This window comes from Enterobacter sp. BIDMC 29 (assembly GCF_019378755.1).
Lineage (GTDB): Bacteria > Pseudomonadota > Gammaproteobacteria > Enterobacterales > Enterobacteriaceae > Enterobacter > Enterobacter ludwigii.
Genome location: NZ_CP080000.1, coordinates 2,286,962 through 2,402,304, shown reverse-complemented (window position 1 = coordinate 2,402,304; position 115,343 = coordinate 2,286,962). Strand labels below are relative to the sequence as shown.

97 protein-coding genes and 1 tRNA gene (1 of these 98 cut by a window edge) are annotated in these 115,343 nt (G+C 54.7%); 51 read left to right on the top strand and 47 right to left on the bottom strand.

Translation table 11 applies throughout. The features are described from left to right. Nucleotides 1-833, top strand: the 3' portion of a protein-coding gene (gene glpQ, locus JTA15_RS10725; protein ID WP_219373212.1) for a glycerophosphodiester phosphodiesterase. The gene continues 220 nt to the left of window position 1, outside the view; 833 of the gene's 1,053 nt are visible here — the last part of the coding sequence; the start codon falls outside the window, past its left edge; its stop codon occupies nt 831-833. A 48-nt stretch (nt 834-881) separates the two neighbouring features. Here the strand turns inward: glpQ and yfaE are convergent, their stop codons facing one another. From yfaE to ubiG, 4 genes are all read right to left on the bottom strand, one after another. Beyond that, nucleotides 882-1,136, bottom strand: coding sequence for a class I ribonucleotide reductase maintenance protein YfaE (yfaE, locus tag JTA15_RS10720; RefSeq protein ID WP_014170967.1), 255 nt, complete (start codon nt 1,134-1,136; stop codon nt 882-884). Continuing rightward, nucleotides 1,136-2,266: a class Ia ribonucleoside-diphosphate reductase subunit beta gene (gene nrdB / locus JTA15_RS10715; protein ID WP_014170966.1), complete on the bottom strand. Its 1,131-nt coding sequence runs from the start codon at nt 2,264-2,266 to the stop codon at nt 1,136-1,138. Before nrdB ends, yfaE begins: the two co-directional genes overlap by 1 nt. A gap of 51 nt (nt 2,267-2,317) precedes the next feature. Beyond that, nucleotides 2,318-4,603 (bottom strand): class 1a ribonucleoside-diphosphate reductase subunit alpha, encoded by a 2,286-nt coding sequence (gene nrdA, locus JTA15_RS10710; RefSeq protein ID WP_020883162.1) that lies wholly within the window; start codon nt 4,601-4,603, stop codon nt 2,318-2,320. Nucleotides 4,604-4,950: 347 nt separating this feature from the next. Further along, on the bottom strand, nt 4,951-5,679 hold the full coding sequence (gene ubiG / locus JTA15_RS10705) for a bifunctional 2-polyprenyl-6-hydroxyphenol methylase/3-demethylubiquinol 3-O-methyltransferase UbiG (protein ID WP_014170964.1): 729 nt from the start codon (nt 5,677-5,679) through the stop codon (nt 4,951-4,953). 146 nt (nt 5,680-5,825) lie between these two features. Here ubiG and gyrA point away from each other — a divergent pair, with 146 nt between their 5' ends. Next, nucleotides 5,826-8,462 carry a DNA topoisomerase (ATP-hydrolyzing) subunit A gene (gene gyrA, locus JTA15_RS10700; RefSeq protein WP_014170963.1) on the top strand — a complete coding sequence of 879 codons (2,637 nt, stop codon included), beginning with the start codon at nt 5,826-5,828 and terminating at the stop codon, nt 8,460-8,462. Between the two features lie 135 nt (nt 8,463-8,597). Beyond that, nucleotides 8,598-11,444, top strand: a complete 2,847-nt coding sequence (gene rcsC, locus JTA15_RS10695) for a two-component system sensor histidine kinase RcsC (protein WP_219373211.1) — start codon at nt 8,598-8,600, stop codon at nt 11,442-11,444. 90 nt (nt 11,445-11,534) lie between these two features. Here rcsC and rcsB read toward each other — a convergent pair whose 3' ends face one another. Continuing rightward, on the bottom strand, nt 11,535-12,185 hold the full coding sequence (gene rcsB, locus JTA15_RS10690) for a response regulator transcription factor RcsB (RefSeq protein ID WP_006176468.1): 651 nt from the start codon (nt 12,183-12,185) through the stop codon (nt 11,535-11,537). 16 nt (nt 12,186-12,201) lie between these two features. Further along, nucleotides 12,202-14,874, bottom strand: a complete 2,673-nt coding sequence (rcsD, locus tag JTA15_RS10685; protein WP_138014044.1) for a phosphotransferase RcsD — start codon at nt 14,872-14,874, stop codon at nt 12,202-12,204. Nucleotides 14,875-15,617: 743 nt separating this feature from the next. Between rcsD and JTA15_RS10680 the strand changes: the two genes are divergently transcribed. The 6 genes from JTA15_RS10680 to mgtE all read left to right on the top strand — a co-directional run bounded on the left by JTA15_RS10680 (nt 15,618) and on the right by mgtE (nt 22,986). After that, nucleotides 15,618-16,733 carry a porin OmpC gene (locus JTA15_RS10680; protein WP_020883165.1) on the top strand — a complete coding sequence of 372 codons (1,116 nt, stop codon included), beginning with the start codon at nt 15,618-15,620 and terminating at the stop codon, nt 16,731-16,733. A 113-nt stretch (nt 16,734-16,846) separates the two neighbouring features. Then, the gene (apbE, locus tag JTA15_RS10675; RefSeq protein WP_032680573.1) at nt 16,847-17,902 is read left to right on the top strand and encodes an FAD:protein FMN transferase ApbE; all 1,056 of its coding nucleotides are present in this window, start codon (nt 16,847-16,849) and stop codon (nt 17,900-17,902) included. 72 nt (nt 17,903-17,974) lie between these two features. Beyond that, nucleotides 17,975-19,033 (top strand): bifunctional DNA-binding transcriptional regulator/O6-methylguanine-DNA methyltransferase Ada, encoded by a 1,059-nt coding sequence (ada, locus tag JTA15_RS10670; protein WP_219373250.1) that lies wholly within the window; start codon nt 17,975-17,977, stop codon nt 19,031-19,033. Further along, nucleotides 19,033-19,683 (top strand): DNA oxidative demethylase AlkB, encoded by a 651-nt coding sequence (gene alkB / locus JTA15_RS10665; protein WP_020883168.1) that lies wholly within the window; start codon nt 19,033-19,035, stop codon nt 19,681-19,683. The genes ada and alkB overlap by 1 nt, the downstream gene beginning before the upstream one ends. 75 nt (nt 19,684-19,758) lie before the next feature. Further along, nucleotides 19,759-21,402, top strand: a complete 1,644-nt coding sequence (locus JTA15_RS10660; protein ID WP_014170954.1) for a multidrug ABC transporter permease/ATP-binding protein — start codon at nt 19,759-19,761, stop codon at nt 21,400-21,402. Nucleotides 21,403-21,549: 147 nt separating this feature from the next. Then, the gene (gene mgtE / locus JTA15_RS10655) at nt 21,550-22,986 is read left to right on the top strand and encodes a magnesium transporter (protein WP_020883169.1); all 1,437 of its coding nucleotides are present in this window, start codon (nt 21,550-21,552) and stop codon (nt 22,984-22,986) included. Here the strand turns inward: mgtE and JTA15_RS10650 are convergent. Continuing rightward, on the bottom strand, nt 22,949-24,238 hold the full coding sequence (locus JTA15_RS10650) for a SulP family inorganic anion transporter (protein WP_219373210.1): 1,290 nt from the start codon (nt 24,236-24,238) through the stop codon (nt 22,949-22,951). The genes mgtE and JTA15_RS10650 overlap by 38 nt on opposite strands. A 187-nt stretch (nt 24,239-24,425) precedes the next feature. On the opposite strand from JTA15_RS10650, the gene mqo reads away from it, so the two are divergent. Further along, nucleotides 24,426-26,078: a malate dehydrogenase (quinone) gene (gene mqo / locus JTA15_RS10645; protein ID WP_014170951.1), complete on the top strand. Its 1,653-nt coding sequence runs from the start codon at nt 24,426-24,428 to the stop codon at nt 26,076-26,078. A 93-nt stretch (nt 26,079-26,171) separates the two neighbouring features. Here the strand turns inward: mqo and eco are convergent, their stop codons facing one another. Continuing rightward, nucleotides 26,172-26,675: a serine protease inhibitor ecotin gene (eco, locus tag JTA15_RS10640; protein WP_040018015.1), complete on the bottom strand. Its 504-nt coding sequence runs from the start codon at nt 26,673-26,675 to the stop codon at nt 26,172-26,174. A 209-nt stretch (nt 26,676-26,884) separates the two neighbouring features. Between eco and JTA15_RS10635 the strand changes: the two genes are divergently transcribed. The 4 genes from JTA15_RS10635 to JTA15_RS21810 all read left to right on the top strand — a co-directional run bounded on the left by JTA15_RS10635 (nt 26,885) and on the right by JTA15_RS21810 (nt 30,521). Next, a complete protein-coding gene (locus JTA15_RS10635; RefSeq protein WP_045908702.1) occupies nt 26,885-27,145 on the top strand; it encodes a DUF2534 family protein in 261 nt (86 codons plus the stop codon). Nucleotides 27,146-27,281: 136 nt separating this feature from the next. After that, a complete protein-coding gene (locus JTA15_RS10630; protein WP_219373209.1) occupies nt 27,282-28,469 on the top strand; it encodes an MFS transporter in 1,188 nt (395 codons plus the stop codon). Nucleotides 28,470-29,092: 623 nt separating this feature from the next. Then, on the top strand, nt 29,093-30,052 hold the full coding sequence (locus JTA15_RS10625) for a hypothetical protein (protein WP_219373208.1): 960 nt from the start codon (nt 29,093-29,095) through the stop codon (nt 30,050-30,052). Nucleotides 30,053-30,170: 118 nt separating this feature from the next. Further along, on the top strand, nt 30,171-30,521 hold the full coding sequence (locus JTA15_RS21810) for a hypothetical protein (protein WP_240485678.1): 351 nt from the start codon (nt 30,171-30,173) through the stop codon (nt 30,519-30,521). Nucleotides 30,522-30,827: 306 nt separating this feature from the next. Here JTA15_RS21810 and JTA15_RS10615 read toward each other — a convergent pair whose 3' ends face one another. From JTA15_RS10615 to JTA15_RS10595, 5 genes are all read right to left on the bottom strand, one after another. Further along, a complete protein-coding gene (locus tag JTA15_RS10615) occupies nt 30,828-31,154 on the bottom strand; it encodes an NIPSNAP family containing protein (RefSeq protein WP_059306695.1) in 327 nt (108 codons plus the stop codon). A gap of 124 nt (nt 31,155-31,278) precedes the next feature. Next, complete coding sequence (locus JTA15_RS10610) at nt 31,279-31,518, bottom strand: DinI family protein (protein ID WP_014170944.1); 240 nt, start codon at nt 31,516-31,518, stop codon at nt 31,279-31,281. A 186-nt stretch (nt 31,519-31,704) separates the two neighbouring features. Next, a tRNA-Pro gene (locus JTA15_RS10605) sits at nt 31,705-31,781 on the bottom strand. Nucleotides 31,782-31,853: 72 nt separating this feature from the next. Beyond that, nucleotides 31,854-33,614 (bottom strand): LPS biosynthesis-modulating metalloenzyme YejM, encoded by a 1,761-nt coding sequence (gene yejM, locus JTA15_RS10600; protein WP_032680580.1) that lies wholly within the window; start codon nt 33,612-33,614, stop codon nt 31,854-31,856. Nucleotides 33,615-33,633: 19 nt separating this feature from the next. Then, complete coding sequence (locus tag JTA15_RS10595) at nt 33,634-33,861, bottom strand: YejL family protein (RefSeq protein WP_001135586.1); 228 nt, start codon at nt 33,859-33,861, stop codon at nt 33,634-33,636. A gap of 134 nt (nt 33,862-33,995) precedes the next feature. Here JTA15_RS10595 and yejK point away from each other — a divergent pair, with 134 nt between their 5' ends. Beyond that, complete coding sequence (gene yejK / locus JTA15_RS10590; protein ID WP_014170942.1) at nt 33,996-35,003, top strand: nucleoid-associated protein YejK; 1,008 nt, start codon at nt 33,996-33,998, stop codon at nt 35,001-35,003. 54 nt (nt 35,004-35,057) lie between these two features. On the opposite strand, the gene rplY is transcribed toward yejK, so the two are convergent. Beyond that, on the bottom strand, nt 35,058-35,342 hold the full coding sequence (rplY, locus tag JTA15_RS10585) for a 50S ribosomal protein L25 (RefSeq protein ID WP_014170941.1): 285 nt from the start codon (nt 35,340-35,342) through the stop codon (nt 35,058-35,060). Between the two features lie 125 nt (nt 35,343-35,467). Continuing rightward, on the bottom strand, nt 35,468-37,228 hold the full coding sequence (locus tag JTA15_RS10580; protein ID WP_020883178.1) for a DEAD/DEAH box helicase: 1,761 nt from the start codon (nt 37,226-37,228) through the stop codon (nt 35,468-35,470). A 151-nt stretch (nt 37,229-37,379) separates the two neighbouring features. On the opposite strand from JTA15_RS10580, the gene rsuA reads away from it, so the two are divergent. The 3 genes from rsuA to JTA15_RS10565 all read left to right on the top strand — a co-directional run bounded on the left by rsuA (nt 37,380) and on the right by JTA15_RS10565 (nt 39,924). Then, a complete protein-coding gene (gene rsuA, locus JTA15_RS10575) occupies nt 37,380-38,087 on the top strand; it encodes a 16S rRNA pseudouridine(516) synthase RsuA (protein WP_014170938.1) in 708 nt (235 codons plus the stop codon). 15 nt (nt 38,088-38,102) lie between these two features. Continuing rightward, nucleotides 38,103-39,299 (top strand): Bcr/CflA family multidrug efflux MFS transporter, encoded by a 1,197-nt coding sequence (locus tag JTA15_RS10570; RefSeq protein WP_014170937.1) that lies wholly within the window; start codon nt 38,103-38,105, stop codon nt 39,297-39,299. A 280-nt stretch (nt 39,300-39,579) separates the two neighbouring features. Beyond that, nucleotides 39,580-39,924 (top strand): YejG family protein, encoded by a 345-nt coding sequence (locus JTA15_RS10565; RefSeq protein WP_014170936.1) that lies wholly within the window; start codon nt 39,580-39,582, stop codon nt 39,922-39,924. Between the two features lie 3 nt (nt 39,925-39,927). Here the strand turns inward: JTA15_RS10565 and yejF are convergent, their stop codons facing one another. From yejF to JTA15_RS10520, 9 genes are all read right to left on the bottom strand, one after another. Beyond that, the gene (gene yejF, locus JTA15_RS10560; RefSeq protein WP_219373207.1) at nt 39,928-41,517 is read right to left on the bottom strand and encodes a microcin C ABC transporter ATP-binding protein YejF; all 1,590 of its coding nucleotides are present in this window, start codon (nt 41,515-41,517) and stop codon (nt 39,928-39,930) included. A gap of 1 nt (nt 41,518) precedes the next feature. Beyond that, a complete protein-coding gene (locus JTA15_RS10555) occupies nt 41,519-42,544 on the bottom strand; it encodes an ABC transporter permease (protein WP_014170934.1) in 1,026 nt (341 codons plus the stop codon). Continuing rightward, a complete protein-coding gene (locus JTA15_RS10550; RefSeq protein WP_014170933.1) occupies nt 42,544-43,638 on the bottom strand; it encodes a microcin C ABC transporter permease YejB in 1,095 nt (364 codons plus the stop codon). The genes JTA15_RS10555 and JTA15_RS10550 overlap by 1 nt, the downstream gene beginning before the upstream one ends. A 9-nt stretch (nt 43,639-43,647) precedes the next feature. Continuing rightward, complete coding sequence (locus tag JTA15_RS10545; RefSeq protein WP_219373206.1) at nt 43,648-45,453, bottom strand: extracellular solute-binding protein; 1,806 nt, start codon at nt 45,451-45,453, stop codon at nt 43,648-43,650. A 77-nt stretch (nt 45,454-45,530) separates the two neighbouring features. Then, complete coding sequence (locus tag JTA15_RS10540) at nt 45,531-47,072, bottom strand: cyclic di-GMP phosphodiesterase (RefSeq protein ID WP_020883182.1); 1,542 nt, start codon at nt 47,070-47,072, stop codon at nt 45,531-45,533. Nucleotides 47,073-47,199: 127 nt separating this feature from the next. Next, nucleotides 47,200-47,769, bottom strand: coding sequence for a bifunctional murein DD-endopeptidase/murein LD-carboxypeptidase (gene mepS / locus JTA15_RS10535; protein ID WP_014170930.1), 570 nt, complete (start codon nt 47,767-47,769; stop codon nt 47,200-47,202). A 416-nt stretch (nt 47,770-48,185) separates the two neighbouring features. Further along, nucleotides 48,186-48,899 carry a phosphatase PAP2 family protein gene (locus JTA15_RS10530; RefSeq protein ID WP_025203633.1) on the bottom strand — a complete coding sequence of 238 codons (714 nt, stop codon included), beginning with the start codon at nt 48,897-48,899 and terminating at the stop codon, nt 48,186-48,188. Between the two features lie 33 nt (nt 48,900-48,932). Continuing rightward, nucleotides 48,933-49,919, bottom strand: a complete 987-nt coding sequence (locus JTA15_RS10525) for a GTP-binding protein (RefSeq protein ID WP_014170928.1) — start codon at nt 49,917-49,919, stop codon at nt 48,933-48,935. 123 nt (nt 49,920-50,042) lie between these two features. After that, nucleotides 50,043-51,509 carry a mannitol dehydrogenase family protein gene (locus JTA15_RS10520; RefSeq protein ID WP_219373205.1) on the bottom strand — a complete coding sequence of 489 codons (1,467 nt, stop codon included), beginning with the start codon at nt 51,507-51,509 and terminating at the stop codon, nt 50,043-50,045. A 204-nt stretch (nt 51,510-51,713) separates the two neighbouring features. On the opposite strand from JTA15_RS10520, the gene uxuA reads away from it, so the two are divergent. Next, a complete protein-coding gene (gene uxuA / locus JTA15_RS10515; RefSeq protein ID WP_121339262.1) occupies nt 51,714-52,904 on the top strand; it encodes a mannonate dehydratase in 1,191 nt (396 codons plus the stop codon). A 43-nt stretch (nt 52,905-52,947) separates the two neighbouring features. Here the strand turns inward: uxuA and yeiP are convergent, their stop codons facing one another. Further along, nucleotides 52,948-53,520 (bottom strand): elongation factor P-like protein YeiP, encoded by a 573-nt coding sequence (gene yeiP, locus JTA15_RS10510; RefSeq protein WP_008500940.1) that lies wholly within the window; start codon nt 53,518-53,520, stop codon nt 52,948-52,950. Between the two features lie 164 nt (nt 53,521-53,684). Between yeiP and JTA15_RS10505 the strand changes: the two genes are divergently transcribed. Next, nucleotides 53,685-53,939, top strand: coding sequence for a zinc/iron-chelating domain-containing protein (locus JTA15_RS10505; RefSeq protein WP_020883186.1), 255 nt, complete (start codon nt 53,685-53,687; stop codon nt 53,937-53,939). On the opposite strand, the gene setB is transcribed toward JTA15_RS10505, so the two are convergent. Next, the gene (gene setB, locus JTA15_RS10500) at nt 53,936-55,117 is read right to left on the bottom strand and encodes a sugar efflux transporter SetB (RefSeq protein WP_014170922.1); all 1,182 of its coding nucleotides are present in this window, start codon (nt 55,115-55,117) and stop codon (nt 53,936-53,938) included. The genes JTA15_RS10505 and setB overlap by 4 nt on opposite strands. 360 nt (nt 55,118-55,477) lie before the next feature. Here setB and fruB point away from each other — a divergent pair, with 360 nt between their 5' ends. The 3 genes from fruB to fruA are packed head-to-tail and all read left to right on the top strand — an operon-like array spanning nt 55,478 to nt 59,245. Next, nucleotides 55,478-56,608, top strand: a complete 1,131-nt coding sequence (gene fruB, locus JTA15_RS10495) for a fused PTS fructose transporter subunit IIA/HPr protein (RefSeq protein ID WP_219373204.1) — start codon at nt 55,478-55,480, stop codon at nt 56,606-56,608. Beyond that, the gene (gene fruK / locus JTA15_RS10490; protein WP_014170919.1) at nt 56,608-57,546 is read left to right on the top strand and encodes a 1-phosphofructokinase; all 939 of its coding nucleotides are present in this window, start codon (nt 56,608-56,610) and stop codon (nt 57,544-57,546) included. Before fruB ends, fruK begins: the two co-directional genes overlap by 1 nt. Nucleotides 57,547-57,562: 16 nt before the next feature. Further along, the gene (gene fruA / locus JTA15_RS10485) at nt 57,563-59,245 is read left to right on the top strand and encodes a PTS fructose transporter subunit IIBC (RefSeq protein WP_025203638.1); all 1,683 of its coding nucleotides are present in this window, start codon (nt 57,563-57,565) and stop codon (nt 59,243-59,245) included. A gap of 47 nt (nt 59,246-59,292) precedes the next feature. Here fruA and nfo read toward each other — a convergent pair whose 3' ends face one another. Together nfo and JTA15_RS10475 are read right to left on the bottom strand one after the other, a co-directional pair. Then, nucleotides 59,293-60,150, bottom strand: a complete 858-nt coding sequence (gene nfo / locus JTA15_RS10480; RefSeq protein ID WP_219373203.1) for a deoxyribonuclease IV — start codon at nt 60,148-60,150, stop codon at nt 59,293-59,295. A 64-nt stretch (nt 60,151-60,214) separates the two neighbouring features. After that, the gene (locus JTA15_RS10475) at nt 60,215-61,261 is read right to left on the bottom strand and encodes a YeiH family protein (RefSeq protein WP_032678578.1); all 1,047 of its coding nucleotides are present in this window, start codon (nt 61,259-61,261) and stop codon (nt 60,215-60,217) included. Between the two features lie 98 nt (nt 61,262-61,359). On the opposite strand from JTA15_RS10475, the gene yieE reads away from it, so the two are divergent. Both yieE and JTA15_RS10465 read left to right on the top strand, forming a co-directional pair. Further along, on the top strand, nt 61,360-62,226 hold the full coding sequence (gene yieE, locus JTA15_RS10470; protein WP_014170915.1) for a DNA-binding transcriptional regulator YeiE: 867 nt from the start codon (nt 61,360-61,362) through the stop codon (nt 62,224-62,226). A 169-nt stretch (nt 62,227-62,395) separates the two neighbouring features. Continuing rightward, nucleotides 62,396-63,865 carry an amino acid permease gene (locus tag JTA15_RS10465; protein WP_020883191.1) on the top strand — a complete coding sequence of 490 codons (1,470 nt, stop codon included), beginning with the start codon at nt 62,396-62,398 and terminating at the stop codon, nt 63,863-63,865. Between the two features lie 53 nt (nt 63,866-63,918). On the opposite strand, the gene JTA15_RS10460 is transcribed toward JTA15_RS10465, so the two are convergent. Both JTA15_RS10460 and fghA read right to left on the bottom strand, forming a co-directional pair. After that, nucleotides 63,919-65,904, bottom strand: coding sequence for a ligand-gated channel protein (locus tag JTA15_RS10460; protein WP_049023023.1), 1,986 nt, complete (start codon nt 65,902-65,904; stop codon nt 63,919-63,921). Between the two features lie 249 nt (nt 65,905-66,153). Continuing rightward, complete coding sequence (gene fghA, locus JTA15_RS10455) at nt 66,154-66,990, bottom strand: S-formylglutathione hydrolase (protein ID WP_014170912.1); 837 nt, start codon at nt 66,988-66,990, stop codon at nt 66,154-66,156. Nucleotides 66,991-67,128: 138 nt separating this feature from the next. Between fghA and JTA15_RS10450 the strand changes: the two genes are divergently transcribed. The 7 genes from JTA15_RS10450 to mglC all read left to right on the top strand — a co-directional run bounded on the left by JTA15_RS10450 (nt 67,129) and on the right by mglC (nt 75,322). Next, a complete protein-coding gene (locus JTA15_RS10450) occupies nt 67,129-68,277 on the top strand; it encodes a YbfB/YjiJ family MFS transporter (protein ID WP_032678574.1) in 1,149 nt (382 codons plus the stop codon). Between the two features lie 102 nt (nt 68,278-68,379). After that, a complete protein-coding gene (folE, locus tag JTA15_RS10445) occupies nt 68,380-69,048 on the top strand; it encodes a GTP cyclohydrolase I FolE (RefSeq protein WP_020883194.1) in 669 nt (222 codons plus the stop codon). Between the two features lie 18 nt (nt 69,049-69,066). Then, a complete protein-coding gene (yeiB, locus tag JTA15_RS10440; RefSeq protein WP_219373202.1) occupies nt 69,067-70,224 on the top strand; it encodes a DUF418 domain-containing protein YeiB in 1,158 nt (385 codons plus the stop codon). Nucleotides 70,225-70,379: 155 nt separating this feature from the next. Next, nucleotides 70,380-71,402: an HTH-type transcriptional regulator GalS gene (gene galS, locus JTA15_RS10435; protein ID WP_020883196.1), complete on the top strand. Its 1,023-nt coding sequence runs from the start codon at nt 70,380-70,382 to the stop codon at nt 71,400-71,402. 295 nt (nt 71,403-71,697) lie between these two features. Continuing rightward, nucleotides 71,698-72,696, top strand: coding sequence for a galactose/glucose ABC transporter substrate-binding protein MglB (gene mglB, locus JTA15_RS10430; protein ID WP_014170907.1), 999 nt, complete (start codon nt 71,698-71,700; stop codon nt 72,694-72,696). A gap of 79 nt (nt 72,697-72,775) precedes the next feature. Beyond that, nucleotides 72,776-74,296: a galactose/methyl galactoside ABC transporter ATP-binding protein MglA gene (mglA, locus tag JTA15_RS10425; protein ID WP_020883197.1), complete on the top strand. Its 1,521-nt coding sequence runs from the start codon at nt 72,776-72,778 to the stop codon at nt 74,294-74,296. Nucleotides 74,297-74,311: 15 nt separating this feature from the next. Next, entirely contained in the window at nt 74,312-75,322 is a 1,011-nt protein-coding gene (mglC, locus tag JTA15_RS10420; protein WP_219373201.1) for a galactose/methyl galactoside ABC transporter permease MglC, read from the top strand. A gap of 49 nt (nt 75,323-75,371) precedes the next feature. Here the strand turns inward: mglC and JTA15_RS10415 are convergent, their stop codons facing one another. The 5 genes from JTA15_RS10415 to JTA15_RS10395 form a co-directional block, all read right to left on the bottom strand. Beyond that, entirely contained in the window at nt 75,372-76,760 is a 1,389-nt protein-coding gene (locus JTA15_RS10415) for a glutamine synthetase family protein (RefSeq protein WP_219373249.1), read from the bottom strand. A gap of 121 nt (nt 76,761-76,881) precedes the next feature. Beyond that, complete coding sequence (gene sanA, locus JTA15_RS10410) at nt 76,882-77,601, bottom strand: outer membrane permeability protein SanA (RefSeq protein ID WP_014170903.1); 720 nt, start codon at nt 77,599-77,601, stop codon at nt 76,882-76,884. 127 nt (nt 77,602-77,728) lie between these two features. Then, a complete protein-coding gene (gene cdd / locus JTA15_RS10405; protein ID WP_020883200.1) occupies nt 77,729-78,613 on the bottom strand; it encodes a cytidine deaminase in 885 nt (294 codons plus the stop codon). Between the two features lie 129 nt (nt 78,614-78,742). Continuing rightward, the gene (locus JTA15_RS10400) at nt 78,743-79,438 is read right to left on the bottom strand and encodes a CidB/LrgB family autolysis modulator (protein ID WP_014170901.1); all 696 of its coding nucleotides are present in this window, start codon (nt 79,436-79,438) and stop codon (nt 78,743-78,745) included. Next, entirely contained in the window at nt 79,435-79,833 is a 399-nt protein-coding gene (locus JTA15_RS10395; RefSeq protein ID WP_063214759.1) for a CidA/LrgA family protein, read from the bottom strand. The genes JTA15_RS10400 and JTA15_RS10395 overlap by 4 nt, the downstream gene beginning before the upstream one ends. Before the next feature lie 194 nt (nt 79,834-80,027). Between JTA15_RS10395 and dusC the strand changes: the two genes are divergently transcribed. From dusC to JTA15_RS10380, 3 genes are all read left to right on the top strand, one after another. Then, on the top strand, nt 80,028-80,960 hold the full coding sequence (gene dusC / locus JTA15_RS10390) for a tRNA dihydrouridine(16) synthase DusC (RefSeq protein WP_025203644.1): 933 nt from the start codon (nt 80,028-80,030) through the stop codon (nt 80,958-80,960). A gap of 321 nt (nt 80,961-81,281) precedes the next feature. After that, on the top strand, nt 81,282-82,691 hold the full coding sequence (gene mdtQ / locus JTA15_RS10385; protein WP_041162776.1) for a multidrug resistance outer membrane protein MdtQ: 1,410 nt from the start codon (nt 81,282-81,284) through the stop codon (nt 82,689-82,691). 50 nt (nt 82,692-82,741) lie between these two features. Then, nucleotides 82,742-83,506: an SDR family oxidoreductase gene (locus JTA15_RS10380; RefSeq protein WP_020883205.1), complete on the top strand. Its 765-nt coding sequence runs from the start codon at nt 82,742-82,744 to the stop codon at nt 83,504-83,506. 42 nt (nt 83,507-83,548) lie between these two features. Here JTA15_RS10380 and JTA15_RS10375 read toward each other — a convergent pair whose 3' ends face one another. Then, on the bottom strand, nt 83,549-84,121 hold the full coding sequence (locus JTA15_RS10375) for a DedA family protein (RefSeq protein ID WP_219373200.1): 573 nt from the start codon (nt 84,119-84,121) through the stop codon (nt 83,549-83,551). A gap of 157 nt (nt 84,122-84,278) precedes the next feature. Here JTA15_RS10375 and JTA15_RS10370 point away from each other — a divergent pair, with 157 nt between their 5' ends. Together JTA15_RS10370 and pbpG are read left to right on the top strand one after the other, a co-directional pair. Further along, nucleotides 84,279-84,866, top strand: a complete 588-nt coding sequence (locus JTA15_RS10370; RefSeq protein WP_014170891.1) for a Yip1 family protein — start codon at nt 84,279-84,281, stop codon at nt 84,864-84,866. 167 nt (nt 84,867-85,033) lie between these two features. Then, nucleotides 85,034-85,957: a D-alanyl-D-alanine endopeptidase gene (gene pbpG / locus JTA15_RS10365; RefSeq protein ID WP_219373199.1), complete on the top strand. Its 924-nt coding sequence runs from the start codon at nt 85,034-85,036 to the stop codon at nt 85,955-85,957. A 66-nt stretch (nt 85,958-86,023) separates the two neighbouring features. Here the strand turns inward: pbpG and JTA15_RS10360 are convergent, their stop codons facing one another. After that, the gene (locus JTA15_RS10360; protein WP_020883208.1) at nt 86,024-86,578 is read right to left on the bottom strand and encodes a GNAT family N-acetyltransferase; all 555 of its coding nucleotides are present in this window, start codon (nt 86,576-86,578) and stop codon (nt 86,024-86,026) included. 111 nt (nt 86,579-86,689) lie between these two features. Further along, nucleotides 86,690-88,438, bottom strand: coding sequence for a D-lactate dehydrogenase (gene dld / locus JTA15_RS10355; RefSeq protein ID WP_020883209.1), 1,749 nt, complete (start codon nt 88,436-88,438; stop codon nt 86,690-86,692). 189 nt (nt 88,439-88,627) lie between these two features. Here dld and bglX point away from each other — a divergent pair, with 189 nt between their 5' ends. From bglX to JTA15_RS10330, 5 genes are all read left to right on the top strand, one after another. Then, complete coding sequence (gene bglX / locus JTA15_RS10350) at nt 88,628-90,925, top strand: beta-glucosidase BglX (RefSeq protein WP_183516145.1); 2,298 nt, start codon at nt 88,628-88,630, stop codon at nt 90,923-90,925. 146 nt (nt 90,926-91,071) lie between these two features. Further along, nucleotides 91,072-91,989, top strand: coding sequence for an ABC transporter substrate-binding protein (locus JTA15_RS10345; RefSeq protein ID WP_014170886.1), 918 nt, complete (start codon nt 91,072-91,074; stop codon nt 91,987-91,989). 12 nt (nt 91,990-92,001) lie between these two features. After that, nucleotides 92,002-93,159, top strand: coding sequence for an ABC transporter permease (locus tag JTA15_RS10340; protein WP_219373198.1), 1,158 nt, complete (start codon nt 92,002-92,004; stop codon nt 93,157-93,159). Further along, nucleotides 93,152-94,102 carry an ABC transporter ATP-binding protein gene (locus JTA15_RS10335; RefSeq protein ID WP_047955873.1) on the top strand — a complete coding sequence of 317 codons (951 nt, stop codon included), beginning with the start codon at nt 93,152-93,154 and terminating at the stop codon, nt 94,100-94,102. The genes JTA15_RS10340 and JTA15_RS10335 overlap by 8 nt, the downstream gene beginning before the upstream one ends. Then, nucleotides 94,086-94,823, top strand: coding sequence for an ABC transporter permease (locus tag JTA15_RS10330; RefSeq protein WP_020883213.1), 738 nt, complete (start codon nt 94,086-94,088; stop codon nt 94,821-94,823). The genes JTA15_RS10335 and JTA15_RS10330 overlap by 17 nt, the downstream gene beginning before the upstream one ends. Here JTA15_RS10330 and JTA15_RS10325 read toward each other — a convergent pair. Together JTA15_RS10325 and mlrA are read right to left on the bottom strand one after the other, a co-directional pair. Further along, on the bottom strand, nt 94,798-94,911 hold the full coding sequence (locus JTA15_RS10325) for a protein YohO (RefSeq protein ID WP_010433613.1): 114 nt from the start codon (nt 94,909-94,911) through the stop codon (nt 94,798-94,800). The genes JTA15_RS10330 and JTA15_RS10325 overlap by 26 nt on opposite strands. Nucleotides 94,912-94,980: 69 nt before the next feature. Continuing rightward, nucleotides 94,981-95,721: an HTH-type transcriptional regulator MlrA gene (mlrA, locus tag JTA15_RS10320; protein WP_020883214.1), complete on the bottom strand. Its 741-nt coding sequence runs from the start codon at nt 95,719-95,721 to the stop codon at nt 94,981-94,983. Nucleotides 95,722-95,938: 217 nt separating this feature from the next. Here mlrA and JTA15_RS10315 point away from each other — a divergent pair, with 217 nt between their 5' ends. Genes JTA15_RS10315 through JTA15_RS10305 form a run of 3 tightly spaced genes read left to right on the top strand, consistent with a single transcriptional unit; the run spans nt 95,939 to nt 98,860 of the window. Further along, nucleotides 95,939-97,624 carry a sensor histidine kinase gene (locus JTA15_RS10315; RefSeq protein WP_047355766.1) on the top strand — a complete coding sequence of 562 codons (1,686 nt, stop codon included), beginning with the start codon at nt 95,939-95,941 and terminating at the stop codon, nt 97,622-97,624. Next, entirely contained in the window at nt 97,618-98,337 is a 720-nt protein-coding gene (btsR, locus tag JTA15_RS10310) for a two-component system response regulator BtsR (protein WP_020883216.1), read from the top strand. The genes JTA15_RS10315 and btsR overlap by 7 nt, the downstream gene beginning before the upstream one ends. Before the next feature lie 52 nt (nt 98,338-98,389). Continuing rightward, the gene (locus tag JTA15_RS10305; protein WP_014170878.1) at nt 98,390-98,860 is read left to right on the top strand and encodes a DUF1456 family protein; all 471 of its coding nucleotides are present in this window, start codon (nt 98,390-98,392) and stop codon (nt 98,858-98,860) included. A gap of 64 nt (nt 98,861-98,924) precedes the next feature. Here the strand turns inward: JTA15_RS10305 and metG are convergent, their stop codons facing one another. Then, nucleotides 98,925-100,958, bottom strand: coding sequence for a methionine--tRNA ligase (gene metG / locus JTA15_RS10300; protein WP_020883217.1), 2,034 nt, complete (start codon nt 100,956-100,958; stop codon nt 98,925-98,927). 137 nt (nt 100,959-101,095) lie between these two features. Here metG and apbC point away from each other — a divergent pair, with 137 nt between their 5' ends. Continuing rightward, on the top strand, nt 101,096-102,205 hold the full coding sequence (gene apbC / locus JTA15_RS10295; protein ID WP_020883218.1) for an iron-sulfur cluster carrier protein ApbC: 1,110 nt from the start codon (nt 101,096-101,098) through the stop codon (nt 102,203-102,205). A 94-nt stretch (nt 102,206-102,299) separates the two neighbouring features. Here apbC and JTA15_RS10290 read toward each other — a convergent pair whose 3' ends face one another. Then, nucleotides 102,300-102,755: a GNAT family N-acetyltransferase gene (locus tag JTA15_RS10290; protein WP_370629329.1), complete on the bottom strand. Its 456-nt coding sequence runs from the start codon at nt 102,753-102,755 to the stop codon at nt 102,300-102,302. Next, nucleotides 102,730-103,062, bottom strand: a complete 333-nt coding sequence (locus JTA15_RS10285) for an RcnB family protein (RefSeq protein WP_008500887.1) — start codon at nt 103,060-103,062, stop codon at nt 102,730-102,732. The genes JTA15_RS10290 and JTA15_RS10285 overlap by 26 nt, the downstream gene beginning before the upstream one ends. Before the next feature lie 489 nt (nt 103,063-103,551). Here JTA15_RS10285 and JTA15_RS10280 point away from each other — a divergent pair, with 489 nt between their 5' ends. Genes JTA15_RS10280 through JTA15_RS10270 form a run of 3 tightly spaced genes read left to right on the top strand, consistent with a single transcriptional unit; the run spans nt 103,552 to nt 107,338 of the window. Continuing rightward, nucleotides 103,552-104,691: a polysaccharide export protein gene (locus JTA15_RS10280; RefSeq protein WP_219373196.1), complete on the top strand. Its 1,140-nt coding sequence runs from the start codon at nt 103,552-103,554 to the stop codon at nt 104,689-104,691. Continuing rightward, the gene (locus JTA15_RS10275; protein WP_279257685.1) at nt 104,691-105,140 is read left to right on the top strand and encodes a protein tyrosine phosphatase; all 450 of its coding nucleotides are present in this window, start codon (nt 104,691-104,693) and stop codon (nt 105,138-105,140) included. The genes JTA15_RS10280 and JTA15_RS10275 overlap by 1 nt, the downstream gene beginning before the upstream one ends. Next, nucleotides 105,140-107,338, top strand: coding sequence for a polysaccharide biosynthesis tyrosine autokinase (locus JTA15_RS10270; protein ID WP_193162481.1), 2,199 nt, complete (start codon nt 105,140-105,142; stop codon nt 107,336-107,338). Before JTA15_RS10275 ends, JTA15_RS10270 begins: the two co-directional genes overlap by 1 nt. Here the strand turns inward: JTA15_RS10270 and JTA15_RS10265 are convergent. After that, the gene (locus tag JTA15_RS10265) at nt 107,335-108,678 is read right to left on the bottom strand and encodes an NCS2 family permease (RefSeq protein WP_193162479.1); all 1,344 of its coding nucleotides are present in this window, start codon (nt 108,676-108,678) and stop codon (nt 107,335-107,337) included. The two genes, JTA15_RS10270 and JTA15_RS10265, sit on opposite strands and share 4 nt — an antisense overlap. A gap of 20 nt (nt 108,679-108,698) precedes the next feature. Beyond that, entirely contained in the window at nt 108,699-110,477 is a 1,779-nt protein-coding gene (locus JTA15_RS10260) for an adenine deaminase (protein ID WP_219373195.1), read from the bottom strand. Between the two features lie 122 nt (nt 110,478-110,599). On the opposite strand from JTA15_RS10260, the gene JTA15_RS10255 reads away from it, so the two are divergent. Further along, on the top strand, nt 110,600-111,520 hold the full coding sequence (locus JTA15_RS10255; RefSeq protein WP_160890458.1) for a LysR family transcriptional regulator: 921 nt from the start codon (nt 110,600-110,602) through the stop codon (nt 111,518-111,520). A 70-nt stretch (nt 111,521-111,590) separates the two neighbouring features. Beyond that, a complete protein-coding gene (locus JTA15_RS10250) occupies nt 111,591-112,106 on the top strand; it encodes a protein disulfide oxidoreductase (RefSeq protein ID WP_219373194.1) in 516 nt (171 codons plus the stop codon). A gap of 36 nt (nt 112,107-112,142) precedes the next feature. Here the strand turns inward: JTA15_RS10250 and JTA15_RS10245 are convergent, their stop codons facing one another. Together JTA15_RS10245 and JTA15_RS10240 are read right to left on the bottom strand one after the other, a co-directional pair. Continuing rightward, a complete protein-coding gene (locus JTA15_RS10245; RefSeq protein ID WP_025203662.1) occupies nt 112,143-113,609 on the bottom strand; it encodes an aspartate aminotransferase family protein in 1,467 nt (488 codons plus the stop codon). A gap of 18 nt (nt 113,610-113,627) precedes the next feature. Beyond that, nucleotides 113,628-115,004, bottom strand: coding sequence for a diaminobutyrate--2-oxoglutarate transaminase (locus JTA15_RS10240; RefSeq protein ID WP_014170865.1), 1,377 nt, complete (start codon nt 115,002-115,004; stop codon nt 113,628-113,630). Nucleotides 115,005-115,343 lie beyond the last annotated feature (339 nt).

Sequence of the window (115,343 nt, the reverse complement as noted above, 5' to 3'; positions counted from 1 at the left end):
ACTATCTTGACCGCGTGACGGACGTGGCTGAGCGTTTCCCGGCCCGCGCCCGCAAAGATGGTCGCTACTACGCCATTGACTTTACGCTGGATGAGATTCGTTCGCTGAAGTTTACCGAGGGTTTCGAGGTTGAAAACGGCAAGAAGGTGCAGGTCTATCCGGGACGTTTCCCGATGGGTAAATCTGATTTTCGCATCCATACCTTCGAAGAAGAGATTGAGTTTGTTCAGGGACTGAACCACTCAACCGGGAAAAACATCGGCATCTACCCGGAGATAAAAGCGCCGTGGTTCCACCATCAGGAAGGGAAGGACATTGCCGCGAAGACGCTGGACGTGCTGAAAAAGTACGGCTACACCAGCAAGCGCGACAAAGTCTATCTGCAGTGTTTTGACGCCGCTGAGCTGAAGCGCATCAAAAGCGAGCTGGCGCCAAAGAGAGGGATGGATCTCAATCTGGTACAGCTGATTGCCTACACCGACTGGAATGAAACTCAGGAGAAACAGCCCGACGGCACGTGGGTGAATTACAACTACGACTGGATGTTTAAGCCGGGCGCAATGAAACAGATCGCGCAGTACGCCGACGGTATCGGACCGGATTACCATATGCTGGTGGCGGAAGGCTCAACGCCAGGCCACGTCAAGCTGACGGCAATGGTGAAAGAGGCGCACGCCAGTCATATGCAGGTTCATCCGTATACGGTGCGTGCGGACCAGCTACCGGCTTATGTGACGGACGTAAACCAGCTGTACGACGTGCTGTATAACCAGGCCGGGGTGGACGGGCTGTTCACCGATTTCCCGGATAAAGCCGTGCAGTTTTTGAAGTAAAAGAAAAAGGGCCGTAAGGCCCTTTTTTATGTCGCCCGGAGGGGCGGTTTACATCTCAATCTCTATATCGCCTTTTGCCCGGCAGCAGCAGGGCAAAATTTCACCTTCGTTGATGAAGGCCAGCGGTTCGGTCAGCCAGTCCACTTGTCCGGCGACTAAACGGCAGCGACATGAGCCGCAATAGCCTGAGCGGCATTGATACTCCACTTCAACCTGATGCGCCTCAAGCGCAATCAACAGGGAAGGGTGTTCTTCCCGGCACAGCACTTCGGTACCGGAAAGGCTAAGCGTTACGCGGCTCATCAGAGCTGGAAGTCGCTCAGGTCGTCGGTATTAACTTCAGAGTCAATCTGCCCGACCAGATAAGAACTGACTTCCACTTCCTGTGGCGCAACCTGCACGTTATCGGATACCAGCCAGGTGTTGATCCACGGAATTGGGTTAGAGCGGGTTTTGAACGGCAGCTCAAGCCCGACCGCCTGCATACGGATGTTGGTGATGTACTCAACATACTGGCACAGGATGTCTTTGTTCAGGCCAATCATGGAGCCGTCGCGGAACAGGTAGTCTGCCCACTCTTTCTCCTGCTGAGCGGCCAGCACGAACAGGTCATAGCACTCCTGTTTGCACTCTTCGGCAATCTCAGCCATCTCCGGATCGTCTGTACCGCTGCGCAGCAGGTTCAGCATATGCTGTGTGCCGGTCAGGTGCAGGGCCTCGTCACGGGCGATCAGACGGATGATTTTGGCATTACCTTCCATCAGCTTGCGTTCCGCAAAAGCGAAGGAGCAGGCGAAGCTCACGTAGAAGCGGATGGCTTCCAGTGCGTTAACGCTCATCAGGCACAGGTAAAGCTGTTTCTTCAGCGCGCGCAGGCTCACGGTGACGGTTTTGCCGTTCACGGTGTGGGTGCCTTCGCCCAGCAGATGCCAGTAGCTGGTCATCTCGATCAGTTCGTCGTAGTAGTGCGCAATACCTTCAGCACGTTTCTGGATCTGCTCGTTAGTGACGATATCGTCAAACACCACCGCCGGATCGTTAACGATGTTGCGGATAATGTGGGTGTAAGAGCGGGAGTGGATGGTCTCAGAAAACGCCCAGGTTTCCACCCAGGTTTCCAGCTCCGGAATGGAGATCAGCGGCAGCAGCGCCACGTTCGGGCTACGGCCCTGAATGGAGTCCAGCAGCGTCTGGTACTTCAGGTTGCTGATGAAGATATGCTTTTCGTGCTCCGGCAACGCCTGGAAATCGATACGATCGCGAGAGACGTCAACTTCTTCCGGGCGCCAGAAGAAGGAGAGTTGCTTTTCAATCAGCTTTTCGAAGATGTCATATTTTTGCTGATCGTAGCGTGCCACGTTGACCGGTTGCCCGAAGAACATCGGCTCTTTGAGCTGGTCGTTTTTCGTCTGTGAAAAGGTGGTGTATGCCATGAATTGGAGTCCTGTCTTACGAAATAAAGGCGGGGATATCCCCGCCCTTCATTAGATCTTACATGCGCCGCTTTCGCAGCCATCGTCCTGAATTGACGGTGCCATGTCATCCTGAGCGTCTTCCGCACCATCACGGGTGTTGTGATAGTACAGGGTTTTCACACCAAATTTGTAGGCGGTGAGCAGGTCTTTCAACAGTTGCTGCATCGGTACCTTGCCAGACGGGAAGCGCGTCGGGTCGTAGTTGGTGTTAGCAGAAATCGACTGGTCGATAAACTTCTGCATGATCCCCACCAGCTGCAGGTAACCGTCGTTGTTTGGCATTTCCCACAGCAGCTCGTAGTTGTCTTTCAGCAGCTCGTAGTCAGGCACAACCTGACGCAGGATACCGTCTTTCGACGCTTTAATGCTGACGTGGCCGCGCGGTGGTTCAATACCGTTGGTGGCGTTAGAGATCTGCGAAGAGGTCTCAGACGGCATCAGGGCAGACAGCGTGGAGTTACGCAGGCCGTGAGTCTTGATGGATTCACGCAGCGCTTCCCAGTCCAGATGCAGCGGTTCGTTAGAGATCGCATCCAGGTCTTTCTTGTAGGTATCGATCGGCAGAATGCCTTTCGCATAGGTGGTTTCGTTGAACCACGGGCACGCGCCTTGCTCTTTCGCCAGCTCGTTGGAGGCTTTCAGCAGGTAGTACTGAATCGCTTCGAACGTTTCGTGGGTCAGGTTGTTCGCGCTGCCGTCGGAGTAACGCTTACCGTGTTTCGCCAGCCAGTAGGCAAAGTTGATAACGCCGATACCGAGGGTACGACGGCCCATTGCTCCACGTTTTGCCGCAGGAATTGGGTAGTCCTGGTAATCCAGCAGGGCATCCAGCGCACGCACGGCCAGCACCGCCAGCTCTTCCAGCTCTTCCAGGCTCTTGATAGCGCCCAGGTTGAAAGCAGAGAGGGTGCAGAGCGCGATTTCGCCGTTTTCGTCGTTAACATCTTCCAGCGGTTTGGTCGGCAGGGCGATTTCCAGGCACAGGTTAGACTGGCGCACTGGCGCAACCACCGGGTCAAACGGGCTATGGGTGTTGCAGTGGTCAACGTTCTGAATGTAGATACGGCCGGTAGAGGCACGTTCCTGCATCATCAGGGAGAACAGGTCAACCGCCTTAACGCGCTGCTTACGGATGCTGTCGTCTTTTTCGTATTTGGTGTACAGACGCTCGAACTCATCCTGATCGGCGAAGAACGCGTCATACAGGCCCGGAACGTCGGACGGGCTGAACAGGGTGATGTCTTCACCTTTCAGCAGACGGGTGTACATCAGCTTGTTGATCTGTACGCCGTAGTCCATGTGACGAACGCGGTTGCCTTCAACGCCACGGTTGTTTTTCAGTACCAGCAGGCTTTCCACTTCCAGGTGCCACATTGGGTAGAACAGGGTGGCTGCACCACCGCGTACACCGCCCTGAGAGCAGGATTTTACCGCGGTCTGGAAGTGTTTGTAGAAAGGGATACAGCCGGTGTGGAACGCTTCACCGCCGCGAATCGGGCTACCCAGTGCACGGATGCGACCGGCGTTGATGCCGATACCGGCACGCTGGGAGACATATTTCACGATGGCGCTGGAGGTTGCGTTGATGGAATCCAGGCTGTCACCACACTCGATCAGGACGCATGAGCTGAACTGACGGGTTGGGGTACGCACGCCAGACATGATTGGCGTAGGCAGAGAAATCTTGAACGTGGAAACCGCATCGTAGAAACGCTTCACGTATTCCAGACGGGTGTCACGCGGGTAGTTAGAGAACAGGCAGGCGGCCACCAGAATATAGAGGAACTGGGCGCTTTCGTAGATCTCACCGGTCACACGGTTCTGAACCAGGTATTTGCCTTCGAGCTGCTTCACCGCCGCGTAAGAGAAGTTCATGTCGCGCCAGTGATCGATAAACCCGTTCATCTGCTCGAACTCTTCTTCCGTATAGTCTTCCAGCAGATGCGTGTCGTATTTGCCCAGCTCAACCATTTTCACCACGTGATCGTAAAGCTTTGGCGGCTCAAACTGGCCGTACGCTTTTTTACGCAGGTGGAAAATCGCCAGACGTGCAGCGAGGTACTGATAATCCGGGGCTTCACGGGAGATGAGATCCGCCGCAGCCTTGATGATGGTTTCGTGGATATCAGATGTCTTGATGCCATCGTAGAACTGAATGTGAGAGCGCAGTTCAACCTGGGAGATAGATACGTTATTCAGTCCTTCTGCTGCCCAGTCGAGAACACGATGGATTTTGTCCAGATTGATACGCTCGGTGGTACCGTCGCGCTTAGTCACCAGCAGACTCTGATTCATGTGGGTTTTACCTGTCCGTGAAATAAAAAATATCCCCCGCTTATCCACAGATCCGTCTTGTGACTAACTCTGTGGATAAATACTACATATAGGGGGTTTGCGATAAGAAAAACGCTATATGGTGAGTATTCTAGTATCGAATCTTTTCAGCACAAGGGTTGATTTTGACGTTAAATTGAGGTTGTCAAAGGGTAAAAAAGGCTAAGTCCTCGTACCGTAAGGCCTGGAAGAGATGTCAATAATTAAGAAAAAAAATTCAAAATTTGATCGAGTGCTGATTTCTTCAACGGGAGGTCAGAATTGCGCAACATGATGTCGCGCAATCTTTATAAGAATAATGGATGACGTCAGTCATTTTTGGCGGTTGTATGCAACATATAGTTAACATCTACACCCGGTGCGAGTTTGAATTTATCGGTCAATGGATTGTAATGCAGACCGGTGATGTGCTGCTCCTTGAGCCACGTCTGATCAACCCAGCTTAATAATTCAGCAGGCTTGATGAATTTCTTCACGTCGTGCGTGCCTTTTGGCACCATACGCAGCACATACTCCGCCCCGACGACCGCCATCAGCCAGGCTTTTCCGTTTCGGTTGATCGTCGAGAAGAAGACCTGGCCGCCCGGTTTCACCAGTTTTGCACAGGCGTGAACCACGGACTGGGGGTCGGGAACGTGCTCCAGCATTTCCATACAGGTCACCACGTCGTACTGATGGGCATGCTTCGCCGCATGTTCTTCGACGGTTTCCTGCACATATTCCACCTGCACTCCAGATTCCAGCGCATGAAGACGGGCAACCTGCAGCGGTTCAAAGCCCATATCCAGACCGGTGACGGTGGCCCCTTCGCGCGCCATGCTTTCTGCCAGAATGCCGCCGCCGCAGCCGACGTCGAGCACTTTCTTACCGAACAGGCCGCCGGAACGCTCCGCGATATAGCCCAGACGCAGCGGGTTAATGCGGTGCAGAGGTTTAAACTCACCTTCGAGATCCCACCAGCGGGATGCCACCGCTTCGAATTTGGCAATCTCTTCATGGTCAACGTTGTGAGCCACCGGGGATTTTTCGGCATTCATGGGCGCTTTTACTCCTTATTTTGCAAGACTTCGGAGTATATCAGCCCGCGCGGTTGAATAAAGCTTATTGGTTTACCTCAATCACCGCGGCTGTGTTATAATTTGCGACCTTTGAATCCGGGATACAGTAGAGGGATAGCGGTTAGATGAGCGACCTTGCGAGAGAAATTACACCGGTTAACATCGAGGAAGAGCTGAAGAGCTCCTATCTGGACTATGCGATGTCGGTCATTGTTGGCCGTGCGCTGCCGGACGTCCGCGATGGCCTGAAGCCGGTACACCGTCGCGTACTATACGCCATGAACGTATTGGGCAATGACTGGAATAAAGCCTACAAAAAATCTGCCCGTGTCGTTGGTGACGTAATCGGTAAATACCATCCCCATGGTGATTCCGCGGTGTACGACACTATCGTCCGAATGGCGCAGCCATTCTCGCTGCGTTACATGCTGGTAGATGGTCAGGGTAACTTTGGTTCTATCGACGGCGACTCCGCCGCGGCAATGCGTTATACGGAAATCCGTCTGGCGAAAATTGCCCATGAGCTGATGGCTGACCTGGAAAAAGAGACGGTTGATTTCGTTGATAACTATGACGGCACGGAACGCATTCCGGACGTTATGCCAACGAAAATCCCTAACCTGCTGGTGAACGGTTCGTCCGGTATCGCCGTCGGTATGGCAACCAACATTCCACCGCATAACATCACGGAAGTGATCAACGGCTGCCTGGCCTATATTGAGGATGAAGACATCAGCATTGAAGGGCTGATGGAACACATCCCGGGTCCAGACTTCCCGACGGCGGCGATCATCAACGGTCGTCGTGGTATTGAAGAAGCGTACCGCACCGGACGTGGCAAGATTTATATCCGTGCCCGCGCCGAAGTGGAAGCGGATGCCAAAACCGGCCGTGAAACCATCATTGTTCACGAGATCCCGTATCAGGTGAACAAAGCGCGTCTGATTGAAAAAATCGCCGAGCTGGTAAAAGAAAAACGTGTTGAAGGCATCAGCGCGCTGCGTGACGAATCTGATAAAGACGGCATGCGCATCGTGATTGAAATCAAACGCGACGCGGTGGGCGAGGTTGTACTGAACAACCTGTATTCCCAGACTCAGCTCCAGGTCTCCTTCGGTATCAACATGGTTGCATTGCACCATGGTCAGCCGAAGATCATGAACCTGAAAGATATTCTGAGCGCGTTTGTGCGTCACCGCCGTGAAGTGGTGACTCGCCGTACTATTTTCGAACTGCGTAAAGCCCGCGACCGTGCGCATATCCTTGAAGCGTTGGCCGTTGCACTGGCAAACATCGACCCAATCATTGAGTTGATTCGCCGTGCACCAACCCCTGCGGAAGCGAAAGCGTCTCTGATTGCCCGTCCGTGGGATCTGGGCAACGTGGCCGCCATGCTGGAACGCGCTGGCGACGATGCTGCGCGTCCTGAATGGCTGGAGCCTGAGTTCGGCGTGCGTGACGGTCAGTACTACCTGACTGAACAGCAGGCCCAGGCGATTCTGGATCTGCGTCTGCAGAAACTGACTGGCCTTGAGCACGAAAAACTGCTCGACGAATACAAAGAACTGCTGGAACAGATTGCCGAGCTGCTGCATATCCTGGGTAGCGCAGAGCGCCTGATGGAAGTGATCCGTGAAGAGCTGGAACTGGTCCGCGATCAGTTCGGCGATGAGCGTCGCACCGAAATCACGGCGAACAGCTCTGATATCAACATTGAAGATCTGATCAACCGCGAAGATGTGGTGGTCACCCTGTCTCACCAGGGCTATGTGAAGTATCAGCCGCTGACCGACTACGAAGCACAGCGTCGTGGCGGTAAAGGCAAATCGGCAGCACGTATTAAAGAAGAAGACTTTATTGACCGTCTGCTGGTGGCAAACACCCATGACACGATCCTCTGCTTCTCAAGCCGTGGTCGTCTGTACTGGATGAAGGTCTATCAGCTGCCAGAAGCGAGCCGTGGTGCGCGTGGTCGTCCAATCGTGAACCTGCTGCCGCTGGAAGCGAACGAACGTATCACCGCGATTCTGCCTGTACGTGAGTACGAAGAAGGCGTGAACGTCTTTATGGCGACCGCCAGCGGTACCGTGAAGAAAACCGCGCTGACCGAATTCAGCCGTCCACGTTCTGCCGGTATCATCGCGGTGAACCTGAACGACGGTGACGAACTGATTGGCGTTGACCTCACCTCCGGTTCCGATGAAGTGATGCTGTTCTCCGCCGCCGGTAAGGTGGTGCGCTTCAAAGAGAACGCGGTTCGTGCAATGGGCCGTACTGCAACAGGTGTTCGTGGTATCAAACTGGCCGGTGAAGATACCGTCGTTTCCCTGATCGTTCCGCGCGGTGAAGGTGCTATCCTGACCGTCACGCAGAACGGCTACGGTAAACGTACTGCCGAAAGCGAATACCCGACCAAGTCTCGTGGCACGCAGGGCGTTATCTCTATCAAGGTTACCGAGCGCAACGGATCCGTTGTGGGCGCGGTACAGGTAGACGATGCCGACCAGATCATGATGATCACGGATGCCGGTACGCTGGTGCGTACACGCGTATCTGAGATCAGCGTGGTTGGCCGTAATACTCAGGGTGTGATCCTCATCCGTACCGCGGAAGATGAAAACGTCGTGGGTCTGCAGCGTGTAGCTGAGCCTGTGGATGACGAAGAGCTCGACTCTATCGACGGTAGCGTCGCAGAAGGTGATGATGAAATCGCACCAGAAGCCGATACCGAAGATGATGCAGCGGATGACGCTGACGAGTAATGTCTCCTGATGCAAAAAGGGCCGGTTTCCGGCCCTTTTCTTTTGCACAAGCAGATAAGTGAACGTTGCGACAAGGCGCGTTTACCGCTACCTTAACCACATTCTTTTTGACCCCGACGGCGGAGCCTCGCCCCTTTGAAATACCTCGTCTCCTTTCGTACCACGCTGAAAGTCTCTCGCTATCTGTTTCGGGCGCTGGCGCTCTTGCTTTGGTTGCTGGTGGCATTATTGTCGGTGTTTTACATCGTTAACGCCCTTCATCAGAAAGAAGCGGAGATCCGCCAGGAGTTTAACTTAAGCTCCGATCAGGCCCAGCGCTATATTCAGCGAACGTCCGACGTGATGAAGGAGCTGAAGTACATTGCCGAGAATCGCCTGACCGCGGAAAACGGCATTCTTGCCATCCGTGGGCGTAATGACAAAACCGAAGTACCGAATTTCGAGCCGCTGTTTCCGGATTCCGATTGCTCTGCGATGGGCAGCACCTGGCGCGGTTCACTGGAGTCGCTGTCCTGGTTTATGCGCTACTGGCGTGACAACTTTTCCGCCGCCTATGATCTGAACCGCGTCTTCCTGATTGGCAGTGAAAATCTCTGCATGGCCGACTTTGGCCTGCGCGATGTGCCCGTTGAGCGCGATGATGCGCTGAAAAGCCTGCACGAACGCATTGTGAAATATCGCAATGCGCCGCAGGACGAGCGCGGGAATAACATCTTCTGGATAAGCCAGGGGCCACGCATGGGGGTGGGCTATTTCTACGCCCTCACGCCGGTCTATCTGGGTAATCGTCTGCAGGCGCTGCTGGGGATTGAACAGACCATTCGCATGGAAAACTTCTTCACGCCGGGCAGTCTGCCGATGGGCGTGACCATTCTGGATGAAAACGGACATACCCTGATCTCACTTGCCGGTCCGGAGAATCGACTGAACGTCGATCCGCACTGGATGCAGGAGCGGTCGTGGTTTGGCTATACCTCAGGCTTCCGTGAGCTGGTGCTTAAAAAGAGCTTGCCGCCTTCGTCGCTGAGTATTGTCTATTCGCTGCCCGTGGATATGGTGCTTGAGCGGATCCGCATTCTTATCATGAACGCGATTTTGCTGAACCTGCTGGCCGGGGGGGCGCTGTTTACCCTGGCGCGAATGTATGAGCGCAAAATCTTTATACCCGCCGAAAGCGACGCTCAGCGGCTGGAAGAGCACGAGCAGTTTAACCGCAAGATTGTCGCCTCGGCGCCGGTGGGGATCTGCATCCTGCGCACGCAGGACGGGACCAATATCCTCAGTAACGAGCTGGCGCATAACTACCTGAACATGCTGACGCATGAGGACCGACAGAGGCTGACGCAGATTATCTGTGGCCAGCAGGTGAACTTCGTTGACGTGCTGACCAGCACGCACACGAACCTGCAAATCAGCTTTGTGCACTCCCGCTATCGTAATGAGAACGTGGCAATTTGCGTCCTGGTAGATGTCTCGGCGCGTGTGAAGATGGAAGAGTCGTTGCAGGAGATGGCGCAGGCCGCCGAGCAGGCCAGCCAGTCAAAATCCATGTTCCTCGCCACCGTCAGCCACGAGTTGCGTACCCCGCTGTACGGGATTATCGGTAACCTTGATCTTCTGCAGACCAAAGAGCTACCGAAAGGGGTCGATCGCCTGGTGACGGCGATGAATAACTCCTCCAGCCTGCTGCTGAAAATCATCAGCGATATTCTTGATTTCTCCAAAATTGAGTCGGAGCAGCTGAAAATTGAGCCGCGGGAGTTCTCTCCGCGCGAGGTGATGAACCACATCAGCGCCAACTATCTGCCGCTGGTGGTGCGTAAACAGCTGGGCCTCTACTGCTTTATTGAGGCGGACGTGCCGCTGACGCTGCATGGCGATCCGATGCGTCTGCAGCAGGTCATTTCTAACCTGCTCAGTAACGCCATTAAATTTACCGATATCGGCTGTATTGTGTTGCACGTGTGTCGGGCAGGGGACTACCTGAGTATTCGCGTGCGTGATACCGGCGTGGGTATCCCGGCGAAGGAAGTGGTGCGTCTGTTTGACCCGTTCTTCCAGGTCGGTACCGGCGTACAGCGTAACTTCCAGGGGACCGGGTTGGGTCTGGCGATCTGTGAGAAGCTCGTGAGCATGATGGATGGTGATATCTCCGTTGATACCGAGCCAGGCATGGGCAGCCAGTTTACTATCCGCATTCCGCTCTATTCTGCCCAGTACCCAGCAAAAGCGGTGGTGGACGGGCTGAGCGATAAGCGCTGCTGGCTGGCAGTACACAATGCCTCACTGAATGATTACCTGACGGCGCTTCTTACCCACAGCGGCGTGCGCGTGTCCCGCTATGAAGGGCAAACGCCGGATGTCGACGATGTGCTGATCACCGACGAGGTGCTGGAACAACCCTGGCAGGGCAGAGGGGTGGTTCACTTCTGCCGTCGCCATATCGGTATTCCGGTCGAACGAGCTCCGGGTGAATGGGTGCACAGCGTGGCGACACCGCATGAGCTCATGAGCCTGCTGGCACGTATTTACAGCGTGCAGCTGGAAGATAGCGACGGGGCGACGGAGTTGCCGTCACCGGATGCGCTGGCATCGCTGAATGACGATATGATGATTCTGGTGGTGGATGACCATCCGATTAACCGTCGCCTGCTGGCAGACCAGCTGGGTTCGCTTGGCTATCAGTGCAAAACCGCCAATGACGGCGTGGATGCGCTGAACGTGCTGAGTAAAAACCACATTGATATCGTTCTTAGCGACGTCAACATGCCGAATATGGATGGCTACCGTCTGACGCAGCGTATACGCCAGCTTGGCCTGACGTTGCCGGTCGTGGGCGTGACGGCGAATGCGCTGGCGGAAGAGAAACAGCGCTGTCTGGAGTCAGGGATGGACAGTTGTCTGTCGAAACCGGTGACGCTGGACGTCCTGAAACAGACGATCTCCGTGTATGCGGAGCGGGTCAGAAAAGCGAGAGTATAAAAAAAGGCCCGTCAGGGCCTTTTTTGTTGTTTCCCTCACACGCCGGGAGGGGGAGGAGGTGAGGCCATCAGGCCGCACACCCGGTCAACATCAATCCTTATCCGACGCGCTCAGCGTAACGGAGGAGAGATAGTTCAGCAGTGCAATATCGTTATCCACACCCAGTTTCATCATTGCTGATTTCTTCTGGCTACTGATGGTTTTAATACTGCGGTTCAGCTTCTTGGCAATCTCGGTGACCAGGAAACCTTCGGCGAACAGGCGCAGAACTTCGCTCTCTTTCGGAGACAGGCGTTTGTCGCCATAGCCACCGGCGCTGATTTTTTCCAGCAAACGAGAGACGCTTTCAGGCGTGAACTTCTTGCCTTTCTGCAGCGCAGCGAGCGCTTTTGGCAGATCGGTCGGCGCACCCTGTTTCAGCACAATCCCTTCGATATCCAGATCCAGCACGGCGCTCAGAATGGCCGGGTTGTTGTTCATGGTCAGAACAATGATCGAAATGTCCGGGAAGTGACGTTTGATATATTTGATGAGTGTGATCCCATCACCGTATTTGTCCCCAGGCATGGAGAGATCGGTGATGAGCACATGCGCATCAAGCTTTGGGAGGTTATTGATCAGTGCTGTAGAGTCTTCAAATTCACCGACTACATTCACCCACTCGATCTGTTCAAGTGATTTGCGAATACCGAACAGTACAATCGGATGGTCATCGGCAATAATTACGTTCATATTGTTCATGTATAAGGCTACCTTGCTACAGCAAGCTTTTGACGTAGGCGTCAATGTCGCTGATGTATTTTTCAATGCCAGAGGCATCTTTCTCACGAATTAGATGTTCCAGCGTTTCACATAACTGCTTGCCGGGAACCAGATTAAGCATGGCAAACACCCCTTTAAGCCGGTGTGCTGTCTGTGCCAGCGCTGCAAAATCATTCGCAGCGGACTCAGTATACAACCGCTTAACATCATCTGGTACTGTATCAACAAAGAGTGAATAGTATCCGCTGGCGTGAAGCTCGGCATTTTCATTGCCGCCTAACGGTGATTCCGCTATCTCTTCCTGCGCCAGTTGCTCTTCTATTAGTTGTAGTACAGCTTCCTGCATCGCATTGCTTATATTAAAGTTGACGCGCAGCTGGCCTGGGCCGATTTTTCGCACGCCTGGCTCATCATCGCTTAAAAGCAAGCCGGAGGCAGTAAGATTAGACGGATTATCAGTTAAAAACAGATCAAATTCTTGACTTGAGAGTCTTTCATCCGGCGTTATGCAGGCCGCGCCCCAGTTTTCTAACTGACGAACCACAATATTGCGGATCTCGTTCGAGGTCACATCCACCATCACGACCACATCATCCAGCAGGCGTTCTTCGTCTTCTTCCTGTGGATTCGCCGCCATTTTAACGTGCAGTGAGTAACGCGTGCCAAGTGATTCGCGGGCCTTGATATTCAGATGGCCACCGAGCTTACGTGCCAGCTGATCGCATAACCAGAAGGTCAGGGCATTGGCCTTGCCGTAATGATCGCTCTGGGTGTCATTCAGGAACGGGAAATGCAGATTATCGATTTCGCTTGTCGTTACGCCTTCCCCGGTATCCAGGATGCGGAACGTCAGGCGATCTTCAGCCGACTCGTCGGTACTGACTTCCAGGGTGATCTTGCCGATCTGGGTGGTGGTGACGGCGTACTGAATAATCATCAGCAGAATGCGACGCAGCGCTTCGCGATCGCCGTGACGTTCATCATTCGCCGGTAAATGGTTATTGATCAGCAGCTGCAGCCCTTTGCGCTTAATCACGGGCAGGACCTCAGGCACCACTTCATCGATCAGATTCTGGATAGAGAAGAGGGTCGGCGTTCCTTTCCAGAAATCATTTTCGAGCATATTCGCCAGCTGGATCTCATCTACCATGCGCACCAGCGAGTCGGCCTGGCAGGCAAGCTGATGGCTTTCGGATGTATTCAGCGCCGCCGCCTGGGTAGCCAGCATTTTTAACGGCTTCTTGAAGGCATCACCAATATTCTGCATAAAGGCAGCGCGCCCCTGCTGGTTTTTCTCATACAGACGTTGTGCCTGCTTGAGCTTTTTATTCACCAGCACTTCACGATCCTGATCGCGGATGATGAAGATCTGCGTGCGGGAGGCGATCTGGCTGCGGAACTGTCGGATCTCATACAGCTCGTTATTAATGGTTGCCTGAATCACGCCCTGATGTTGATCCGCCATAGCGGTGATGTTCTGCAGATTGAGATGAGGCAGCAGGTGGTCAGCAATTTTATTGCTCATCACCGTACGGTTGGCTTCCTGATCGTGAACCAGCACCCCAAGCGGCAGCACGGAAATAATCTCTTCATTCAGCGCGCGCAACACGCGCAGTTCGTTACTGGTTCCTGCCGGGACCGGAGCGGCATCGCTTTGACGCCCTGACTGGAAGCGGAACGTGCTGTAGCCAAACAGCGCCAGCGCCAGCAGGCCGATATTCAGCAGCAGGGGCAGGAGGATATTTTGCAGCGTATCAAGCAGCAGGGTGCCGAACGGCACTTGCCACACCAGACGCATACCGGTTGAGTTCAGCGAAGAGGCAATTTCGATTTTCGAGCCGTTAAAGGAGATCGATACGCTCTCTGCGGCCTCTTTATCCGATGCGGCACGCATATTCTGAGTGTTGCTGTCCGGCTCCAGACGGAAGCTGTCGAGTGGCATATCCGGTGGAATCAAGTCATTGATGGGCAAATCAAAGGCCACCACCGTCGCCAGATGGCCTGGCTGGTTAAAGGTGGTACGCAGCGTAAAGTAATGGCCATTCTGCCAGGCGAGGCGGCGCAGAGATGAGAAGCTCTCACGTTCATCAAGGGCGTTCGCCTGCTGCAGCATTTCTGCCCGGCGGGAATCGACAATGCTGCCCACGGTCGTCTCTTTGAAACCGGAAGAGAGATCTTTTAGCGGCAGGGTTGAGATCAGGATCATGCTGTTGTCCTGACCGTTCAGATAGTACATCGACCACGGCACCGTCTCGGCACCCCAAAGGGTATCAAGATAGGTTGAGATGCGCTGGGTCATCTCAAGCGTTGCGCTGTCATGAGAGCCGAAGATCAGCGCTTCGGTTTTGCGCTGTGGTTTTTCCAGATAATAGACGTCCTGCTTCAGGCGAGTCTCCTGAAGCCCGTCTCCGGAGGAGGTTGCCGGCGCGGCCGCGATGTTGTCGTAAATCTGCCAGGTTGCATAGCGCCAGGTATCAATGCGCTTGTGGACGGCGTGGGTGATATCAACAACCTGATAGCTCTTGTCCTTCAGCCAGGCGTTAACCGCGCTCTGAACCATAACCCCCATTGTGACTAGCAGCACAACGATCAAAAGAAGAAAGAAACGGGTGATGCTCCCGGGTAAGAGGGAGAATTTGCTCGGAGCGGTAGTTTCAGTCTGACTCATTGATATCTTTAACCCGTAATGGTCGTGCTCTATGGCGATAGGGCAGTATAAAGGGTAATACCTGAATTTCCAGCGTCACGCTCTTTGAACCCGCCACTTTTTCGACTGACAATATCGGAGAACGCCATTGCATGAAACATGTACAAAGCGAGTGAGAGTGTACAAATAAAAAACGATACATACCGGTAAATAGCACGAATTAACAAGAAATTGAGATTTGCAGTAATGACGCGGTTCTCGAGGAGAGAGGAAACGAATTTAGTTAATAGTCGTTACAATTTCAGTGCGGTAGCACAAAAAAACACATGCTACGTAAAGAAAGGTAAAAAAAAACCGAATGCCAGGCATTCGGTAGAATTAGGGATAAACAGACATTCAAATCTGAATGACGGTAATAAATAAAGTTAATGATGATAGCGAGAGTTATTTTAGAGATAACGGCCGATCTTGTTTTGTCATTCAGTGCTGTAAATATTTTTAATGTAGTTTGCTGAATTTAAATGTTTTTTCTTCTCACTTGATGATAAGTGCTAAATTCTTAAGCTCTCTGTGCTTTGTAAAAGTTCCTTGATAGTTACATTTTGAAACATGTTTATCGTGAAATGAAACATTTTCAAAGTTTTCGTATCATATTCCCGTTGGATTATTCTGTAATTTTGCGGAGAATGAAATTGCCGACTGGTTAATGAGGGTTAATCAGTAAGCAGTGGCAATTATAAGGCATATAACAGAGGGTTAATAAAATGAAAGTTAAAGTACTGTCCCTCCTGGTACCAGCTCTGCTGGTGGCAGGCGCAGCAAATGCGGCTGAAATTTATAACAAAGATGGCAACAAATTAGATCTGTACGGCAAAGTTGATGGTCTGCACTATTTCTCTGACGACAAGAGCAATGATGGCGACCAGACTTACATGCGTCTTGGCTTCAAAGGCGAAACCCAGGTTAACGATCAGCTGACCGGTTACGGCCAGTGGGAATACCAGATTCAGGGCAACACCTCTGAAAGCGACAACCAGTCCTGGACGCGTGTGGCGTTTGCGGGTCTGAAATTCGCTGACGCGGGTTCTTTCGATTATGGTCGTAACTACGGTGTGATCTACGACGTAACGTCCTGGACTGACGTTCTGCCAGAATTTGGCGGCGACACCTACGGTGCAGACAACTTCCTGCAATCCCGTGCTAACGGCGTAGCAACCTACCGTAACCAGGACTTCTTCGGTCTGGTTGATGGCCTGAACTTTGCTCTGCAGTATCAGGGTAAAAACGGCAGCGTAAGCGGTGAAAACGATTCCGGTCGTAGCACCCTGAAACAGAACGGTGACGGTTACGGCGCGTCTGTGACCTACAACCTGGGCGAAGGCTTCAGCATCGGTGGTGCGATGTCTTCTTCTAAACGTACTGCTGACCAGAACGACACCGCTAACCTGGCGCTGAAAGGCGAAGGCGATCGTGCTGAAGTTTACTCTGGTGGCCTGAAATACGACGCCAACAACATCTACCTGGCGGCGCAGTACTCTCAGACCTATAACGCAACCCGTTTCGGTAACTCTCAGAGCAGCAGCGACATTTACGGCTTTGCTAACAAAGCACAGAACTTCGAAGTGGTTGCTCAGTACCAGTTCGACTTCGGTCTGCGTCCATCCGTGGCTTACCTGCAGTCCAAAGGTAAAGACATCGAAGGTTACGGCGATCAGGATCTGCTGAAATATGTTGATGTTGGCGCGACTTACTACTTCAACAAAAACATGTCCACCTACGTTGATTACAAAATCAACCTGGTTGATGAAAATGAATTCACCCGTCAGGCGGGTATCGGTACTGATGATATCGTAGCGCTGGGTCTGGTTTACCAGTTCTAATCGCTTCATCGTGTGACAAAGGGGGCCTTATGGCCCCTTTTTCGTGCCTTTTCGGTTCTTACAATTCACCCTTTTGGTGTACTCTTGCCGCCCTGGCATGAGGATAATAATGAATGGACATGACTTTTTTACGCGCCAGCTTCCTGGCTATACTTTTTTTCCTGACAGCATGTGACTCTTCCACGCCTGTGGCCAAAACGGATGCTCCCGCGGCGACGGTGCTGGAAGGCAAAACGATGGGCACATTCTGGCGTGTCAGCGTGATGAATCTCGATAAGACACGCACTGACGAACTTCGCAGCAAAATTCAGTCGCAGCTGGACGCCGACGATCAGCTTCTTTCGACCTACAAAAATGACTCTGCGCTGATGCGCTTTAACCTCTCTACCAGCACTTCCCTGTGGCCGGTGAGCGAAGCAATGGCCGATATCGTGACCGAATCAATGCGCGTGGGCTACAAGACCAACGGCGCGATGGACGTGACCGTGGGGCCGCTGGTTAACCTGTGGGGGTTTGGCCCGAACAAGCAACCTGTCACCACGCCTGACCAGGCGGCGATAGATGACGCCCGCGCCCGGACAGGGTTACAGCACCTGACGGTGATCAACCAGTACGGACAACAGTACCTGCAAAAAGATATTCCCGATCTGTTTGTTGATCTGTCGACGGTAGGGGAAGGGTATGCGGCAGATCATCTGGCCGCGCTGATGGCCCAGGAAGGTATTTCGCGTTACCTGGTGTCCGTGGGCGGCGCGTTAGTCAGCCGCGGCATGAATGCCAGCGGTAATCCGTGGCGAGTGGCGATTCAAAAACCGACCGACCAGCAAAACGCCGTACAGGCGATTGTAGATATTAACGGTCACGGTATCAGCACCTCCGGGAGCTACCGTAACTATTATGAACTCGACGGGAAGCGGATTTCGCATGTGATCGATCCGCAGACCGGTCGCCCTATCGCGCATAATCTGGTCTCGGTGACGGTCATTGCCCCCACCGCGCTGGAAGCCGATGCCTGGGATACCGGTTTAATGGTCCTCGGTCCGGAGAAAGCCAAAGAGGTGGTCCGCCAGGAAGGACTGGCTGTCTATATGATCACCAAAGAGGCTGATGGCTTCAAAACCTGGAGTTCGCCGCAGTTCGACAGCTTCCTGGTAAGTGACAAGAATTAAAAAGCAAGGTTGCGGGTTTTTAATCAGTGGCACTCGGGCACGCTGTATGTATGCTTGTAAGAGGAGCTGATGATGAAAAAACCGACCTTTACTACCGATGACGATCGCTGGCTGGCCGTGCTGGCTCGCGATCCGCGTGCTGACGATCAGTTTGTCTTTGCCGTGCAAACGACGGGGATCGTCTGTCGTCCGTCCTGCCGTGCCCGCCACGCGTTACGTAAAAATGTCCGCTTCTATCCCGATGTAGATCATGCCCTTCAGGCAGGGTTTCGCCCGTGTAAACGCTGTCAGCCGGACAAACGCGATCCGCAGGAACAGACGCTGGCAAAAGTTGAACATGCCTGCCGTCTGCTGGAGCGCGATCCCGCGTTAACGCTGGAAATGCTGGCGCAGCAGGTCGCCATGAGTCCTTTCCACTTCCACCGCTTGTTTAAGTCCGTTACCGGTATGACGCCTAAAGCCTGGCAACAGGCGGCGCGGGTACAACGCCTGCGTACCGCGCTTGCGCAGGGGGACAAAATTACCGATGCCGTGCTGGCCGCCGGGTTTCCTGACAGCAGCAGCTATTATCGTCAAGCCAATGCTGCGCTGGGCATGACGGCGAAGCAGTACCGCAAAGGGGATGTGGCCGTGCGTTATGCGATTGGTGAGTGTTCGTTAGGCCGTTGCCTGGTGGGTGAAAGCGAGCGCGGGATCTGCGCGATTCTGCTGGGTGACGACGATGCGACATTAACCGAGGAGCTTTTGACGCTGTTTCCCAAAGCAGAGCGAGAAACGCTGGAAGGAGAATTCGCCCGGCGTATTGAGCGGGTGATTAGCGCTATCGATGACCATACCGTGCCGCTGGCACTTCCGCTGGATATTCGGGGCACCGCTTTCCAGCAGCGTGTGTGGCAGGCGCTTCGTGACATTCCCCGCGGTGAAACGGCAAGTTATCGCCAGGTGGCGCAGACGATCGGTAGCCCAGGCGCTGTGCGTGCGGTGGCGGGAGCCTGTGCCGCAAATAAACTGGCCGTTATCATCCCCTGTCACCGTGTTGTTCGTCACGACGGTGCGCTTTCGGGCTACCGCTGGGGGACAGAACGAAAGGCGTTGTTACTGAAACGTGAGGCAAAGAACCCGGAGGGATAATGCTCGATCTTTTTGCGGATGCGGAACCCTGGCAGGAGCCCCTTGCGCCCGGCGCGGTGATCCTGCGCCGCTTTGCGCTTTCCCGCGCGGCGGCGCTGCTTGCCGGCATCGATGAGGTGGCGGCGGTCTCGCCGTTTCGACACATGGTGACACCCGGGGGGTACACCATGTCGGTGGCGATGACGAACTGCGGGGAACTGGGCTGGGCGACAAACGCGCAGGGCTATGTATATGCCCCGGGCGATCCTGTAACCGGCCAGCCATGGCCGCCGATGCCTGACGTTTTTCGGGCGCTCTGCCATGACGCCGCCGTTGAAGCGGGCTATGCCGACTTTCGCCCGGATGCCTGTCTGATTAACCGCTACGCCGTGGGGGCAAAGCTCTCGCTGCATCAGGACAAGGATGAACCCGATCTGCGCGCGCCGATCGTCTCGGTATCCTTAGGCCTGCCCGCGGTCTTCCAGTTTGGCGGATTACGCCGTAACGATCCGCTGAAACGGCTCATGCTGGAGCACGGTGATGTGGTGGTTTGGGGCAGGGAATCGCGGCTTTTTTATCACGGCATTCAGCCCCTCAAACCGGGAGTACATCCTCAGACCGGCGAGTTCCGCCTTAACCTGACGTTCCGGCAGGCATCCCGTGGCCAATAAAAATAAGAATTATTCTTGATGTAACCGTCCGGCAGTTTAAACTGCTGGCTGATTTTTATTGCCCGGATTGCCTGCATGCAACTACTTCTCCTCGTCTGGCGTCAGTATCGCTGGCCCTTCATTGCCGTCATGGCGTTAAGCCTCGCCAGCGCCGCGTTAGGTATCGGCCTGATCGCGTTTATTAACGTGCGCTTGATTGAAATGGTCGATACCTCACTCGCCGTCCTGCCGGAGTTTCTTGGCCTGCTACTGCTGTTGATGGCGGTGACGCTCGGCTCGCAGCTGGCGCTGACGGCGCTGGGACACCATTTCGTTTTCCGTCTGCGCAGTGAATTTATCAAGCGTATTCTGGACACGCAGGTAGAACGCGTTGAGCAGCTTGGAAGTGCCTCCCTGCTGGCAGGGCTGACCAGCGACGTGCGCGCCATTACCATTGCCTTCGTTCGTCTGCCGGAGCTGGTGCAGGGCATTATTTTGACCTTTGGTTCGGCGGCGTATCTCGCCTGGCTCTCCACAAAAATGCTGGCTGTCACTGCGCTGTGGATTGTTATCACCATCTGGGGCGGTTTTCTGCTGGTGTCGCGCGTCTATAAACACATGGCGGTGCTGCGTGAAACCGAGGATAAGCTCTATAACGATTACCAGACCGTGCTGGAAGGGCGTAAAGAGCTGACCCTGAATCGCGAGCGTGCCGAGCATATCTTTAACCATCTCTATATTCCCGATGCCCGCGAATACCGGCATCACATCATTCGCGCCGATACCTTCCACCTGAGCGCGGTGAACTGGTCGAACATTATGATGTTGGGCGCCATTGGCCTGGTCTTCTGGATGGCGAACAGTCTGGGATGGGCGGATACCAACGTCGCGGCGACCTATTCACTGACGCTGCTGTTTTTGCGTACACCGCTCCTCTCCGCCGTGGGCGCATTGCCAACGTTGCTGAGCGCTCAGGTGGCGTTTAACAAGCTCAATAAATTCGATCTCGCACCGTTTAAAGCCGAATTCCCACGCCCGCAGGCCTTCCCGAACTGGCAAACGCTGGAGCTGCGTAACGTCATGTTCCGCTATCAGGACAACGCTTTTTCCGTCGGACCGGTAAACCTGACGATTCATCGCGGCGAACTGCTGTTCCTGATTGGCGGTAACGGTAGCGGGAAATCCACGCTGGCGATGCTGCTCACCGGTTTATATCAGCCGCAATCGGGCGAGATTTTGCTGGATGGTAAAGCGCTGAGCGCGGAGAAACCTGAGGATTATCGCAAGCTCTTCTCGGCGGTTTTCACCGATGTCTGGCTCTTTGATCACCTGCTGGGGCCGGAAGGGCAGCAGGCTAACCCTGCGCTGGTGGAGAAATGGCTTGGGCAACTGCAGATGTCCCATAAGCTTGAGCTTCAGGACGGTAAAATCCTGAACCTGAAACTCTCGAAGGGGCAGAAAAAGCGCGTGGCGCTGCTGCTGGCACTGGCTGAAGAGCGTGACATCATCCTGCTTGATGAATGGGCGGCAGACCAGGACCCGCATTTCCGCCGCGAGTTTTATCAGGTGTTACTGCCGCTGATGAAGGCGATGGGCAAAACTATTTTCGCCATCAGCCATGACGATCACTACTTCATTCATGCCGACCGTCTGCTGGAGATGCGCGACGGCAAGCTCAGCGAGTTGACCGGCGAGGAGCGCGATGCGGCGTCTCGTGATGCGGTAGCGCGCACGGCCTGATGTCTCGTCTGCCCCTCTCCAACCGGGAGAGGGGATAAAATCGCGGCCGATGTGCCGCTTTTTTATGCATCCCGTCCCGTTGTTTATTCTTATTTACATATCCCCGCGCTATGCTTAATGCCATCTCATTTCATGGATTTATGATTGATGTCGGTATTAAAGAAAAACAGCGCCCGGCAGCGTGACCAGGAACGTGCGCGTCTCATCTGGCTTCTCACGACCGATAAAGCGGTCACGTCTGCGTTACTGGGCAAACTGACCCTGGCTGAGCAATATGATGTCGGCACTTTAGCCGACGATATTGCTGAGGTAGGGGCACTGGTTGCCCATTTGCCCCCGCCCGACCTGGCGGATACCCTCGAAGCACTTCCCTCGGAAGAGCGTCACGCCCTGTGGCGTCTGGTGCAGGATCACGAGCGCGGGCAGGTGCTGCTGGAGGCGTCGGAAAACGTCTGGGATGACCTTATCGATGAGATGAGCGACCGGGATATTCTTGATGCCCTGCAAACGCTGGATATCGACGAACAGATTTACCTTGTTCAACACCTGCCGCGTAACCTGACCGGCCGACTGCTGGCCTCGCTGCCTGCCGATGAGCGGGCGCGCGTGCGCCAGGTGATGCACTACGATAAACACAGCGTTGGCGCAATTATGGAGTTTGGCGTCATCACGGTGCGCCCGGACGTCACGCTCGGCACGGTGCAGCGTTATTTACGCCGCCTGGGGAGTATGCCCGACAACACCGATAAACTGTTCGTGACCTCGCGGGATAAAACCCTGCTCGGTGAGCTGGAGCTGAAAACGATCCTGCTCAACAGCACTCAGCGGCGGGTGAGCGAGGTCATGGAAAACGAGCCGATGGTCTTCTCGCCGGAGGATGACGCGGAAAAAGCCGCGCGTACCTTCGAACGTGACGACCTCGTGAGTGCGGCGGTGGTGGACTCGGTCGGCAAGCTGATGGGACGTCTGACAATCGATGAGATCGTTGACGTGGTCTACGAAGAGACCGATAACGATCTGCGTGCGCTTGGTGGGATCAGCGCCGAAGATGACGTCCATGCCTCCGTGGGCAAGGCGGTCAAAACCCGCTGGGCCTGGCTTGCCATTAACCTCTGTACCGCGTTTATCGCCTCCCGCGTGATTGATGGCTTCGAACATACCATTTCGCAGCTGGTCGCGTTAGCCTCGCTGATGCCGATTGTGGCCGGGATAGGCGGCAACACCGGCAACCAGACCATCACCATGATTGTTCGCGCGCTGGCGCTGGAGAACATTCAGCCGGGTAACTTTGCCTTCCTGATCTTCAGAGAGATGGGCGTGGCGCTGATTAATGGCCTGGTGTGGGGCGGAATTATGGGCGGCATTACCTGGTGGCTGTACGACGATATGGCATTAGGCGGCGTGATGATGCTGGCGATGGTGCTGAACCTGCTGGTTGCGTCGATGATGGGTGTCATCATCCCGTTGACGATGACAAAACTCGGGCGCGACCCCGCAGTGGGGTCGAGCGTGATGATCACTGCCATCACCGATACGGGCGGTTTCTTTATTTTTCTTGGGCTGGCAACGCTTTTTCTTCTTTAACCCGACGCTTAATTCGGGCGGGAAGGAGTGCCATCACGATAATCCCGCCCAGCACGCCAATGGCCAGGTTGCCGGTTGAAACCGTGGCTGCAACGGTCACCAGCATCACGACCGTTTCCGCAATGGGGGCATTTTTCACCGTCGCGGGCTGCAGGCTATGCCAGCTGAAGGTTTTGACGGCGACAATCGCCATAATCCCGGCCAGCACGGCCATCGGGATGCGGGCCATCACTTCACTCAGCGCCGTCACCAGCACCAGAAGCACCAGACCGGCCGCAACAGTGGAAATGCGGCTGCGGCCTTTGCCCATCTCCACGTTGACGATGGTTTGACCAATCATGGCGCAGCCTGCGATACCGCCATACCAGCCGGCCAGAATGTTACCGATGCCCAGACCAATGCTTTCGCGGCGCTTGCCGGACGGGGTTGCCGTCAGCTCATCCACCAGTTTTGCCGTCAGCAGCGACTCCAGCAGACCCACAAACGCAATGCTTAATGCGCATGGCCAGATAATGCTCAGCGTATCGGTGTTCAGCGGGACAATCAGCTGCGTCAGCCCGGGCAGGCCACCGCTCATAGTGCCTTCGTCACCCACGGTCGGCAGGATTTGCCCGGTGGTCACGGTAAACAGGGTTAACACCACAATGGCAATAAGCGGCGCGGGGATACTTTTGATATAGCGGGGCACCCAGAGGACGATCAGCAGCGTCAGCACAAACAGGCCCACAATCAGCGGGCTTCGGCTCCAGAAATGGGGAACCTGGGCGAAGAAAATCAAAATACCGAGCGCGTTAACAAACCCGGTCATCACCGACTGCGGAATAAAGCGCATCAGTCGCGCCATACCGAGCACGCCGAAGAGGATCTGGATCGCCCCGGCCAGCAGAACGGCCGGCAAAATGTACTGCACGCCATGCTGATGCACCATCGGGCCAATCACCAGCGCCACGGAACCCGCTGCCGCCGTGACCATTGCCGGGCGGCCGCCGAGCACGGACAGGGCAAGACACAGCACCACGGAAGCAATCAGGCTGACTTTAGGATCAACCCCTGCCACGACAGAAAACGAAATCACTTCAGGAATAAGCGCCAGGGCAGTAATCACGCCCGCCAGCGTTTCACGCATCAGCAGCCGGGGAGAGCGTAATACCGAGGCGACATGGCCTTCATGGGGTAAAGAAGAATCGGGTAATGACATAACACTTCGCAGGTTAGGGCAGGCTTCCGTGCGCGCGATCACAAAACGCAACATACTAGCCAGAAAAGCCGCCTTTTGCCAGCCGCATAGGTAATCCCTCACAAACAATCCATCATTAAATTTCACAATTACAATAATTTCTTAACCTTTAAACACCATTTAAAAGTTGTTACCGTTCCCGCGCAGCTTTTTTCACCTGCAATTTCCACGCATCACGCACTTTTACACTAAGGCATAAATTATGAAAAAAATGACTGCCATGCTCTTGTCTCTGGCCGTGGGGCTGAATACCGTCTCAATGGCGGCAAAAGCTGACACGCCAAAAGAGCAGGAAACGGACGTCCTTTTAATTGGTGGCGGTATTATGAGCGCCACGCTGGGAACCTATCTGCAAGAACTGCAGCCGGACTGGTCTATGACCATGGTCGAGCGCCTCGATGGCGTGGCGCAGGAGAGCTCGAACGGCTGGAACAACGCCGGTACGGGCCATTCGGCACTCATGGAACTGAACTACACACCGCAGAAAAAGGACGGTTCCATTAGTATCGAGAAGGCGGTTGAGATCAACGAAGCATTCCAGATTTCTCGCCAGTTCTGGTCTCACCAGGTGAACAGCGGCGTAATGCACGATCCGCACTCCTTCATCAATACCGTGCCGCACATGAGCTTTGTGTGGGGCGAGCAGAACGTTAACTTCCTGCGTGCGCGCTATGCGGCTCTGCAGCAGAGCACGCTGTTCCGCGGCATGAAATACTCCGAAGATCACGCGCAGATTAAAGAGTGGGCTCCGCTGGTCATGGAAGGTCGTGACCCGAACCAGAAAGTCGCCGCGACCCGTACTGAAATTGGTACTGACGTGAACTACGGCGAAATTACCCGCCAGCTGGTAGGTTCCCTGCAGAAAAAAGAGAACTTTAATCTGCAGCTCAGCACCGAAGTGCGTGGCTTTAAGCGCAATGCGGATAACAGCTGGAGCGTGACCGTTGCCGATCTGAAACACAATGAAGAAGAGCACGTCATCAAGGCGAAGTTTGTCTTTATTGGTGCGGGCGGCGCGGCGCTGAAACTGCTGCAGGAAACCGGTATTCCGGAAGCTGACGATTACGCAGGCTTCCCGGTGGGCGGTCAGTTCCTGGTGTCTGAAAACCCGGAAGTGGTGAATCGTCACCTGGCAAAAGTCTACGGTCAGGCTTCCGTTGGTGCGCCACCCATGTCCGTTCCGCACATCGACACCCGCGTGCTTGACGGTAAACGTGTGGTGCTATTCGGGCCATTCGCGACCTTCTCCACGAAGTTCCTGAAAAACGGTTCCCTCTGGGACCTGCTGAGTGCGACCACCACCTCTAACGTTAAGCCCATGATGGACGTCGGTCTGGATAACTTCGATCTGGTGAAATACCTGATTAGCCAGGTGATGCTCTCTGACGATGAACGCTTTGACGCGCTGAAAGAGTACTATCCGCAGGCGAAGAAAGAAGACTGGCGTTTGTGGCAGGCGGGTCAGCGTGTACAGATCATCAAACGCGATCCGAAAGAGGGCGGTGTACTGCGTCTGGGTACCGAAGTGGTCAGTGACAAAGAAGGCACTGTTGCTGCGCTGCTGGGTGCGTCACCGGGGGCTTCTACCGCTGCGCCAATCATGCTGCATCTGATGGAAAAAGTATTTAAAGACAAAGTTGCCAGCCCGGAATGGCAGGCAAAACTGAAAACCATTATTCCTTCTTACGGCACTAAGCTGAACGGTAACGTTGACGCGACGGAACAGGAACTGGAATACACCAGCCGCGTTCTGCAGCTGCAATATGTGAAGCCGCAAGCTGCTGCTGACGCAGCACCAAAGGCAGAGCTGAAGCCTCAGGCGGAAAACAAACCGGTCGCGGATATCGCACTCTGATGTGAAAAAGCCGGGTAGCGTTAGCGCTTACCCGGCTTATTAAACCGCACAGTATCATGGCCGGGTCAGGCGAAGTCGCCACCCAGCTTATCCTTAACGGACTTCTGCGGTGCCCGTCTCTTCTTCCGCCTTCCACACGCGATATTTCACTTCCACGTTTGCAGGCGTATAAACGACGATTGGCAGCTTGCTGTTATAGCGCAGCAGACTGTTGTCACCCAGATACGCGGTAACAAATTTCTTCTCTTTCTTGCCATCCGGGCAGGCCATCATGGTCGAAACCGGAGAGGTCACTTTATCAAAGACGTAATAGTCGTAGCCCCAACCTTCCAGGGTTTTGCTTTCCAGCTGACCGCCCAGACGGTGCTGGTTGCAGTCCACTTCCAGCGTCTGGCCAATTAACAGTTCCACTTTGAAATTCGCTTCATCCTGCTGAGCGGGTAACTGAATGACCTGACGCTTCATCCCTTTTTCCGCTTGCGGATAAGGCGCTACTTTTTCCAGAGGCTGCGCTTTAGGGGTGTCGCTGGCGAAAGCGCTGGTGCTAACGCATGCGGCGGCAATCAGGGCAATGGCAAATTGAGGTGCTTTTTTCACAGTCATTCCTTTATGTCAAACTATCAGGCACAGGTTAACATAATGTTCGTGAATGGTTAGTGTAATTTACTTACATTTTCAATATTTGCAGCGTATAAAACTCTATTCATGCGCAATGAATGGTTGTTTGTACTGCATTGGAGTCTGGCGGCAGATCGTGTTATTTTAAGCGCCACATAATGTTATTCATCTGTGAAGGGAAGAGAGAGATGGTACGTGCAAAACTGAAAACACCTGAAGGCCGCAAGTTCCTGTTGGCGCTACTGGTTGTGTTTATGATTGCTGCCGCGTGCGTTGGGCGGGCAACCATTGTTGGCGTTATTGAACAGTACAACATTCCTCTCTCTGCCTGGACGACCAGCATGTATGTCCTGCAATCAGCGATGATCTTTGTTTATAGCCTGGTGTTCACCGTGCTGCTTGCCATTCCGCTGGGTATTTTCTTCCTGGGTGAGCGTGATAAACACTAAACGCCTTTCCAGCGATAAAAAAGCCAGCCTGAGCGCTGGCTTTTTTATTGGCTCGTTGTTCTTCCTCAGGTTTTTTAATCCGTCGTATCCTATTCTGTAAGCAGTCAGGCCACTGTTTTCAGAGCAGGAGTTACAGATGCTTTCCAGATTTACGGTACTCAGCCGGATCCCTCGTGGGGTCTGGGTAGTGGGTGGCGTCAGTATGTTGATGGACATCTCGTCAGAGAGTATCCACAGCCTGCTTCCACTGTTTATGGTGACTACGCTTGGAACGAGCGTGTTGGTTATCGGCCTGATTGAAGGGCTCGCGGAGGCTACCGCTCTCTTTATCAAAGTCTTTTCGGGGGCGATTAGCGACTATCTTGGCAAGCGTAAAGGGCTGGCGCTACTCGGGTATGGCCTCGGTGCGCTGAGCAAACCCTTTTTCGCCCTCGCATCCTCTTCGGGGATGGTTTTAGGCGCGCGCCTGATGGATCGTGCGGGGAAGGGGATCCGCGGTGCTCCACGGGATGCACTGGTCGCAGATATCACCCCGCCGGAACTGCGCGGGGCGGCATATGGCCTGCGTCAGTCTATGGATACCACCGGCGCATTTCTGGGGCCACTACTGGCCGTGGGGTTAATGCTGCTGCTACACAATGATTTTCGCGCGGTTTTCTGGATAGCCCTGATCCCCGGCTTTCTTTCGGTTGCGCTGCTGTATTTCGGCCTGAAGGAGCCGAAAACCCCTGTCGAACATAAACGCACTAATCCCATCAAAAGAGAGAATTTAACGCGGCTGGGAAAATCGTGCTGGTGGGTCATTGGCCTGGGGGCGGTATTCACACTGGCACGTTTTAGCGAGGCTTTTCTTGTCCTCCGTGCGCAACAGTCTGGCGTTCCCCTGGCCTTAATCCCGCTGGTGATGGTGGTGATGAACGTGATCTATTCTTTCTCGGCCTATCCGTTTGGCAAACTCTCTGATGTTATGAGCCATACCCGGCTTCTGCAGTGGGGACTAGTCGTATTGATTGCCGCTGATATCGTTCTGGCCCTGAGTACCCACTGGATCGGTATTATTGTCGGCGTTGCGCTCTGGGGCATGCATATGGGGATGACTCAGGGGCTGCTGGCCGCGATGGTGGCCAAAACAGCGCCTGCGGATTTGCGCGGTACGGCGTTTGGTCTTTTTAGTCTGGTCAGCGGGGTCGGGTTACTGATGGCCAGCGTGGGTGCCGGCGCTATCTGGGAACTGTGGGGCGCAGAATATACCTTTTATGCCGGCGCGGTGATTTGTTTGCTGACGCTGCTTTATCTGCGTAAAACGCCTGCCGAAGTGCGGTAAGAATACGGTTATTAAAATGCTTGTCTTTTTTTAGTCGTACGAATCAGGGCTGGACAGCATTCATGTTGATTCAACCAGCCCTGTCATCAATTCCAATAAATTCCTGCCTCTGTAATTAGCCTCCACGCTATACCGCCTCGTTGTTCAATTATCACACCTCTTATCGCGTGAAATCCGGGCATGTATCCCTCTCTGTATTGCTGACGGTGTCTGGCTTGGGGCCGTATCAGCTATGCAGGGACAGGGCGCTTTATCCAGAGTGAGGGATGCTTTCGTTACGTCAATGCACGCGCACTGAAACATTATTTCACTTTTTTATGCAGGATAATGAACCGGAAAAATTCACCGTCTGAGTGTTATTGACTAAAAAAATGATTGGTTGCGATAACAATAGAGATGTTTTGAAGCGAATTAACAGGGAAATGTAGTGGCTGAGTTGATTGTTATTTCTACGATTTGAATTAGGGATATTGATAAATATCAAATGTGTAATCGTTTACAGTCGTTATTATGCGCGGTTTGAAGTGCTTGTTTCGTTTGTTGAAAAAAGTCCCCGACATGTGCCGGGGTAGTTAATTGTTGTTTCTGTTTTCCCTTAACATAAATTAAAGGTAATTATTGTAATGAACCGCCATTCTATCATTTCTTTATCCGTAATAATTGCGCTTTCATGCGGAAGTGTGAACGCCTTCGCTTCTAATTTCATGACCATGGATGAAAAAGCCACTGCTATTCAGTCGATTCGCAATGAAGCCAATCAGGCCATGGAGGATAAGCAGGCTGCATTAAAGGCTTACAATGCCGACCGTTCACCTGAAAATATGGCCCGTTTAGGGGACATCGAAAACAGCTTACGCACTGCAGGCGATCGTATTAATGCAGTACAGGCAACTGAAACGGCTCCCGATGCGCCGCGACCTGTAACACAAAGAACGCCGCAACCCCTGCAGCAGAAAACGCCACACATTACGGGCACGACTTACCGGAACGCTGTGATTTCAATGCAGCAAGTCACAACAGGGCCAGCCTTACCTGCAGGAACTGCCGTTAACCCCCCTGACGCCACCAAAACGTCTGCAGTGGCTGCGCCACAAATCACAGGCACAACTTACCGCGCCGCAGTCGTGTCTATGCAGCAAGCGACAACAGGTCCAGCCTTACCCGCTGGCACGGCGGTTACTGCGCCCTCGCTTACTCATACTCCAGCCACCACGAAAGCACCTGATAACGTTACAAGTGTTGCCATAACAAAAGACACGGGCTCGATTAACGTTGCTGTGTCCAGTATGAAGCCGGGGACGCCTGTGAATATCACGATTAATGGTGTCACCACTACCACCACCGCAGGGGAGATCGCCAAAGTCGATCCGAATGTGCAAATCGCAGTTCCGCATGTAGACGCGTTGATCGTCTCTCAGCGTCAGGGAAGCGATCATAGCCGTAATAACTCACGACATGAGCATGGAACGGGGAACGGCAGCAACAATGCAGCCAACAGCAACAGCGCCCACGGCTTAGGCGGTGGCAATCATATTGGTGGTGGTAGCGCTCAGTCTGGCTCCAGAAACGTGGGTCACTGGTGATAGTAAATCTCTTGATGGGGTGGTTTTTGGGGGTTGTCAGTGGCTGGTGTATGGCTGGAATAGTGGCAAACCTGAAAGAAATCAGGCGACAACATGTCGAATTTGGGAAGTATTTTAAGTGAAACCCTTAAAAAAAGCGTTACTGATGAAAAAGGATCAGTGGATATTAATCATTCTGGCAGCGGTGACTACAACAGCATGTAGCATTGCTTCCCAACCCGAAACGGATGCATTAAGCACCCGGCCTTTCATGGGGGGAAATGGTAAACGTGTTGCGGCAATGTCAGATTTTCAAATCTGCGAGGCGTTGGGCTATGCACAGGCCCACCACGAAACGAAAGTTTACAACACGCTTTCCGCATTGTTGGAGCAACGCCAACAGGCGGGCACGCTCAGGATCGCTCAGGGTGATTGCACCGCAGCAGCGCTAAACGTCATCAATGAGGAAAAGGCCAAAGTGAAACAGTAACGCATCAGGGGGGCCTAAACGGGCCCCTTTTTTTCCAGTGAGTTACATGACACGAAATTACCTTTGCAGAAATACAAAAACAACCCGGAAGGGTTGGTTTTCAAGATTATGTTGGTCGGAAAAACGCTTCTTGGGGATGTCCTCATGTGGCTTATGAAGACATTACAAACATCGCGGTGTGTTAATCAATGGGGAGCAGGGTAGGGTTAGATATGTATCAGCTCAGACTCGTTTTGGCTGTCTCAATACACCGAACCAAACCTAATATGGCAGTAAACGCTCAATCGGGACGTAACAGATTTGGACTTACACTCGTAGCCCATCCACACTTACTCGTGGCAGATCAATTACTGTCTTAATGCTTGTTTCGATGCAGTCAATGATGGACGCACGAGGCCCGCAGCGCCAGTCTGCGCTCGCGTAGAAAGAATTAAGCACTGTATTCATATTTTCAATACTTTCAAAGGCTCGAATGAGATAGTAGCAATCAAGATCGTGCAGAGAGTTACCAAACGACACCACATCGATGCCGTGGCGTTGATGTAGGGGAACGCTAATTTCTGCCATGACGTTATGAAAAAATGCTCCGGTGCCTTTGTGTAAATTGTATTGCAGTATCTCGACTGTTTTCATCATCACTGCTCCAGACGTTGGTGTATCGCACTAAGTCGATTGTCCAATGTTATTGTGTTACACAAAGGAAAATTATCAGCTAAAGTCCGCGCCAGTACATTCGATATGAGGGCTTCAACGAAATTCATTCATTTGTAAGCCACATATCAGACTCTTCAAACATATCCTCCAGCATGCGGTTCAACTTTTCACGATCGCTTTTGCTGGCATCGCTATTGAGTCCGTTAGCCTGCATAGGCTTAACCTTCACTTCAGCATCAGGGAAGATGTTATGCACTCGCTTCGTAAGCTCGGCCAATATAATTTCTCTGGCTCCATCCAGGCCCTGAACATTTCGCTTATCGTAAACCAATTCAACAAACATAAAACCTCCGTAATAACTTCAAGTGGGGGAGGTATTTTTACTGTAAAAATATACAGCGTCAAGCGTGGCGGAGTGTTTTAAGGGGGGGTTGTTGACCGTTGGTGCTGAAACTACAGGTAATGATTCCCATCAGAAATTAAGCAATAAAAAAACCAGCCATAGCTGGCTGGTTTTAAAGAGTATTTTTGGTCGGCACGAGAGGATTTGAACCTCCGACCCCCGACACCCCATGACGGTGCGCTACCAGGCTGCGCTACGTGCCGACGCATAAAAAGAATACTACTCGATTCCGTTTTGAATGCAAGGGAATCTGTTGCTAACTGGTTTATAATTAATCAGTTAGCGATAAAGCGCTTCTCATCCGTCAGAACCTGCAGCAGCAGGCTCAGCTGCGGTTTTTGGTCTTTCAACCGCTCACCCTGCAGATTATACGTCTGATACTTCCCATTGTTGTTCAGCACCAGCGTCAGCGCTGGCGTAGTCACCACCAGCGTGCTCTCTCCGGCAGCCGTCACCCAGTTATGGCGGCGGGTGGCACTGAAGAGATCCTGCCCCTGTGAATACTCGTTTGCTGGCGTGCTGACGTGCAGCAGACGTTGCATCAGGGTCGTCATCACATCTTTATGTTCAGTCAGCATATTGATGCGCTGCGCCGGCGTTCCCGGCCAGTGGATCACCAGCGGAACATGCAGATTTGGACGCGACCACTCCATGCTCTTCGTTTCGTCACCCAACGGGATACCATGACCGGCCGTGACGATCACGACGGTGTTATCCAGCTTGCCAGACTCGCGCAACGCGTCGAGCACGCGGCCAATCTGTGCATCAACATCACCGGCAGCGCGGCTGTAGCGGCGCGCAAAGCCTTTCTGATTCGTGTCCTCAAGGTTGGTGCCGTTTAAGGCAACCCACGAGAACCAGCGGTTATCTTCCTGGGCGTAGCGTTGCAGCCAGCTTATCCACTGACTGGCGGTCTGTTCATCTGTCTGGCTCTGTGCCGCCGGCAGTGAGAAGTCTGACAGCAGCGCCTGGCGATAGAGCGCGCTGTTAAAGCCATCCGAAGAGAATAGCCCTAACTGATAACCCTGCTGATTAAGTCCGGTGATCAGTGCCGCAGGAATACGTGCGGACAGCACGCCGTCCATGTATCCGGCTGAAATGCCGTAGAACAGACCAAAGATACCCGCGTCGGTCGAGTTACCGGAACTCATATGCTGTGTAAACGTCACGTTCTTACTGGCGAAATCAGCCAGAGCAGGCATCTGCTTCTCGTAACGTGAATAATTCAGGCCATCGACGGTGATTAACAGGACGTTTTGCCCGCGGCCCATATCGCGATAGCGTAGTTCGCTCAGCGGATACTGAACGCTGACCGCTTCCGGATTACCCTGTTCGACCAGACGGCGCTGATACTCCTGCGCATCCAGCAGGCCGTGTTTTTCGAGGAAACGGCGGGCCGTCATCGGATAAGAGAGCGGCAGGTTAGCGCGCTGCATGGTAATAGGGCGATAGAAGTTTGCATCCGCCCAGATATACATGATGTGCGAGCTAATAAAGGAGACGAAAAAGAGCGTCGCAACGGGCTTCGCGTAATGGCGGCGCCGGGTCAGGCTGCGCAGTTTTTGCCAGCTCCAGGTGGCAAACAGCATCTCAATAAGCAGGATCACCGGAACGCTGATAAACATCAGCTGCCAGTCACGGGCCGTTTCGTTTTGATCCGGGTTGATCACCAGTTCCCAGACGATGGGGTTGAGATGCAGGTGAAAACGGGTAAAGACTTCGCTGTCGATAAGCAGCAGCGTTATCCCCGCCGTCGCGAGGATAGCGGATAAGAAACGCATGAGCCGCTGCGACATGACGATAAACGTCAGGGGGAACAGGATCAGCAGATAGGTGGCGAAAACCAAAAAGCTAAAGTGACCCACAACGCTCATCCAGGAGTAAATACGCCCGGTTAGCGTTGTCGGCCAGTCTGCGACAAACAGATAACGACAGCCAATGACCGACGCTAACAGAATGTTGAACAGGGCAAACCAGTGTCCCCAGCTGACCATCTGGGAGACTTTTTCACGGTAGCGCTGACGATTCGTCACCATAAACTGTTGTTCGTTTCCCTTAATGGGCCTGGTCGTCGCTGACGGAGGACTGTAACGCCTGGGCGAAAGATTTGGCGATCGCCTGACGCTGAGCCGGAGCAACGCTGGTATTGATAAGGTTGGTGACCATATTTCCCAAAACCATCAGGGAGAGATCGGTCGGCGTTTTATGTTTTTCCAGTACGTTGACCAGCTCACTGAGCAGTTGTTCAACGTGTTCATCACTGTAGCGGGAATGTTGTGGCATAAATCAAAATCAGTTTGTTGATGAAAGGGCAACATATTACCGTAGCGACAGCTTTTTTTCCCCTTTTTTATCTGTTGTTGCACACATGACCTGGTGGTGGTTGAATACCGCCCGGTCTAAAAGGAGAGTTTATCATGAGTCTGGAAATCAACCAGATTGCCTTGCACCAGCTTATCAAGCGTGATGAGCAAACCCTTGAAGTGGTGCTTCGCGATTCGTTACTGGAACCCACGGCGACCGTTGTGGAAATGATGGCGGAGTTGCACCGCGTCTACAGTGCTAAAAATAAAGCCTATGGTCTGTTCAGCGAAGAGAGCGAACTGGCTGATAGTCTTCGTCTGCAGCGTCAGGGCGAAGAGGATTTCCTGGCGTTTAGCCGCGCCGCCACCGGACGTCTGCGTGACGAACTGGCAAAATACCCGTTCGCAGACGGCGGTATCGTCCTGTTCTGTCACTATCGTTACCTGGCAGTAGAGTATCTGCTGGTCACCGTGCTGAACAATTTAAGCAGCATGCGCGTGAATGAGCAGCTGGATATCAGCTCTACCCATTATCTTGATATCAACCATGCGGATATCGTGGCGCGTATCGATTTAACCGAGTGGGAAACGAACCCGGAATCGACCCGCTACCTGACCTTCCTGAAAGGCCGCGTCGGCCGTAAAGTGGCTGATTTCTTTATGGACTTCCTCGGCGCCAGCGAAGGTCTTAACGCCAAAGCGCAGAACAAAGGGCTGCTGCAGGCGGTTGACGACTTTACCGCCGAAGCGCAGCTCGATAAATCTGAGCGTCAGACCGTGCGCCAGCAGGTGTACAGTTACTGCAACGAACAGCTGCAGGCGGGAGAAGAGATTGAGCTGGAGTCGCTGTCAAAAGAGCTGGCGGGCGTCAGTGAAGTCAGCTTCCAGGAATTTACCGCTGATAAAGGCTATGAGCTCGAAGAGAGCTTCCCGGCGGATCGCAGTACGCTGCGACAGCTCACTAAATTTGCCGGTAGCGGCGGTGGGTTGACCATCAACTTTGATGCCATGCTGTTGGGTGAACGCATCTTCTGGGATCCGGCCACCGATACGCTGACCATTAAAGGCACGCCGCCGAACCTGCGCGATCAGCTTCAGCGCCGCACCTCAGGCGGGAAATAACAGGCATAAAAAAAGCCCCGCAGAAGCGGGGCTTTTTTTTCGACGTGTCTGCGATTACGCGCGAACGAAGTCGATGTGAGTGACTTTTGGCTTGAACGCGTGACGCTGAACAGCCTGAACTTTCACTTTTTCTTCTTTACCGCCAACAACGATGGTCAGAACTTCGCTGTAGAATTCAGGTTTGTTCTGCAGGTTCCACACTTTGTCGTGATCCAGTTCGATTGCAACTGGAGCAGCTTCGCCACCGTAAACGATAGCCGGGAACTTGTTAGCGTTACGCAGGCGGCGGCTCGCACCCTTACCCTGCACGTTACGTACTTCTGCTTCGATAGTAAACATTGATTTCTCTCTGTATTTTAAACCCTACTACAGGCGACCCAGCAGCAGGTGAGTGTTCTGCTTCACGGATATGAAGCGGGCGGCATTTTATACTCAAATGCCCTTCACATCAATGAAAAGTCCCCTTAACCGCGCAATTCGTTGGCGCGACGAAAACGGCCTTCGTAATCAAACACCTTTTCCCGAACCTGCCAGAACTGTCCTTTCATACGAGCCACAACAAAATCCGGGTGGCGCAGTAACACCTGCTGACGCACGATATCGGCCACGGTAATCCAGCGCAGCGGTACACCGGGAGTACGGGTGTGCGGGCGAATAAAGAGTTGTTCGAAGGCCATACGCTGGGCAGGCGTATGTACCCTGAAGCGCTCGCTGACGTCTGCGCCGTCTTCATCGTAATAGGTGATTTTCAGCCACTCGCCTTTGTCATCCGCGCCGGGTTGCAGTGCCATACCGGAACAGCGCAGCACCAGCGCATCTTTTAACTTCAGCGCTGCTTTTAACATGTCATCAGGATCGACCAGAACCGTATCGCATTCGCGACAGCGACGGGCGGCAATATCGTTTTCCGCATTGCACTGCGGGCAGTTTTTAAAGCGGAAACGGAAATCGCACTGTTCGCGATGTCCTTCGTCATCTTCAAACCAGCCCTGACAGCGGCGGCCAAAATGTTCAATCAGCGTGCCGTCTGCGGTGGTTTTACCCCAGAAGGTGTTGGCAAAACCACAGGCAGGGCAAAAGACCTGAACGGGGACGTTGTCGCTTTTGCCTTTTGGCGTGCCGACTTCCGGAGAGTAGAGATCGTGCGGGTTTCCGGCGTAATCCAGAATAAGACAGTCGGTTTTCCCGGGCGCCAGGCGCAGGCCGCGCCCCACAATCTGCTGATAAAGACTGACCGATTCGGTCGGACGTAAAATGGCAATCAGATCGACATGCGGGGCATCAAACCCGGTGGTTAACACCGACACGTTCACCAGATAGCGGAATTGTTGCGCTTTGAAGGCGTCGATCAGGCGGTCGCGCTCCGGCCCGGGCGTCTCGCCGGTGATTAAGGCCGCGTCCTCGGCGGGCAACAGCCCGGTAATTTCTCGCGCATGCTCCACGGTGGCGGCAAAGATCATGACCCCTTTGCGCGTCGCGGCGAACTCTTCTATCTGGCTAATGATATGCGGGGTAATGCGCTTTTGCTTTTTCAGCTCCTGGTTCAACTCCGCTTCGCTGAATAACCCGTTGCTCTGCGCCTGTAACCGGCTGAAATCGTACTGCACCACCGGCATGTCCAGCCGCTCGGGCGGCGTCAGGTAGCCATGCTTGATCATGTAGCGCAAAGGAAGTTCATAGATACAGTCGCTGAACAGCGCTTTCTCATCGCCGCGCACCATGCCGTGATAATGGTAGCGATAGATCCAGCCTTTACCCAGGCGAAACGGGGTCGCCGTCAGGCCAAGCAGGCGAAGGTGCGGGTTCACCTCTTTCAGGTGAGTGAGGATTTGCTGATACTGGCTGTCGTCGTCATCGCTGATGCGGTGACACTCGTCGACAATCAGCAGCGAAAATTCACTGCGAAACAGATCAAGGTTGCGGGCCACCGACTGTACGCTGCCAAAGACCACTTTGCCGTGGCTCTCTTTGCGCTTTAGCCCGGCAGCGAAAATGTCAGCTTCCAGCCCGAGCGCGCAATACTTGGCATGGTTCTGCGCCACCAGCTCTTTGACGTGGGCCAGCACCAGCACGCGTCCGCGTGCCAGACGCGCCAGTTCGGCGATCACCAGGCTTTTGCCAGCACCGGTCGGAAGCACAATGGCCGCCGGTGCCTGGTGTTTACGAAACCAGGCGAGAGTGGCGTCAACGGCTTCCTGCTGATAAGGACGAAGTGTAAAAGTCATGGGGTCTCGGTTTAGTTATTTCGCATATAGTATGCCACGAAACTTTTTCCCTTGAGTGGCGCAACCAGACCATTATACTGAGCCATTCCAGACTGCTTCTTTTTCGGACCTGTTGTCCGACTTCCAGCACCATTAAGGCTAAAAAGATTTCATGCGACTTGATAAGTTTATCGCTCAGCAACTCGGCGTAAGCCGCGCTATTGCCGGGCGTGAAATTCGCGCCAGCCGCGTTACCGTGGATGGCGACATTGTGAAAGACACTGCATTCAAACTCCAGCCTGACCATCAGGTTGAATATGACGGCAACCCGCTGACCCAACAGCACGGGCCGCGCTATTTCATGCTCAATAAGCCGGAAGGCTATGTCTGTTCTACGGACGATCCGGATCATCCAACGGTGCTTTATTTCCTCGACGAACCGGTCGCGCACAAGCTGCATGCCGCTGGCCGTCTCGATATCGACACCACCGGGCTGGTGCTGATGACCGACGACGGGCAGTGGTCGCACCGTATCACGTCTCCCCGTCATCACTGCGAGAAGACGTATCGGGTGACGCTGGAGTCTCCGGTCGCGGATGACACGGCAGAACAATTTGCCAACGGCGTTCAGTTGCATAATGAAAAAGATCTGACCCGGCCTGCCGTGCTTGAAGTGATCGCGCCTACCGAGGTTCGTCTGACCATCAGTGAAGGGCGCTACCATCAGGTGAAGCGTATGTTTGCCGCGGTGGGTAACCACGTTGTCGGTCTGCATCGTGAACGTATTGGCGCAATTGAACTCGATCCTGAGCTGGCGCCCGGCGAATATCGCCCGTTAACGGAAGAAGAGATCGCCAGCGTTGGTCTGCCTTCGCATTAATTTCAGGAGAACTCTGTGACCACCAGGCCACACTCGTCGTTCAAAATTGTCTTCATTCTTGGCCTGCTGGCCATGCTGATGCCGCTGTCTATTGATATGTATCTGCCTGCGCTGCCGGTTATTTCCGCGCAGTTTGGCGTACCGGCAGGCAGCGCGCAGATGACGCTCAGCACCTATATTCTCGGTTTTGCCCTCGGTCAGCTGTTTTATGGCCCGATGGCGGACAGCTTTGGCCGCAAGCCCGTTATTCTTGGCGGGACCCTGATTTTTGCAGGGGCAGCGGTGGCCTGTGCGCAGGCGCAAACCATCGATCAACTGATTGTCATGCGCTTTTTCCACGGTCTGGCAGCGGCAGCGGCAAGCGTGGTGATCAATGCCCTGATGCGCGATATCTACCCGAAAGAAGAGTTCTCCCGGATGATGTCGTTCGTGATGCTGGTGACGACGATTGCACCGCTGGTGGCTCCTATGGCCGGCGGTGCGGTGCTGGTATGGTTCAGCTGGCATGTGATTTTCTGGATCCTGGCGCTTGCCGCGCTGCTGGCCTCGGCAATGATCTTCTTCTTTATTGATGAAACGCTACCCGCGGAGCGCCGACAGAAGTTCCACATCCGAACCACAATGGGGAATTTCGCCTCACTGTTTCGCCATAAGCGCGTGCTGAGCTATATGCTGGCGAGCGGTTTCAGCTTCGCCGGGATGTTCTCATTCCTGAGCGCCGGGCCGTTTGTCTATATCGAACTGAACCATGTTTCTCCGCAGCACTTCGGTTATTACTTTGCGCTCAACATCGTCTTCCTGTTCATTATGACCATCATTAACAGCCGCTTTGTCCGCCGAGTCGGGGCGTTGAACATGTTCCGCGCCGGGCTTTGGATCCAGTTTGTGATGGCTATCTGGCTGGTGCTGAGTGCTTTTACAGGCGTGGGCTTCTGGGCGCTGGTGGTGGGGGTTGCGGCCTTCGTCGGCTGCGTGTCGATGGTTTCCTCCAATGCGATGGCGGTGATCCTCGACGAATTCCCGCATATGGCAGGCACCGCCTCGTCGCTGGCCGGAACATTCCGCTTTGGCATCGGCGCCATCGTCGGGGCGTTATTGTCGATGGCCACGTTTAATACGGCCTGGCCGATGCTGTGGGCGATGGCGTTTTGTGCAACCAGCTCCATTCTTTTCTATCTCTACGCCAGTCGGCCGCGAAAGGTGGCCAGCTAACGCGCAAATAAGGCCCAGTCAGGGCCTTTTTTGTTGACACACATCAACCAAAGCTGCGTTCGTTTACCCTGTGTTTGTTTCTTTTATGTAAAATCTATTTGTGTAAAAAGTCACATCATTGTATTTAAAAAGGTTGAGTTAGATCGCAGAAACGGGTACATATAGCGCCGACGCGAGCCTGAACACCTATAAAAAAGCGCCGAATAGTGCAGGCTGGCGATGATGTGTTACTATAAATGTAAATAAATTGTGAAGTAAATTTTGCTTCCGGGGAACGAACGTGAATACATTACAACTCTCCATAGTCCATCGCTTGCCCCAGAGCTATCGCTGGTCGGCGGGTTTTGCAGGTTCGAAAGTTGAACCGATTCCGCAAAGCGTCGCGGGTTGCGAGAATTGTCTGGTTGCACTTAAGTTGCTGAGCCCGAGCGACGAAAATGCATGGCGAGTCATGGAGCGTCTCAGCGAGGCCCTGACGGATATTGAAGTGGACAGCTCCGTACTGGAGTGTGAAGGTGAACCCTGCCTGTTCGTGAAAAGCCAGGATGAATTTGCCGCGACCTGCCGTCTGAAAAACTTTGGTGTTGCTATCGCTGAGCCTTTCTCGGGCCAGTATCCTTTCTGAGCGCTAGTCTGCGGACAACAGCTGGCGCGTGTAGCTCTGCGTTGGCGCAGCAAATACGCGCTGGCACTCTCCCTGCTCGACCACTTCTCCCTGTCGCAACACAATCACCTGATGGCATAACGCCCGCACAACCTGTAAATCATGGCTGATAAAGATATAGGCCAGCCTGTGCTTTTCCTGCAATCCTTTCAGTAATGCCAGGATTTGAGCCTGAACGGTTCTGTCCAGCGACGACGTTGGTTCATCCAGAATGATCAGCTCCGGTTTGAGGATCAGCGCGCGGGCAATGGCGATACGCTGGCGCTGACCGCCGGAAAATTCAGCCGGGTAGCGGTGCCGGGTATCCGGATCTAAGCCAACTTCTGCCATAACGCATATCACTTCTTCTTCCCGCTGCCGGACGGTCAATGCCGGCTGATGAACGCGCAGACCCTCTTCGACAATCTGTAATACGTTCAGCCGTGGGTTAAGCGAGGAGTTTGGATCCTGAAACACAACCTGCATGCGGGGACGAACGGGCAACATCTGGCGACGGTTCCAGTTGTGCAGCGGCATACCGTCAAAGAGGATCTCACCCTGCGAGGCGATTAAGCGCAGCAGTGCCAGGCCGGTGGTGCTTTTTCCCGAACCGGACTCGCCCACCAGTCCCAGCGATTCGCCCGGACGCAGGGAAAAATGGATATTTTTCAATACCGGATTCTGGTCGACGATGCGCCGCAGAATCCCTTTGCGAACAGGAAACGACACGCCCAGCCCCTCAACGCGCAGCAACGGCGCGCTGTCAGCCGGCAGGGGAACCGGGTCACCCGTGGGCTCGCTATCAAGCAGACGCTGCGTATAGGGGTGCTGAGGCGCTTTCAGCAGGGTGGCTGCGGTGTTCTGCTCGACGCAGCGTCCGTTTTGCATCACGGCGACGCTGTCGGCGAGCTTTCTCACAATGCTGAGATTATGGGTGATAAACAGCAGGCTCATGTTCAGTTCGTCACGCAGCTCCCGCAGCAGCCGCAGAATTTGCGCCTGCACCGTCACGTCCAGCGCGGTGGTGGGCTCATCGGCAATCAACAGTTCGGGTCGCGTGAGCAGGGCCATTGCAATCATCACCCGCTGACGTTCGCCGCCGGAAAGCTGATGGGGGAAATCGTTCAGCCGTTTTGCGGCATTGCGAATGCCGGTTCGTTCAAGACAATCCAGAATCTCCCCCCGCGCCGCCTCTTTGCGCATGCCCCGGTGCAGGGACAGCACTTCATAGAGCTGTTTTTCCAGCGTGTGCAGCGGGTTAAGAGAGACCATCGGCTCCTGGAAAATCATGGCAATGTTATTGCCGCGAATCCCGCGCAGGGTTTTTTCATCAGCATGCAGCAGCGAGTGACCGTGAAACAGAATGTCGCCTTGCGGATAGCTGACGGGCGGAGACGGAAGCAGGCGCAGGATCGACAGTGCCGATACGCTCTTGCCAGAGCCTGACTCGCCTACCAGCGCCAGCGTTTCGCCGCGCTGGATCTGCAGCGACAACTCCGTGACCACGGTACGCGCCTCACCCTGTTTTGAAAAGGCAATCGACAGGTTATCAATACTGAGAAGGGGCTGCGTCATCTTATACCGCCTTGTTGGGATCAAAAGCATCGCGCACGGCTTCGCCAATAAAAATCAGCAGTGAAAGCAGCACGGCCACGGCAAGAAAGGCGGTGATGCCTAACCACGGTGCCTGCAGGTTGTTCTTGCCCTGCAGCAGTAGCTCGCCGAGCGACGGGGAACCGAGAGGGAGCCCGAAGCCAAGGAAATCAAGCGAGGTGAGGGTAGTGATGGAACTGCACAGAATAAACGGCAGGAAAGTGAGGGTCGCTACCACGGCGTTAGGAAGCATATGGCGGAAAATGATCCCGCGGTCGCTCACCCCCAGCACCTGGGCAGCGCGAATGTAATCGTAATTACGGGTGCGCAGGAATTCCGCCCGCACCACGCCTACCAGCGCCATCCAGCCGAAGATGACGGTAATGCCTAACAGCCACCAGAAGTTTGGCTGTACCACGCTTGAAAGCAGAATGATCAGAAACAGCGTCGGCATGCCTGACCAGACTTCAATAAAACGTTGACCCCACAGGTCGATTTTCCCGCCGTAGTAGCCCTGAACGGCACCAGCTACCACGCCCATCACGCTGGAAAAGACGGTCAGCATCAGCCCAAAGAGGATCGAGATCCGCGTGCCGTAGAGGATGCGTGCCAGCACATCGCCGCCGTTGGCATCCGTTCCCAGCCAGTTTTGCGCGGAAGGCGGGGAAGGGAAGGGGGTGGTGGTCGCAAAGTTAATGCTGTTTGCGCCAAAACGCACCGGTGCCCAGAGTGCCCAGCCGTGCTGTTCAATTTGCTGGCGAAGCCACGGATCCTGATATTCAGCGGGCGTCGCAAACGGGCCACCAAAATCGCTTTCGCTGTATTGGGTGAGAACGGGCACATACCAGCGGTCGTTAAAGTGCACCAGCAGCGGTTTATCGTTGGCAATCAATTCCGAACACATGCTTAAGACAAACAGGACGGCAAAGATCCACAGCGACCAGTAACCGCGGCGGTTGTGGCGAAAACGGGCCCATCGGGCCTGGTTGACGGGGCTTAAACGCGGCATCAGCGGCCCTCAAAATCAATTCGGGGATCAACCAGCGTATAGCTGATATCGCTGATGATATTCAGCAGCAGGCCAATCAGGGTGAAGATATAAAGTGTGCCAAACATGACTGGATAATCGCGCGACACGGTGGCTTCATATCCCAGCAAGCCCAGTCCGTTGAGGGAGAACATCACCTCTATCAGCAGCGAGCCGGTAAAAAACATACTGATGAACGTGGCAGGAAATCCGGCAATCACCAGCAGCATGGCGTTGCGAAAGACATGTTTCCACATGATCTGCTTTTCGCCGACGCCCTTCGCACGGGCAGTCACAACGTACTGTTTACGGATTTCATCGAGAAAGGCGTTTTTGGTCAACATGGTCAGGGCCGCAAAGCCGCCAATGACGGTCGCAAGCACCGGCAGCGTGATGTGCCAGAAATAATCGGTGATCTTCTTGTACCAGGGCAGGGTGCTGAAATCCGCTGACACCAGCCCCCGCAGCGGAAAGATATCGAAATAGCTGCCACCGGCAAAAAAGACAATCAACAGAACGGCAAACAGAAACGCCGGAATGGCATAGCCGATGATGATAAACGTGCTGCTCCAGACATCGAAGCGGCTGCCGTTGTGAACCGCTTTACGGATCCCCAGGGGAATAGAGACGAGATAAATAATCAACGTTCCCCACAGCCCAAGGGTAATCGACACCGGCAGACTTTGCTTAATCAATGTTAAAACTGACGCGCTGCGAAACAGGCTGTCGCCAAAATCAAAGCGGAGGTAGTCCCAGAGCATGTTGAAATACCGCTCGTGAAGCGGTTTGTCGAAGCCATAACGATGGGTGATCTCGGCGATGACTTCCGGATCCAGGCCACGTCCGCCGCGATAATGGCTTTCACTGATATTTCCCAGGCCGGTGCGGGCATGGCTCGCGCCCATTCCTTCGCCACCGCCACCAGGCATGCCGCCGCTGTTGCCAAATTCAATGGCTGCAATAGCCTGGTCGACCGGGCCGCCGGGCGCGATTTGCACAATAAAAAAGTTAATCGTGATGATTGCCCAGAGGGTCGGGATAATCAGCAGGAGACGGCGGATCAGATACGCACCCATGATGATTCCTTATCGCCGCTCAGCGGGAAGTCTGGCGGCTTTGTTAACGTCATACCACCAGGTGTCGAAGCCCAGTGAATAGACAGGGCGTACGGCAGGCTCGGAGAACTTGTCCCAGCGCGCAAGCCGGTCTTCGCCCATATACCACATTGGCAGCATGTAGTAATTCCAGGTTAAGACCCTGTCGAGGGCGCGTCCCAGCGGCAGGAGTTTTTCTTTATCACCCTGCGCCGCCACAATTTTCGCAATCAAGGCATCAATCGCCGGGCTTTTCACCCCCGGCGCATTGTAGGAGGAGTCGATATAGCTGGATGCCCAGGAGATTTGCAGATCTGAGCTGGGCCACGGCTGCGCGGGCCACAGGGTTTGCATCATGTCGTAATCACGGCTGCGTTTGCGGTTGGTGAGCTGCGCGTTGTCGACCTGGCGAATGTTCATGGTAATCCCCAGCCGTTCAAGATTGTGCTTAAACGGCAGCACCCACTGATCGTTGCTTCCGGACGCAAGCAGCAGCTCAAAGCTTAACGGTTTGCCCGTTCTGGAATCGACGCGTTTTTGATTCTTCAGTGGCCAGCCTGCGTCATCCAGCAGTTTACTGGCTTTAAGCAGGTTGTCGCGATCGTAGCCGTCACCCTTTGACGCCGGAGGCTGAAATACCGTCGTGAACACCTCCGGTGGCAGTTCTGCTTTCAGCGGTGCCAGCAGGACAAGTTCGTCCGCTTTTGGGTAATCGCGTGCGGCATATTCAGTGTTCTGGAAATAGCTATTTGCCCGGCTGTAAGCGCCGTAAAATAGCGCTTTGTTCATCCATTCAAAATCAAAGGCCAGGGTAATGGCTTCCCGCACCCGGCGGTCAGTAAATACCGGACGCTGGATATTAAACGCCAGCCAGCGCGTATCCTGAGCGGACGCGTTTTTATGCTCGTCTTTAACGATATACCCGTTAGCGAAGTTTTTGCCGATATACCGTGTCGCCCAGTTTTTAGCGCTGCTCTCCACGCGCATATCGAACGCACCGGCTTTGAATGCTTCAAATGCCACGTTATCGTCAAGGTAGTAATCGTAGCGAAGGGTATCGAAATTCCAGCGGCCCCGGTTTACCGGCAGGTTTGCCGCCCAGTAGTCTTTGACCCGGGAATAGACAACATACTGCCCCATGCGCCAGTTGGTGATGCGGTAAGGGCCACCCGCCAGCGGGGGGGTGGAGAGCGGATCGCTAAGTTTGTGATCTTTCCAGAACGATTCAGGCATCACGGGCAGGGAGAACAGGCTGAGCATGTTCTCTTTATTCGGCTCACTCAGCTCAATACGCACCGTGAGCGGGGCAATGGCTTTGACCGTAACGCCTTTGTAGACAATGCGGAACTGGGGAACGCCCTCAGTCATAAATTTGTGAAATGTGAAGGCAATGTCGCTGGCTTTGACCGGCGTCCCATCGTGAAAACGCGCCCGTGGGTTAATCGAAATTTCCGCCCACGCGAAGTTATCCGCGTAACGCACGTTGTCCGCAATCAGCGGGTAGTAACTGCCGGGTTCATCATCAGACGTAACAAACAGCGTATCGTAGAGCGATTCTGTTCGCGCCGCCGCCACGCCGCGCAGGGCGAAGCGGTTGAAGTTGTCGAACGTCCCCGTGGCGGAGAGAGTCACGTTTCCGCCTTTTGGCGCGGCAGGGTTGACGTAATCGAAGTGCGTAAAATTGACCGCGTACTTTGGCTCACCAATCACAGAGAACGCGATGTTCTCTTTGATGGTTTGCGCCTGGCTGGACAGGCTCGTTAATGCCAACAGCAGCAACATAAAGCGCATAAGCATCTCGCGGCGGCTCCCTTTCGACTGACCAGCTCAGTTAAGCTGAATAATAAGTGACGTCACGGGCAATGTGAAATCATTCAACGTTCAGGCTGCCATTGGCGGAACTGCTCCAGCGGCATCGGGCGGCTAATCCAGTAACCCTGAAGGAAAACAACGCCATGTTCGCGCAGCCAGGCTGCCTGCTCCGGCGTCTCCACCCCTTCGGCGACGGTCGACATATTCAATCGCCTTGCCAGGGTGAGTACGGCATCAAGCACCGGGGAGGTCACGGTTTCCGTCCCGATCGCGTTGACAAAACCCCGGTCAATTTTGATGTAATCCATGGTGAAACGCTCAAGGTAAATCAGCGCACTGTGGCCGGTACCAAAATCATCAATCGCAATTTCAAAGCCTTCATTGTGCAGCCATTCGAAAAGATTGTTGGCTTCCCGATGGTTAACCATGTCGCGCTCGGTGATTTCCAGCACGATCTGGAAATGATCCGGCGGCATTAAGTCCAGGAAAGTGCGCATATCCTCTTTGAAGCTTTCCGCATGCAGATGCCCCGGCGCAATGTTAATGCCCAGTTTTGCGCCCGGTGGCAGAAGGGTTTGTAATACCGGCGCGTCGCGGATGATGAGGTCAAAGAGATGCAGCGTCAGCGGCACAATCAGCTTCTGCGCTTCGGCGAAGTTGATAAAGGCATCAGGCGGAATTTCCCCCATCGTCGGGTGTTTCCAGCGCATCAGGACTTCGACACCACGCATTTGCAGCGTCTCGGCATCCACAACAGGTTGATACACCACATAAAACTGGCCGCGTTTAATGGCGCTCAGGATCTCTTTGCCTGGGTTAAGACGCGTGGTGAGGATATAGAAATTAAGCGAGCCGGCCGCGATCCCGCAGACCAGTCCAAAGAACACCGCGAACAGGATTTCATCGCTCGTCCACTCTTCGGCGTACAGTTTGATCGTCAGCGGAACCTCTTTTAGGGTCGCGGTACGCGCCGGCGTTTCATGTAAATCCTGTGCCTTAACCAGTGTGGCGGACCTGGTCGACAACGCATTGTCGCCAATGATGATGGCAATGCCCGCGAACTCGTTCTGGCGTGCGGTGTAAAGCATATACGGAGTCAGGTTGATGTTTACCGAAGTAAACACGCCGCCATCCTTCACCAGCGGATTTCGATACCAGATGGCAATCGCGGGTCTGTGCGGCATCATCGGTGTACCCGGCAGTAACGCCATATCAATCTGTTTATCAATGTGCAGCTCGGGTATCAGTTCTTCCATCGGGACGTTCATCGGACCGGTGGCTGAAGAGCAGTACGCCAGTTTATCCCTGACCAGCAAAAAGGCGCGCACGTTAAGGCTAAAGGCCGCGCGAGAGGTCAGCTCAGCGTTGACGTCGTGGCAGCTGTTCAGCGTGAGCGGCTGAAGGAGATCGATAGAGCTTTTCAACTCATCGAAGTAGCTTTCCATGTAGATGCTCACGTCGTCAATCAGGGTGTCGAATCTGACTTCCCGCTTGTGGTAGCTCCAGAAAAATTGCAATGAACCCAGGAGCAGGGCTGTGATCAGGCCGGTGATAAGGCTGAGGAAAAGTATCTTGCGATTACTGGAGAAGTAGCGGGTGAACATAGACGTCGTGGTTCCTGGATTGCCGCTGAATGTATTCAGTGTAACGGGCAAAAAAAAACACCGCCGAAGCAGTGCTTTTTTTTATCATATCGCCGGCCAAGGGATAACCAACGATACAATGATTATTTTAACTGCGGGTCAGTACGCGGCGCGCTTCGTTATAGCGCTTCTTCCAGTAAGGTTCGTTCATGCTGGAAATGGTCACACCGCTGCTGGTGGAGGCATGTACAAACTGGTCATTGCCAATGTAGATGCCAACATGTCGACCTGTCGAACCCGCACGGAACAGGACTAAATCCCCGGTGCGCAGTTTAGTGCGTGAAATCGACTTGCCCATCTCCTGCTGTTCGTAAGTTGAACGCGGAAGATCTAACCCAAACTGCTCACGGAAAGTACGCTGTACGAAACCGGAACAATCAATCCCTTTTTTGGTGCTGCCGCCAAGACGATAACGCACGCCTTTCCAGTCAGCATACTGGTCCATAATACGGGACTTCACGTCCAGATTACGTACCATATTTTCAAATTCATCCTGAGAGGCTTGCAGTGACGAGGAATCTTCCATTCCCACAACACGCGTCTCAGGATGCATATTCTTTGCGGTGTTCGATGTACTACATGCAGATAACAATACCGCCACTGCTATCGCCGGGATCCCCCGTAAGATATATCTCAAAATCGGTTGAGATTTGACCATTTTGTTTATTATCCCTTGAAGTCCTTAACGACAAATATCGTTATAAAAAATGCCAAACGTGACGAGACTAATTATCTGTTCACAATGAGACAATTCTTTCTGATCACATTTGTGGCGTAGCGCACAAATTTATTCACCAGCGAAATAATTATCTCTATGGGGCAAAACGAGTTCGAGATTAACCGATTGCCTGGGGTATTGCGAGCAAAAAAAGCCTTTTTTTTATAAGAAATTGTGATACAGAAAGTAAAAATTGATAATTGTTCAAAAAGCGCACGATCAAGGTTAAAAACCGTGCAACACATTCATTTTTATCACGAATATTGTGACGAAATGATGACGGGAGGGGGGKRAAGGGGAGAAAAGTGCATCAAGGATCAAAACGATCCCTGATGCATAGTGTTAATTAAGGTTAATTATTGGTTTCTGATTTGTTGCGTTTTGCCGGGGAGGTAGCGATCGAACACGGCTATTATCTTGTCGCTCAGCGGTGTCATCAGACACCACGGCAGCGCAACCAGCACAGAAGAGAGCGAACCGACTGCAATATCAGTAAACCAGTGAGCACCAATCATTACCCGTGGGAAGGCAAAAACCACAAAAATAATCAGGGCTATCGCAAAGGCTTTTCGGCCGAAATAGCGGAGCATCACGCCGGAAAAAATAAGCAGCATCATTCCGTGATCGCCCGGGAAACTGGCCTTCGACGCATCTTTCGTTGGAATATGCAGCAGCTCGCTGACGCGATAAATATCGGGGAAGAAGAGCGTTGGGCTGGAACGCTTAACCGGAATAATGGCCGTTGCCAGCTGGTTAATTACCACCGCAAGCAGCAACATCATCAAACCAATAATCAGAATACGGCGGCGTCCTGTTTTGTCCTCTTTCAGCCAGAAAGAGAGCATCAGGCCGCCCATCGCCAGCAGCGAGCAGCCGTCAAAGGCGCGGTTATTCGTGATAGCAACCAGCCACAGGAAGGCTTCGCTCTTCACCAGTTCCTGGTTGAAGAAGTGAAAAATGGCAGAATCCAGCGGAAACCAGACACCATGATTCGCCGGGATATACCAGGAGAAAAAGAGCGCCAGACCGGCGACATTAAGCAGTAATATCAGGGGAAGTCGAGTCGTCATAACATTCAGCATAGAGTGAAATCTGGGGCAACGTTAGCCGCCCAAACTTAAACGAAGCTTCAACAGGCTGGACTGCAGGGCATTCCAGTCGGCGTTAACCGCACTAATTAACTCTATTCGGCTATCAGGTGGCGCCACATTTTGCGTTTCGATAAAGAAATCTTCGCCCTGACGGTTGATCCGCACCAGCCCGTCCGGGGTGCGCATGATCCCTTTAACACGATCGACCGGAGCCAGTCTGGCCCATTCGAGTATGCCGATGGTGTCGAATACGGTATCTGCATCGAAAATCCATCCGCAGGCCTGATAGCCCTGGCCGCTGTTAAGGTTACGACGCCAGCGCTGGTGTTCCGGCAGGCTCAGGGCAGCCAGACCCTGTTTTTGCGGATGGCTGTGGGCGTGTTCCGCGCTTGCCGGAAGCGCCGCCAGGTTCAGGCGAGGCAGGTCAAGCAGGGCGTTATCAATTTTCCCCTGGGTGGTCTGCACCCGCTGACGGTTGCCACCGAAGTGCTGCCACCATGTCTCCAGTGCGGACTGGCTTTCCGCCGTTGCGCGATCCTCTTTATTGGCGACGATAATATCTGCCGAGGCGAGCTGGTCGCGGAAGTTCTCGTTGGTCACGGCTTTTTCATCCAGCAGCTGACGGGGGTCCAGCAGGCACAGCGTGGCACGCAGATCGATCCACGGCTCGTAGACCGGCGCGGTCAGTAAATCGAGAATTTGCTTCGGATGACCCAGCCCGGTCGGTTCAATCAGCAGACGGTCTGGTTTGCCCTGACGCAGCAGCGTATTCAGCCCGACCTGCATCGGCAGACCATTTACGCAGCACATGCAGCCTCCGGGGATCTCTTTGATCATCGCGCCGCTGTCTGCCAGTAATGCGCCATCAATACCCACTTCGCCAAATTCATTGACCAGGACGGCCCATTTTTCTGCCGGATCCTTATTGGCCAGCAGGTGGAGAATTGAGGTGGTTTTACCGCTGCCGAGAAAACCGGTAATGAGGTTGGTTTTGGTCACGTGCGCTCCAGTCGATAATTGTGATGCTATAACAATTATCCATCATCCTGGCGAAAAACGGGCGCAATGAGAAGGGGGAGGGCGAACGGAGGCAATCGCCGTTCGCCTTAAGCGCAATAATCGCTAAATATTTAACGTTTCGATAACAGCCTGACGCGCGCCATGGCGGGTGATGCGCTGATAGGCCTGGCTGATGGCCTCCACGAATAGGCTATTTTGTGCGAGATCGTGACCAAAGATTTCACTCAGCCCCAGCAGGGCGTTGACGCGCTCAGCGTCGCTGCTGGCTGCAACAAGGGTGCGGATTTTATCACTCAGCGGATCGCGCACATCAATCGCGTCGCCACGCTCGTCGGTACCGCTGACGTAGCGGATCCAGCCTGCAACGCCCAGGGCCAGCAGCGGCCACGCGGTTTTACGTTCAAGATGGATGCGGATCCCATCCAGCATGCGTTGCGGCAATTTCTGGCTTCCGTCCATCGCAATTTGCCAGGTCCGGTGCTGCAGTGCCGGATTGGCAAAGCGTTCAAGCAGGCTATCGGCATAAGCCGTGAGGTCGACATCCTTAATACGCAACGTAGGAGCCTGCTCATTCAGCATTAACCGACGTGCGGCTTCGCGAAAAGCGGTGTCTTCCATACATTCGTTAATGTGCGCATACCCGGCGAGGTAGCCCAGATACGCGAGGAAAGAGTGGCTGCCGTTGAGCATGCGCAACTTCATCTGTTCCCACGGCAGAACGTCCTGCACCATTTGTACGCCAGCCACTTCCCATGCCGGGCGTCCGGCAACAAAATTGTCTTCCACTACCCACTGAATAAACGGTTCGCAGCTGATGGCACAAGGATCTTCTACTCCAAGCTCCTGCGTGATTTCTGCCAGCGACGCCTCGGTCGCGGCGGGGACAATTCGGTCGACCATGGTCCCCGGAAAGCTCACATGTGAATCAATCCACTCTGCCAGCGCCGGGTCGCGTTTCTGGGCCATCCCTAATACCGCGTTTTTCACCACATGGCCGTTATCAGGGATGTTGTCGCAGGAGAGGACGGTAAAAGCGGACAAACCGCGTTCACGGCGGCGGTGGAGCGCCTCGACCAGGATCCCTGGCGCGGAGTGCGGTTCAGACGGGTTCTCCAGATCGTGAACGATCCGGGGGTTGTGCAAATCCAGATTACCGGTGGCGGGATCGATGCAATAACCTTTCTCTGTGATGGTGAGCGACACAATGGCGACCTGAGGTTCACAAAATTTCTCAATGATGGCAGGCAGAGAATCCAGTTTTGCGTTCAGACATTCATGGACGGCACCGACGATAATCGGCTGGTTTCCCTCCGCCCCTTTTTCCAGCACGGTGAAGAGATGATCCTGTGCGCGCAACTGGCTCATCAGCACGTCGCCGCTGAAGAGGCTAATCTCACAAATACCCCAGTCGCCGCCTTTCTCATTCAGCACCCGGTTTGTTAACAAGGCCTGATGCGCGCGGTGAAATGCGCCGAAGCCAAAATGGACGATGCGAGAGCGTAACTGCTTACGATCGTAGCGAGGGAGCTGGACATGGGCAGGAAGCGAGGTGGAGGCAATTGTCTTCATGAAATACACACCTGATTAACCATTAATTAACAACGCCAGTGTAAAGTTATATGACAGCAAATAAAATTGGTGAGCCGTAAATATCCCCGAAGTGTGAGTTTGATCAATCAATGTGTGGCGGTGTGTTGACCCTTTACGGCAAACATGTATGGTAGTCGTCATCGTAGTCATTCATATTGGTATAACAACTTTAGAGGTGAGGCAATGGAACAGACCTGGCGTTGGTACGGGCCGAACGATCCGGTTTCTCTTGATGATGTGCGTCAGGCTGGCGCAACGGGTGTCGTGACGGCGCTGCATCACATTCCTAATGGTCAGGTATGGCCGATTGAAGAAATCAAAAAGCGTCAGGCGCTGCTGGCGGAAAAAGGCCTGACCTGGTCTGTGGTGGAAAGCATCCCGGTTCACGAAGATATCAAAACCCATTCAGGTGATTATCAGACCTGGATTGCCAACTACCAGCAGAGCATTCGTCACCTGGCGGCCTGCGGTATTGATACTGTTTGCTATAACTTCATGCCCATTCTTGACTGGACGCGAACCGATCTTGAGTACACGTTGCCGGACGGCTCAAAAGCGCTGCGTTTCGATCAGATTGCCTTTGCCGCATTTGAGCTGCACATCCTGAAACGTCCTGGTGCAGAAGCCGATTACACGGCTGAAGAGCAGCAGCAGGCGCTCGCGTGGTTTAACGCAGCCAGTGACGACGAGATTGAAAAGCTGACCCGCAATATTATTGCTGGCCTGCCGGGCGCTGAAGAGGGCTATACGCTGGATCAGTTCCGCGCGCGACTGGCGGAATACGGGAATATTGATAAAAACCAGCTGCGTGAAAACATGGCGTTTTTCCTGCGCGCTATCGTACCGGTAGCGGAAGAAGCGGGCGTACGTCTGGCTGTGCACCCGGACGATCCACCGCGTCCTATTCTCGGTTTACCGCGAATCGTGTCCACGATTGAAGATATGCAGTGGCTGAAAGAGACCGTGGACAGTATCTATAACGGATTCACCATGTGTACCGGCTCTTATGGCGTGCGTGCGGATAACGATCTGGTGCAGATGATTGAAACCTTCGGCGATCGTATTCACTTCACGCATCTGCGTGCGACCTGCCGTGAGGATAATCCAAAAACCTTCCATGAAGCAGCGCACCTGGGCGGCGATGTGAATATGGTCGCGGTAGTGGATGCGATTCTGGCGGAAGAGGTACGTCGTAAGCACGCGGGTGACGTTCGTCCTATCCCGTTCCGTCCCGATCATGGTCACCAGATGCTGGACGATCTGCGTAAGAAAACGAACCCAGGTTATTCGGCGATTGGTCGTCTGAAAGGCATGGCGGAAGTCCGGGGCGTTGAGCTGGCGCTGAAGATGACGAAATACCCGGAACTGCTGTAACGTCTGTTGCCCGGTGGCGTTGTGCCACCGGGCGAATATCGCATTAGTCTGCGCGACCCATATAGCGTTTTTCTTCAATATGGATGCGGATTTTCTCGCCCGCGGAAAGGTATTCTGGCACCTGCACCACCAGACCGGTCGTCAGGGTTGCTGGTTTGTTGCGGGCACTTGCGGATGCACCTTTGATGCCCGGAGCCGTTTCCACGATTTCCAGATCCACGGTCTGCGGCAGCTCCAGCGCCAGCAGCACGCCATCCCAGGTCAGAACCTGCATGTCAGGCATCCCGCCTTCAGGAATAAAGAGGAGTTCTTCTTCAATCTGATCTTTGGTGAAGATATACGGGGTGTAATCTTCTTTATCCATGAACACGTATTCGTTGCCATCAATGTAGGAAAAATCAACATAGCGGCGGGTCAGGGTCACGGTATCAACGATATCGTCACCTTTAAAACGTTCTTCCACTTTCAGACCGGTACGCACATCGGCGAAACGCATTTTGTACAGCGTTGCTGCACCACGGGCGCTCGGGGCCTGAATATCGATATCTTTCACAATCAGCAGCTTGCCGTTGTAATTCAGTACCATACCTTTCTTAATTTCGTTCGCTCTTGGCATTGCAGTAATCCTGTTTACGGGTGGTAAAAAATATCGCGCCAAATTACTCGTGCTCGGCCTTTCAGGCAAGCGGAATTCGTGGCTTTTGCTATCAATACACAAAAGGTGTTACTGTGCGCGCAATGCCCGACTGCGCGGGCGTTCTTCAGCGAAAGAGAGCCTGTATGGATTGTCGTCCCGATTGTGGCGCGTGTTGTACCGCACCGTCCATTTCAAGCCCCATTCCTGGCATGCCGGACGGCAAACCTGCCAATACCCGCTGTGTGCAGCTTGCTGAAAATAACCTGTGCATGATCTTTGGTTCCCCGCTGCGCCCGAAAGTCTGTTCCGGCCTTCAGCCGTCCGCGGAGATGTGCGGCAGCACGCGCACGCAGGCGATCACTTACCTTCTTGAGCTGGAAGCGCTCACCGCCCCTTAAACGTCCTTAATTCGCGCCAGACACCCTATCGTCAGCGTACACATCACCAGCGCAATCCAGAATACCGTGTGATAGCTCCAGATCTCGGCCACGATGCCGGCCATTGAACCTGCAATAATCCAGCCCACGCGAGTGGTATTGGTATAAAGGGTGGTGGCGGAGCCTGCCTGGCCTGGCATCAGGTCCTGGAAGTAGAGCATGCCAATCCCGGCGAGTATGCCGATATAAATGGCGTTGAGAAGCTGCAGTGCCAGCAAGAGTCCTGGCGTGTGCACCGTCAGCATACCGATATAGAACAGCAGTCCTGCGACAGCCGCGATGCGCATTAAAAAACGCTTTCCGAAACGCTTCGCGTAATAGCCCGCGATCAGCATGGTCGGGATCTCAAGCCCGGCCGCGGTTCCCATCATAATGCCCGCCAGCTTCTCTGGCAGATGCAGCTCATCAATAATAAACAGCGGCATGTTGATAATATAAAGGCTGTTTGTTCCCCACATCAACGTACAGATAACAAACAGGAGCAGCGCATCACGACGGTTACGGCGCGGGGCTTCCAGTACGCCTGAAGCCACTTTGGGCTCTTTGCGCATCGACGGCAGGAAGAACCACACCATGGTGCCGCACACCACAAACGCGACAGCCGCACTCAGGTACATCACCGTAAAGCCAAACCCCATCGCCAGGGCATACGCCAGCGGCGGGCCAATGACCCATGCCAGCGACACCTGGGCACGCAGAATAGAGCTGAACATCACCGCTTCACGACCGGTATGGTCGGCGTGCTCGCGGGCGAGGGCGAACATCTGCGGGTTCGCCGTGGAACCGAAGCTGCTCAGGAACACCCCCACGAACAGCAGGATGAAATAGTTGCGATTAAAAGCAAACAACACGCAGGCAAACACCCCGAGAAGGCAGCAAAAGACGATCAGACTTTTACGATCGCCTTTTCTGTCGGAACGCCCCGCCAGAAACTGACTCACCAGAATGCCGATGATGGCGCTGCCGGTAAAAAAGAAGCCAACCATTGCCGGACGGGCGTGGACTTCATTGGTCAGAAACAGGCTCAGCGTGGGCGTCTGTAACGCCCCGGCAATGCCGGTAAGGAAGGCAACAATCAAAAACGCCGTGGACGTCAAATCAAAGGGTTTTGGCGAGGCGGCGGCAGGGGTGTTATGCATACTTTCAGTATCAGCAAGTCATAAAGAGACGCGGAGTGTACGACGCTTGTCAGAAAATAAACAGGTACTGCGGTCAATTTCGCCACGAAAAATCAAAATGCCATTTCAATTAACAGTCGCGGGCTGAACTTAGCTGAAACTGACTTGCTGAACGTCAGCAAGATTCAGCTGAGCGAAGAAGAAATGTGCTGTATCTCTAAATTCTGCATCGCCATTTGTAACTTTTCTTGCAAGGTTAAGCAGAAAGCGCAAGACTTTTTGAAACGTTTCAGCGCTATCTTGTTTTAACAAACGGAGCAGGCTAGCGCATTTTTTCTCATTTAAGCTGAAACGATTCAAGTTCAGCAGGAGAGGAGAACCATGTTCCAGTTATCTGTTCAGGATATCCACCCGGGCGCTCAGGCCGGGAACAAAGAAGAGGCCATTCGCCAGGTTGCCGCTGCCCTTGTGCAGGCGGGTAATGTCGCGGACGGCTACGTTAACGGCATTCTGGCGCGCGAGCAGCAGACCTCCACTTTCCTCGGCAATGGCATTGCCATTCCGCACGGTACAACGGACACCCGCGATCAGGTGCTGAAAACCGGCGTTCAGGTTTATCAGTTCCCTCAGGGTGTGGTGTGGGGCGACGGTCAGGTTGCTTACGTGGCAATCGGTATCGCTGCCAGCAGCGACGAGCACCTGGGCCTGCTGCGTCAACTGACGCATGTGCTGAGCGATGATTCGGTGGCTGAACAGCTGAAGTCCGCGACGACGGCGGAAGAGCTGCGCGCGTTGCTGATGGGCGAAAAACAGAGTGAAGCGCTGAAACTGGATAATGAAACATTGACCCTGGATGTTGTGGCGAGCGATCTGGTCACGCTGCAGGCGCTGAACGCAGGCCGTCTGAAAGAAGCCGGTGCGGTAGACGCGTCCTTTATCACGCGCGTTATCAATGAGAAGCCGCTGAACCTGGGACAAGGTATCTGGCTGAACGACAGTGCTGAAGGCAACCTGCGCAGCGCTATCGCGGTGAGCCGCGCGGTCAACGCGTTTGATGTTGAGGGCGCGCACGCTGCGATGCTGGTCACCGTCGCGATGACTGATGAACAGCCGGTTTCCGCGCTAAAACGTCTTGGCGATCTGCTGCTGAATGACAAGGCTGAAAAACTGCTGAACGCTGACGCAAGCACGCTGCTGGCGCTGCTGACCAGCGATGATGTGCTGACTGATGACGTGCTGACCGCTGAGTTTGTAGTGCGTAACGAGCACGGCCTGCATGCCCGTCCTGGCACCATGCTGGTGAATACCATTAAACAATTCGAAAGTGAGATTACCGTGACTAACCTTGATGGCACGGGCAAACCGGCCAACGGCCGTAGCCTGATGAAAGTTGTCGCGCTGGGCGTGAAGAAAGGTCACCGTCTGCGCTTTACCGCACAGGGTGCTGATGCTGAACAGGCGCTGAAAGCGATTGGCGACGCCATCGCGGCAGGTCTGGGGGAGGGCGCATAATGAGCAGACGTGTTGCGACTATTACGCTGAACCCGGCATACGACCTGGTGGGGTTTTGCCCGGAGATTGAGCGCGGCGAAGTAAACCTCGTGCGTACCACTGGCCTGCATGCTGCAGGTAAAGGGATTAACGTCGCGAAAGTGCTCAAGGATCTCGGTATCGATGTCACCGTGGGCGGATTCCTCGGTAAAGATAACCAGGATGGTTTCCAGCAGCTGTTCAGCGAGCTGGGGATTGCTAACCGTTTTCAGGTTGTTCAGGGCCGTACCCGTATCAACGTCAAGCTGACGGAGAAAGACGGCGAAGTGACCGATCTAAACTTCTCAGGCTTCGAGGTGACTCCGTCAGACTGGGAGCGCTTCGTGAACGACTCTCTGACCTGGCTTGGTCAGTTCGACATGGTCTGCGTCAGCGGCAGCCTGCCGTCCGGCGTGAGCCCGGAAGCGTTCACCGACTGGATGACGCGTCTGCGAAGCCAGTGCCCATGCATTATTTTTGACAGCAGCCGTGACGCGCTGGTCGCCGGCCTGAAAGCCTCGCCGTGGCTGGTGAAGCCGAATCGCCGCGAACTGGAGATCTGGGCTGGCCGTAAGCTGCCAGAATTAAAAGATGTGATTGACGCTGCCCATGCGCTGCGCGAGCAGGGTATCGCTCACGTGGTTATCTCTCTTGGTGCAGAAGGGGCGCTGTGGGTTAACGCTTCTGGCGAATGGATCGCCAAACCGCCATCGGTTGACGTTGTCAGCACCGTTGGCGCAGGGGATTCAATGGTTGGCGGTCTGATTTATGGCCTGCTGATGCGTGAATCCAGTGAACATACTTTACGTCTTGCCACCGCCGTTGCTGCCCTGGCCGTTAGCCAGAGCAATGTCGGTATTACCGATCGTACCCAGTTAGCCGCGATGATGGCGCGCGTTGACTTAAAACCTTTTAACTAACAGCAGGAGAGGAATAATGAAAACGCTGCTGATCATTGACTCCGGTCTCGGACAGGCTCGCGCCTATATGGCGAAGACCTTGCTGGGAGCGGCGGCGAACAAAGCACATCTCGAGATGACGGATAACCCGGGCGACGCCGAAATGGTGATTGTTCTGGGTGATAAAATTCCCGCTGACAGTGCGCTGAATGGCAAAAAAGTGTGGCTGGGCGATATCAATCGCGCGGTGGCACACCCGGAACTGTTCCTGAGCGAAGCGAAAGGTCATGCGTCTGTTTACAGCGCACCGGTCGCGGCGCCGGTTGCCGCGTCCGGACCAAAACGTATTGTGGCGATCACGGCCTGCCCGACGGGCGTGGCTCATACCTTTATGGCGGCTGAAGCCATTGAAACCGAAGCGAAAAAACGCGGCTGGTGGGTAAAAGTTGAAACACGTGGATCCGTTGGTGCGGGCAACGCAATCACCCCTGAAGAGGTGGCTGAAGCCGATCTGGTGATGGTTGCGGCTGACATCGAAGTGGACCTGGCGAAATTTGCCGGTAAGCCGATGTACCGTACGTCAACGGGCCTGGCGCTGAAAAAGACCGCTCAGGAGTTTGATAAAGCGCTGGTGGAAGCGAAGCCGTATCAGGCAACGGGGTCCACGCAAACTGCGACGGAAGGTAAGAAAGAGTCAGCTGGCGCCTATCGCCATCTGCTGACCGGTGTGTCTTATATGCTGCCGATGGTGGTGGCGGGCGGTCTGTGTATTGCCCTCTCGTTCGCGTTTGGTATTACCGCGTTTAAAGAAGAAGGCACGCTGGCTGCTGCCCTGATGCAGATTGGTGGTGGTTCCGCGTTTGCCCTGATGGTGCCGGTGCTGGCAGGCTTTATCGCCTTCTCCATCGCTGACCGTCCGGGCCTGACGCCGGGTCTTATCGGCGGTATGCTGGCGGTGAGCACCGGTTCTGGCTTTATCGGCGGTATCATTGCCGGTTTCCTGGCGGGTTACGTTGCGAAGCTTATCAGCTCGAAGCTGAAACTGCCGCAGAGTATGGAAGCGCTGAAACCGATCCTGATCATCCCGTTGATTTCCAGCCTGGTGGTGGGTCTGGCGATGATTTACCTCATCGGTAAACCTGTAGCGGGTATCCTGGCGGGTCTGACCCACTGGCTGCAAACCATGGGTACCGCGAATGCGGTACTGCTGGGAGCTATTCTCGGTGGCATGATGTGTACCGACATGGGTGGCCCGGTGAACAAAGCAGCATACGCATTCGGTGTTGGCCTGCTGAGTACCCAGACCTACGCGCCAATGGCAGCGATTATGGCGGCCGGTATGGTGCCACCATTGGCTCTTGGCCTGGCAACCATCATTGCACGTCGTAAGTTCGACAAAGCGCAGCAGGAAGGGGGGAAAGCCGCCCTGGTACTTGGCCTGTGCTTTATCACCGAAGGGGCAATTCCGTTCGCGGCGCGTGACCCAATGCGCGTGCTGCCATGCTGTATCGTGGGGGGCGCGGTAACCGGTGCTATCTCCATGGCGGTTGGCGCGAAACTGATGGCACCACACGGCGGTCTGTTCGTGCTGCTGATCCCAGGTGCAATCACGCCAGTGCTGGGTTATCTGCTGGCGATTGTGGCCGGTACGCTGGTGGCAGGTCTCTCTTACGCGGTGCTGAAACGTCCGGAAGCGGAAGGGGTCGCGAAAGCGGCGTAAGCGGTAAAACAATAAAAAAGCCGGGTGCTTATGCGACCCGGCTTTTTTTATGCCGCCTGTTCAGCGGTTTGCTGTGCCTTCAGCCAGGCAATCTCTTCTGCCCAGATGTCCGGATTAATGGTTTCCAGCACCATCGGGATACCGTCGAAACGGGCATCCTGCATAATAAAGCGGAACGCATCGTGGCCGATATTGCCTTCACCGAGGCTGTGATGGCGGTCCACGCGGCTGCCAAACGCGCTTTTCGCATCGTTCAAGTGCATTCCGCGCAGATACTTGAAGCCCACAATGCGTTCAAACTCATCGAAGGTCTTTTTCGTCTCATCTGGCGTACGCAGATCGTAACCCGCGGCAAAGGCATGGCAGGTATCAATACATACGCCCACGCGGGATTTATCCTCCACGCCGTCAATAATGGCCGCCAGATGTTCGAACTTAAAGCCGAGGTTACTGCCCTGGCCGGCGGTGTTCTCGATGACCGCCGTCACGCCCTGGGTTTTATCCAGCGTGATGTTAATGGATTCGGCAATGCGCGCCAGACAGGCATCTTCGTCAATCTGCATCAGATGACTTCCCGGATGGAAGTTCAACAGCGTCAGTCCAAGCTGCTCGCAGCGCTGCACTTCATCAAGAAAAGCCTCGCGGGATTTCTCCAGCGCCTCCTGCACGGGATGGCCGAGGTTAATGAGATAGCTGTCGTGGGGAAGGATTTGACCCGGCCCGTAGTGGTATTTCTCACAGGCGGCTTTGAAATCATCAATCACTTCAGAGGTGAGCGGGGCGGCGCGCCACTGGCGCTGGTTCTTGGTGAACAGGGCGAAAGCGGTCGCCTCAATTTCGGCGGCGCGAATGGCGGCATTCGCAAGGCCACCTGCAGCGCTGACGTGCGCTCCAACATATTTCATAAAGGGACTCCTGTTAACCCGAAATACGTATGATAACGGGTTAACAGGAGAAGGATGAAGTGGTTTATGCCATCAGGCTATGTACCGCGAGGTTAATCGCACCGCCGCCAACGATCAGCCAGATGAAGAGTACCAGCGCCATCAGCAGCGGTTTTGCACCTGCTTTTTTCAGCGCGCTCACGTGTGTCGTGACCCCGAGCGCCGCCATCGCCATCGCCAGCAGGACGGTATCCAGCGTGACCAGCATATCCACCACGGCTTTCGGCAGCAGGTGGAAGGAGTTAAATACCGCCACCACGATGAAAAGAATCGCAAACCATGGAATGGTGATTTTACTCTTCTGGCTGCTGCCTGCCGGCGCGAGTTGTTTTACGCGAGCGGCCAGGATAATCAGGAACGGAGCCAGCATCATCACGCGCAGCATTTTGGCAATGACCGCGGCATTTTCCGCATCCGGATTAATGGCGTGACCCGCCGCCACCACCTGAGCCACTTCATGCATGGTTGAACCAATATAAATGCCGTAGGTCTCGGGGCTAAACCAGTGCGCAACCAGCGGGTACATGGCCGGGTAGAGGAAAATCGCCAGCGTACCGAAAATAACCACGGTCGCGACGGCAACCGTCACTTTGCTGGATTCTGCCTTAACGACAGGCTCGGTTGCCAGTACCGCGGCAGCCCCGCAGATGCTGCTGCCGGCACCAATCAGCCAGCTGGTTTGTTTATCCAGCCCAAACACTTTCTGGCCAATAAAGCAGGCCAGTAAAAAGGTGCTGGTCAGGGTCAGGACGTCAATAGCGATCCCGCTGACGCCGACATCCGCAATCTGTGAAAAGGTCAGGCGGAAGCCGTAAAGGATAATCCCGAGGCGCAGCAGATGCTGTTTGGCGAAAATAACCCCGCCATCACAGGACTTCCAGATATGGGGGTAAACGGTATTTCCCACCACCATGCCGAGCAATATTGCCAGCGTTAAGGCACTAAAACCTGCCCCGGCGACGGCCGGAATGCTGCCGCCCCATAACGCTACGCCAGTTACCACCGCGCTGAGCGCAAGACCCGGCACGAAGTGCCACAATGTACGTTGATGCTGTAAGGTGTGTTCTGACATAACCTTCTCCTTTATCTGGCTAAAAGGTTACGGCGTTGTGGCTTAAAAATAAAATTGATTATATACTTATAATCAATCTATATAAGTGGTAAGTGACCATGCACATTACGTTGCGTCAGCTGGAAGTTTTTGCCGAAGTGCTGAAAAGCGGGTCGACGACGCAGGCCTCGCAAATGCTGGCGTTGTCCCAGTCCGCGGTAAGCGCGGCCCTGACCGATCTGGAAGGGCAACTGGGGGTTCAGCTTTTCGACAGAGTGGGGAAACGGCTGGTCGTCAATGAACATGGCCGCCTGCTGTACCCGCGCGCGCTGGCATTGCTGGAGCAGGCGACTGAAATCGAACAATTGTTCCGCGAAGAGAACGGGGCCATCCGCGTTTACGCCAGCAGTACGATCGGCAATTACATTCTGCCGGAAGTGATTGCCCGCTATCGCCGGGATTTCCCGACCCTGCCGCTGGAGATGAGCGTTGGCAATAGCCAGGATGTCATCAATGCGGTGATCGATTTCCGCGTGGACATCGGTTTGATTGAAGGGCCGTGTCACAACGTCGATATCATTGCTGAACCCTGGCTGGAAGATGAGCTGGTGGTGTTCGCCTCGCCAGCCTCTTCTTTATTACAGGGTGAAGTGACGCTGGAACGGCTGGCTCAGGCGCAGTGGATCCTCCGGGAACAGGGCTCCGGTACCCGTGAAATTGTCGATTACCTGCTGCTCTCTCACCTGCCGCATTTCCGGCTGAGTATGGAGCTGGGCAACTCGGAAGCCATCAAACACGCGGTCCGTCATGGGCTGGGCATCAGCTGTCTCTCCCGGCGGGTGATTGCTGAACAGCTTGAGGCCGGCACGCTGGTCGAAATACCGCTCCCGTTGCCTAAACTGGTGCGCACGTTGTGGTGCATTCATCATCGTCAGAAACACCTTTCCAGCTCGCTGCAGCGTTTTCTGCGCTATTGCGACATGTAAACCCGCAATGCGGATCCTCTCCGTTGGGAGAGGGGAGATGCAGATGCGTGCTTTACTTATAATCCTGGCCGAGTCATGAAGCTCTCTTATAACTGAGCATTTCTGCCGGAAGGAACGCGTATCGTCTGCTACAATCGCGCCTCATTTGTTGAAGGGACAGCATTTTCACATGGTTTCAGAAATTAAAACCACAGAAGCGCCCGCGCTACGTCGCGAACTTAAGGCGCGTCACCTGACGATGATCGCTATCGGCGGTTCAATCGGTACAGGTCTTTTTGTTGCCTCTGGCGCAACAATTTCGGCAGCCGGCCCGGGTGGGGCACTTTTCTCTTATATCCTGATTGGCCTGATGGTGTACTTCCTGATGACCAGTCTGGGCGAACTGGCGGCTTACATGCCGGTATCCGGTTCGTTTTCGACCTACGGTCAAAAATACGTTGAAGAAGGCTTCGGCTTCGCGCTGGGCTGGAACTACTGGTACAACTGGGCCGTTACTATCGCCGTTGACCTGGTCGCCGCACAGCTGGTGATGAACTGGTGGTTCCCGGACACGCCAGGCTGGATCTGGAGTGCGCTGTTCCTGGCGGTGATCTTCCTGCTCAACTACATCTCCGTGCGTGGTTTTGGCGAAGCGGAATACTGGTTCTCTTTGATCAAAGTGGCAACCGTCATCATCTTTATCGTCGTCGGTGTGGCGATGATCGTTGGTATTTTCAAAGGCGCTCAACCTGCAGGATGGAGTAACTGGAGCATTGGCGATGCGCCATTTGCGGGTGGATTCTCGGCCATGATTGGCGTGGCGATGATTGTCGGCTTCTCCTTCCAGGGAACCGAGCTGATCGGGATTGCTGCCGGTGAATCCGAGAACCCGGAGAAGAACATTCCACGCGCGGTGCGTCAGGTATTCTGGCGTATCCTGCTGTTCTATGTGTTTGCGATTTTGATTATCAGCCTGATCATTCCTTACACCGATCCAAGCCTGCTGCGCAATGATGTGAAAGACATCAGCGTTAGCCCGTTCACGCTGGTCTTCCAGCATGCCGGTCTGCTCTCCGCCGCGGCGGTGATGAACGCCGTTATCCTGACCGCCGTGCTCTCAGCGGGTAACTCCGGCATGTACGCGTCTACCCGTATGCTCTATACCCTGGCATGCGACGGCAAAGCGCCACGCATCTTTTCTAAGCTGTCCCGTGGCGGCGTACCGCGTAACGCCCTGTATGCCACAACGGTGATTGCCGGTCTGTGCTTCCTGACCTCCATGTTTGGCAACCAGACGGTGTACCTGTGGCTGCTCAATACGTCCGGTATGACGGGCTTTATCGCCTGGCTCGGGATTGCTATCAGCCACTATCGCTTCCGTCGCGGTTACGTTATGCAAGGTCATGACATCAATGACCTGCCGTATCGCTCAGGGTTCTTCCCGCTGGGGCCTATTTTCGCCTTCATTCTGTGCCTGATTATTACGCTGGGACAGAACTATGAAGCGTTCCTTGCGGACCGTATCGACTGGGGTGGTGTAACGGCGACCTACATCGGTATTCCGCTGTTCCTGATAATCTGGTTTGGTTACAAACTGACGAAGGGGACGCGCTTTGTTCGCTACAGTGAAATGGAATTCCCGGGACGCGTAAAACAATAACCGCACTTCCTCTCTTTTAGCCCGCTCGGTTGAGCGGGCTTTTTTATTGGCGATCAGAAGCTGTAGGTCATGCCGACAGTGTAACGGCGGCCATCAAGTACGGTATCGTAAGTCTCGTAATCAATCTGTTTATCCAGCACGTTATACACGCCTGCGGTTACCAGCAGGTTCTTATTGGCGTTATAGCGCAGACCCACATCAACCTGCGTGTAAGACGGGCTGCCCTGTGACATTGAGGTTCGGCTGAGATACTCAGAAGATTTGCCGCGGAAGTTCAGGCGGCTCCAGAAGCCCACATCCTGCGTAGCCTGCCAGTCCACCGTGGTGTTGAACATATGCTTAGGCATTTTATTCAGCGGCTTACCGGAGAACTGACCACTCTTCTGCTCGGATTCGGTATAGGTGTAGTTAGCCGTCCAGTTAACATCACGGGTGATTTTCCAGCCGAAAGTGGATTCCACACCGCGCATGTTGGCTTTGTCGACGTTGACCCGGTCGCTGACAAAATCGTAGGCATGACCGCCAATCGTACAGGCAGGGTCGGCACTGCTGTTACAGCGACGTACTTCAGTGATTTTGTTTTTGAAGTCGGTATTGAACAGCGTAACGCCGGCGTTAAGACTGTCATTGTTATCCCAGAGCAGGGCGATCTCTTCGCTCAGGCTCTTCTCCGGCTTGAGGTCCGGGTTACCCACGATCATGCCATCCAGCCGACCGCCGCCCGTTGCCTGACCCCAGTTGGCGGAGGACTGACGCAGATCCGGTGCACGGTAGCCGGCAGAAACGCCCCCTTTTAACGTCCACTGTTCTGCAAGGTGCCACACCCCATAACCGCGAGGCGTCCAGTTGGTGCCATAGTTCTGGTCTTTATCCATACGCAGACCACCGGTCGCCGTGAAGCTATCGGTCATCGCCCACTCATCTTCAGCAAACAGCGCCCAGCTCCAGCGCGTCAGTTTGTTGAGCCCGTCCGCCGCCTCAAGCTGGTTACCGTTGTCACGCAGCTTCTCATAGCGATATTGACCGCCGAGGGTCAGGGTATGGTCGCCGAGGAAGATCTGGTTCTGGTTGTTGAAAGTGGTGTTATACGAACGCATTTTGCGAACCGGGTTATTGGTCTCTTCCTGCTGGATGTAGCTGGTAGTGTTGAAGTCGCTGTAGTAACCGCTGTGGGTAAGGGAATAGGTCGTATGTTCGTAGCGGGTTTCGCTTTTGCTGTTTGGCGTGCAGGTTGCCCCGCGGCAGGTTTCAGTCGCTTTCGACTTGCCCGGCGTGCTGTTTCGGTCCTGAAGTTCGCGGGCAAAATCGAGGTCAAAATCGTTCTGCTCGTCCGGGGTAAAGTTCAGCGTGATCCCGCCGTTACGCATTTTCTGCTCATTGAAACCGTTCAGGATCTGATCTTCCGCGCGACGTGAGAGCAGGCCTGTCACTTTTGCACCGAGCAGTCCGTCAATTAACGGGCCGGAAGCGTAGGCGTTGGTCTGGAAGATATCCCCGGAATCATGGTTCTCCTGGAACGTGGCATCGCCGTGTAACGATCCGGTCCAGGCTTTGGTATTCGAGACTTTTTTGGTAATGATGTTGATTACGCCGCCCATTGCATCTGAGCCATAGAGCGATGACATGGGCCCGCGGATCACTTCGATGCGCTCGATAGACTCCAGCGGCGGTAGCCAGCCTTGCTCAATGCCCGAGTTATCGCTGTTCGGGCGCGTGCTGCGCGTGCTGACGCGCTTGCCATTGACCAGGAACAAGGTGTACTGGGACGCCATGCCGCGAATGCTGATATCGCTGCTGCTTCCGCCGCCCGTGACGACGACGCCCGGGACATCTTTTAGCGCATCGGTCACATCGCGGTAAGCCTTGTCTTCAATCTGCTGCTTTGAAATGACGGAGATAGAGGCCGGGGCATTCTGGATTTTTTGCTCAAAACCCGTGGCGGTCACCACCACGGTATCCGGGTCGGCTGCGTGAGCAAGTGGGGAGAGCATGGCGGCGCTGATGGCAACAGCCAGTAACGTAACGCGTGGTATTGTCATTTGAACATTCCATATCAAAAAGAAAAACACTCCATCGGGTAACCCTGAGAACTGTATGTATTTGTCTTGTAAGAACTCTTTGTGATGGAGAAGAGCCTGGAATTGTACAAAAGAATGTGAAATTGTAAACACAAATGATAATCGAAATCATTTGTGTTTTGATGTTGGTTGGTGAAACTGGCTTTTATTCAAAGGGATAGGGTTTTGAGGCCCGGCAGACGGAGCGCCACCGGGCAAGAAGGGAGGAACTTACTTAAACAGATGCGCCGCATGGAAGCGGAGATGATCTTCAATAAATGACGCCATAAAGTAATAGCTGTGGTCATACCCTGGCTGGATACGCAGCGTCAGCGGCCAGTCCTTCTGGCGTGCCGCTTCGGCCAGAACCGCAGGTTGTAGCTGACCGGCGAGGAACTGATCCGCATCGCCCTGATCGATCAGCGTCGGGATGGCGTCCCCCGTGTTGCTGGCCAGCATCAGCGCACAGCTGTCCCACGCCTGCCATTTATCTGTGTCACTGCCCAAATAATGGGTGAAGGCTTTCTGACCCCATGGCACCTGAGTGGGGTTCACAATCGGGGCGAATGCCGACACGCTGGTGTATTTTCCCGGATTTTTCAGCGCCATTATCAACGCGCCGTGTCCACCCATGGAGTGTCCGCTAATGGCGCAGCGGTCGCTTACCTCAAATTCGGCCTGAACCAGCGCAGGCAGTTCGTCACGAATGTAATCATACATGCGGTAATGACGTGCCCAGGGCTGCTCTGTCGCGTTCAGGTAGAATCCGGCGCCTTTGCCCAGATCGTACCCGGCATCATCGGCGACATCATCGCCACGCGGGCTGGTGTCAGGCATGACCAGCGCAATCCCCAGTTCAGCCGCAATACGCTGCGCGCCCGCTTTGGTGGTGAAGTTTTCGTCGGTACAGGTTAAACCGGACAGCCAGAACAGCACGGGTGGCTTTACGCCCGTTTCAGTTGGCGGCAAAAAAATGCTGAACGTCATGGCACAGTTCAGTACGCTGGAGTCGTGCCGCCAGCGCTGCTGTCGACCTTCAAAACAACGATGCTCTTCGAGCAGTTCCATGCAGGGCTCCTTAATACGAATTGCTATTTACTCGGCCCATAATACAGAGTTTTCATTTACCTGTGAGCAACTTTCACTTTCGCAGGACGGTAAGATGCGGCATCATAAATTAACTTTTTTTTAACAATTGGAGCGGTCATGGCGCTGCGTATCGCGCTCAGTGGGTTTGTGGTTCTGGTGGTAGCGATGGGGATAGGGCGCTTTGCTTTTACCCCTCAGGTGCCGCTAATGATTGCCGCCGGGCAACTCACGCTCACCAGCGCGGGCCTGGTGGCGGCGATGAACTATCTGGGCTATCTGGTGGGAGCATGGGATGCAATGCGTGCGCACCGCTTCGTTGAAACACGCCTCTGGTTGGGTATTTTTGGTGCAGTTGCGCTGACGCTGCTTTCCGCTGCGGCCGATAACGCTGTGGTACATGGCCTGCTGCGCTTTGTGATTGGCTGCATGAGTGGCTGGTCGATGGTGCTGATTGCCGCCTGGACCAACGAGCGGCTGGGACAACTGGGGAAACCGGGTCTCAGCGCCGCGGTATTTGCCGGGCCAGGTGCAGGTATTGCGCTCAGCGGGCTGCTCGCCGTCTATATCCAGGCTAAGGCGCTCTCCGCCGGTGCAGCATGGCAAATCTACGGCGTGCTGGCACTGGTGCTTATCGCGCTGGTGGCCCGGTATCTGCCGCGTGCGGGTCAACTTCACCGGCCGGGCAGCGCACCGGAACCGCTCGTCCTGACGAAGAATTTAAAGCGCCTGGTCTGGAGCTACAGCCTGGCTGGCTTTGGCTATATCCTTCCGGCGACCTTTTTATCGCAAATGGCGGCCGTGCGTTTTCCCGGCAGTCTGTTTGCCCAGTTTGTCTGGCCGATATTTGGTATTGCCGCCGTGGCGGGCATTGCGCTCAGCATCGTTTTACGCCACACCTCAACCTCAAACCGCAGGCTGGCTATCGTATTGTGGTTGCAGGGGGCCGGCGTATTGGCAGCCTGGCTGCTGCCGGGGATTGGCGGGTTACTGACCGGCGGCTTGCTCGTTGGGGGCGGGTTCTTGTGTGCCGTTCAGCTCTCTTTACTTTATGGGCGCGAACTGGCACCAGATCACACGCGCTACATGGCGGGACTGCTTACTACCGGTTATGCCATCGGTCAGTTGATTGGCCCGGTAACGTCGGCGTTGTCGACGTGGCTCACGCACCGACTGGAGCCTGCGCTGGGGCTGGCGGGCGTCGCGCTGTTCATCGGCGGCGCACTGGTCTGGGATCGTCAGGCCGAAAGGCAACAGCAATTGCAATAATTATCGTCGTGAATACTGGATTATGTGCGCCGCCTCACGCACAATGAGCGCACACTTTTGCCACAACGAGGGCAAAAGACGCCACACCTGCAGGAGAAAAGAATGCCATCACTCAGTAAAGAAGCAGCCCTGGTTCACGAAGCTCTGGTTGCGCGTGGTCTTGAAACGCCACTGCGTCCACCCGTTCAGGAACTGGACAATGAAACCCGTAAGCATCTGATTGCTGGGCATATGACCGAGATCATGCAACTGCTGAATCTCGATCTGAGCGACGACAGTCTGATGGAGACGCCGCACCGTATCGCAAAAATGTACGTTGACGAAATTTTCTCCGGCCTGGATTACGCCAATTTCCCGAAAATCACCGTCATTGAAAACAAGATGAAGGTGGATGAGATGGTAACGGTACGTGATATCACGTTAACCAGTACCTGCGAACACCACTTCGTGACCATCGACGGTAAAGCGACCGTGGCTTATATTCCTAAAGATACGGTGATTGGTCTGTCGAAGATCAACCGCATCGTGCAGTTCTTTGCTCAGCGTCCACAGGTGCAGGAGCGTCTGACGCAGCAGATCCTGACCGCGCTGCAAACGCTGCTGGGCACCAATAACGTGGCAGTATCTATCGACGCCGTTCACTACTGTGTGAAAGCGCGCGGCGTGCGTGATGCCACCAGTGCGACCACCACGACGTCGCTGGGCGGTCTGTTTAAATCCAGCCAGAACACCCGCCAGGAGTTTCTGCGCGCCGTGCGTCACCACAACTAATCTGACAGGGCAGGCTACATGGAGCGAAACGTCACGCTCGATTTTGTTCGAGGCGTCGCCATTCTCGGTATCCTGCTGCTTAACATCAGCGCCTTCGGCTTGCCGAAGGCGGCGTATCTCAATCCTGCGTGGTATGGCGACATCACCCGCAGCGATGCCTGGACGTGGGCCATCCTCGATCTCTTTGCCCAGGTCAAATTCCTCACCCTGTTTGCCCTGCTGTTTGGCGCAGGCCTGCAGCTACTGCTCAGGCGGGGCACGCGCTGGATCCAGTCGCGTCTGACGTTGCTGGTGATCCTCGGCTTTATTCACGGGCTATTCTTCTGGGATGGCGACATTCTTCTCGCCTATGGCTTAGTCGGGCTGATTTGCTGGCGGCTCATTCGCGAAGCGCACAGCGTAAAAAGCCTGTTTAACACGGGCGTGATGCTTTACGTCATGGGCCTTGGCGTGCTGTTACTGCTGGGGATAATCTCCGGTGATGCGGCAAACCGTTCATGGATCCCCGATGCCGCCAACCTTCAGTACGAGCAGTACTGGAAGCTGAAAGGAGGCACGGAAGCGATAAGCAACCGTGCGGATATGCTTGGCGATAACCTGCTGGCGCTGGGGGCGCAGTATGGCTGGCAGCTGGCAGGGATGATGCTGATGGGGGCATCACTGATGCGCACCGGCTGGCTGAAAGGGGAATTTTCCCTTCGCCACTATCGCCTGACGGGAGCCGGGTTAATTCTTCTCGGCGTGCTGATTAATTTGCCGGCAGTGATCATGCAGTGGCATCTGCACTGGAACTACCGCTGGTGTGCGTTTCTGCTTCAGGTCCCGCGCGAGCTGAGCGCGCCCTTCCAGACGATTGGCTATGCGGCACTCATTTACGGCTTCTGGCCACAAATGTGTCGCGCATGGATTGTCAGTGCCATTGCCTGCGTAGGCCGTATGGCCCTCAGCAATTACATTCTGCAGACGCTGATATGCACCACGCTTTTCTATCGGTTTGGCCTGTTTATGAAATTCGACCGGCTTTCGCTGCTGGCGTTTGTTATCCCGGTCTGGATGGTTAACCTGGCGTTTTCTGTTCTCTGGCTACGTTATTTCCGCCAGGGGCCGCTGGAGTGGGTGTGGCGTCAGTTAACCGCACATGCTTCAGGGGTATCATTGAGAAATACATCCAGATAACGATCTGGATCACAATCATTAACAAAACGGATGTAAACGTTTTCATCTGTGTGAGCTTCTTCACGTAGTCCCCTTTCTCTCGCTGCCAAAATAGCCACCTTGCTAAACACAGGGGGTGTCTGTGAGTTGCTGCAATCCTTTGAAGGATGGTGAATATGATCACCATTCGTGACGTCGCCCGTCAGGCGGGTGTTTCCGTGGCTACCGTCTCACGCGTGCTGAACAACAGCGCGCTGGTCAGCCCTGACACCCGCGAAACCGTAATGAAAGCCGTGACCCAGCTGGGTTATCGCCCTAATGCCAATGCGCAGGCGCTTGCCACGCAGGTCAGCGATACCATTGGCGTGGTGGTGATGGATGTCTCTGATGCCTTTTTCGGTGCGCTGGTTAAAGCGGTAGACGTTGTCGCTCAGCAGCATCAGAAATACGTGCTGATTGGCAACAGCTATCACGAGGCTGAAAAAGAGCGTCATGCGATTGAAGTGCTGATCCGCCAGCGTTGTAACGCACTGATTGTGCACTCAAAAGCCTTAAGCGATGACGAGATTTCCGGGTTTATGGAGCAAATCCCGGGCATGGTGCTGATCAACCGTATTGTGCCAGGGTATGCCCACCGCTGCGTCGGGCTGGATAACGTCAGCGGGGCGATGATGGCCACCAAAATGCTCATCAACAACGGGCATCAGCGGATCGGTTTTTTGGCCTCCAGCCATCATATTGAAGATGATGAGCTGCGGCGCGAAGGCTGGCAAAACGCCCTTAAAGAACAGGGTATTACGCCGTCTGAAAGCTGGGTCGGAACCGGAACGCCGGATATGCAGGGCGGGGAGGCGGCGATGGTGGAGTTGCTGGGCCGTAATCTGCAGCTGTCTGCCGTGTTTGCCTATAACGATAACATGGCGGCCGGGGCGCTGACTGCGCTGAAGGATAACGGCATTGCGGTGCCACAGCATTTATCGTTGATTGGTTTTGATGATATTCCCATTGCCCGTTACACCGACCCGCAGCTGACCACCGTGCGTTACCCCATTGCCTCTATGGCCAAACTGGCCACTGAGCTGGCGTTACAGGGGGCGGCAGGGCTGCTGGATCCGGGCGCAACACACTGTTTCATGCCGACTTTAGTGCGTCGACATTCTGTCGCTGCCCGGCAAATTGTGGTTCCGATCACTAACTGATTACATCAGCGGATGTAACCGTTTTCAATCTGTGAGTAAATTCACAGTATCTTAACAAGGCGCTGACTATGATGTCAGCGTTTTAGGGGCTGAAACGCTATGTAACAGTGATTAATCACTTTCACCATAGCCAATGTGCCGCAAACAACGAATAAAACGCATTTCTGGAGCGTTACCGAACACGGAAGATAGAAATTTTATAAGTGAACTTCGGCTGTCAGTAACGTTTTATTAACACCTGCCTGCCGATCGTTATTCACAAGAACTACCCTGCATAAAAAAAACCGGAGATACCATGAATAAGAAGGTGTTGACCCTGTCTGCTGTAATGGCAAGCATGCTTTTTGGTGCAGCAGCGCACGCTGCGGATACCCGTATTGGTGTGACCATCTATAAATACGACGACAACTTCATGTCTGTTGTCCGTAAAGCTATCGAGAAAGATGCTAAAGCAGCGCCAGATGTTCAGCTGCTGATGAATGACTCCCAGAACGACCAGTCCAAACAGAACGACCAGATCGACGTTCTGCTGGCAAAAGGCGTGAAGGCACTGGCCATCAACCTGGTTGACCCCGCTGCGGCAGGCACGGTCATTGAAAAAGCGCGCGGCCAGAATGTGCCGATTGTCTTCTTCAACAAAGAACCTTCCCGTAAAGCGCTGGACAGCTATGACAAAGCGTTTTACGTCGGTACTGACTCCAAAGAGTCCGGAATTATTCAGGGCGATCTGATCGCTAAACACTGGGCGGCGAACCCGAACTGGGACCTGAACAAAGACGGCCAGATCCAGTTCGTGCTGCTGAAAGGCGAACCAGGCCATCCGGATGCTGAAGCCCGTACCACTTACGTTATCAAAGAGCTGAATGATAAGGGCCTGAAAACCCAGCAGCTGGCATTAGATACCGCGATGTGGGATACCGCTCAGGCGAAAGATAAGATGGACGCGTGGCTGTCCGGCCCGAACGCTAACAAAATCGAAGTGGTAATTGCCAACAACGATGCGATGGCTATGGGTGCGGTAGAAGCGCTGAAAGCGCACAACAAATCAGCCATTCCTGTGTTCGGTGTGGATGCACTGCCAGAAGCTCTGGCCCTGGTGAAATCCGGTGCAATGGCCGGTACCGTGCTGAACGATGCCAACAACCAGGCGAAAGCAACCTTCGATCTGGCGAAAAACCTGGCCGATGGCAAAGGTGCGGCAGACGGTACGACCTGGAAAATTGAAAACAAAATCGTTCGCGTACCTTACGTCGGCGTAGACCAGTCCAACCTGGCTGAGTTTATCGGTAAATAAGTTATTTGAATTGTCTTCACTGGGCGCAACTTGTTGCGCCCTTTTATAACGCGATATGCGAGGCCAACAAGGTATAATTATGGTCAGCACAAATACTCAGTCATCTGGTGAATACTTGTTGGAAATGAGCGCTATCAACAAGTCATTTCCCGGGGTTAAGGCACTCGATAATGTTAATTTAAAAGTTCGTCCTCACTCTATTCATGCATTAATGGGGGAGAACGGCGCAGGTAAATCAACATTATTAAAATGTCTTTTTGGGATCTATCAAAAAGATTCTGGCAGCATTCTTTTTCAGGGGAAAGAGATCGATTTCCATTCAGCAAAAGAAGCACTGGAAAACGGTATCTCAATGGTTCACCAGGAATTAAACCTGGTGCTGCAGCGTTCTGTTATGGATAACATGTGGCTGGGCCGTTATCCGACCAAAGGTGTCTTTGTCGATCAGGATAAAATGTATCGCGACACCAAAGCGATTTTCGATGAACTGGATATTGATATCGATCCGCGCGCCCGCGTGGGAACGTTATCCGTATCCCAAATGCAGATGATCGAAATTGCCAAAGCGTTCTCCTATGATGCGAAAATCGTCATCATGGACGAACCGACATCGTCATTAACGGAAAAAGAGGTTAACCACCTTTTTACCATTATTCGTAAGCTCAAAGACCGCGGCTGCGGCATTGTTTATATCTCTCACAAAATGGAAGAGATCTTCCAGCTGTGTGATGAGATTACCATCCTGCGCGACGGCCAGTGGATTGCCACCCAGCCTCTCGAAGGGCTGGATATGGACAAGATCATCGCCATGATGGTGGGGCGCTCTCTGAACCAGCGCTTCCCGGACAAAGAGAACAAGCCGGGTGAAGTGATCCTTGAGGTTCGCAATCTCACCTCGCTGCGCCAGCCGTCTATTCGCGACGTCTCTTTTGACCTGCATAAGGGCGAAATTCTCGGTATCGCAGGTCTGGTTGGGGCAAAACGTACTGATATTGTCGAAACCCTGTTCGGTATTCGTGAGAAAGCCGCGGGCACCATCACGCTGCACGGTAAGAAAATCAATAACCACAGCGCTAACGAAGCCATTAATAATGGTTTTGCGCTGGTCACGGAAGAGCGTCGTTCGACCGGTATTTATGCGTATCTGGATATTAACTTTAACTCGTTAATTTCCAATATTCGCAACTATAAAAACAAAGTCGGGCTGCTGGATAACTCCCGCATGAAGAGCGATACCCAGTGGGTGATTGACTCCATGCGCGTCAAAACGCCAGGTCACCGCACGCAAATTGGTTCGCTGTCAGGCGGTAACCAGCAGAAGGTCATTATTGGCCGTTGGTTATTAACCCAGCCAGAAATCCTGATGCTGGATGAACCGACCCGCGGTATTGACGTCGGCGCGAAGTTTGAGATTTATCAGCTGATTGCCGAGCTGGCGAAAAAGAATAAAGGGATCATTATTATTTCTTCCGAAATGCCGGAATTGTTAGGGATCACAGATCGTATTCTGGTTATGAGCAATGGTCTCGTTGCCGGTATTGTTGACACCAAAACGACAACGCAAAACGAAATTTTGCGTCTTGCGTCTTTGCACCTTTAAGATCAGGGGCTCCTCATGAGTACGTTAAATAAAAAAAGTTTTCTCACTTACCTGAAAGAAGGCGGTATTTACGTTGTTCTTTTAGTACTGCTGGCTATCATCATTTTCCAGGACCCTACGTTCTTAAGCCTGTTGAACCTCAGTAACATCCTGACCCAGTCCTCCGTGCGTATTATTATCGCGCTGGGCGTGGCGGGACTTATCGTGACGCAGGGGACTGACCTGTCAGCGGGACGTCAGGTTGGCCTCGCGGCGGTTATCGCGGCAACGCTTCTGCAGTCGATGGAAAACGCCAACAAGGTGTTCCCGGAAATGGCGACCATGCCCATTTTCGTGGTGATCCTGATTGTCTGTGCGATTGGCGCAGTGATTGGTCTGATTAACGGCATCATTATCGCTTATCTGAACGTGACGCCATTTATCACCACCTTAGGTACGATGATCATCGTTTACGGTATTAACTCCCTGTACTACGACTTCGTGGGGGCGTCGCCAATCTCTGGCTTCGACAGCGGGTTCTCGACCTTTACGCAAGGGTTTATCGCGCTGGGCAGTTTCCGCCTGTCGTACATTACCTTCTACGCCCTGATTGCCGTCGCTTTTGTCTGGATCCTGTGGAACAAAACCCGCTTCGGTAAAAACATCTTCGCTATCGGCGGTAACCCGGAAGCGGCGAAAGTGTCCGGCGTCAACGTTGCCCTGAACCTGCTGATGATCTATGCCCTGTCAGGTGTGTTCTACGCCTTTGGTGGGATGCTGGAAGCGGGCCGTATCGGCTCTGCAACGAACAACCTGGGCTTCATGTACGAACTGGATGCGATCGCAGCCTGTGTGGTCGGCGGCGTCTCCTTTAGCGGCGGCGTGGGTACCGTGTTCGGCGTGGTAACCGGTGTCATCATCTTTACCGTAATCAACTACGGTCTGACCTACATCGGCGTGAACCCGTACTGGCAGTACATCATCAAAGGCGGCATCATCATCTTTGCGGTCGCCCTGGATTCACTCAAATACGCGCGTAAAAAATAATCGCCTCTGGCATTACCTGGCCCGCTCACCGAGCGGGCTTTTTTGTGCTTCATGCCAGACTCGACTCCTCCCGGGTGACGATGCTCTCGAACCAGTCGAGTTCGGAGAGCTTGCAGGCAACCCACTGTTGAGAAAAAGCCTCTCCCAGGCTGTCGGTGAGATACTGACAGCGTGCAAATGTCTCGATCGCCTCCTGCTGAAACAGCGGCAGATCCGGCCCGTCCTGCTGAGGTTCAGGTAAATCCTGCTCGTCAAAATTTTCCAGCCCGTACAGCATTCCGCTCAGAAGCGTTGCCGCCACCAGATACGGGTTGGCATCAGCCCCGGCCAGCCGGTACTCAATACGCCGGTTATGGTCATCAGAGCAGGGAATACGCAGCGCGGCGGAGCGGGTGTTATAGCCCCAGGAGTTAAATAGCGGTTCCGTGAGGTTTTTACGCAGGCGGCGGAATGCGTTAACGCCAGGGGCGAGAATGGCGATGGAGGCGGGCATCAGCGCCAGCTGGCCAGCGATGCAGAGGCGCATCATGCTGTTCAGCGCTTCCACCGGTGACGCGAATACGTTTTCGCCATGAATATCGTTCAGGCTGAAATGGAAGTGCAAACCGCTGCCGGACTGCTGGCTGAACGGTTTGGCCATAAAGCTGGCCTGCAGACCCTGTTTCTCCGCAACGTAGCGGGTCAGGCGTCGCAGGGCCAGCACGTTATCGCAGACTTCAACGACGCGATGGCTATGCTTCAGGTTTAACTCGAACTGGCCAGATTCGGCTTCGGCCACGATCCCGGTCAGGGGGATACGCTGCAGGTGCGCCAGCTGCTCCAGCTCGTCAAACAGTGCCGCGTGTGCCGTTGAGGTATCCATATGAAAGCAGCCCTGATTTTGTGGATCCTGCGTGCCGCGTCCGGTCAGGTAAAACTCAATTTCCGGGGCAATCACCGGGAAGAGCCCGTGCTGATGGAAACGAGCCAGAACGTTTTGCAATATCACCCTTGGCTCAAGCGGGCACGGTTTGCCGTCACTCTCTTTCATGGTCAGCAGGATCTGCGCGTTATGCTGAGGGTCTTGCGAACAGGGGCGCAGGGAACCGCCGACGGGAACGCAGAGCCGGTCGGGCTCATCATCAAGCGGGGCGGCTATTTTGCCTTTATGGTCCATGGAGTAGACGGAGAGGGGGAAGTAACAGCCTTTTTCCAGATTTAGCATGCTTTCCACCGAGAGCCGCTTGCCGCGCATAATGCCATTGATATCGTTCAGGTAAACGTCAATATGTTTTGTCTGCGGGTAACGTTCCAGGTAATCCGCCACTTCCAGCGAGACGTTGTGTTGCATGGCATCAATTTTGTCATCAAGCCAGAGGCCAGCGTTGAGCGCCGTCGGAAGTGATAAACCCGGGAAGTTAAAATAGGGGCGGATATTTTTCAGGAAAAACGCATTCATTATTGAGTTCATAGTCATTCTTCAATGAAGCCGTAGCGGCAGTGAACTCAGCTTAAAAGGGGCGGCGTAAAGGCGGGATAAAAAGCGTTACGCCCGGTATAAAGAAAGTATAAAGGCGAGGCTATTTTTTCTCTTTTTTCTGCATATCAAGCAGTTGTTCTGGCGTGACGGCCGGGTAGCCCTGCGCATCTTCCGGCACTTCATGCATCGCCGGAATGGGTACCAGCGGGCCTAAAAAGCGCGGTTCACGTTTGAAGATGTACAGATCGGCCAGAGCGCCAAAACGCGCGCCAAACTCACGTACGCGGACGCTCAGCATATCTTTTGGCGACGGCACGGCGTAGCACTGCGCCTGGATACCCATATGCAGCGCGATAAACAGCGCCCGTTCGCAGTGGAAACGTTGGGTAATGATGATGAAATCGTTGGTATCGAACACCTTGCGCGTACGCACGATGGAATCCAGAGTACGGAAACCCGCGTAGTCGAGCACGATATCGGCCGGATCGACGCCAGCGGCAATCAGGTCTTTGCGCATGGTGACCGGTTCGTTATAGCTTTGCAGCGCATTATCGCCGCTCAGCAGCAGGTAATTCACTTTGCCGCTGTTATACGCGTTCAGCGCGCCCTGAATGCGGTAACGGTAATACTGATTAATTACCCCGGTGCGGTAATACTTGGCGGTACCCAGCACAACGCCGACCTGACGATAGGGCAGGTCCTGCAGGTCGTCAAAGATATACGGAGCCGTTTTCCAGCTCATCCAGCGATCAAGACCCAGCACGATCAACAGCAGTATGCCGACCAGGACAGACAGGCTGTAAAAAGCGCGCTTTAACATGCAGATGGCTCGTACCGAAGGTGAAATTTAACTCAGGCTACTTTACCCGCCTGGTTAGCGCAAGAAACAGCGAATCAACTGAGGGGTTTTTCAGCAAAGTGGCGGGCATTTCTGCCCGCCGGAGGCATTACGCAAGCAAAACACGGTCAATAGTTGAGCAACCGAGCGCTTTCAGCGTTGCGGCGGTGGCATCCCACTGGATCAACGGCGCGTCGGCTTTCTCTGCCAGAATAGCGCGCTGAATGTCCGGGTAGTCATAGCCATTGAGGCTCAGCAAATTCAGGGCGCCCTGAAGCGGTGGCAGCGTCGGGTTAAAGGCGGCGTTTTCGGCATAGCTTCCGGTGAAGATGCGACCATCACGACACTGCAGCGCCACACCGCTTGGGGAGTGACTGTATGGCGTGTGGCTCTTGTTCGCCGCGCGAATCGCGGCTTCGCTCAGCGCATCGCCGGAAAGGGCAAAACCGTGATCCTGTTCATCCATCAGCAGCGTTTTGATGTCGAGATCTTTCGGACCAAACGCGTCAGGCAGGTAATCCCCGAGGGTATGCGGCGCACGGCCTGGCAGATTGATGCGTAACTCCAGCCCGCTGTTCAGCTCGTTCATGAACTGGCGGCAGTGGCCGCAAGGGGTGTAGTTAACGGTAATGGCGCTCAGCGCTTGTTCACCGCGCAGCCAGGCGTGGCTGATGGCGCTTTGTTCCGCGTGAACGGTCTGCTGCATGGTCGCGCCGAGGAACTCCATGTTGCCACCGAAGTACCAGGTTCCACTTACGCCGCGTGCAATCGCACCGACGTTGAAATGAGAGAGATCGGCGCGGGCGCAGGCTGCCGCCAGCGGCAGCAGCGCGAAGGCCAGCGCGTCGTCGTCCAGCCCTGTGGCTTCTTTCAGTGCCGTGACGTGTTCAGCCGTCAGCAGGGCCGGGAAATGCTCATCCGCCAGAATCGGGGCCAGAGCTGATTGCACATTCTCTGCAAGCTGGGCGAAAGCAGCTTGAAAACGTGGATGCATGGCGTTTGCCTCATAAAGGTTAATGGATCGGTAGTTTACGGAGCCGCTGGGGCTTTATATGTGATCCACTTCTCATTATGTATGCAACTTATGAAAACAAAATGAAATTTGCGCGACGCATCGCAAATTTTAACCCATGACCGCCACAATCAGCGGGAAAATAAACGGTGCGAGCAGGGAGGTGATAATCCCGCAGATCACCAGTGCGAGTGAGCTAAACGCCCCTTCCTGATAATCCAGTTCAGCGCAGCGCGCGGTGCCCAGGGCGTGCGACGCGGTACCCATCGCCAGACCTCGTGCCGCTTTGGTGTGGATACGCATCGCATTCAGCAGGGTATGTCCAAAGACCGCGCCGAGGATCCCCACGAATATCACACACATGGCGCTGATGGCCGGAATCCCCCCCAGGCTGCCGCCCACGGCCATCGCGATAGGCGTGGTGACCGACTTAGGCAGAATAGAGGCCGCAATTTGTGGAGACGCGCCCATCAACAGCGCCACCGAGGTGCCGGTGATCATCGCCACCAGGCTCCCGACAAAACAGATGGTAATGATGGATTTCCAGCGGGCGCGGATCTGGTGCAATTGCTCATATAAAGGAAAGGCGAGCGCCACCACGGCCGGCTGCAGAAGGTCGTTCAAAATTTTGCTGCCGGCAAAGTAGCGTTCATAAGGAATGCCGGTGAGAAGCAGAAACGGGATAATCACCACCATCGCCACCAGCAGCGGATTAAGTAACGGCATTTTGAAACGTGCGGCGAGTTTGCGTGCGGCGAAGAACACTGCCAGCGTTAACGGCAGCGACCACCAGATATTGGCCATCATTGTTTTGTTCCTTTCTGCCCAACCACTTTACGTTCGCCATGCACCAGATGCGAACTCCAGCTTACTACCAGGAAAACCACCAGCGTACTGACCGCGCAGGAGACCACAATGGGTCCGAACTGCGCCTGGAGCAAATCAAAATACTGCATAACCCCGACGCCGATAGGCACGAACAGCAGCGCCATATAGCGAATAAGGACAAAGCAGCCAGGGTTAACCCATTTGGCAGGCAGAATTTGCAATGCCAGCAAAACAAAGAGGATCAACATTCCAATGATACTGCCGGGGATGGTAATGGGAAGCAGGGATGCGATAAAGATTCCGGCATACAGGCAGGCGTAAATCAGGACGAATGCGCGAAGATATTGCCAGATAATGTTCAATGATTTTCTCATGGTGAAAGTCCTTGATGAAACGCATTCATCATACAATTAAACCTAAAAATGTGCCACGGATCACATCATGAATTTTGAGCATACCAGACATTCCGAAATGGAACGTCTGGTATAACCTCACCGGGTTAACCGCCGGGCTTTCCTCATGCCGGGAGAGCGGCTACTATAGCGCGTCTTTTTTCACAGGTACTGCTATGCGTGTTTTACTGGCCCCAATGGAAGGCGTGCTCGACTCCCTCGTGCGCGAGCTTCTGACCGAGGTGAACGACTACGATCTCTGCGTGACGGAGTTTTTGCGCGTGGTCGATATGTTGTTGCCAGTAAAATCATTCTATCGCCTTTGCCCGGAACTGCATCATCAAAGCCGCACCTCTTCCGGCACGCTGGTGCGCATTCAGCTATTGGGTCAGTATCCCGAATGGCTGGCGGAGAACGCGGCTCGTGCCGTAGAGCTTGGTTCCTTTGGGGTTGACCTCAACTGCGGTTGCCCATCAAAACTGGTGAATGGCAGCGGCGGCGGCGCCACCTTGCTGAAAGATCCGGAGCTGATTTATCGTGGTGCAAAAGCCATGCGTGAGGCTGTACCGTCGCATCTGCCGGTGACGGTAAAGGTGCGTCTGGGATGGGACAGCGACGCGCGGCAATTTGAGATTGCCGATGCCGTGCAGCAGGCCGGGGCCACTGAGCTGGTGGTGCATGGCCGCACCAAAGAAGATGGCTATAAAGCCGAACGTATTAACTGGCAGGCGATTGGCGAGATCCGCAAAAGACTCACCATTCCCGTTATTGCCAACGGGGAAATCTGGGATTACGAAAGCGCGCAGGCGTGCCTGAAAGAGACTGGCTGCGATGCGGTGATGATTGGCCGCGGCGCGCTTAACGTACCAAACCTCAGCCGGGTGATTAAATATAACGAACCACGTATGCCGTGGGCTGATGTGGTCACGCTGCTGAAAAAATACAGTCGCCTCGAAAAACAGGGTGATACCGGGTTATATCACGTCGCGCGAATTAAGCAGTGGCTCAGTTATTTACGCAAAGAGTACAGTGAAGCACTGGGGTTATTTCAGGAGATCCGCACGCTGCAGACTTCCGCTGATATTGCACGGGTGATTCAGTCCAGGTAACGGAATTTGCCCGGCGCTGAGCCGGGCAATGAAATCAGAAAATCATCTTGAATACACCGGTTACCACCAGCAGCCCTATCAGAAATATAATTAAAATAACCCACAGTAATATTTTCATTCGTTTCTCCTGCGTCTGTTTGTCGAAAGTAAGTGTAGCAGTGAATTTATAATGAAGATGAATTCACTCATTTAATTCATTCTTATGATGAATAATTTTCTGAGTATGAAAATGTATGACAAATTGCGGGTTGCCACGCGTTACTAAAAAAAAGAGCGACGTCTGGCGTAAGTTGCGCCTTTATTTTTCGCGTGAATGGCGTAATGAAACCTTTATCTCTGAGTATTCCCCTGGTTTTTATTCTGGTGGCCTGCGCGCCGGAACATGCCTCGGTTTCCCCTGTAAATATGCAATCAACAACGGCTGCGGTGAATACTACGCTGAGCCATACCGCGTGGCCGAAAGATGCATGGTGGAAAACGTATAACGATCCTGAACTCAATTCGCTGATTGCGAAGGCGCTGAACGATGCGCCGGATATGCAAATTGCCCGTCAGCGCATCACGCTGGCGGAAGCGCAGGCAAAAGCCACCCTGGCCGCCGGGGGGCCGGAAATTGATTTCTCAGCGGATGCTGAACGGCAAAAAATGTCGGCCGAGGGGCTGATGGGGCCCTTTGCGATAACCGATCCGGCGGCGGGAACCACCGGGCCGTGGTACACCAACGGTACTTTTGGTCTGAGCGCGGGCTGGGATCTCGATTTGTGGGGGAAAAATCGTGCACGGGTTGAAGCCCGAATTGGCCGGGTAAACGCGCAAAAAGCGGAGCTTGAGCAAACCCGACAACTGCTTGCCAGCAGCGTCGCACGTCTTTACTGGGCGTGGCAAACCCAGGCCGCGGTGGGGGATGTCCTCACGGAGATTAAACACCAGCAGGACACGATCATTGCAGCCGACCGCGAACTGTATCAGCATGGGATCACCTCTTCCGTTGAGGGCGTCGAGACCGACATCAACGCCAGCAAAACTGACGAGCAGCTGGCAGAAGTGAACGGAAAAATGAAAGCCGTTGAGGCGCGTCTGAGCGCCCTGACGAACACCTCCTCAGTGACGCTTACACGCCACGCCTTACCCACAGTAGAAGCCTCGCTCCCGGCCACGCTGGGGTATGAACTGCTGGCACGTCGACCGGATTTGCAGGAGGCTCGCTGGTATATCGAGGCCTCCATGAGTGATGTTGAGGCCGCCAGAGCAGCCTTCTATCCCGATGTGAATCTGATGGCTTTCTTACAGCAGGATGCCCTGCACCTGAGCGATTTGTTCCGCTCTTCTGCGCAGCAGATGGGCGTCACCGCCGGTCTGACGCTGCCCATTTTCGACAGCGGCAGGCTAAACGCCGAGCTGGATATTGCCCAGGCGCAGAACAATCTCTCCGTCGTGCGTTATAACAAAGCGGTGGTGGATGCGGTGAATCAGGTGGCGCGCACGGCCAGCGAAGTCGAAACACTGACCGCCAAAAACCAGCACCAGCAGCGTGTCGAAAAAGAGGCTGCCCGCGTTGTTGCACTGGCTCAGGCCCGCTTTCGCGCCGGCATTATCGCCGGCTCCCGCGTGAGTGAGGCCAGAATACCGGCCCTCAGGGAGCAGCTCACCGGGGTGATGCTCAAAGGCCAGTACGTTGACGCCACGCTGCAGCTGACCTCGGCGCTGGGTGGCGGCTATCATCAGGGCTAAAAAGCGCGATTATCTATACTTACCTCTTTGCAGCTTTTCTGGAGGTGAGTATGACCAAAGTCGCGATTGTTACCGCATCGGATTCCGGGATTGGGAAAACCACGGCCCTGATGCTGGCTGAACGAGGGTTTGATATCGGCGTCACCTGGCATTCCGACGAAAAAGGTGCGCTGGAAACCTGCCGCGAAGTCGAGGCGAAGGGGCGGCGTGCAGAGGCGGTTCAGCTTGATTTAAGCACTCTCCCGCAGGGGGCGCAGGCCATTGAAACGTTAATTACGCGCTTTGGTCGGCTGGACGTGCTGGTCAACAATGCCGGGGCGATGACCAAAGCGCCGTTTCTCGACATGCCGTTTGAGGAGTGGCGGGGGATTTTTACCGTTGACGTGGATGGCGCGTTTCTCTGTTCACAGATCGCTGCGCGTCAGATGGTGAAGCAGGGAGAGGGGGGGCGAATTGTGAACATTACCTCGGTGCATGAACACACGCCTTTACCGGATGCCAGTGCGTATACGGCGGCCAAGCATGCCCTGGGCGGATTAACCAAATCCATGGCGCTGGAGCTGGTCGAGCATAACATTCTGGTGAATGCCGTTGCGCCAGGAGCCATTGCCACGCCAATGAATGATATGGACGACAGTGAAGTGAAGGCCGGTTCGATGCCCGCGATCCCGCTCGCGCGGCCGGGGCATACCAAAGAGATTGCCAGCCTGGTGGCGTGGCTGTGTGACGGTGACGCCAGCTATGCTACCGGGCAATCATTTATTGTCGACGGCGGTTTTATGCTGGCGAATCCACAATTTAAGCCCGCAGGGTAGAAACTTTTCGCCCTCTCTTTGTGCGAGAGGGCGCCATTGCACTTACTCTTCATCCCGCGTCTTTTCCCGATGCTTCAGCCACAGCCGGACCGCAATCACCACCACGACAATCAGGATAACCCATGCCCAGTGCTTCAGATGCTGGTCAACATTATGCAGCCACGGACCAATCACTTCTCCACCCACATAACCGAGCGTGGTAAAGATCAGGGCCCAGGCAATCGCGCCAAGAATGTTCAGCGGCAGGAAAATTTTCGGCGGTAAATGGCTGGCGCCAATCAGTATCGGGCCGATAATCCGAAAGCCGTACATAAAACGGGTGCCAATCACGAACAGGTAAGGGTGACGCTGGATAAGCCGTTGGGCACGTTGAATTTTCTTGCGGTGCTTTGAAAAGCGCTTCAAAAGCGTAGGGCCAAAGCGCAGTCCCAGAAAGTAGAGCAGCTGATCGCCAATCATCCCGCCGAGTGCGACTGCGGCAACAACGAGTGGGAATTTGAGTAACCCCTGATGCGCGGCCACCCCGCCGAGCAGCGTGATGGTTTCTCCTTCCGCCACGCTGCCAACGACCAGTGCAGCGTATCCATAGTGTTCAATAAGACTGTTGATATCCATTACGTCAATGTCATCTCCCTTATTATGCCTCGGTTAATCATATACCCCATGAATCAATAACGGGGCAATCAACGGAAATTTCCCACTGTACATAAAATAATCTCAGGCCTGCATTATACTTAAGATATCGCTGACGGGCCGACAACAAGGGGGCGTTATGAACCATGTCTGGGGACTTTTCTCCCATCCCGATCGTGAAATGCATGTCATCAAAACGGAGAACGAAACGGTCTCGCATCATTACACGCATCATGTGCTGCTGATGGCAGCGGTGCCTGTAATCTGCGCGTTTATTGGCACAACACAAATCGGCTGGAACTTTGGTGATGGCACCGTGGTTCAGCTTTCCTGGTTTACCGGTCTTTCACTGGCCATTCTCTTTTATGGCCTGATGCTGGCGGGTGTGGCTGTCATGGGGCGTGTCATTCACTGGATGGCGCGTAACTATCCGCAACGTCCATCGCTGGCACACTGTATGGTTTTCGCCGGGTATGTCGCGACGCCGCTGTTCTTAAGCGGTATTGTGGCGCTGTATCCACTGGTCTGGTTGTGCGCGCTGATCGGTACTATTGCCCTCTTTTACACCGGTTATCTGCTGTATCTGGGGGTACCAACCTTCCTTAATATCAATAAAGAAGAGGGCCTGAGCTTCTCCAGTTCAACGCTCGCCATCGGCGTGCTGGTGCTGGAAGCGCTACTGGCTCTGACGGTTATTCTGTGGGGTTATGGATACCGTCTCTTCTAGGCTCACTGCATTGCTGGCGTAAATGCCAGCAATGCAGCATCTGTTCACGATTATCCTCTGGCGACAAAGCCCGGTGACCGCTATGATGCCGAAGCCAGCCTGCGTTTCTCCATCGACACAGGCGGTGTACGTCATAACGTGCGTGAATAATTATCAGAAGTCTCACCATGCTGAAATTCCGAGTCTCTTTACTTAGCCTGGCCCTGTTGCTGGGAGCGTCCGCTGCCGCGCCAGCGATCGCCAAAACGTCCGCCGTGACCACCGCTGCTGCCCAGCCGCAAATCGCTTCCGGCAGTGCGATGATTGTTGATCTCAACACCAATAAGGTGATTTACGCCAGCCATCCGGATCTGGTACGCCCGATCGCCTCGATTACCAAATTAATGACCGCGATGGTGGTGCTTGATGCACATCTGCCGCTGGACGAAAAACTGAAAGTGGATATCAGCCATACGCCGGAGATGAAAGGGATCTACTCCCGCGTGCGACTGAACAGCGAAATCAGCCGTAAAAACATGCTGCTGCTGGCGCTGATGTCTTCTGAAAACCGCGCGGCGGCGAGCCTGGCCCACCACTATCCGGGTGGCTATGACGCATTTATTCGTGCGATGAACGCAAAAGCCAAATCGCTGGGGATGACCAATACCCGTTACGTCGAGCCGACTGGCCTGTCGATTCACAACGTCTCCACGGCCCGCGACCTGACAAAACTGCTGATTGCCAGCAAACAGTACCCGCTGATTGGTCAGCTCAGTACGACCCGTGAAGAGATGGCGACCTTTGCTAACCCGGCCTATTCGCTGCCGTTCCGTAATACTAACCATCTGGTGTACCGGGATAACTGGAATATTCAGTTAACGAAAACCGGGTTTACCAACGCGGCGGGACACTGTCTGGTGATGCGTACCGTATTCAACGGTAAACCGGTGGCGCTGGTGGTGATGGATGCCTTTGGCAAATACACCCACTTCGCGGATGCAAGCCGACTGCGTACCTGGATTGAGACGGGGAAAGTGCCGCCGGTACCGGCCGCGGCGTTGACCTACAAAAAGCAGAAAGCAGAGCAGATGGCAACCGCCCAGAACGACTGAGCCGGATTGCTAATGACTGTGTTTTCGCCCTCTCCCGCGGGAGAGGGCAACAGACCTCGCTGCGCCTTACTCCGGCAGCGTCCAGTCTCCGTCATTGAGTGAGCGCTGCATGATCACCGTATCCCGCCAGTCACCTTTCTTATACCCGACGCTGCGTAACTGACCGACGATTTCGAAGCCGTATTTCTTATGCAACCGTAACGAGCCGGCATTGTTGTTGCCATCCCCCACAACGGCAATCATCTGCCGCCACGGTCCTTGCTCGCAGCGGGCGATCAGCGCATCCATCAGGACGGAGCCAAAACCACGACCGGTAGTACTCGCATCCACGTAAATCGACTCTTCCAGAGTGTAGCGATAGGCATGGCGCGGACGGTAAGGCGTCGCGTAGCAGTAGCCTACGACGATGCCGCGGTACAGCGCGACAAGCCACGGTAAGCCATTCTCGGCCACGCTTTTCATTCGCTGACGCATTTCATCAATGGTGGGGGGAACTTCTTCAAAGGATGCGCGCCCGTGAAGCACATGCCAGGCGTAGATAGCGGCGATAGCATGCACATCGTCGGGAAGGGCATCGCGCACTTCCACTTCGGTTTCGGATAAAATATCAACAGCCGACATGATGTGCCTGCTCCTCGTAACAGATGCCGGAGAAACGTTTCTCCGGCGACAGAACGCTACTCTAGTACGATTAAGGCGCGCTTAACAATCTCTCAAATTTGGCTGTGGGAATTAATCAGACGCTTGCGTCACGGGCTGCTCCGCGTCAGGACTCTCTTTCCAGTATTTATTCCGCGTTGTTTTACCAATGCCGGGGTTCATGCTGTTTGTGGGGTCATTCTCGCGATAAAACTGCTTAAGTGCGTCAGGAGCCTTATAAAGATGCCCCACGTTATGTTCCGCAGGATATTGTGCGCCTCGCGCGTGCAGCAGCGCGAGCATCTGCTCTTTCAGCGCGTGCGCATCCACCCCTTTCTTAACGATGTAATCCTGGTGGAAGACGTAGCACATAAAGTGGCCGTAATAGAGCTTGTGGACCAGCTTGCTGTCAATTTCCGGCGGCAGGTGTTCAAACCACTCGGTATCGTTGCGGCGAAGGGCGATATCCAGCGCCAGAATGTCTTCCACCTCGTCTGAATGCACCGCCTGATAACGAATGGCGGCACCCGCAGCGGCGAAACGGTGCAGGAAGGCTTTGCTGCCCTCTTCAGGGGTACAGGCAAAGAAATCGCCTTCGGCAGTTTTGAAGAATTCACTGAGCCAGGTTTGCGCTTCGGCAATACCGTCTCCGGCCATTTTCAGCAGCAGGTGATGCTCGTACTTATCGCGCCAGGTTTTCATCCGCTCCGGCAGATGTGACGGGAAGACGTTGCCCAATTTCTGCATAAAGCGGTCGGTAAAGTGGGGTTTAAAGAGCGGCACTTTTTCCAGCATCGCGTCGGTACGGCCCTTCATGGTGAAGAAGAACGGCATTTTATCGGTGCCGAGCTTGTCGATCATCAGGAACGTATCTTTGCCGTAGCGTTCCGCGATGTCGTAAATATCACGGTGCATGTACTCGCCCGCCACCGGCAGGTGAGCGAACTCGCCCAGAATATGACGACGGATCTCGGTCAGCACGTCCGGCTGATTGGTGCCGATGTAGAACACCTGCTGTTTTTTCTCGGCCGGGAAGGTGTCGAGGCGCACGGCAAAAACAGCCAGCTTGCCCGCACAGCCCGAAGATTCAAACAGGCGGTCAGGGTCGGCGTTGTAACGTGCCGGGGTATCCGCTTCGATATCCCGCACGCGGGTGATGTAATCGTGGTCGTGAGCATGACGACCGTCGTGCTGGACGTCTTCATCTTTCACCCGATCGTCGTCGAGCTTACTCAGGATCTGTTCCGGCGTAACGCCAAGATCAATGCCCAGATGGTTGACCAGGGTCAGCTTGCCGTTTTCGTCGATACGGGCAAAAAGTGACATCTCGGTGTAAGCCGGGCCGCGCTGCACCAGCGAACCGCCGGAGTTATTACAGATCCCGCCGATCACGGAGGCGCCAATACAGGATGAGCCAATGACCGAATGCGGTTCGCGTCCCAGCGGCTTAAGCGCTTTTTCAAGGGAGTAGAGCGTCGTGCCAGGGAACGCGAGCACCTGCTCGCCTTTATCCAGCAGATGCAGTTTGTCGAGACGCAGGGTGCTGATGATCACAATGTCACGATCGTAATCGTTGCCGTTCGGCGTTGAGCCTTCAGTCAGACCGGTGTTAGCCGCCTGCATGAGAATAATTTTGTCGGCGGCCACGCAGGCGCTCAGGACGCGCCAGAGTTCAAGCAGCGTGCCGGGAAATACCACCGCCAGCGCCTCGCCCTGACCGGAACGAAAGCCCTTACGGTAGCGGGCGGTTTTTGCCGGGTCGGTGAGCAGGTGAGAGGAGCCAACCAGGCGCGACAGTTCGTTAATAAACGTCGTGTTATCGTGAGTTCGAACAGAAGACATCTTCCACTCCTTGTGGTGGGGCAAATTTCTCGTTGTAAAGCATAGCGCGATTAACTGTTAAGCGGTCGAGTATTCACGAGAAAAATCAGAGAATAACCCTGCAACGTTCTGAGGGTTTGTGGCACACTGCGCTTTTCGCACGGTCTGGCCGAGTTCTTCCGGCGGTTATTGATGAGAGAGTAAAACGACATGAAATGGCTATGTTCTGTAGGTGTCGCCGTCAGCCTGGCGCTGCAACCTGCGCTGGCAGAGGATTTGTTTGGCAATCACCCGCTCACGCCTGAAGCCCGGGACGCGTTTGTCACGGAATTGCTCAAGAAAATGACGGTCGATGAGAAAATTGGCCAGTTGCGTCTTATCAGCGTCGGCCCGGATAACCCGAAAGAGGCCATCCGCGAGATGATCAAAGACGGGCAGGTCGGGGCTATTTTTAACACCGTCACCCGCCCGGATATCCGCAAAATGCAGGATCAGGTAATGGAACTCAGCCGCCTGAAAATTCCGCTGTTCTTCGCCTATGACGTGGTGCACGGTCAGCGTACCGTCTTCCCGATTAGCCTTGGTCTGGCATCGTCCTTTAACCTTGATGCGGTGAAAACCGTGGGGCGCGTTTCTGCCTATGAAGCGGCGGATGATGGCCTGAATATGACCTGGGCACCGATGGTGGACGTCTCCCGCGATCCGCGCTGGGGCCGCGGCTCAGAAGGGTTCGGTGAAGATACCTATTTAACAGCCACGATGGGGAAAACCATGGTGGAAGCGATGCAGGGTAAGAGCCCGGCAGATCGCTACGCGGTGATGACCAGCGTCAAACACTTCGCGGCCTATGGCGCCGTGGAAGGGGGTAAAGAGTACAACACCGTGGATATGAGCCCGCAGCGGCTGTTCAACGACTACATGCCACCGTACAAAGCGGGGCTGGATGCCGGCAGCGGCGCGGTGATGGTGGCGCTGAACTCCCTCAACGGCACGCCGGCGACCTCCGATTCGTGGCTGCTGAAAGACGTTCTGCGTGACCAGTGGGGCTTTAAGGGCATCACCGTCTCTGACCACGGCGCCATTAAAGAGCTCATTAAGCACGGTACCGCCTCCGATCCGGAAGATGCGGTACGCGTGGCGCTCAAGTCCGGCATCAACATGAGCATGAGCGACGAGTACTACAGTAAATACCTGCCGGGGCTGGTGAAGAGCGGTAAGGTGACCATGGCGGAGCTGGATGACGCCACGCGCCACGTGCTGAACGTGAAATATGATATGGGGCTGTTTAACGACCCGTACAGCCACCTGGGGCCGAAAGATTCTGACCCGGCGGACACCAACGCGGAAAGTCGTCTGCACCGCAAAGAGGCCCGCGATGTGGCACGCGAAAGTCTGGTGCTGCTGAAAAACCGCCTCGACACGCTGCCGCTGAAGAAATCCGGCACCATTGCCGTGGTGGGCCCGCTGGCTGACAGCAAGCGCGACGTGATGGGGAGCTGGTCTGCAGCGGGGGTGGCCGATCAGTCCGTCACGGTGCTGACCGGTATCAAGAATGCCGTGGGTGAGAACGCGAAAGTGGTTTACGCCAAAGGGGCGAACGTCACCAACGATAAAGACATTGTCACCTTCCTCAATCAGTACGAAGAGGCGGTGAAGGTCGATCCGCGTTCGCCGAAAGAGATGATTGATGAAGCGGTGAACACCGCTAAGCAATCTGACGTGGTTGTCGCGGTAGTGGGTGAAGCGCAGGGGATGGCGCATGAGGCCTCCAGCCGTACCGACATCACCATTCCGCAAAGCCAGCGCGATCTGATTGCCGCCCTGAAGGCGACCGGCAAGCCGCTGGTGCTGGTGCTGATGAACGGTCGTCCGCTGGCGCTGGTCAAAGAAGACCAGCAGGCCGACGCGATCCTGGAAACCTGGTTCGCCGGTACCGAAGGCGGTAACGCGATTGCCGACGTGCTGTTTGGCGATTACAACCCGTCAGGCAAGCTGCCAATGTCCTTCCCGCGCTCGGTCGGGCAGATCCCGGTTTACTACAGCCACCTGAATACCGGCCGTCCGTACAACGCCGACAAACCGAATAAGTACACCTCCCGTTACTTCGATGAAGCGAACGGCCCGCTGTATCCGTTTGGTTACGGTCTGAGCTACACCACCTTCAAGGTTTCTGACGTCAAAATGTCTGCGCCGAGCCTGAAGCGTGACGGCAAAGTTACCGCAAGCGTCGAGGTGAGCAACACCGGTAAACGCGAAGGGGCAACGGTCATTCAGATGTACGTCCAGGATGTGACCGCCTCCATGAGCCGTCCGGTGAAACAGCTGCGTGGCTTCGAGAAGGTCAACCTGAAGCCGGGCGAAACCAAAACCATCAGCTTCCCCATCGACGTGGATGCGCTGAAGTTCTGGAACCAGCAGATGAAATATGATGCGGAGCCAGGCAAGTTTAACGTCTTTATCGGGGTCGATTCCGCCCGCGTTAATAAAGGCGAGTTCGAGCTGCTCTGACGTTTCCCTCCCTTGCATCCCCCGCTTTGCGGGGGATGCGTCTTACCTTATGTTAAAAAGGCATTTTGACGGTTAATTCCGCCGTTTTAAGCTACGCTTTTCTCTCAAGCCTCTGAAAAAGGCAGCAAAAAAATGAGGACAGTGGAATGACGATTGCAAAGGGGATGTTGGGTTCAGCGGTGTTACTGGCGGCGCTGAGTCTGCCATTACAGGCGGCAGAACCGGTAAAAGTGGGTTCCAAGATAGATACCGAAGGTGCGCTGCTCGGTAACATTATTCTGCAGGTACTGGAAAGCCACGGTGTTAAAACCGTCAATAAAGTCCAGCTGGGAACCACGCCTGTGGTACGCGGCGCGATTACCTCCGGCGAGCTGGATATCTACCCGGAATATACCGGCAACGGCGCGTTCTTCTTCAAAGATGAAAACGATCCGGCGTGGAAAAATGCCAAAGCCGGGTATGAAAAAGTCAAAAAACTCGACGCTGAGCAAAATAAGCTGGTCTGGCTGACGCCGGCGCCGGCCAACAATACCTGGACCATCGCGGTGCGCAAGGACGTGGCGGAGAAAGGAAAGCTGACCTCGCTTGCGGATTTGAGTCGCTACCTGAAAGAGAAGGGTGACTTTAAGCTTGCGGCTTCCGCTGAGTTTATTGAGCGTCCGGATGCGCTGCCGGCGTTTGAAAAAGCCTATGATTTCAAACTGGATCAGGCCCAGTTGCTCTCTCTGGCGGGCGGTGATACCGCGGTGACCATCAAAGCCGCTGCGCAGCAAACGTCGGGTGTTAATGCGGCGATGGCTTACGGCACCGACGGTCCGGTCGCGGCGCTTGGCCTGCAAACCTTAACCGATCCAAAAGGCGTCCAGCCGATTTACGCCCCGGCACCTGTCGTGCGGGAAGCGGTACTTAAAGCGTACCCGGATATTGCTGAATGGCTCAAACCGGTCTTCGAAAAGCTGGATGCAAAAACGCTGCAACAGCTGAATGCCAGCATTGCCGTTGAGGGACTGGATGCCAAAAAAGTGGCCGCCGATTTCCTGAAACAACAAGGGCTTGTGAAGTAACAGGACAGGGCTGTGCCAATAAAATGTCATAACCGCGTACTGCTGCTGTTGGCCTGTGTGGCCATCGCGGCGGTCGCGTTACCGTTTGTGAATGTGGCCCCGAATCGCCTGATGTCGGGGGAGAGTCGCTCGCTCTGGCAGGTCTGGTCATTTACGCCGTGGTTGCTGGTGACGGCACTGGGCGCGTGGGTTGCGTTGTCGCTCTGGCAAGGACGCACGGCTCAGTGGCTGACGCTGCTGCTTTGTGAAGGGCTGTTTATCGCCTTATTCTGGGGAGGCGGGCTTGCAGCAACGCACATGACCTCGGCGGAAAGTCCGCTGGCAAGAACCTCTGTGGGTAGCGGTTTGTGGCTCTGGCTGGCGCTGTGTCTGCTGGCCTGCAGCGATGCTATTCGCCGTCTTATCTCAACATCCGTCTGGCGCTGGATACTCAATGCCCAGATATGGTGTATTCCATTGCTGCTGCTGTTTAGCGGTGAGCTGAATAATCTCTCGCTGTTAAAAGAGTACGCCAACCGTCAGGAGGTGTTTAATGACGCCCTGGCGCAACACCTCACGATCCTCTTCGGCACCCTGATCCCGGCCTTACTGCTCGGCATACCGCTGGGTATGTGGTGCTATCGCCACCCTTCACGTCAGGGTGGGGTGTTTGCCGTGCTGAATGTGATTCAGACCATCCCGTCCGTCGCTCTGTTTGGCCTGTTGATTGCTCCGCTGGCCGGGCTGGTGAAGTCGTTCCCGGTGCTGGGAACGATGGGGATCGCCGGAACCGGTTTAACGCCAGCCCTTATCGCACTGGTGCTCTATGCGCTGCTGCCGCTGGTGCGCGGCGTGGTGGCCGGGCTGAGCCAGGTCGCGCCGGACGTGCTGGAAAGTGCCCATGCAATGGGGATGAGCGCGAGACAATGTTTCTGGAAGATCCAGCTGCCGCTGGCTTTGCCCCTGCTGCTGCGCAGCCTGCGGGTGGTGGCGGTGCAAACCGTTGGCATGGCGGTGATTGCGGCGCTGATTGGCGCGGGCGGCTTTGGCGCGCTGGTTTTCCAGGGGCTGTTGAGTAGCGCCCTGGACCTGGTGTTATTGGGCGTGGTGCCCACGATTGCGCTGGCGGTTGTCATCGACGCGCTGTTTGTCTTATGGCTCGCGCTGCTCAGGAGAAGAGCCAATGATTGAATTTCACGATGTCAGTAAAACCTTTGCGGGTCGTCCGGCGGCAAGCCATCTCAATCTGAATTTTGCCGAGGGCGCATTTTCTGTGCTGATTGGCACATCGGGGTCGGGAAAATCCACCACCCTGAAGATGATTAACCGCCTGGTTGAGCATGACAGCGGTCTGATCCGCTTTGCCGGAGAAGAGATCCGCAGCCTGCCTGTGCTGGAACTGCGTCGTCGTATGGGGTATGCCATCCAGTCCATCGGCCTGTTTCCGCACTGGACGGTCGCGCAGAACATCGCCACCGTGCTGCAGCTGGAGAAATGGTCGCGGGCAAAAACTGCCGACCGGGTTGATGAACTGATGTCTCTGCTCGGGTTAGAACCTGCGCTGCGTGAACGCTACCCGCACCAGCTTTCCGGAGGCCAGCAGCAGCGGGTGGGCGTAGCGCGTGCGCTGGCGGCCAATCCGCAGGTGTTACTGATGGATGAACCCTTCGGCGCGCTGGATCCGGTCACGCGCGCCGCACTGCAGGCGGAAATGACCCGCATTCATCGCATTCTGGGGCGAACAATCATTCTTGTGACGCACGATATTGATGAGGCGCTGCGTCTGGCCGACCATCTGGTGCTGATGGACCATGGTGAGGTGGTGCAGCAGGGGACGCCGCTTGAGCTGCTGACCTGGCCGAAAAACGATTTTGTGCGTGAGTTTTTTGGCCACAGCGAGCTGGGCGTCAGGCTGCTCTCGCTGCGTACGGTCAGCGACTATATGCGTCGACAGGACGCGACGGTGAGTGGCGAGCCTCTGCAGGAACAGATGAGCTTGCGGGATGCGCTTTCGGCGTTTGTTGCCCGTCAGTGTGAAGTGTTGCCCGTTGCGGATGCCCGGGGCGCGCCAAGTGGCACCCTGCATTTTCGCGATCTGCTGGCAGGGGAGGTGACACGTGAAGGCACTTCGTGATCCGCTGCTCTGGCTGGTCGTGCTCTTTGTCGCTTTGCTGTTTCTGATGCCGCACAGCGCGGCGCTGTTTAGCACGCTCTTCCCCGACTTGCCGCGGCCGGTGTATCAGCAGGAGAGTTTTATTAATCTCGCCCTGGCCCATCTCTGGCTGGTGGTGCTCTCAAGTGCCGTCGCTATTGTACTGGGCGTGGGGGCGGGCATCGCGGTCACGCGCCCCGCGGGCCGGGAGTTTCGCCCGCTGGTGGAGACCATTGCGGCGATTGGCCAAACGTTTCCGCCGGTGGCGGTGCTGGCGATTGCAGTGCCGGTGATGGGTTTTGGTCAGCAACCGGCCATCATTGCGCTGATTTTATACGGTGTGTTGCCCATTCTGCAGGGTACGCTGGCCGGTATTGCGGCGGTACCTGCGTCGGTACTGAGCGTTGCTGAAGGGATGGGGATGAGTCGCGCAGAGCGGCTGCGCAAAGTTGAACTCCCCCTGGCGGCACCGGTCATCCTTGCGGGGATCCGTACGTCGGTGATCATCAACATCGGGACGGCGACCATTGCGTCGACGGTGGGGGCCAACACCCTGGGAACGCCGATTATCATCGGCTTAAGCGGGTTCAATACGGCCTATATTGTGCAGGGGGCGTTGCTGGTGGCGCTGGCGGCAATCGTCGTCGATCGCGTTTTTGAGCGTCTGGCGCAGTATCTCAGCCGACACCGCCACGAACAATAAACGAATACCCGGCCAGCATCACGCCGCCGATACCGCTTACGGCCATCAGAACAAAAAGGGTAATTACGGCCAGTTTGGTTGCCTTCATCATGTGCTCCTGTTGTTAACGGAACAATTATACGGTGAAGCGCAGCTGTTAATGAACCATTAAATGCCGTTACGGCTCTTCCGGGCCAAGCGAGTAAACCGGGTAGCCATGTTCACGCCATTCCGTCATCAGCTGTTGCTGCGAGGCGGAAGGCACTTCTCCGCACCAGACCAGCAGGGTCTGGCCGTCGAACAATTCAGGGCGAAATTGCGCCAGCGAGTGCACAAGGACGTCAACGCGCCAGCCATTCTGGGTGGCAATCCAGGCCTCCAGCCACAGGCGAGTAGTATCGTGCACGTTCCAGCCGACCACCAGCGCGTCTTTTCCGTGCTTGTTCTTCGCCGAGGCAAGGCAGACGGCAATGTAGTTGATCAGGACGCCGTCGAGCATACTCAGCAGCGCCTGCAGGGTGGTCTGCTGGCACTGCAGGCGTCGACGGAGCGGGATGAAAAGATGCGTGATCAGCGTTTGCGCGGGATAATCGCGCCCTTGCTCTTTTATCCATGCGCGCAGGCGCTGCAGATTGCCCGCCTGCAGAAGGCGCAGCAACGTTTCCTGTTGTTCGCGCCAGAGAAGCTGCGTGTCTGGATCGTCATGGCTGAGCAGGGATTTCACTTTGCCAACCTGCACACCGTTATCGATCCAGCTTTTGATCTCGCGGATCCGGTCGATATCGGCATCGTTGAAGAGACGATGGCCTCCGTCCGTTCTCTGCGGTTTGAGTAATCCATACCGTCGCTGCCATGCCCGTAGCGTGACGGGATTGATATCACAAAGGAGTGCCACTTCACCGATTGTGTAAAGCGCCATATTCGCCCCCTGGCTTACGCGTCCCCAGCTTAACTGTAGTCCCTGTTTACTGAACCAGGAAGAAATGGTTGTTTTTTGCACGAATAATGCGAAGCAGGCGTTAGGTTCGGCAAAAGGTGTGATGCCGGGCACGAATTGCAGCTTTTTTGCCGCGCTTCAAAGAAAGTTTACCGCCAGCAGTGTATGTTACGCGTTTTGAGGGTGTGCGGTTTTGAGTATGTACGAGTTTAATCTGGTGCTGCTGTTGCTTCAGCAGATGTGCGTGTTTCTTGTCATCGCATGGTTGATGAGTAAAACGCGTCTGTTCATTCCGCTGATGCAAGTTACCGTACGCCTGCCGCACAAGCTGCTCTGCTACGTGACCTTCTCTATTTTCTGCATTATGGGAACCTATTTTGGTCTCCATATCGAAGACTCCATTGCCAATACGCGAGCCATCGGTGCCGTGATGGGCGGGCTGCTTGGCGGCCCTGTGGTCGGTGGGCTGGTCGGGTTAACCGGTGGCCTGCATCGGTATTCGATGGGCGGCATGACGGCGCTGAGCTGTATGATCTCAACGATCGTCGAAGGGCTGCTCGGCGGACTGGTTCACAGCTACATGATTAAGCGCGGCCGTCCGGATAAAGTCTTTAGCCCGCTCACCGCCGGGGCGATCACCTTTGTCGCTGAAATGGCGCAAATGGCCATCATCTTGCTGATTGCCCGGCCGTTTGACGATGCGCTCCATCTGGTGAGCAATATCGCCGCCCCGATGATGGTGACGAATACCGTGGGTGCTGCGCTGTTTATGCGTATTCTGCTCGACAAGCGCGCCATGTTTGAGAAGTACACCTCGGCGTTTTCCGCAACGGCCCTGAAGGTCGCCGCTTCGACGGAGGGGATCCTGCGTCAGGGCTTTAACGAAGAGAACAGCATGAAGGTGGCGCAGGTGCTTTATAAGGAGCTGGATATCGGCGCGGTGGCGATAACTGACCGTGAACGGTTGCTGGCTTTTACCGGCACGGGCGACGATCACCATCTCCCAGGGAAACCGATCTCCTCCGCCTATACGCTGCGCGCCATTGAAACCGGGGAAGTGGTGTATGCCGACGGCAACGAAATTCCTTACCGCTGTTCGCTGCACCCGCAGTGTAAACTGGGCTCCACGCTGGTCATTCCGCTGCGCGGGGAAAACCAGCGGGTAATGGGCACCATCAAGCTTTATGAAGCGAAAAACCGTCTGTTCAGCTCTATCAACCGTACGCTGGGAGAGGGCATCGCTCAGCTGCTCTCCGCGCAGATCCTCGCCGGGCAGTATGAGCGTCAGAAAGCGTTGCTGACGCAATCCGAAATTAAACTCCTGCACGCTCAGGTGAATCCGCATTTCCTGTTCAATGCGCTTAATACGCTCAAAGCGGTGATCCGCCGTGACAGCGATCAGGCCGCGCAGCTGGTTCAGTTCCTGTCGACGTTTTTCCGCAAAAACCTTAAACGTCCGTCCGAGATTGTGACCCTGGCCGATGAAATAGAACATGTTAATGCCTACCTGCAGATTGAGCAGGCCCGCTTCCAGACTCGTCTGCAGGTGTCGTTGTCCGTCCCGGATGAGCTGGCGTATCAGCATCTTCCGGCCTTTACCCTGCAGCCTATTGTGGAAAACGCCATTAAACACGGTACGTCACAGCTGTTGGGAATTGGGGAGATCACCATTTCCGCCAGCCGCTTTAACCATCATCTGGTGCTGGATATTGAAGATAACGCCGGGCTTTACGTGCCTTCCACCTCAGGCGGATTAGGGATGAGCCTGGTGGATAAACGCCTGCGCGCGCACTTTGGTGATGACTGTGGCATTACCGTCGCCTGTGAGCCTGACCGATTCACCCGTATTACGTTACGACTGCCGCTGGAGGAAAACGCATGCTAAGAGTGCTGATTGTGGATGATGAGCCGTTAGCACGGGAAAACCTGCGCGTTCTGTTGCAGGAGCAGCCTGACATTGAGATTGTGGGGGAGTGCGCAAACGCCATTGAGGCCATTGGCGCCGTTCACAAACTGCGCCCGGACGTGCTGTTCCTCGACATTCAGATGCCCCGAATTAGCGGCCTGGAGATGGTCGGAATGCTCGACCCGGAGCATCGCCCCTACATTGTGTTTTTGACCGCCTTCGATGAATACGCCGTCAAAGCCTTTGAGGAGCACGCATTCGATTATTTACTGAAACCGATTGAAGAGAAGCGTCTTGAAAAGACCCTCAGCCGTTTGCGCCAGGAGCGCACCGTGCAGGATGTCACGCTGTTGCCGGAAAACCAGCAGCCGCTGAAGTTTATCCCCTGCACCGGCCACAGTCGGATTTACCTTCTGCAGATGGACGATGTGGCGTTTGTCAGCAGCCGTTTGAGCGGCGTATTTGTTACCAGCGCGGAGGGGAACGAAGGCTTTACCGAGCTGACGCTGCGGACGCTGGAGAGCCGAACGCCGCTCGTTCGTTGCCATCGCCAGTATCTGGTGAACATGGCGCACCTGAAAGAGATCCGGCTGGAAGACAACGGACAGGCAGAGCTGGTGCTGCGTGCCGGGCAAACCGTCCCCGTCAGTCGCCGCTACCTTAAGAGTTTGAAAGAGGCGATCGGCCTGTAAAACTGGTACACTGCGCCCCATTGCATCATCGACAGTTAAGTTAAAGGCACCCATGCTCAGTAATGATATTCTCCGTAGCCTGCGCTACACCCTGAAAGCAAACAATAATGATATGGTGCGCATTCTTGCGCTTGCTGGCATGGAGTCCACCTCTGCCGGTTTCGACACCTGGATGACAAAAGAGGATGAAGAGGGGTTTGTTCGCTGCCCTGACATTATCCTGTCTGGCTTCCTGAACGGCCTCATCTACGACAAGCGCGGGAAAGATGACTCAGCACCAGAACTGGCGCTTGAGCGTCGGGTGAATAACAACACGGTGCTGAAAAAGCTGCGTATCGCGTTTTCACTGAAAACAGACGATATTCTGGCGATTATGACAGAGCAGAAGCACCGCGTGTCGATGCCGGAGATCACCGCCATGATGCGTGCGCCGGACCATAAGAACTACCGCGAGTGCGGCGACCAGTTTTTGCGTTATTTTTTACGCGGACTGACTCACCGGGTGCATCACGCTAAGCCGTGAGTGGTACCGGGGCGTGAAGGATGAAGAGGCAAAAAAAAGCCGGAGATTATCTCCGGCTTTTTTATTATTTCACCTGCTGACCTGGTTTGGCGCCTTCATCAGGGCTTAACAGGAAGATATCTTTCCCGCCAGGACCTGCCGCCATCACCATGCCTTCCGAGATGCCGAAGCGCATTTTGCGCGGTGCCAGGTTGGCGACCATCACGGTCTGACGGCCAATCAGCACCTGCGGATCAGGATAGGCAGAACGGATTCCGGAGAAGACGTTACGCTTCTCACCGCCCAGATCCAGCGTCAGGCGCAGCAGTTTGTCCGAGCCTTCGACAAATTCCGCGTTTTCAATCAGTGCGACACGCAGATCGACCTTGGCGAAATCATCAAAGGTAATGGTCTCCTGAATCGGATCGTCTGCCAGCGGGCCAGTCACCGGCGCAGCGGCAGCCTTCACCTCTTCTTTAGACGCTTCCACCAGGGATTCTACCTGCTTCATCTCGATGCGGTTGTACAGCGCCTTGAAGGTATTCACCTTGTGGCCGAGCAGCGGCTGCTGGATAGCATCCCAGGTCAGCTCGGTGTTGAGGAACGCTTCAGCGCGGGAGGCCAGCTGTGGCAGTACCGGCTTCAGCCAGGTCATCAGCACGCGGAACATGTTCAGGCCCATGGTGCAGATCGCCTGCAGGTCGGCGTCGCGGCCTTCCTGTTTCGCGACAACCCACGGTGCCTGCTCGTCAACGTAGCGGTTAGCCACGTCAGCCAGCGCCATGATTTCACGAATCGCTTTACCGAACTCACGGCTTTCCCAGGCTTCGCCAACCGCCGCGGCGGCGTCGGTGAAGGTTTTGTACAGCTCAGGATCGGCCAGTTCGGCAGACAGCACGCCGTCGAAACGCTTGGCGATAAAGCCTGCGTTACGGGAAGCCAGGTTCACGACTTTGTTGACGATGTCGGCGTTCACGCGCTGCACGAAATCTTCCAGGTTCAGGTCGATATCGTCGATGCGGGAAGAGAGCTTCGCCGTGTAGTAGTAACGCAGGCTGTCCGCGTCGAAGTGGTTCAGCCAGGTGCTGGCTTTGATGAACGTACCGCGAGATTTGGACATCTTCGCGCCGTTGACCGTCACATAGCCGTGCACAAACAGGTTGGTTGGTTTACGGAAGTTACTGCCTTCCAGCATCGCCGGCCAGAACAGGCTGTGGAAGTAAACAATGTCTTTGCCGATAAAGTGATACAGCTCGGCGTCGGAATCTTTCTTCCAGTATTCGTCAAAGCTGACGGTGTCGCCGCGCTTGTCGCACAGGTTCTTGAAGGAACCCATGTACCCGATTGGCGCATCCAGCCAGACGTAGAAGTATTTACCCGGTGCGTTCGGAATTTCGAAACCGAAGTACGGTGCATCGCGGGAGATATCCCACTGCTGCAGACCGGATTCGAACCACTCCTGCATTTTATTCGCGACCTGCTCCTGCAGCGCGCCGCTGCGGGTCCACGCCTGCAGCATTTCGCTGAAGGACGGCAGGTCGAAGAAGAAGTGCTCGGAATCACGCATTACCGGTGTGGCACCCGAAACAACTGATTTCGGATCGATAAGCTCAGTCGGGCTGTAGGTTGCGCCGCATACTTCGCAGTTATCGCCATACTGATCCGGTGATTTACATTTCGGGCAGGTACCTTTGACAAAGCGGTCCGGCAGGAACATGCCTTTTTCCGGATCGTACAGCTGAGAGATGGTGCGGTTTTTAATAAAACCGTTCTCTTTCAGGCGAGAGTAGATCAGCTCCGACAGCTCACGGTTTTCGTCGCTGTGCGTGGAGTGATAGTTGTCATAGCTGATGTCAAAGCCTGCAAAATCGGTCTGATGCTCCTGACTCATTTCGGCAATCATCTGCTCTGGGGAGATCCCCAACTGCTGCGCTTTCAGCATGATCGGCGTGCCGTGGGCATCGTCCGCGCAGATGAAGTTAACCTCGTGGCCGCGCATTCGCTGGTAACGGACCCAGACATCAGCCTGGATATGCTCCAGCATGTGGCCGAGGTGGATTGAGCCGTTGGCGTACGGCAGTGCGCACGTTACCAGAATTTTCTTCGCGACTTGAGTCATAGTAGGCATTACTTCTTTTAACTGTGAAAAGGGTTTTTGATATTACCAAAAGGGGCATTATTAAGTAAGCACAAACCACGGCCTTTCAGGTAAACTTGTTCATCTAAGGTCTTATTCACAAGAACAAAGGAGTCGGGATGAGTTCTCAATCCCAGGCCAAATCACCGGAAGCCTTAAGAGCAATGGTCGCCGGGACGCTGGCTAACTTTCAGCATCCAACCCTGAAGCACAATCTCACCACGCTGAAAGCGTTACACCATGTCGCATGGCTGGACGATACGCTGCACATCGAGCTGCAGATGCCCTTCGTCTGGACCAGCGCGTTTGACGCGCTGAAAGAGCAAACCAGCTCTGAGCTGTTGCGCATTACCGGCGCGAAAGCCATTGACTGGAAGCTGACCCACAGCATCGCCACCCTCAAGCGTGTGAAAAACCACCCGGGCGTTAACGGCGTGAAAAACATCATTGCCGTCAGTTCAGGCAAGGGTGGGGTGGGTAAATCCTCCACGGCGGTAAACCTGGCGCTCGCGCTGGCAGCCGAAGGGGCGAAAGTCGGTATTCTGGACGCCGATATTTACGGGCCGTCTGTGCCTAACATGCTGGGCGCGGAAAACCAGCGCCCAACCTCGCCGGATGGCACGCACATGGCGCCGATCATGGCCCACGGTCTGGCAACCAACTCCATTGGTTATCTGGTGACTGACGATAACGCCATGGTGTGGCGTGGCCCGATGGCCAGCAAAGCGCTCATGCAGATGCTGCAGGAGACAATGTGGCCCGATCTGGATTATCTGGTGCTGGATATGCCGCCGGGCACCGGTGACATTCAGCTGACGCTGGCGCAAAACATTCCGGTCACGGGAGCGGTCGTGGTGACCACCCCGCAGGACATCGCGCTGATCGACGCCAAAAAAGGCATCGTGATGTTCGAGAAAGTGGACGTGCCGGTGCTGGGTATTGTCGAGAACATGAGCATGCATATCTGCAGCAACTGCGGACACCATGAGCCTATCTTTGGCACCGGTGGGGCAGAAAAACTGGCTGCGCAGTATCACACCCAACTGCTTGGGCAGATGCCGCTGCACATCTCGCTGCGTGAAGATCTGGACAGCGGGAAGCCGACGGTCGTCAGCCGTCCGGACAGCGAATTTGCAGAGATGTATCGACAGCTGGCGGGGCGCGTTGCGGCGCAGCTTTACTGGCAGGGCGAAGTCATCCCGAGTGAAATTGCGTTTCGCGCGGTGTGAGTGCTTTAGTCTGAATTGCAGGGCGGCGTTTGCGCCTGACCCGGCCTACGGAAATAACGTGTTGTAGGCCGGCTCAGCGAAGCGTCACCCGCGTTTAACGCTGTACGTAATGCATTAAAAAGTACTCACCTTCCGGCGAGTCACCCTTCGCTTCAATATGCCAGCCGTGGCGCTGGTAAAAGGCAACAGCCCGGTCATTCTTTACCAGACACTTCAGCGAACCCGTACTGGTGAACGCGTTTTGCACCTGTTCAAGGAGCAAATGACCGACGCCCAGACCTTGATACTGCGGATCGACAAACAGATTATGCAGGAAATTGTCGTTCGTCCACACCGACGCAAAACCCAGTCGATGCCCGTCCTGAACGGCCACCCAAATCACTTCGTCGCGGGTTGCCGCGTCAAAGTCTTCAAGCTGCCACTCGGAACCGTCCAGCCATGGCCAGGCCTCGCGCCGTGCGTGGAGATAGAGTGTTCGCAAAAAGGGGCGATCGCTCTCCAGCCAGGGCCGGATTAAAATGTCATTAGCGGTGATAGAAGATATCTCCATTGTAGGCTTTGTAGATTTTGCCATCTGCATCGCCAATCAGGACGTAGTTCTCGCCCATATAGGTCCAGTGGGTACCCGCATCCGGGGCCGGCAGGTTACGCAGCTGGTACTGTTTAATGGTGTACTCAGGCGTTTGATACTGCGCCGGTGCGGTGTCGCCAATCTTGAATTTGGTGAAATCAGCGATGAACTCTTGTTCCTCATAGGCTTTAATGCCTGATGGCGCAGCGGCGGTTTGCGGGGCAGAAAACGCGGAACCCGCCAGAGACAGTAATACACCCAGAAGCAGCAATTTACGCTTAGCCATTTTTTCTCCAGTGATATCGTTACAGATACTTTTCGTCTGCGGGTTCATGGAACGCGAGGCAGACAGTCCATTTTAAGTACCAAAGCATGGTGTGTTTGAAAAAAAATGTAACAAAAGTGGACGGTTTTGTGTAGTCGTAATGACGCGTGCAGTATCACTACAGCCAATATCTCCCGAGTTTGATATTTCCAATATTTATTATTTCATTAATCAATTCTGAAAATACCTTCTCACTTCGCAAATGGACTGTTCAACGCATGCTTTCCCACGTAAGAACATTTAATATCGCCTCCGTATGACATCAATCTCTTTCCATTTTTTCCAAAAGAATGGGAACGATTTTGCTTTTTTATCGCCAGGAAGGGAAACGTTATCTGTTTTTTGTAATACGCCCGCTAAAACAATAACCCGTTGAAAATTTTAATGTAAATGAATTTATTTTTTATCTGTTTAACAACAAACACAACAATAAAAGAACTTTTTATATAAATGAAAAATACAACGCTATTTTCACTTTTATTTCTTTCAGTCGGCCAGTTAACTGGTTGCGTATTTTCGCCAGGGCAGGATCTCAGCATTACCGGGAAAAAAGTCATGGCTGACGGAGAAGCGAATTATCAGCTCGATCAACACGTGGAAATTTATCCCCTGACCCCGGCGCTCATTGAAAGATTGCGACCGCCTGTCCTCAAATCTCAGGCAAATCCTACTCTGGATGAGCAGGTCAAAAACTGGGAATACCGCATAGGCACCGGCGACATCCTGACGGTCACCGTCTGGGATCATCCGGAATTAACCACGCCCGCAGGGCAGTATCGTACCGCGAGTGACGCGGGTAACTGGGTGAATGCGGATGGAACGCTCTTCTATCCCTACGTCGGAAAACTGCATGTTGCAGGCAAAACGGTCGCGCAGGTGCGTGAAGCAATCACCACGCAACTGGAGAAGGTTATTGAGAGCCCGCAGGTGGATGTCAGCGTGGCGTCTTTCCGCTCACAAAAAGCCTATGTGACGGGAGAGGTGGCAAAATCAGGCCAGCAACCGATAACCAATATTCCGTTGACGGTAATGGACGCGGTCAACGCCGCAGGTGGGCTTTCCGCGGATGCCGACTGGCGTAACGTGGTCCTCACGCATAATGGCCAGGACGCGCGCCTTTCGCTCTATGCGCTGATGCAGCACGGTGATTTAAGCCAGAATAAGCTGCTGTATCCGGGCGATATCCTCTTTGTTCCGCGTAACGATGCCTTAAAAGTGTTCGTGATGGGCGAGGTGGTGAAGCAGAGCACGCTGAAGATGGATCGTAGCGGAATGACCCTGGCGGAAGCCCTGGGGAATGCAGGCGGGCTGGATCAGAATATGGCCGATGCAACCGGGATTTTTGTTATTCGTTCGGTAGCGAAAAAAGGGGCGACGGACAAAATTGCCAATATTTATCAGCTCAATGCGAAGGATGCCTCCGCGATGGTACTGGGGACGGAATTCCAGCTGGAACCGTATGACATTGTCTACGTCACCACCGCGCCGTTGTCACGCTGGAATCGCGTGATCACACAGCTGGTACCCACCATCAGCGGTGTCCATGACCTGACCGAAACCGTCCGCTTCATCCGTTCATGGCCGCAATAATGTTCAACTCAATCTTAGTGGTTTGCACCGGCAATATTTGCCGTTCGCCGATGGGGGAGCGGCTGTTGCGACAACAGCTGCCCGGCAGACTCGTGACATCGGCTGGGATTTACGGATTTGAAGGACGCCCGGCGGATGCAACTGCACGGGAGGTGGCCCGGTGTTACGGCGTTTCGCTGGAGGGGCATGTGGCACGCAAGATGACGCGCAGCATGTTGCAAACCTCCGATTTGATTCTGGTGATGGAGCCGGAGCACCTGCGTTTTATTGCCGCCGTGTCACCCGAATGTCGTGGAAAATCGCTGCTGTTTGGCCAATGGCTGGAAAACAAGGACATTCCCGATCCTTACCGCAAAAGTCGTGAAGCGTTTGAATATGTTTTCGGGCAACTGGTAAAAGCCAGTCAGGAATGGGCTCGTCGTGTGGGTCAAAAAGGAATTAAGCGTTAATGTCTTCTCATACATCAGATAAATACGGTGCTGCCGCACCGCACAGTAATGAAATCGATCTTATGCAGCTCTTTGCTGAGATGATTGATCACCGCATGTTAATCGGGCTGGTCACGCTCCTGTTTACGGTGTGCGCGGGGCTCTACGCGTTTAGCGCCACGCCGGTCTACCAGGCGGATGCCCTGGTACAAATAGAAGCAAAGCAGGACAACTCGTTGCTTAAAAGCTTAAGCCAGTTTGGGTCTGACCTTTCACCCGACGCTGAACCTGAACTGTTGCTGCTTAAATCGCGCATGATCCTGGGGGGAACCGTTGATAATCTGGGGCTGACATATCAGGTAAAACAGCGCGTTCTCCCGGTTGTGGGGCGCCTCTGGGAACGTCTACGCGGCAGCAAACCGGGCAACATGACGATAGGTGAGCTTACCCTGCCCCAGCAGGAGGGGAAACCGCAAGCGGTTGTCCTGACCGTGCTGGGGCAGGGCCGGTATCGTCTGGAAGGGGAGACGCTTAAGGCTGACGGTAGGGTTGGCAAACGGCTGGTGAAAGACGGGATCACGCTTCTGGTGACCTCGCTCAGCGCGGAGCCGGGGACCCAATTTACCCTTCAAGCCTTTACCAGGCTTGAGGCAATTAACGCGCTGCAGAAGAGACTTTTTGTCGCGGAATCCGGTAAACAGAGCGGTATGATCACCCTGACGCTGACGGGTGAAGACCCGGACAGGATAGCGGTGGTGCTCAATACGATTGCAGAAAATTATCTCAGCCAGAATATTGCGCGCCAGGAGGCACAGGATTCCCGAAGTCTGGCGTTTTTGCAGGAGCAGTTACCTAAGGTCCGTCACGAACTGGATGAGGCCGAAGCACGACTGAATGCCTATCGGGCGCAGCGCGATTCCGTCGACTTATCCCTTGAGGCGAAGTCCGTACTGGATCAGGTCGTTAACGTGGAAAATCAGCTCAACGAACTGACCTTTCGTGAGGCAGAGGTTTCTCAGCTTTTCAAAAAGGATCACCCGACCTATCGCGCATTACGGGAGAAGCGACAAACGCTCGAAGAGGGACGCGCGCGCCTGAACAGCCGGGTTTCATCTATGCCTTCTACCCAGCAGGAAGTGTTGCGCCTGAGCCGTGATGTCGAGTCCGGGCGTACCATTTACCTGCAGCTGCTGACACGCCAACAGGAACTGAACATTTCACGCTCCAGCGCCATCGGCAACGTGCGGATCATTGATACCGCGGTTACGCAACCTGAGCCAATAAAACCCCGTAAAGCGCTTATTATTCTGCCTGGCGTGCTGCTAGGGCTGATGGTCTCCATGGGTTGGGTGTTGGTTCGTACTGCCTGTCGGCGAGGGATCACCTCGTCAGAGCAAATAGAAGAGCAGGGGATGCCGGTTCTGGCGACGCTGCCGCGCTCGGTCTGGCTGTGGAAAAAAACGCATTTGCGCCGAAAGCACTTTTTGGCGCCCCACGGGAAACACAAAACTTCGGATATCCCCTTCCTGCCCACAGACCGGCCAGCGGATATGTTTGTTGAAGCGATGCGCGGACTGCGTACCAGCCTGCACTTCACGATGATGGACGCCTCAAACCAGATCGTGGTGATTACGGGCCCCACACAGAATTGCGGCAAAACGCTGGTCAGCACGTCACTGGCATCAATAGCGGCTCAGGCCGGAAAGCGGGTGCTCTTTATCGATGCGGATATGCGTAAAGGCTATGTGCATAATCTCTTTAAGCTGAACAACCATCACGGATTATCCGCTGTCCTTGAGGGAAATGTGGCGTGGCAGGAGGCGATCCAGCGCGTTGATAAGGCGGGCTTTGATGTTCTGACCTGTGGTCCCCAGCCGTTACGTCCCGTGGAGCTGCTCATGGGAGAACGCTTCCAGGAGGTGATGTCGGGGATGAACGCACACTATGACGTTGTTATCGTTGATACACCGCCGGTGCTGGCCGTGACCGATGCGGTGCTGATTGCCAGAGTGGCCGCAACCACGTTACTGGTTGCCCGCTTTGGTAAAACCAACGTGAAAGAGACGGAAAACTGTGTAAAGCGTCTGCAGCAGATGGGTGTGCAGGTGAACGGTGCCATTCTCAATGATATCGTGAAATCTGCGGCGCTGTATTACAGCGCGGGGTATAGCCATTTCGACTACGGCTATACCCCGAAGGAAAAGAGGCGTGAGGGTTAGTGCTTCACCAGCGTGGCGAAGTAATACACCAGGGGAATGGCGAGGATCCAAAGACCGACGGGGATATCGCGCCATTTCCCGGCTATCGCTTTGATAACGATATAAAACAGCAGCCCGCCCGCAATACCGGTCCCGAAACTGTTGGCAATCAGCGTAATCATCACCATCATCAACACCGGCAAGCCGTCGGTGAAGTTCGCCAGATCAACCTTACGTAAACCGCTAAACATATTCAGCCCGATGAGGATCAGGGCGGGCGCCGTGGCTTCTTTCGGGATCATCAGCGCCACAGGGGTAAACAGCAGCATCAGCAGGAACATTACCGCCGCGGCCAGCGCGGTCATGCCGGTTTTGCCGCCGGCTTCCGCGGCTGCGGACGATTCAATCAGCGCCGTGGCGGCAGGAATGCCTACCCACGGGCCAATCGCGGCGGCAATGGAGTCCACCATAAACGGGCGGTTAATGTTTGGCATATTGCCTTCTTCATCCAGCAGCCCTGCTTCCCCGCCCACCGCCAGCGTTGTTCCCATGGTGGAGAAAAACTCGGAGGCGAAGAAGACAAACAGGAATGGCAGAAAGGCAATATTCAGCGCGCCCAGCATATCGACATGCCCGAGGACGGGAGCGATGGAATGGGGCACATCGATAAAACTGGCGGGTAATTTCGTGACGCCCATCGGAATACCCACGAGGGTCGCGAGCAGGATAGCCCACAGGATCGCACCCGGAATACGACGAGCCTGCAGGCCGATAGCCAGGAACAGGCCGAGCAACGCCACCAGCGCACCGGGTGATAAAAAATCTCCCAGCATCAGTGCGTTCGTTTTGGCATTCGCCAGCACCAGCCCGGCGTTGCGGAAACCGAGTACGGCGACAAACAGCCCGATGGAGGCCGTCAGCCCCAGCTTGATGGACTGCGGCACCGAGCGGGTCACCACTTCACGCAGGCCAAACCGGGTCAGCAGAAAGAATAAAATCCCCGACCAGCAGGCGATACCCAGACCAATTTGCCAGCCAATGCCTTCACTGCCCGCAAGCGTCACCCCGATCAGCACCGAGCCACCAATTCCTGGCCCGACGATAAACGGCAGGTTGGCGTAAAACGCCATCAGCAGCGTCCCGGCAACGAAGACCAGAATGGTGCCCGTGGTCGCGGCGCCTTTATCCATTCCTCCCACGGCCAGCAGCCCCGGGATCACCACCAGCAAATAGGCGGCGGCGAGAAAACCGGTGATCCCCGCCAGGCACTCCGTGCGCACGGTGCTCCCGCGTGCACGGAGTGCAAAACGACGTTCAAGCCAGCGCCCTGGTGCTGGCGAATTAACGGTATTGTCGGCCATTATCCGGCTCTCCTTCGGTATTATTGTGTGTTGTCCGGGGTTTCCCGGTAAGAAATCAGCGGATCGACAATCTGGCGCGTGCTGCCATCGGTCAGTCCAAGATCGGTCAAATGTGGCCCGGCATTACAGGCAAGGCAGGTTCCTTCGATGGCCTTAAAGACCCGATAAGGCGGTTCCCAGTCGGCAATCAGACTGCTGCGATCGCGCAGCGTCCTGAGCTGCAGCGCCAGCTCGGCAGGTGGCAGTTCCGACAGCATGCCCGCAATCGGCATGGCAACGTGGGCAATCACGTCACCCTGTTGCGCCAGCGCCATGCCACCACCGCTGTTGATAAGCGTATTGGCAGCCAGCGCCATATCGTTCGGATCGCGGCCCAAAACCACCAGGTTGTGAGAGTCGTGCGAGTAGCTGGTGGCAATCGCCCCGCGCAGTTCCCCCCAGCCTTGAAGCAGGGCAATTTGCGGTTTTGCTGCATGACGGGCATGGCGATGCTGAACCCAGATCAGGCTAAAGCCGTCCGGGATCTGCACGCACCCGTTGCGCACCTGCACATCTGTTTCACCCCAGCGGGTAAAGCGCGCGCCGCAGATGTGGCGCAAGCGAGCCACGCCATGGTTCGCGTTGCCAATGCGCATGCAAAAATCATCAGCGGTCAGGGCAGACAACCGTACGGTATCACGCGGCAACGTAAGAGGCGTATCAGCAACAGGTTCGAGCGTTGCCCCGTCCCGGGCAATCAGCTTTCCGGCGACGTAGACCTGGCGCGCCGTCAGTTTATCCAGCGAGTCAAACACCACCAGATCCGCGCGACGCCCGGCGGCAATCAGCCCCAGGTCGTTACGCTGCAGGCGTATGGCCGCATTGAGCGTTGCAAAACGCAGTGCGTCGGTGGCCGCTAATCCATGTTCAATCAGCAGGTTCAGCAGCGCGATGATCCCGCCTTTTTCCATGAGGATGTCTGGCGGAACATCATCGGTACAAACCGTGATGTGAGACGAAAGATGGGGGAGCGTTTTCAGGGCGCTGACAATATCGGGCAGCAGATAAGGGTGCGAACCGCGGATCTCCAGCGTCAGCCCGGCACGCAGTTTTTCCAGCGCATCGTCAGCTGACGTTAACTCATGGTCAGAAGTCACGCCTGCTGCCAGATAAGCCTGTAAATCCGCACCGCTGAGACCGCGGGCATGGCCTTCAATCAGCTTTCCGCTGTCGAGCCCGGCCTGCATAATTTTAAGCATACGCTGGCTGCCATTAAGCACCCCGTGCATGTCCATCACTTCAGCCACACCGCGCACTTCCGGCCAGCCAAGCAGGGTGTTCATCTCGTCTCCGGCAAAATCCGCCCCGGACATTTCCAGGCCGGGCGTTGAGGGCACGCTTGAAGGCGCGGCGACCATCACCTGCAGCGGCAGATTGCGGCTGGCCTCAATGGCAAAACGGACGCCGTCAATGCCCAGCACGTTGGCCAGTTCATGCGGATCCCAGAAGACCGCCGTGGTGCCCTGTGCAAGCACAATCTCCGCGTAGCGGGCGGGCATAAGATGGGAGCTTTCAAGGTGGACGTGGGTATCCATCAGCCCAGGCGACAGAAACTGGTTGTTCAGCGCGTGGGTCTCATGTGCGTCGTTGCGGCTGCCGCGCGGATGGACACTGGCAATCAGTGATCCCACGATACCAACATCCGCTTCGCGGATCTCACCAGTGACCATATCCACAATACGGGTATCGGTGAGCAGCAGGTCAAAGGGCATTACGCCTCGTGCAGCCTGAACGGCGCGGCGTCGGGTTTCAGCAGTCATGCAATTAACAGTTCCAGCATCAAAATAATGACGCTACTCTATGCACACGGCAAACGTTTGCCCAGCTGATAAAACTTATCGCCCGATAACCCCGGGTTATTCTGTGACGCGTGTAATGGATAATCATGACGGAACCCTGGCAGCGCTTGCCCGCGCTCTCTCTTCGACAGCTACAGTATTTTGTCACTCTGGCGCAACTGCGTCATTTTACTGATACCGCCAGCAAACTGGCTATCAGCCAGCCGGCCCTCAGCAGTGCGTTGCGGCAAATCGAGACGGTGCTTGGGGGTAAACTGGTTAACCGGACCGCCTCGGCCGTGACGTTGACGGAGCTTGGCAATGCCATCCTGCCGCACGCGCAGCGGGTGCTCAGCGTGGCGCAGCTTGCGTTTGACGACATGCAGCACATTGTTCAGGCGGGCGGAGAAGGTACGGTGCGTATCGGGCTGATCCCTTCCGTGAGTTCGCTGCTGTTCCCCTTGTTGCCCCGGACGCTCGCGCAGGCTTTTCCCCGCCTCAGGGTGGAATTTCACGATCAAACCAACGATGCGCTGGTGGCCCAGCTGCTGAAAGGGCAGATTGATTTCGGCATTGGTGCGCTCGATAACTCTGTTCCCGACCAGCTGAACGTGTTTCCCTTACAGGATGATCCGTTTGTCGCGGTCATTCACAGCGACGATCCGCTGGCCGCGTCGGCGCACCTGCCCTGGAAGCAACTGGCAGGGCGGGATATCGCCGTGTTCTCAAAAGGTAATATTCAGCGTCTGGTTGCGGCGCTCGCGGAAAGCCACCGTTTGTCGTTGCCGACACGCTATCAGGTGGACTACATCGAAACGTTGTATGGTCTGGTGCGCTCGAAACTCGCCGTGGCGATTTTACCGCAGCTCTATACCACGCACCTCCAGGATCCGCAGCTGAGGGTGGTACATCTTCAACAACCGGCCCTGGCCCGCACGGTGGCGTTAATGCGCGCGCCGCAGCCGCTTCCTCCGCTTATCGAATCCTGCTTTACGCTGATGGCCGACACGTTGCGAACGAAATGACCCGACACTTCTTTACAGCGTGATGGCGCATTGCTCGCTAAGATGACCGTCGATTCATCAAGAGGTCACAATGGAAAACCGCAAATTCAGTCGACTGCGCCGCTGGGCGCGGGAAGGGATCATCTTCTTTCTGCTCGCGCTGGCCGTCATGTGGGGCGTGGATCAATACCGCAAGCCCACACTCCCCGCCAGCTTTAGCGCTACACCGATGCACAGCATCGACGGAAAGATCCACGATATAACGGCACTCAGCCAGGAACGCCCGCTGCTGATATACGTATGGGCAACCTGGTGCAGCATCTGCCGGTTTACGACGCCCTCGGTCAATACGCTGGCAGAACAGGGTGGCAACGTCGTGAGTATCGCCATGCGTTCCGGCGACGATGCAAAGCTGGCGCGCTGGGTCGACAAGAAACAGCTGGTCATGCCGGTGGTCAACGATGCCAACGGTGCGCTGTCACAGGCGTGGCAGGTGAGCGTAACACCGACGCTGGTGATCGTGTCGAAGGGGGAAGTGGTCAGTACTACTACGGGGTGGACAAGTTACTGGGGAATGAAGCTCAGACTGTGGTGGGCAGGGCTGTAAAGAGAGCCCCTCTTCCGGCGGAAGAGGGGCTGGATATTACTTCGCCAGAACTTCCTGTGCGGTACGCTCAACCAGCGACAGCAGGACTTTAATGTCCTCCAGGGTCACGGTTGGGTTCAGCAGAGTCAGCTTCAGGCAGGTGACGCCGTTATGCTCGGTCACGCCGACGTTAGCACGGCCGGATTCCAGCAGCGCATCACCAATTTTCTGGTTCAGCAGGGCGATACCCGCGTCGTCCATCTGTACCTGTCCACGGAAGCGGAACAGTACGCTTGCCAGCTGCGGTTGCATAACCAGTTCCAGAGCAGGCTGCTCTTTCACGTAAGCCGCAACCTGCTGTGCCAGCGTAACACCGTGATCGATGATCGCCGCGTATTGTTCCTGACCCAGCGCTTCCAGGCTCATCCACAGCTTCAGCGCGTCGAAACGACGGGTCGTCTGCAGAGATTTGGACACCAGGTTAGGCACGCCAGCTTCTTCATCGAACTCAGAGTTCAGATAGGCCGCCTGATAGCGCATCAGCTCATAGTGGCGCGCTTCTTTGAGCAGGAACGCACCGCAGCTGATGGTCTGGAAGAACTGCTTGTGGAAGTCCAGAGTAACAGAATCCACCAGCTCGATACCGTCCAGGTAGTGACGATACTGCTCAGACATCAGCAGTGCGCCGCCCCAGGCCGCATCAACGTGTACCCAGATATTCTGTTTCGCCGCCAGTTCAGCAATGGCACGCAGCGGATCGATTGCACCTGCATCGGTAGTACCGGCAGTGGCAACAATCGCCAGGATCTGCTCGCCGTTAGCATTGCACTGCTCAATTTTCGCTGCCAGATCGTTGAGATCCATGCGCGAGAATTCATCCGTTTTCACCTGCACGACGGACTGGTAGCCCAGACCCATCAGCGCCATGTTCTTCTGCACGGAGAAGTGTGCGTTTTCAGAGCACAGCACGCGGATTTTACGCAGATCGCCAACCAGGCCGTCCTGCTGAACGGAATGACCCTGACGCGCGAAGAACGCATCACGGGCCAGCATCAGACCCATCAGGTTACTCTGCGTGCCGCCGCTGGTGAACACACCAGCGTCGCCAGCCTGATAACCCACGCGGGTACGCAGCCATTCGATCAGCTTGATCTCAATGATGGTTGCGGACGGGCTTTGATCCCAGGAGTCCATGCTCTGGTTAGTGGCGTTAATCAGCACTTCCGCCGCCTGGCTAACCACCAGACTTGGGCAGTGCAGGTGCGCCACACACTGCGGGTGATGAACGGACAGGCTGTCTTTCAGGAAGAACTCCACGGCGCGTTCAATCGCCGCTTCGTTGCCCAGCCCTTTCGGGTTGAAATCCAGCTTAATACGGTCGCGCAGTTCCGCGACCGTTTTGCCCTGATACATCTCAGGCTGTTTCAGCCACTGCATCACAGCCTGAGTGCTTTGTTCAATCGCCTGCTGGTAAGCTTCAATGCTCTGTGCAGAGGAGAACAAAATTGGGTTTGAATCTGACATCGTGTTCAACAACTCCGGTTACGCCGGGCGAACGCCCGCAGCAAGCAGCGCCTGCTCGAATTTATCCAGGAAGACTTTCAGCTCATCATCGCTGATCAGCAGGGAAGGCAGCAGACGCAGAACAATACCGTTGCGACCACCGCGCTCCAGAATCAGGCCGGCTTCGAAGCACTTCTTCTGAATCAGTGCAGACAGCTCGCCATCACCCGGGTAGCAACCCATGTGGTCTGCCGCTTCGTGTGGCTTAACGATCTCAATCCCGATCATCATGCCCAGGCCGCGAACGTGACCGATAACCGGATAGCGTTTCGCCATCTCGTTCAGCTGGCCTTTCAGCCATTCGCCCTGTGCGGCCACTTTGCCCGCGATGTTCTGGTCTTTCAGGATTTTCAGCGTTGTCAGACCGGTTGCCATTGCCAGCTGGTTGCCGCGGAAGGTACCGGTGTGGTGGCCTGGTGCCCACGCATCGAACTGTTTTTTGATGCCGAGTACCGCCAGTGGCAGACCGCCGCCAACCGCTTTAGACATCACGATGATGTCTGGCTCAATGCCCGCGTGTTCGAAGGCGAAGAATTTACCGGTACGGGCAAAGCCAGCCTGAACTTCGTCGAGGATCAGCAGAATGCCGTGTTCCTGAGTCACTTTACGGATGCGCTGCAGCCACTCAACCGGAGCCGGGTTCACGCCGCCTTCACCCTGAACGGCTTCAAGGATCACTGCCGCAGGTTTACGCACGCCGCTTTCAACGTCGTTGATCAGGTTTTCGAAATAGTAGGTCAGCGCTTTCACACCCGCCTCACCGCCGATACCCAGTGGGCAACGGTACTGGTGTGGGTAAGGCATGAACTGCACTTCTGGCATCATACCGTTAACCGCTTCTTTCGGAGACAGGTTGCCGGTAACGGCCAGTGCGCCGTGAGTCATACCATGGTAACCACCAGAGAAGCTGATGATACCGCTACGACCGGTCACTTTTTTCGCCAGTTTCAGCGCCGCTTCAACGGCATCAGCACCGGATGGACCGGTGAACTGCAGGCAGTACTCTTTGCCCTGACCAGGCAGCAGAGAGAGCAGATATTCTGAGAACGCGTCTTTCAGAGGCGTAGTCAGATCCAGAGTATGTAACGGCAAGCCGCTGGTAATGACATTTTGGATGCTTTTCAGCACATCAGGATGGTTATGTCCAAGCGCAAGGGTCCCTGCGCCTGCTAAACAGTCAAGGTATTCTTTATTGTCTGCATCGGTGATCCACACGCCTTCTGCTTTAGTGATTGCTAAAGGCAGTTTGCGCGGATAACTCCTGACGTTAGATTCAAACTCGGCCTGACGGGCCAGATAGGTTTCGTTGCTTTTGTGGGCATCTACGGTGTCAATACGGACTTTATCCGTCATCATATCACTCCTACAACCGCCGCTTCGTTATGAGCAACGATTGAATAAAAAGTTAAAAAACAGATGGGGGCCTGAAAAAAACGCCGCCAATATAGAGCCTTTTGTCACGAGGCTCAATGGTTAATTTGTTTACTGTTTTATGACATGCGGTACGGGGGAGGGAATATCCTCATTTTAAGAATAAAAATTGCGCTTTATGCCAAACAAAAACAGCCGGTTACGCGTATTTTGTCAGGACTGTAAAAAGAGAGAAAAGTGTGTGACAAATCGTGCCATTGAGGGACGTTAAGGGGGGCAGATAGCCCCTTTAAGCGCATTATCTCGACATTACCTGCAAAATAT

Bases quoted from the DNA above. Each gene is read 5' to 3' on its own strand.
- yfaE (WP_014170967.1), bottom strand. From the start codon at position 1,136: ATGAGCCGCGTAACGCTTAGCCTTTCCGGTACCGAAGTGCTGTGCCGG.
- nrdB (WP_014170966.1), bottom strand. From the start codon at position 2,266: ATGGCATACACCACCTTTTCACAGACGAAAAACGACCAGCTCAAAGAG.
- nrdA (WP_020883162.1), bottom strand. From the start codon at position 4,603: ATGAATCAGAGTCTGCTGGTGACTAAGCGCGACGGTACCACCGAGCGT.
- ubiG (WP_014170964.1), bottom strand. From the start codon at position 5,679: ATGAATGCCGAAAAATCCCCGGTGGCTCACAACGTTGACCATGAAGAG.
- gyrA (WP_014170963.1), top strand. From the start codon at position 5,826: ATGAGCGACCTTGCGAGAGAAATTACACCGGTTAACATCGAGGAAGAG.
- rcsB (WP_006176468.1), bottom strand. From the start codon at position 12,185: ATGAACAATATGAACGTAATTATTGCCGATGACCATCCGATTGTACTG.
- rcsD (WP_138014044.1), bottom strand. From the start codon at position 14,874: ATGAGTCAGACTGAAACTACCGCTCCGAGCAAATTCTCCCTCTTACCC.
- JTA15_RS10680 (WP_020883165.1), top strand. From the start codon at position 15,618: ATGAAAGTTAAAGTACTGTCCCTCCTGGTACCAGCTCTGCTGGTGGCA.
- apbE (WP_032680573.1), top strand. From the start codon at position 16,847: ATGGACATGACTTTTTTACGCGCCAGCTTCCTGGCTATACTTTTTTTC.
- ada (WP_219373250.1), top strand. From the start codon at position 17,975: ATGAAAAAACCGACCTTTACTACCGATGACGATCGCTGGCTGGCCGTG.
- alkB (WP_020883168.1), top strand. From the start codon at position 19,033: ATGCTCGATCTTTTTGCGGATGCGGAACCCTGGCAGGAGCCCCTTGCG.
- JTA15_RS10660 (WP_014170954.1), top strand. From the start codon at position 19,759: ATGCAACTACTTCTCCTCGTCTGGCGTCAGTATCGCTGGCCCTTCATT.
- mgtE (WP_020883169.1), top strand. From the start codon at position 21,550: ATGTCGGTATTAAAGAAAAACAGCGCCCGGCAGCGTGACCAGGAACGT.
- JTA15_RS10650 (WP_219373210.1), bottom strand. From the start codon at position 24,238: ATGTTGCGTTTTGTGATCGCGCGCACGGAAGCCTGCCCTAACCTGCGA.
- mqo (WP_014170951.1), top strand. From the start codon at position 24,426: ATGAAAAAAATGACTGCCATGCTCTTGTCTCTGGCCGTGGGGCTGAAT.
- JTA15_RS10635 (WP_045908702.1), top strand. From the start codon at position 26,885: ATGGTACGTGCAAAACTGAAAACACCTGAAGGCCGCAAGTTCCTGTTG.
- JTA15_RS10630 (WP_219373209.1), top strand. From the start codon at position 27,282: ATGCTTTCCAGATTTACGGTACTCAGCCGGATCCCTCGTGGGGTCTGG.
- JTA15_RS10625 (WP_219373208.1), top strand. From the start codon at position 29,093: ATGAACCGCCATTCTATCATTTCTTTATCCGTAATAATTGCGCTTTCA.
- JTA15_RS10615 (WP_059306695.1), bottom strand. From the start codon at position 31,154: ATGAAAACAGTCGAGATACTGCAATACAATTTACACAAAGGCACCGGA.
- JTA15_RS10610 (WP_014170944.1), bottom strand. From the start codon at position 31,518: ATGTTTGTTGAATTGGTTTACGATAAGCGAAATGTTCAGGGCCTGGAT.
- yejM (WP_032680580.1), bottom strand. From the start codon at position 33,614: ATGGTGACGAATCGTCAGCGCTACCGTGAAAAAGTCTCCCAGATGGTC.
- JTA15_RS10595 (WP_001135586.1), bottom strand. From the start codon at position 33,861: ATGCCACAACATTCCCGCTACAGTGATGAACACGTTGAACAACTGCTC.
- yejK (WP_014170942.1), top strand. From the start codon at position 33,996: ATGAGTCTGGAAATCAACCAGATTGCCTTGCACCAGCTTATCAAGCGT.
- rplY (WP_014170941.1), bottom strand. From the start codon at position 35,342: ATGTTTACTATCGAAGCAGAAGTACGTAACGTGCAGGGTAAGGGTGCG.
- JTA15_RS10580 (WP_020883178.1), bottom strand. From the start codon at position 37,228: ATGACTTTTACACTTCGTCCTTATCAGCAGGAAGCCGTTGACGCCACT.
- rsuA (WP_014170938.1), top strand. From the start codon at position 37,380: ATGCGACTTGATAAGTTTATCGCTCAGCAACTCGGCGTAAGCCGCGCT.
- yejF (WP_219373207.1), bottom strand. From the start codon at position 41,517: ATGACGCAGCCCCTTCTCAGTATTGATAACCTGTCGATTGCCTTTTCA.
- JTA15_RS10555 (WP_014170934.1), bottom strand. From the start codon at position 42,544: ATGCCGCGTTTAAGCCCCGTCAACCAGGCCCGATGGGCCCGTTTTCGC.
- JTA15_RS10550 (WP_014170933.1), bottom strand. From the start codon at position 43,638: ATGGGTGCGTATCTGATCCGCCGTCTCCTGCTGATTATCCCGACCCTC.
- JTA15_RS10545 (WP_219373206.1), bottom strand. From the start codon at position 45,453: ATGCTTATGCGCTTTATGTTGCTGCTGTTGGCATTAACGAGCCTGTCC.
- JTA15_RS10540 (WP_020883182.1), bottom strand. From the start codon at position 47,072: ATGTTCACCCGCTACTTCTCCAGTAATCGCAAGATACTTTTCCTCAGC.
- mepS (WP_014170930.1), bottom strand. From the start codon at position 47,769: ATGGTCAAATCTCAACCGATTTTGAGATATATCTTACGGGGGATCCCG.
- JTA15_RS10530 (WP_025203633.1), bottom strand. From the start codon at position 48,899: ATGACGACTCGACTTCCCCTGATATTACTGCTTAATGTCGCCGGTCTG.
- JTA15_RS10520 (WP_219373205.1), bottom strand. From the start codon at position 51,509: ATGAAGACAATTGCCTCCACCTCGCTTCCTGCCCATGTCCAGCTCCCT.
- uxuA (WP_121339262.1), top strand. From the start codon at position 51,714: ATGGAACAGACCTGGCGTTGGTACGGGCCGAACGATCCGGTTTCTCTT.
- yeiP (WP_008500940.1), bottom strand. From the start codon at position 53,520: ATGCCAAGAGCGAACGAAATTAAGAAAGGTATGGTACTGAATTACAAC.
- JTA15_RS10505 (WP_020883186.1), top strand. From the start codon at position 53,685: ATGGATTGTCGTCCCGATTGTGGCGCGTGTTGTACCGCACCGTCCATT.
- setB (WP_014170922.1), bottom strand. From the start codon at position 55,117: ATGCATAACACCCCTGCCGCCGCCTCGCCAAAACCCTTTGATTTGACG.
- fruB (WP_219373204.1), top strand. From the start codon at position 55,478: ATGTTCCAGTTATCTGTTCAGGATATCCACCCGGGCGCTCAGGCCGGG.
- fruK (WP_014170919.1), top strand. From the start codon at position 56,608: ATGAGCAGACGTGTTGCGACTATTACGCTGAACCCGGCATACGACCTG.
- fruA (WP_025203638.1), top strand. From the start codon at position 57,563: ATGAAAACGCTGCTGATCATTGACTCCGGTCTCGGACAGGCTCGCGCC.
- nfo (WP_219373203.1), bottom strand. From the start codon at position 60,150: ATGAAATATGTTGGAGCGCACGTCAGCGCTGCAGGTGGCCTTGCGAAT.
- JTA15_RS10475 (WP_032678578.1), bottom strand. From the start codon at position 61,261: ATGTCAGAACACACCTTACAGCATCAACGTACATTGTGGCACTTCGTG.
- yieE (WP_014170915.1), top strand. From the start codon at position 61,360: ATGCACATTACGTTGCGTCAGCTGGAAGTTTTTGCCGAAGTGCTGAAA.
- JTA15_RS10465 (WP_020883191.1), top strand. From the start codon at position 62,396: ATGGTTTCAGAAATTAAAACCACAGAAGCGCCCGCGCTACGTCGCGAA.
- JTA15_RS10460 (WP_049023023.1), bottom strand. From the start codon at position 65,904: ATGACAATACCACGCGTTACGTTACTGGCTGTTGCCATCAGCGCCGCC.
- fghA (WP_014170912.1), bottom strand. From the start codon at position 66,990: ATGGAACTGCTCGAAGAGCATCGTTGTTTTGAAGGTCGACAGCAGCGC.
- JTA15_RS10450 (WP_032678574.1), top strand. From the start codon at position 67,129: ATGGCGCTGCGTATCGCGCTCAGTGGGTTTGTGGTTCTGGTGGTAGCG.
- folE (WP_020883194.1), top strand. From the start codon at position 68,380: ATGCCATCACTCAGTAAAGAAGCAGCCCTGGTTCACGAAGCTCTGGTT.
- yeiB (WP_219373202.1), top strand. From the start codon at position 69,067: ATGGAGCGAAACGTCACGCTCGATTTTGTTCGAGGCGTCGCCATTCTC.
- galS (WP_020883196.1), top strand. From the start codon at position 70,380: ATGATCACCATTCGTGACGTCGCCCGTCAGGCGGGTGTTTCCGTGGCT.
- mglB (WP_014170907.1), top strand. From the start codon at position 71,698: ATGAATAAGAAGGTGTTGACCCTGTCTGCTGTAATGGCAAGCATGCTT.
- mglA (WP_020883197.1), top strand. From the start codon at position 72,776: ATGGTCAGCACAAATACTCAGTCATCTGGTGAATACTTGTTGGAAATG.
- mglC (WP_219373201.1), top strand. From the start codon at position 74,312: ATGAGTACGTTAAATAAAAAAAGTTTTCTCACTTACCTGAAAGAAGGC.
- JTA15_RS10415 (WP_219373249.1), bottom strand. From the start codon at position 76,760: ATGAATGCGTTTTTCCTGAAAAATATCCGCCCCTATTTTAACTTCCCG.
- sanA (WP_014170903.1), bottom strand. From the start codon at position 77,601: ATGTTAAAGCGCGCTTTTTACAGCCTGTCTGTCCTGGTCGGCATACTG.
- cdd (WP_020883200.1), bottom strand. From the start codon at position 78,613: ATGCATCCACGTTTTCAAGCTGCTTTCGCCCAGCTTGCAGAGAATGTG.
- JTA15_RS10400 (WP_014170901.1), bottom strand. From the start codon at position 79,438: ATGATGGCCAATATCTGGTGGTCGCTGCCGTTAACGCTGGCAGTGTTC.
- JTA15_RS10395 (WP_063214759.1), bottom strand. From the start codon at position 79,833: ATGAGAAAATCATTGAACATTATCTGGCAATATCTTCGCGCATTCGTC.
- dusC (WP_025203644.1), top strand. From the start codon at position 80,028: ATGCGTGTTTTACTGGCCCCAATGGAAGGCGTGCTCGACTCCCTCGTG.
- mdtQ (WP_041162776.1), top strand. From the start codon at position 81,282: ATGAAACCTTTATCTCTGAGTATTCCCCTGGTTTTTATTCTGGTGGCC.
- JTA15_RS10380 (WP_020883205.1), top strand. From the start codon at position 82,742: ATGACCAAAGTCGCGATTGTTACCGCATCGGATTCCGGGATTGGGAAA.
- JTA15_RS10375 (WP_219373200.1), bottom strand. From the start codon at position 84,121: ATGGATATCAACAGTCTTATTGAACACTATGGATACGCTGCACTGGTC.
- JTA15_RS10370 (WP_014170891.1), top strand. From the start codon at position 84,279: ATGAACCATGTCTGGGGACTTTTCTCCCATCCCGATCGTGAAATGCAT.
- pbpG (WP_219373199.1), top strand. From the start codon at position 85,034: ATGCTGAAATTCCGAGTCTCTTTACTTAGCCTGGCCCTGTTGCTGGGA.
- JTA15_RS10360 (WP_020883208.1), bottom strand. From the start codon at position 86,578: ATGTCGGCTGTTGATATTTTATCCGAAACCGAAGTGGAAGTGCGCGAT.
- dld (WP_020883209.1), bottom strand. From the start codon at position 88,438: ATGTCTTCTGTTCGAACTCACGATAACACGACGTTTATTAACGAACTG.
- bglX (WP_183516145.1), top strand. From the start codon at position 88,628: ATGAAATGGCTATGTTCTGTAGGTGTCGCCGTCAGCCTGGCGCTGCAA.
- JTA15_RS10345 (WP_014170886.1), top strand. From the start codon at position 91,072: ATGACGATTGCAAAGGGGATGTTGGGTTCAGCGGTGTTACTGGCGGCG.
- JTA15_RS10335 (WP_047955873.1), top strand. From the start codon at position 93,152: ATGATTGAATTTCACGATGTCAGTAAAACCTTTGCGGGTCGTCCGGCG.
- JTA15_RS10325 (WP_010433613.1), bottom strand. From the start codon at position 94,911: ATGAAGGCAACCAAACTGGCCGTAATTACCCTTTTTGTTCTGATGGCC.
- mlrA (WP_020883214.1), bottom strand. From the start codon at position 95,721: ATGGCGCTTTACACAATCGGTGAAGTGGCACTCCTTTGTGATATCAAT.
- JTA15_RS10315 (WP_047355766.1), top strand. From the start codon at position 95,939: ATGTACGAGTTTAATCTGGTGCTGCTGTTGCTTCAGCAGATGTGCGTG.
- btsR (WP_020883216.1), top strand. From the start codon at position 97,618: ATGCTAAGAGTGCTGATTGTGGATGATGAGCCGTTAGCACGGGAAAAC.
- JTA15_RS10305 (WP_014170878.1), top strand. From the start codon at position 98,390: ATGCTCAGTAATGATATTCTCCGTAGCCTGCGCTACACCCTGAAAGCA.
- metG (WP_020883217.1), bottom strand. From the start codon at position 100,958: ATGACTCAAGTCGCGAAGAAAATTCTGGTAACGTGCGCACTGCCGTAC.
- apbC (WP_020883218.1), top strand. From the start codon at position 101,096: ATGAGTTCTCAATCCCAGGCCAAATCACCGGAAGCCTTAAGAGCAATG.
- JTA15_RS10290 (WP_370629329.1), bottom strand. From the start codon at position 102,755: ATGGAGATATCTTCTATCACCGCTAATGACATTTTAATCCGGCCCTGG.
- JTA15_RS10285 (WP_008500887.1), bottom strand. From the start codon at position 103,062: ATGGCTAAGCGTAAATTGCTGCTTCTGGGTGTATTACTGTCTCTGGCG.
- JTA15_RS10280 (WP_219373196.1), top strand. From the start codon at position 103,552: ATGAAAAATACAACGCTATTTTCACTTTTATTTCTTTCAGTCGGCCAG.
- JTA15_RS10275 (WP_279257685.1), top strand. From the start codon at position 104,691: ATGTTCAACTCAATCTTAGTGGTTTGCACCGGCAATATTTGCCGTTCG.
- JTA15_RS10270 (WP_193162481.1), top strand. From the start codon at position 105,140: ATGTCTTCTCATACATCAGATAAATACGGTGCTGCCGCACCGCACAGT.
- JTA15_RS10265 (WP_193162479.1), bottom strand. From the start codon at position 108,678: ATGGCCGACAATACCGTTAATTCGCCAGCACCAGGGCGCTGGCTTGAA.
- JTA15_RS10260 (WP_219373195.1), bottom strand. From the start codon at position 110,477: ATGACTGCTGAAACCCGACGCCGCGCCGTTCAGGCTGCACGAGGCGTA.
- JTA15_RS10250 (WP_219373194.1), top strand. From the start codon at position 111,591: ATGGAAAACCGCAAATTCAGTCGACTGCGCCGCTGGGCGCGGGAAGGG.
- JTA15_RS10245 (WP_025203662.1), bottom strand. From the start codon at position 113,609: ATGTCAGATTCAAACCCAATTTTGTTCTCCTCTGCACAGAGCATTGAA.
- JTA15_RS10240 (WP_014170865.1), bottom strand. From the start codon at position 115,004: ATGATGACGGATAAAGTCCGTATTGACACCGTAGATGCCCACAAAAGC.